This window comes from Aeromonas intestinalis (assembly GCF_054052485.1).
Map to the genome: position 1 here is coordinate 229,555 of NZ_JBSTYK010000001.1, position 114,410 is coordinate 343,964.

Genomic DNA, 114,410 nt, shown 5'->3' on the forward strand with positions numbered 1-114,410 from the left:
CATCGTGACCCGGCAGGGCCAGACCCTGGCCGCCAGCCAGACGGTACCGACCCTGCTCAAGCTCGCCAATCTCGACACCATGACCGTCAAGGCCCAGATCTCCGAGGCCGACGTCACCAAGGTCAGGGCCGGCATGCCGGTCTATTTCACCCTGATAGGCGACCCGGATACCCGCTATCCCGCCACTCTGCGCACTGTCGAGCTGGCCCCCACCAACATCAACGATCAGACCACGACCACCAGCACCACCAGCAATGCCGCCATCTACTACTATGCCCTGTTCGACGTGCCCAACCCCAATCACCAGCTGCGGGTCGCCATGACCACCCAGGTCACCATAGTGCTCGGAGAGCGCAAGCAGGTGCTGGCCATCCCCCAGACCGCCCTTGGCAAGAAACTCGGCGACAACGAATACGAAGTGACCCTGCTCAAAAGCGATGAGCAACGGGAAACCCGCCGCATCAAGACCGGCATGAAGGATGACATCAAGATCGAGGTCATCAGCGGCCTCGATGAGCAGGACAAGGTGACCCTGGAGCAAGGTCAGCCCGTCCAGCACCATGAGCCGGAGGGCATGCTGTGAGCGAGCCGCTGATCCAGCTCAGGGGCATCGAGAAGCGCTACCAGAGCGGGGAGCAGGAGGTGACCGTGCTGCACCCGCTGGATCTCTGCATCCAGGCCGGGGAGATGGTCGCCATCGTCGGCGCCTCCGGCTCCGGCAAGTCCACCCTGATGAACCTGCTGGGTTGCCTCGATCATCCGAGCGGTGGCCAGTATCTGTTTCACGGGCAGGACACGGCCCGCATGGATGCCCTGGCCCTGGCCCGCCTGCGTTGCCACCACTTCGGTTTCATCTTCCAGCGTTATCACCTGCTGCCCCATCTGGATGCGGCCGCCAACGTGGAGATCCCGGCGGTCTACGCCGGCACGCCCCGCCCCGAGCGCCAGGCCCGTGCCCATGCCCTGCTGACGCGCCTAGGCCTCAAGGATCGCAGCCACCACAGGCCGGGGCAGCTCTCCGGCGGCCAGCAGCAGCGGGTCAGTATCGCCCGGGCCCTGGCCAACGGCGGCGAGGTGATCCTGGCCGATGAACCCACCGGTGCCCTCGACAGCCACAGCGGCAAGGAGGTGATGGCCATCCTGAAGGAGCTGCACGCCCAGGGCCACACCATCATACTGGTGACCCACGACATGGCGGTGGCCAACCACGCCGATCGCATCATCACCCTGCGCGATGGCCGGGTGGTGGAAGACAGCGTCAATCAGAGCGACATCGATGGGGCCACCCCTTCTCCTGCGAGCGAGCCCAAGGCACAGCCACCCCAGGCCCCCGCTCATCCTGCCCGCAGCGGCCTGCTCCCCCGGGGCTGGGATCGGTATCGGGAGGCGGGACGCATGGCCCTGCATGCCATGCTGGCCCACCGCATGCGCACCTTCCTCACCATGCTCGGCATCATCATCGGCATCGCCGCCGTGGTCAGCGTGGTCGCCCTCGGCCAGGGGGCCCGCGCCAAGGTGATCAATGACATCAATGCCATGGGCACCAACACCATCGACATCTTCCCCGGCAAGGATTGGGGAGACGAGAAGGCGGCCAGCATCCAGACCCTGAACGAGGGGGATCTCAGGAGCCTGCTCGGCCAGCCCTATCTGGAGGGGGCCAGCCCCCAGATCGCCACCTCGGGTCAGCTCAGGTATCGCAACAAGACCAGCAGCGGCAGCGTGGTGGGGGTCGGCAGCGACTTCTTCCGGGTCAAGGGGATGACCCTGACCCAGGGGCGTCTGCTCAGCGAGCAGGATATCCAGCGCCGGACGGCAGTCGCCGTGGTGGATGGCAAGACCATAGAGAGTCTGCTCGGCAAGGAAGATCCCGTCGGCAAGGTGGTACTGGTCGGCACCCTGCCGGTGCGGATCATCGGCGTGGTGGCGCAGGAGACCGGCTTTGGCCCCAGCAGCCAGTCGGTCAACATCTGGCTACCCTACAGCGCCGTGATGAGCCGCCTCATCTCCCAGAACCACTTCAGCCAGCTCACCATCCGGGTCAAGGACGGGATCCAGCCCGCCCTGGCGGAACAGGCGGCCGTGGCCCTGCTGACCCAGCGCCACGGGGTGAAGGACTTCTTCACCTTCAGCAGCGACAGCATCATCAAGTCAGTGGAGAAGACCACGGCCACCATGACCCTGCTGGTCTCCGCCATCGCGGTGATTTCACTCATCGTCGGTGGCGTCGGAGTCATGAACATCATGCTGGTCTCGGTGGTGGAACGCACCCGGGAGATAGGGATCCGCATCGCGGTGGGAGCCCGTCAGTCCGACATCCTGCAGCAGTTCCTGATTGAAGCCGTGATGGTCAGCCTGCTGGGAGGTCTGCTCGGGATCGGCCTGGCACTGCTCATCGGCTTCCTCTTCTCGCTGCTGGTGGCGAGCTTCCAGATGTCCTTCTCCCTCTTCTCCATCCTGATGGCCTTTGGCTGCTCCTCGCTCATCGGGATCCTGTTTGGTTACCTGCCTGCCCGCAACGCGGCCCGGCTCGATCCGGTCGAGGCACTGGCAAGAGAATGATGATGCACCACTTATCCCGCCTCTTGGCAAAACAGGGCGACAACCGTTTCCCGAGACCCCTGCTCGCACTCGCCGTCACGCTGGCCCTGAGTGCCTGCAGCCAGCAGAGTACCTATCACAGACCGGAATTGGCCGTGGCGCCAAGCTGGCAGCAAACCAACCAGGGGCTCAACCAGCAGCAGGCCGGTCCCTGGTGGCAAGGCTTTGATGATCCCGCCCTCGACCAGCTGGTGGCGGCGGTGCTCGCCGCCAACCCTGACATGCAGGTGGCCGGGCTGCGCCTCAAGAGTGCCCTGCTCAGCGCCGATCTGGCCGATACCAATCTTACCCCTTCGGTCAACGCCAGCATCGGGGCCAACGGCAACAAGAACCTGGGGACGGGCAAGTCCGACGGCAATCTGGGTCCCACCCTCAACCTGAGCTACGAGGTGGATCTCTGGGGCCGGCTCGCCGCGGTACGGGATCAGGCGCAGTGGGAGGCCGAGGCGAGCGAACAGGATCTGGCTGCCACTCGTCTGCTGCTCATCGGCAAGACCCTGGAGCAGTATTGGCAACTGGCCTACCTCGGCTCGGCCATCACGCTGGGGGAGCGCCAGTTGCTCAACGTTGAGCGGGCCGAGCGGCTGACCCGGGCCAAGTATGAGGCGGGGGCCATTACCCGTCTCGACATGGTACAGGCCAGCCAGCAAAAGGCGGGCAAGCAGGCCGAGCTCGCGGCCCTCGTCCAGCAGCGGGAGCAGGCCGGCAACGCCCTGCGTCTGCTGCTCGGACGCAGTTATGGCCCGCTGGAGTTTGCCCCCGGCGAGCTTGCCGTGCATCCCATCCCGACCCTGGCGGTCGGGATCCCGGCGGATGTGCTGGCCAGGCGCCCCGATGTGCGGGCCGCCGAGCTCAGGCTGCGCAAAACCCTGGCCAAGGGGGATGAGATCCGCACCGGCTTCTATCCCACCCTGAGCCTCACCGGCGGAGCCAGCAGCACCTCGGACACCCTGACCCAGGTGCTGAGCAACCCGGTCGGCTCCCTGGGGGCGACCCTGGCCCTGCCCTTCCTCGAATACAACAAGACCCGGCTCAGCATTGCGAGCTCCGACATCGATTACCAGATAGCCGAGACCGAGTTTCGCAAGCAGCTCTACACCGCCCTGCTGGAGGTGGAGGACGGCCTGGCGGCACGCCGCCAGGGGGAGCAACGATTGCGCTATCTGGAGCAACAGCTGGGATATGCGAAAGAGGCCGAGCGACTGGCGCAGGCTCGCTTCCAGGCTGGCGCCACCGGAGTGCAACCCTGGTTGGATGAGCAGAATCGCCTGTGGGATGCGCAACTTAGCCTGCTCGCCCAACAGCAGACCCAGCTCAATACCATGGCCGGGATCTACCGCGCCCTGGGGGGGAGTGACCGGGGATAACGCGCTCATTGCATCTCATGACAACCACGAAGAGAGGGGGATCCATGTCCCCTTTTTCTCGCCTCTCTCTTGCTCATAAAGCAATTGATAATAGTTTTCATTTGCCTGAGAATGGGCGCCATTGCCTGTCAGGAGTACTCATATGTCACAGCCCGCCCCGGTCAATCGCCCCCGCCTGCTCACCGTAAAACATGTCCAAGATGTGGGGGCGAACCTGCGCCGACTCTGCCTGACCAGCCCGGATCTGGCAGATTATCCCTTCACCTGTGGTGGCGCCCACATCAAGATCATGCTGCCCCAGGCCAACCAGCAACATATTGTGCTGCCCACTCCAACGCCCAAGGGGCCGCGCTGGGAAGACCCCAGCCAGAAACCCATCATCCGCACCTTCACCATACGGGCGTTTCGCCGCGAGGCACTGGAGCTGGATATCGACTTCGCCCTGCACGGGGATCTCGGCCCTGCCAGCCGTTTTGCCCTGCAGGCCAAGCCTGGCGATCAATTGGCCGTCTCCGGCCCTGGCGGCCCGGACCCCATGCTGCAAGCGGCGCAGCACTACTACATGGTGGGGGATCTGAGCTCCCTCCCCGCCATCAGTGCCATGGCCGAGGCGATGCCCGCCGATGCCTGCGGCCACATCGCCCTGCTGGTGCCTCAGCAGGAAGATGTGCAGGATCTGTCGCTGCCAAGCGGCGTCAGCCAGCGCTGGTTTGTCGGTTCTCCCGAGCAAACCGAACCCCTGGTGAGCTATTTCACTGCCCTGCCCATGATATCGGCGCAGAGCTACTTCTGGTTTGGTGGTGAGGAGGGGCTGGTCGTCCCCCTGCGTCGTCACGTCAGACGCACCCTGGATGTGGACCGCCAGCGGGTCTACGCCGTGCCCTACTGGCGCAGCGGCAAGGATGAAGACGCCTATCATCAGGACAGACATGCCGTGATGGATAGCTGATAATCAAAATTCCCTATATAAATCAGGCCTATCTCTGCACGAGACAGGTCTGAACTTCGAGTCGATTGCCACTCTTTTTTCCCCTATCCCCCCATCTTGGTGATCCCCTCACCAGAGCTTGCATTCGACAGAGACAGCAAGATAATGATAATCACTCTCAACAAAGTGATCTGTCATTGTCTCACTCTCTGACCCGGAGCCGATGAGTCCAGGCAGGCCACCCACCCCAGGTACAGCAAGGTAATCCAGATGGCAGTTTTGAATTCGGTAATGCGCGCCTTTGCGGTTGAAGCCCTCCCCACCCCTGCCGAGCTGTTGGCACAACACCCCTGCCCCAGCGACATGGCGCAGCAGATTGACCACCACCGGCACCAGGTGCGCCAGATCCTGAACGGCGACGACGACCGTCTGCTGGTCGTGATAGGACCCTGCTCCATCCACGATCCCCTCGCCGCCCTCGATTACGCCCGGCGCCTGGCAGGACTCGCCACCCAGTATCAGGACAGCTTGCTCATCATCATGCGCACCTACTTCGAAAAACCCCGCACCACGGTCGGCTGGAAGGGATTGGTGTTCGACCCTCACCTGGATGGCAGCAATGACATCAGGCACGGGCTTCACCTGGCTCGCCAGTTGTTGCTGGACATCAATCAGCTCGGACTTGCCACCGCCACCGAGTTCCTCGACACCACCAGCTTCCTCTATCTGGCCGATCTCATCAGCTGGGGAGCCATAGGGGCACGTACCACAGAATCCCAGGTGCATAGGCAGCTCGCCTCGGCTTTGCCCTGCCCCGTCGGCTTCAAGAACGGGACGGATGGCAACATACGGGTGGCCATCGATGCCATTCAGGCCAGCACGGCTTCCCACCTCTTTACCGCGCCGGGCAGCCAGGGGGGCATCGTCGTCATCAAGAGCGAGGGCAACCCGGATGGTCACATCATCTTGCGAGGAGGCACCCTCCCCAACTACCACCAGAGCGATGTGGAGGACGCCGCCGAGCGACTGGCGCGTCAGGGGCTCAGTCATCGGCTGATGGTGGATTGCAGCCACGGCAATAGCCAGAAGCAGCATCAGAACCAGGTCCGGGTGGCGGGGGAGCTGTGCCGTCAGTTGAGTGAAGGGAGTGAGGCCGTGGCCGCCGTCATGGTGGAGAGCTTCCTGCAGGGGGGAAGCCAGAAACCGGCGCCTCTGGATGAACTGCAGTACGGTCAGTCGATCACCGATGCCTGCCTCTGCTGGGAAGAGAGCCAGACCCTGCTGGCCATGCTGGCCGATGGGGTCAAGGCGCGCAGGCACGCGGTGCAATCCTCCATAGCCACACCGCATCCCGAACATATCCAGCCCATCCGCCAGGCCGTGGTATAAATAACGGAAACGGGGCTGATCTTGGCCCCGTCTTTATCCCTGAGGTTTCATCTCGTCAATTTCGTTAATATCCGTCAAACAAGGGTTTCAAATAGACCATTCACAGTCTCTGAAATAACAAAAGCGAGAGAGTGTTGATTTAATCGGGGCGAAATATGCGTACTACCTCTGCCACTCAGCCTGACAGTGATTGAAGCATGAAGTGATACAGTACCGGTCAACATGGTAGGGTTAACAGACGGGCTGTATGAGTCCTGAATAAGCGTGTAACGAAAAATCGATGATGCATGTTTCCATGCCACCTGTCTGAAGCCTTTTGCTATTGCAAGGCCCGAAAACATGTGAGTCGAGATCCGGCAGCACAAATAGTAGGCTGAACGCCACATTCATGGACCGATATGACCCTACAAATAATAATGCCGCCCATTGGGCGGCATTATTGATGAACTGATAAAGGCTATCAGATCAGGAAATCGTTCAGGTCCTTGCCCAGCGCAACTTGCTCGGCAATGGCCTTGGGCATGCGGCCCTGACCGGTCCAGGTCTTCTCCTGGCCATCTTCCTGATACTTGTACTTGGGCGGACGCGGGGCGCGCTTGCTCTTGGTGGAGCCAGTGGCAGCAGGCGCCGCGGCAGTACCGATCAGTTCGCGGGGATCGATGCCAGCCTGTTGCAGCATCTCGGTAAATTCGCTCAGCTTGCGCTGACGCTCTTCTTGCTCGGCACGCTCTTGTTCAACAGATTCAGCGCGCTCGTTATATACCAGATCAAACTTCTCTTTCGCTTCTTGCAGCTGTTCAAAGGGCAGTTCACGAATGGCAGCACGCAGGCTGCGAATGTTCAGCAGAACCTTCAGAAACTCGTTCATTACTTCCTCACAGAATTATTTTTGTTCGTCACAGGGATAGCACAATTTGAGAATAACATGCCAATTCGACAACAACATAATGATTTTATCGCTACTCGACGAGACTTGACAAGTCATCGCCATTATTCAGCCATGTTTATTCGTCCCTATCATTTATAGCCAGATATCGTTAAGCGGCATTATTTCTCTCGCCCCTCATAACAGAGTTGTCGTTCTCCCATTACAGGCCACCAGAAAAATGAAAACGCTGTCAGCCCTGCATGGATACTGAGCATTCACGTCGGGACGCTAGGCAAAATCCAAAAAGGGAGCTTCTCTGCCGGCTGAACCTTATACCCTGAGGAAGGTTTTGCTATTTTCCCAATTTAACGCCATGGAATATGTGTCATATCAGGCAGAGCTGAAACTCGGGGCCGCAGCGGGATGGGTCCATTCTCGCTGGGACCGGCACCGATCTGAATCCTGTCGCTTCCCCATATCATTCACCCGTCCCCACTTTGCCCATCCGGCAATGACATTATCGACCGAGGCCTATACAGCGGCATTCCAGCACCATTCATCATCAGCGCCCCCCTACCTTCCCCTGGTCGAATAGCACACCTGTCCGGACACAAGCAGATCCCATAGTGTCTTTCACTGCCCGATGCCGTTCTCATCAGACTTTTCTCTTCAAATAACAGCAAGATGACACGGATTATGGCGTCACCATCACGGTGGCCAAATCATCCGTTTGATGTTAATCCCCCCAAGTTGGTTATTTTGTGATACGATAGTGGCCGTTTTTTGATAATTGCGCGTCGTTATCACCCAGATCCGGCAGGATCAGGGGCAAAAACACTGCCGATGACGAGTCGATATGCGATGCAAAAAGTGACCTGGATGAGCCTGTCTGGCGGGATTGATCCGCTGTACGGCTATCACCAAGCGCACCTTAGATAAGGAGATCGGACGATGAAACAATATCAAAGCTGGCTGGGACAATATCTGATGAGCCGCCGCGATGGCGATCACGCCATGGCATCCGAGCTCGCCAGCTCCATCTGCGAATTCTGGCAGTCTCAAGGAGATGAGGCTGAACTCAGCAAGTGGCAGCAGATCTACCAGCAACACGTCGACAAGACCACCTGACGGCTGAGGTGGCGTCCCGTCACCCATAAAAAACCGGCGCTCATGGCGCCGGTTTTTGCTTTTCAGAACCTGGACATTACATCTGGTCGATCATGTCCTGGGCGAACTGGGAGCAGGAGCGCAGGGTGGCACCTTCCATCAGACGCTCGAAGTCATAGGTCACGGTCTTGTTGCGGATCGCCGCTTCCATCCCCTTGATGATGAGATCGGCCGCCTCGGTCCAGCCCAGGTGGCGCAGCATCATCTCGGCGGAGAGGATCAGCGAACCGGGATTAACCTTGTCCTGACCGGCATACTTCGGCGCAGTGCCGTGAGTCGCTTCGAACAGGGCCACACCGTCACCGATGTTGGCGCCCGGGGCAATGCCGATGCCGCCTACCTGAGCGGCCAGGGCGTCGGAGATGTAGTCACCGTTCAAGTTCATGCAGGCGATGACGTCATACTCGGCCGGACGCAGCAGGATCTGTTGCAGGAAGGCGTCGGCGATGACGTCTTTCACGACAATGGTCTTGCCGGTTTTCGGATTCTTGAAGGAGCACCAGGGGCCGCCGTCGATGAGCTGGGCATCGTACTCTTTCTGGGCCAGGGCATAGCCCCAGTCCTTGAAGGCACCCTCGGTGAACTTCATGATGTTGCCCTTGTGCACCAGGGTCACGGAGTCACGGTCGTTGTCGATGGCGTACTCGATGGCGGCACGGACCAGACGCTCGGTACCGGCCTTGGACATGGGCTTGATGCCGATGCCGCAGGACTCGGGGAAGCGGATCTTCTTCACGCCCATCTCGTTTTGCAGGAAGGCGATCACCTTCTTGGCTTCATCGCTGTCGGCCTTCCACTCGATACCGGCGTAGATGTCTTCGGCGTTTTCGCGGAAGATCACCATGTCGGTCAAATCAGGACGCTTGACCGGGCTCGGGGTCCCTTCGTAGTAACGGACCGGACGCAGGCAGACGTAGAGGTCCAGCTCCTGACGCAGGGCCACGTTCAGGGAGCGAATACCGCCACCGACCGGGGTAGTCAGCGGGCCCTTGATGGCGACGCAGTATTCACGAATGAAGTCCAGGGTTTCGGCTGGCAGCCAGGCACCTTCGCCATAGACATGGGTAGACTTCTCGCCGGTATAAATTTCCATCCAGGCGATGTTGCGCTCGCCTTTGTAGGCTTTCTCGACCGCGGCATTCACCACATTCAGCATGGCAGGGGTCACATCCACACCGATGCCATCCCCTTCGATGAACGGAATGATCGGGTTGTGGGGGACATTCAGCTTGCCGTTGGCATCGACTGTGATTTTCTGGCCCTGGGTCGGGATAACTACTTTGCTTTCCATCGGCATCTCCTAACTTCCGTTTGTTATCAATCTGATCGTTGCGCGCGGCCATCTTAGCCCATCCATTTGCATAATCAAATGGCGAGCGTGCATGTCCGACCATAGTCGGGCACTGGATCACAATGCGCCCCATCCACTCACACCGGGCTTGTCGCCATACCAGCCGGCACATGACTTCCAAAGACACGGCTCTCGCTGTGCCTCATCCTGCCAGCCCCTCCTCCTGCCCCTGTGGCTGACTCAGGGAGCGGTACTGGGAGGGGGTCAACCCCGTCTTTAACTTGAACACCCGGCAGAAATAATTTACATCGCCGTAACCGCAGCGGGTCGCCACCTCTTCGAGCCGGAATCGATATTTCTTGAGCATGAATTTGGCCCGATCGATCCGTACCCAGCTGATGTAATCGGCAAGGCGCATATGGCCCTGCTCGCGAAACAGATGGGAGAGATGGCTGGCCGAGACGTTGAAGCGATGGGCGATGGAGTCCCGGCTGATGGGGCGGTGAAAATTCTCCTGGATATAGATGCAGATCCCGTGAAACAGATCCGCCCCCCGTGGCCGCTCGGCGGCGGATCCCGCCAGCAGTTGACGGGCGCTGGTGAGCAGCGCCTGCAACAGGTGGTTGTCGGTGGGGGAGCGACCGGGATCCTCGGCCAACGCATTGAGCGCCGCCAGTATGTGTTCGAGCACGTGGCCGGCTCTGGCCATGATGCTGTGCTTCTGCACGTCGAAGAAATCAGGCTCGTCCTGGCGCTTGCTCACCAGGCTGAACCCCAGCTGGCGCTTGCCAAACAGCAGGCTCAGCACCGAGCAATCCGTGGTCCATTCAGGCTTGTTCCAGGCGTTTGGCGGTATGTAAAGCGCCTGCCCCGGCAGTACGCTGACCTCCATGCACCCCTGATCCCTGTCCCAGATCTGGTTGCGATACTCGCCGCTGAAGACCAGCTCCAGACGGGGGAAGTTGACCTGATAGCTGAACCCCGGCGGCACCCCCTGATCCTGGGCAAACCAGATCTGTTCGAAGGGAGCTTGCTCCTGAAGGGCGCCGTCCAGCAGCTGGTTGAAGATGAGTGACATGTTGATCCCAGTCAAGAGAGAGGCAAGCGATTGCGGCGGGTACGGCCGCCCATGTTATAGTCCGCCCCTGATGGTCAATGCCACCTTTTTCTTTATCCCGGTTTTCTCAACATCCAACGAGGCGTCCCATATGAGCTGTCGCGATCTGCCCTCCTTTCTGCTGATGCACAACCCCGTTCAGGGTTACGAGTGGGGCAGCCATGACGCCCTGACCCGCCTGTTTGACATCCCGAATCCGGATGGCAAGCCCCAGGCCGAGCTCTGGATGGGCGCCCATCCCAACGGCTGCTCCGAGGTGACCCTGGGTTGCGACGTGCAAAAACTCTCCACCCTGATCGACAGCGCTCCCGCCGCCATGCTGGGGGAGGCCACCGTCGCCCGCTTCGCCAGCCTCCCCTTCCTGTTCAAGGTGCTGTGCGCCGAGAAGGCCCTCTCCATCCAGGTGCATCCGAGCAAGGCCCAGGCCGAAGCGGGCTTCGCCAGGGAAGAGGCCGCGGGCATCCCCCTCAAGGCGGGCAATCGCAACTACAAGGATCCGAACCACAAACCGGAGCTGGTGTTTGCCCTCACCCCCTATCAGGCGATGAACGGTTTTCGCGCCATTCCCACCATCCTGGCGCTGTTCGAACGGGTCAGTCTCCCCGCCCTCGGCGATCTGGTCGCAGGCCTTGGTGCCAGCCAAAACGAAACCGGCCTGCAGCACTTCTTCCATCAGCTGCTGATCCTGGAAGGAACCCGCAAGGAGGAAGCCCTGGCAGGCCTGCTGGCCTATGCCGCCGCCCATCAGGATGAGGAAACCTTTGCCCTCGTCACCGCCCTCGCCGCCCAGTACCCCGGCGATGTGGGACTCTTCTCGCCGCTGCTGCTCAACGTGGTGACCCTGCAACCCGGTCAGGCCATGTTCCTGGATGCCTGTACCCCTCACGCCTATGTGCGCGGCACCGGCCTTGAGATCATGGCGAACTCCGACAACGTGCTGCGCGCCGGGCTCACCCCCAAATACATCGACGTGGCGGAGCTGCTGGACTGTACCCGCTGCTTGCCCAAGCCGGATGACCAGATCCTGCTCAGTCCCCGTCTTGACGGCGCGGTGCAGTACTTCGACGTACCGGTGCCGGACTTCACCTTCAGCGTCTATCCGGCGGGGGAACACGCGCTCACCACCGCCAGCGCCGAGATCCTGTTTGCCATCGACGGCGACGTCCTGCTCAAGCGGGGCGACGAAACTCTGCAGATCAGCAAGGGCCAGTCCGCCTTCGTGCCCGCCACCACCGGCCACTATCAGTTGCTTGCAAGCGGCCGGGTCGCCCGTGCCGGCAACCGCAGCTGATCGCGCACGGAGCCTCTCATGATGATGGATGGCCACTGGCTGACCCCGCTCTGGACCCTGTTCGAGCAACAACCCCTGGCGCAAGGCATCGGCCTCGCCGCCATGCTGGTCGGGATCAGCGCCTTCCGGCAGCGGGACGACGCACGTTTTCGGCTGAGGCTCTGCCTCTATCAGGGGACTATCGTCCTCCACTTCCTGCTGATGGGGGCAAACACCGCGGCCCTTAGCGCCGGGCTCAGTTGTGCGCGCACCCTGGTCTCCGGACGCACTCGCAGCGTCTGGGTCATGGTGTTCTTCCTGGTGCTGGTGTGGGCTCTCGGCATTCCGGGGATACACAGCCCGGTGCAGTGGCTGCCCATCATAGGCACCACCATCGGCACCTGGGGGCTGTTCCGGGCGAAGGGCATAGGGCTGCGGCTCTCCATGCTGGCAGGCGGCCTGTGCTGGACCAGCCACAACATACTGATAGGCTCCATCGGCGGCAGCCTGATCGAGCTGAGCTTCCTGTTCGTCAACTGCCACACCATGTACCGCATGTGGCGCCAGCCGGTACCAAGCGCCGGCTGATCCCGACTCATGGCGCCCGGGTAAGGCCCGAGACGCACGCAGCATAGGCCCCATAGAAAACCCCCACCGTCCTCGCGGGCGGTGGGGGTTTGATTATCAGCCTGATGGGTGACCCCTACGGGCCATCACCGGACTAGTGTTCTGCCGTCTCCGGCTGGGACGCTTCGGCGCGCTCCCGCTGCAGCTCATCGACCCTGGCCTGCCACTTGTCATTGGCCTGCTTGCGCTCCTGTTGCTTGAACTCTTCGCGCATGATGTCGACTTCTTGGTCAAGTTTTTCCATCAGGATGTCTCCTTACATCTCGGGTTACACACTGGCTGACGGCACTGTTTGGCCAACCTGCTCCCTCGTTTCGACTCTGTCGTCGCTCCAAAGGTTCAAGGAAATTACCGATTGATAGTGGATAATTCAATCTAAAAATTGGTTATAAATGCATTTTCCTGCCAACATGAGCCACACGGAACCTCCTCACGGAAAGCCCCTTCGTTTTGAAAGCCAGCTCACATTTCTCCCCATCGGTGAGCCGCACAAATCTCCAGACTTCGCCGTCGTCACCCCTCCATCTACGCCGTAAGCGCCTTCCCTATCGTTTCGAAAAATACAAATAACTCATTGTTTTTAAACTGCATTTACACTCCACAATCGCCATTTCGATAAACGCTCAAAATGCGACCCTGGTCACAGCCGGCAGGGGATGACACAAAACTCCAGTAAACGGCACATTTATCCGATTCCCGCCACAGGGCAATGGCGAAACAATAGCCAGGTCAAACACTTGCCCTCAAGACGGCCTCATGACGAAGCCAGGAGACTCTTATGCTCACCACCTTGATAGATGAAGGACTGATCTGCCTAGACCTTGCCGCCACCGACAAGCAGGGACTGTTCAGCGAACTGGCGGCACAGCTGAAAAAAGCCGGAAAAATCAGTGATCAGGAGAATTTCGTGCGCGATCTCTGGGCACGGGAGAATCTCGGCAACACCGGCTTCGAACAAGGTGTCGCCCTGCCCCACGCCAAGAGCGAGGCGGTGCTGCAACCGGCCATCGTCGTCGGCATCAGCCGCCAGGGGATCGATTTTGGCGCCGAGGACGGGCTGCCCTCCCGCCTGTTCTTCATGATTGCCTCCCCCACCGGCGCCGCCAACCACCATATCGAGGTGTTGGCCGAGCTCTCCACCAGGCTGCTCGAACCCGGCTTCATCCCGCATATGCAGGGAGCCACCTGCAAGGCTGAGGTGTTGGCCCTGCTCGCGGCCAAGACCCCCGCCGCCCGGCCCGCTCAAACCCAGGCTAGCCCCAAGCAGGCCCCGCACACCCCGGAGCCGGCCGATCGCAACATCAAGGCCCAGCTCAATACCTTGAAGCAACACCTGCTGTTTGGTACCTCCCACATGATCCCCTTCATCGTCGCAGGGGGCGTGCTGCTGTCGCTCTCGGTCATGATGAGTGGCAAAGGGGCCGTGCCCGAGGCTGGGGTGCTCAAGGACATGGCCGACATGGGGATAGCGGGGCTCACCCTGTTCACCGCCGTGCTCGGCGGCTACATCGCCTACTCCATGGCGGACAAGCCGGGTCTGGCCCCCGGCATGATCGGCTCCTGGATTGCGGTACAGCAGTTCCACACCGGTTTTCTCGGCGCCATCCTGGTGGGCTTCATCGCCGGGCTCATCGTCAATCAGCTCAAGCGCATCAAATTGCCGGACTCCATGAGTTCGCTCGGCTCCATCTTCATCTATCCGCTCATCGGCACCTTCCTGGTGTGCGGCATCGTCATGTGGGTCATCGGTGCGCCGATCGCCGCCATGATGGAGGGGATGAACCACTGGCTCTCCAGCATGGCGGGCTCCGGCAAGGTGATGCTCGGCGCCATCCTGGGCGGCATGACCGCCTTTGACATGGGCGGCCCGGTCAACAAGGTCGCCACCCTGTTTGCCCAGACCCAGGTCAACACCCAGCCCTGGCTGATGGGGGGGGTCGGCATCGCCATCTGCGTGCCGCCGCTCGGCATGGCCCTGGCCACCCTGCTCTCCCCCAAACGCTACAAGAAGGAGGAGCGTGAAGCAGGCAAGGCGGCCGCTATCATGGGCATGATCGGCATCAGCGAAGGGGCCATCCCGTTCGCCGCCGCCGATCCGGTGCGGGTCATCCCAGCCATCGTCGCGGGCGGCATCGTCGGCAACATCACGGGGTTCATGATGCACAGCATCAACCACGCCCCCTGGGGCGGCTGGATAGTGCTGCCGGTAGTGGAAGGCAAGATGGGCTATATCCTGGGTACCCTGCTCGGCGCCCTCACCACCGCCCTTGTCGTCAACCTGCTGAAAAAACCGGTGACCGAAGAAGATGACGTGACCGTGGCCGACACCGACTACCAGGCCATAGAAGCGGAAGGGGAAGCCGAGGTGCTCGCCATCACGGCCTGCCCCTCCGGCGTGGCCCACACCTTCCTCGCCGCCAAGAGCCTGCAAAAGGCGGCGGCCAAGGCGGGGATCAAGCTCAAAGTGGAGACCCAGGGCGCCAACGGCATCATCAACCGCATCACGGCAAAGGACGTGGCCAACGCCCGCTGCGTCATCCTGGCCCACGACGTGGCCATCAAGAACAAGGAGCGCTTCACTAATATCGAGATAATCGATGTCAAGACCAAGGATGCTATCCATAATCCAGATGGATTGCTGGCCCAGACTCTGGCTGGCAGCAGCAAGGTGGCCTGATAAACCCCGGGTGATAGTGATAACCCGTTGAGACTAAAAGGGGCCCCTAAGCCCCTTTTTAGTCGATGTCTCGCTGCATTCCCCATCGATAGCCCAACCCTCGGAGACCGTCAGGATACGGCGCCCCTTGCCCCGTTTTCCCTTGCCGTTCGGGTGGCGCTACAAGCGTACCCAAGGCAATGGGCTTGACCCAAGTGGGGATGGCCGCCCATGGTGCCGGCTCGTTAAGATAGGCCCACTGATACCACGCCTTTCCCACTTCGGAGTCATCGATGGATCTCATGCTGTTGCTGGGCCTGCTCGCCATGGGTGGCACCCTCTATGCCGTGCATTTTTGGAACGCGCGCCACGTCCAGCCCGACTGGCCAGATCCTCGCTATCGTCACACCAGCCTTTCCTGTGGCAAGGTACTGTTTCGCACCGAAGAGCCCAGGTGAATGGCTTTAAACATCCCTAAATCAAAGCAATATCACTGATATGTGGTGCTTGAACCCACGAAAACTCGGACTAATAGAGATGGAAAGCAATGGCGCAAGATTTAACAGCCCTGAAGCGAAAATGGCTTAAAAAGCATCTGCAAGAGTTACGGGCAGCCAAAAATGAGGATGAGGAAAAAGGAGGAATGCTGAGTTTTGTCGGCATCCTGTGCGCACTCATCCCCCTGTTGACAGCGGCTGTGTACTTTGTGGGGATGCGTTACTACCACGGCTATCTGAGCCAGTTCGGACTCGAACATACCGAATTCTCTCAACCAGCGGATGTGACTCTCTTTTACGGATTTTACCTGCTGCTCAAACTGTTCTTACCTTATGTACTTCCTCTGGTGATGACAGTTGGAGGGCTATTCGCCGTACTCACATTTTTCTTTTTCAAAGTAAAGTGGCGACTGGCACTCTCTTGGTTGGTTATTCGCTTTTTTGTTCTGCTCCCCATAGTGCTGAAGGGAGGAAAAATCGCTCACAACTATCCGGCCCCCTTTACCTTTAATTGCTTGATTTGGCTAAAAAACACTTACTTAAAATTTGCACTTTTTATTCTTCCTCCCCTGCTGGTTGTTTGGGCATCCGAATACACCAAACCCATGGGAGAAGAGCTGGCCCGCAACCAGATCACTAACCTAACGCAAGGCAAGTGGCCAGAGAACGAGGCCCATAGCCAGTCGCCACTGCTGGGAGATGAGCCCCATATCCGCATCGCCTGCAACGGCTCTCACTGCGCCTATCGCCTCAAGGGAGGTGATACCCTGCTCCTGCGCTTCGATCAGATAGAGCAGACCCGTTACCGCTCGAAGCCATCAACCCCAAACGAAACGGGCCACCCTTAGGTGGCCCGTTTCGTTACTCACGCCATCCCTCTCATGACAACTCGGTGAGAGCGCCGATCAGGGCGTCCAGCCCCTTGTCGAGCTTCTTGCGCGAGCAGCCGACGTTGAGGCGGATAAAACCGCGCCCCTCGGGGCCATAGGTGTCGCCGCGCATGATGGCGACCCGGTACTTTTCCACCAGCAGGCTCTGCAGCAGATCCATCTGCTCTGCCGAGTCGATGCCAAGGCCGCTCAGGTCAATCCAGGCGAGGTAGGTCCCCTCGGGCACCTTGTAGTCGATGGCGGGGAAGGCGGCGTTGAGCCGCGTGGCCACCCGACTCAAGTTGCCATGCAGGTGGATTTTCAGGGCTTCGAGCCACTCATCGCCGTCTCGATAGGCGCTGATATGGGCCAGCACCCCGAGAATCGGGGGGGATGAGAGACCGTGGGCGGCCTTGAGGCGGCGCAAGTAATAATCCCGCACCTCTCGATTGGGTACAAACGCATAGGCGCCGCCAAGGGCCGGGATATTGAAGGATTTGGAGCCCGAACTCACCAGGGCCCAATCATCCCCCTGGGCCACCTCGCTCCAGGGCACATAGGGGACGAAGCTCATGTCCATGTGGATATCATCCGAGATGACCCGCACCCCGTGGCGCTGGCAGACTGTCGCCATCCGCCCCAGCTCTTCCCGCGTCCAGACCCGGCCCGTGGGGTTGTGAGGATTGCACAGCAGCAGGATGCGGCAATCCGGGCGGGCCGCCAGGCGCTCGAAGCATGCCCAGTCGATCTCATGGTTTCCCTCCCGCTGTTGCAACGGGCACGGGAGCAGCACCCGATCGTTGGCGCCGAGCATATTGCCGAAGGCGTCGTAGGCCGGGGTGTGTACCAGCACGCCATCCCCCGGCCTGGACCAGAGGAGGATCAGCTGGGCGATGATATAGATGACGGAGGGTCCGTAGACCAGGGTGTCGGCGTTCAGTTCGGCGCCGTGGCGGCGAGCGAACCAGTCGCAGACCGCGCCCTTGAAGTCGTCGTGGTTCCAGCGGCTGTAGCCAAAGACCCCGTGTTCCAGCCGGTTGGCCAACGTGGTGCGAATGCAGGGGGCCGTCTCCAGATCCATGTCGGAGATGGTAAAGGGGAGCAGATCGGCATGACCGAATCGGTCTGCTACATAGTCCCACTGGGTACAGTAGGTGCCGTGGCGGTCGACCTCCCGCTCGAAGTCATAAATCTGGTGCATGGATTTTCATTCTCCATCGATGGGACGAATAATCAGGCGTCATGGACAAGGGGGCCTCGGCCCCCGATGTCATGGATGATGACGATGGCTCAGGTCTCCATCAGGCTCTGCAGCTGGTTTTTCACCAGGTGAACCTGAGGGCCGATGACCACCTGCAGGTTGTGCTCGTCGAGCTTGATCACCCCGATGGCGCCGTTGGCTTTGAGCAGCTTGTCGTCGACGCGGCTCATGTCCTGCACCGACATCCGCAGCCGGGTGATGCAGTTGTCCAGCGCGAGTATGTTGTCCGCGCCCCCCAGGGCATTGAGGATGACCTCCCCGTTGTAGCCGCTGCTGCCTGCCTTCTTGCCGGCCGGTTGCGGCGCGTCGTTGCTCTCGATCTCGCGGCCCGGGGTTTTCAGGTTGAAGCGCACGATGGCGAAACGGAATACCCCGTAGTAGACCGCGAACCAGATGGCCGCCACCACGGGCACCAGATACCACTTGGTGGCGGTGCCCTGCAGCACGCCGAACACCAGGAAGTCGATGAGGTTGCCGTCGGTGTTGCCGATGGTGACGCCGAGCAGCCCCATGGTCATGAAGCCCAGACCCGTCAGGATGGCGTGCACGACGTAGAGCACGGGAGCGACGAACAGGAACAGGAACTCGAGCGGCTCGGTGATCCCGCCGATGACGCAGGCCACCACGCCGGAGACCAGCAGCGCCTTGATCTTGCCGCGATTCTCCGGACGGGCGCAGTGATACATGGCGAGCGCCGCCCCCGGCAGGCCGCCGAGGAAGGCCGGCATCTTGCCCTGGGAGAGGAAGGAGGTGGCCGACACCGAGAACTGGGTGGTATCGGCGCAGGAGAGCTCGGAGTAGAAGATGTTGAGCGCCCCGCTCACCTCGTGGCCGCACACCAACTGGGTACCACCGGCCTCGGTGAAGCGAATGAGCGCCACCAGGATGTGGTGCAGGCCAAGGGGCAGCAGCAGTCGTTCACCGGTACCGAACAGGAAGGGACCGAAGGGACCTGCGTGGGAAATGACGGCGCCGATGCCGTTGATCCCGGCCGCAAACCAGGGCCAGACCAGGGGCACTACCAGACCCACCACCCCCAGCACGATGGCGGTGGTGATGGGCACGAAGCGGGCGCCGCCGAAGAAGGCCAGGGCATCGGGCATCTTGTAGGTGTAGAAGCGGGCGTGGAGCTTGGCGACGATGATCCCGACGATGATGGCCCCGAGGATCCCGGTGTCGATGGAGCTGATGCCGAGGATGGATTTCACCCCGTAGGCCTTCTCCGCCGCCCCGTCGCCGATGACGTTCGCCACCGTCAGGTAGAAGTTGATGGAGAGGTTCAGGGCCGCATAGCCGACGAAACCGGCGAAGGCCGCCACCCCCTTCTCTTCACGGGCCAGCCCCAGCGGGATCGCGACCGCGAACATCACCGGCAGGTAGATGAAGGCCACCAGCCCCACCTTGGTCATCCAGAGGAACAGCAGCTGCAGCACCATATTGTCGAGGAAGGGCATGCTCTGCTTCACCGCATCGCTGGTGAGCGAGCTGCCGACACCGAGCAGAATACCGGAGAAGGCGAGCAGGGCGACCGGCAGCATAAAGGTCTTGCCGAGGCTCTGCAGGAACTCCCAGATTGTGGATTTGGCGGGGGACTTGGCCATCTGTCTAATCCTTGTGAAGTGAAGGTCAGATCCTGTGTCTATCCTCTGCCGCGTCATCGGGGTGCCAGCAGCTGGAATAGCATCAGGTTTTGTGAATGATAAAACGTTTTATCAACTCAAAATCCCCCGCAAGATCACAAAACAACCGCTCAATAATGCGGCGGATGCCAAATCTGTGAGGCAGATCCCTCCCTGCATGCTGTAACGTTTTACTCCCTCCCGGCAGGGGGTATGCTGTGCCTCTCGGCTCTCTTTTTTCTCCACACAAGCGCCTATGCCGCCCACATCACAACCTTCCAAGCATGCCAAGATCACCGATGTGGCCCAGTTGGCGGGGGTCTCGGTCACCACCGTCTCCTTGGTGCTGCGGGGCAAGGGGCGCATCTCTCCCGCCACCGCAGAGCGGGTGCAGCAGGCCATCGACACCCTCGCCTACGTGCCCAACAGCGCCGCCGCCAACCTGCGCAGCCAGCACTCCAATCTGGTGGGCCTGATCCTGCGGGACATCACGGATCCCTTCTATACCGAGGTGACCGCCGGGGTGAGCGAGGTGCTGGAGCAGCAGGGCTATCTGCTGTTTCTGACCCAGTGCGGCCACAGCCCGGAGCGGTTGCAGCAGAGCATCCAGTCTCTCTCCCGCCAGGGGGTGGCCGGCATCATCTTCAACCCGGTGCGCGGCGCCGCTGCCAAGACGCTGCAGGCACTCATCGATTCCCAGCTGCCCGTGGTGTGCGCCGCTCGTTCCTACTATCGCGACGACGTGGATTTCATCGGCCCGGACAACACCCATGCCGCCCAGCAGGCCGCCACCTACCTCATCGAGCAGGGCCATCGCCATATTGCCTACGTGGGGGGGCGCGCGGACTCCCTGACCCGGGCCGAGCGGATCGGCGGCTACTGCGCCAGCCTGCTGCAATACGGATTGCCGTTCAAACCCGAGTGGGTATTGGAGTGCGATCGCACCCAGCGCAGCGCCGCCGACACCATAGCCCAGCTGCTGCACCAGCATCCCAAGGTGACCGCCATCCTCTGCCACTACCCCGAGGTGGCCCTCGGCGGCATCTACGGGGTGGAGGCGAGCGGGCGCACCGTGGGCAAGGACAATTACATCGGCCAGCAGGTGGCTCTGCTCGGTTTTGACGACATTGCCGAGGCCGAGCTCAGCTCCCCCGCCCTCACCTTCGTCGACTCCCCGGCCCGGGAGATTGGCCGTCAGGCCGCCCGCCGCCTGCTGGCCCGCATGCAGCAACCCGAGCTCGTCCCCAATCGCCATATCATCACCCCCAGCCTGCAGAAGCGGGAGTCGGCCTGAGCTTGAACGGCTGAGGCCATCATCGGCACGTCCATCCCCCTTTCCCAGTCCTTTGAGCACCGATAGCGGATATTGCCAAACAAGGCCACCATGGGAAAGTCAGCATCAGGAAGGGCTATCGGAGACGGGGCGGCTGACCCTGGCCAAGACGGTGCCACTGATATGTCTGCTCGCCATCCGACCCACCGACGCCAGTCCCTTGTCACAGCAAAGAACAGCGGCATTGGGCGGATTCATTGATCTTGAGCAGGGTGCAGCGCCGGGTTTTGGGAAATCATGCCATTGATTGGCATGTTTTGTTCGCTCACCTGCGGGACAAGGATATTGCCTCAGACACCCTCGGCATCCCACTGAGGTCCAGTCAGAGCCTGATATGAAGGGCGCGGCGCATTGACGTTGCATCACCGGAGGAAGGAATGTACGGATTGGCACTGTTGTTACATATACTCGCGGCCACGGTCTGGACTGGCGGCCATATAGTGCTGTCGGTGGTCGTACTGCCAAGGGTATTGAGGGAGCGCTCGCCCGCCAGACTATTGGAGTTCGAATCCGTTTACGAAAAAATCGGCATGCCGGCCCTGATCATCCAGGTGATAACGGGTCTGTTTCTGGCCCATAGAATGCTGCCGGATGTCAGCCAGTGGCTGGATTTTTCCAATCCCGTCGCCCACCCGATCCTGTTGAAACTGTCGCTGCTCGCCTTGACGCTCTGCTTTGCACTGAGTGCGAGGTTTCGCGTCATTCCAAACCTGTCCGAAAAAAACCTCACCACCATGGCCTGGCATATCATCCCGGTGACCATTATCTCCATCCTCTTTGTCATCACTGGCGTGTCGTTCAGGACCGGTTGGTTCTATTGATGAGGGCATCAAATCGGTGACGGCGACCTCGATGGGATAGCCAGGAGGAGAGGCCTGATGGGCCGCTATCTTGCCACGAGCTGGCCCCCTGTTTGGGGCCTTGAGCGTCCACGGGTGAAGGCTATGATGGGCGCGCCATTCACAGCAGAGTCATCATCATGACAGCAGAGTGCGCCACCCACACTCACCCCGAACCCCAGAGCGAGATCCACCGCTGTGACCAGTGCGGCGAACGAACCCGCCATATCGTGGTGTTGGTCCCCCGTGACCACAGCCAGGACATCATGCCCAAGGATCCGCGCAAGGCCTTCTGGCAAGCCTTTACCTCCAGCAGCATCACTAACGAGGTATTCGGCGACAAGCTCGCCTATCTGGATCCCAATGTGCGGCACCTGATCTGCGAGCGCTGCGGCGAGACGTTTCTCGAGCGCTGAATCACGTGGCCACCCCCATGGTGTAGGTGGTGAGAAGGGCCAGGAAACCGATGATACGCCAAAGAACCATATCGGTCTGCCCCATGTAGGCAACAATCTGTCAGCAACAAGGTGAGGTGAAAATAAATTGTCTCGAGGTCGATATCAACGAATTACTCATGGCACTGCTGCTAGTAGCGGATCCGGCAAAACCGTGCATTGATGCCGTCCTGAAGGATCATTTCCTTAATCCACAACGAAGCCCCTGATGGAACTGGGCATTCAATTCCGAGGCTTTCGCTGACGCTGGAACCCTCAAGCTGACCCCTAGCGGCCAGTAATCTTCTTGTCTAGTTAACAAACTTCACTTGGCAACCTATCGCTTATCGGGGTTATCTACATGCTGAAACGTCGCTCCCTATACACAGGTAAATAGTGAACATTGACTGCTGTCATTCAGCAGTGAGCAAGTGACTTCAGTGATAATGGCAATGCACACGCAATCCCCTTCATTGATGTTTACTCGGCGCGACAAGAGAATGATTGATCACGAAAGATTCAGAACCTTAATACAACAGCTCTATTCGACGGTGACAGAACTGGAATCCATGTTTCCAGGGCGACACTTTACTCCTGATGGACATATGGTTGGCAGCATTGGTGAATGCTTGGTAGCTGATGCTTACGGGCTGAACTTGATGAAATCCTCAAACAAGGGATATGACGCCCACTCTTCATCCGGGTTACAAGTTGAAATCAAAGCAACGCAGTCAACATCAGCAGCGTTTCGCTGCCAGCCTGAACATACGATCGTTATCAAAATACTTCCCGATGGTACTTTCGAAGAGATTTTTAATGGTCCAGGCAATCTGGTGTGGAAGCAGTTTAATGGGAAGCCTTTGCCTACAAACGGCCAATATCAAATATCCCTTGGCAGGCTCAAAGAATTACAAAAAGCTGTCGACGATTCACTACGTATTCCAAGAGTCAGTTAATTAACCTACGTTGCAAAGATAGTCCCACTCGCGAGGCGGCCCCCTCCCGCCTCTCAGTCGAACTTCCCTGACAAGACAGGTATTCAAGCCAAGGAATGCGCAGATGAGACAGGCAAGAAGGGCCAGCCCAGATGAACTGGATACCATCTACTGGATGGGGTTTGATGCCTGGGGTGGTGAGCTTGCACCCACTGAATATCTCGCCAGCTGCCAACGCAGTAAAAAATACCAGTCCGGTGTTTGGTATCTGCTGGTTGCCGATCATCAGCCGGTCTCGTCCCTTATCGTTTATCGCGACCAATTTGGCCTCGGCCAGGGCTGTGTTGGTATCGGCTCCCTGGCGACGGATCCGGCGATGAGGGGAAAGGGGTTTGGCTCTCATCTGCTGCGTGGTGTGACAGACATGCTCCTGAGTGATCCCGATACAGCCGCGACTTTTCTGCATGCGGATATCGACCATGGATTCTACGAAAGGCTGGGGTATCGACGCCTTTCGGGTAGTGATTGCATGTATTTCTCCCTTGCACAGCCACGCTATATCGGTAAACCGCCGACCTACTTTTAGTCCACCTCCAGCCACCATCCATACGGCGGCCACTCGATGGCTCACGACATTTATCCACCTTGCCCTCTCCTCTTCCCCCCCTGACCACCACCATTTATGTGCACTGGCTCACATCTCAAAGCCTGTTTGCGCCTCATTAATTTGCAGAAAAGTGCACTACCACTGTTGAGTGAAATCGCTATACCAGTTCACGCTCCGCCTCAGAATCAATAATAACAAATTGATTTAAAATAACTTAACTATGTAAATCGATGCCGTAAACACCCACCGGGCCGCTCAAGCCGCTTTGAGAGCTCGCTCACACTCAACGCCATATCGCACAAAAATCCAGTATTTCGCAGCCTTGTCCCATAGGGAGAAGGTCACGCCCCCACCATAATAGGAGGGTCAAATTTGTCTGCATGTCCCGGGGTAGCACCTGTCGTGGTCACCCGGGAAACGATGCCAACAGGCTCCAGCGAGGAGCGGGGAGAACACCATGATCACCACCCTTATCAACGAGCAGCTGATCGCGCTCGATTTAAAGGCCAGCCGCAAGGAGGAGGTCTTCAGCGAGATGGCCCATCTGCTGGCGGCGCAAGGCAATGTCAGCGACGAGCAGCAGTTCATCAAGGACTTGTGGGCCCGGGAAGCGCTGGACAACACCGGCTTCGAGGAAGGAGTCGCCCTGCCCCACGCGAAGAGCGCGGCGGTGAGCACCCCGGCGGTGGCGATCGGCATCAGCCGTGCCGGCATCGACTACGGCGCCGAGGATGGCAAGCCGTCCCGCCTGTTCTTCATGATTGCCTCCCCGGCGGGCGGCGCCAATCACCATATCGAGGTGTTGGCCGAGCTCTCCGCCAAGCTGATTGAAGAGGGCTTTATCGACGCCCTGCTGGCCGCCAAGACCCCGACCGAGGCGCTGGCGCTCTTGCTCGAGAAGAAAGAAGAGACGGTGGCCGCTCCGGCTGCCGACAAGGGCCTCATCATCGGGGTCACCGGCTGCCCGGCCGGTATCGCCCACACCTATCTGGCTGCCGAATCCCTGGAGCGCGCCGCCAAGGAGCTGGGCTTTGAGGTGAAGGTGGAGACCAACGGCTCCATCGGCGTCAAGAACAGCCCGACTGCGGCCGACATCGCCCGCGCCAGCGCCATCGTGGTGGCCTGCGACAAACAGGTGGACATGGCCCGCTTCAACGGAAAACCGCTCATCAAGACCGGGGTCAAGGCCCCCATCAAGGATGGTAAGGGGCTGATCGAGCAGGCCCTCAAGGCCCCCGCCTACGTGGCGGACAAGGATGAGCGCAAGAGTGAGGAGAAGAGCGCCGGCGGCACCTCGGATCTTTACCGCTATCTGATGAACGGCGTCTCCCACATGATCCCCTTCGTGGTGACCGGGGGCTTGCTGATCGCCCTGGCGCTCGCCATCGGCGGCGATCCGACCCCGAGTGGCATGCAGATCCCGGCAGGCAGCATGTGGAACCAGATCCTCAACGTAGGCGTCGCCGCCTTCACCCTGATGATCCCCATCCTCGCCGGTTACATCGCCTACGCCATCGGTGACAGGCCAGCCCTGGCCCCCGGCTTTATCGGCGGCTGGATCGCCAATAACGGCAGCTTCTACGGCGCCGACGCCGGGACCGGCTTTATCGGTGCCATCATCGCAGGCCTGCTGGTCGGTTATCTGGTGCGCTGGATCGCGACCCGCCAGTACCACAAGATGGTGCAGCCGCTGGTGCCGATCCTCATCGCCCCCATCGTCGGGTCGCTCTTTATCGCCGCCGTTTTCATCTTCATCATCGGTGCCCCCATCGCCGACATGATGACAGGCCTGAACGCCATGCTGCTCTCCATGAGCGGCGGCAGCCTGGTGTTGCTCGGTATCGTGCTGGGGGGCATGGCGGGCTTTGACATGGGTGGCCCGGTCAACAAGGTGGCCTTCCTGTTCTCCGTGGGCATGATTGCCTCCGGCCAGACCCAGTTCATGGGCGCCATGGCCTGCGCCATCCCGGCCGCGCCCCTTGGCATGTCGCTGGCCACCGTACTCGGTCGCAAGCTCGGCATCTTCGATGAAACCGAGATTGAGGCAGGCAAGGCCGCCGGTGCCATGGGCCTGGTGGGGATCTCCGAGGGGGCCATTCCGTTCGCCGCCCGTGACCCGCTCGCCGTCATTCCGGCCAACATGCTGGGCAGCATGACCGCCGCCGTCATGGCCTTCCTGTTTGGCATCACCAACAGCGTGGCCCACGGTGGCCCCATCGTGGCCTTGCTCGGTGCGGTCAACAAGCCCCTGCTGGCCCTGCTCTGCATGATCTGCGGCGCCATCGTTACCGGTGTGGTGGCGGTTGCCCTGAAAAAGCTGCGGATGAAGAAGACGGACGAGCGCGCGCTGGCCAAGGCCGCCTGATCCCCTCCTGGCTGCAAGAAAGCACTGCAAGACGCAAAGAGGCCACCCCAAGGTGGCCTCTTCTTGTTTCTGGTCACAGCGCCTGCCCACTTACGGCTTGGCCAAGCAAGCCTTCCGTCATCACATTGACCATCCCGCCTCCCTGCCACCGCGTTCCCTGTCGCCCACTCTTGCCGTGATCCCCTTCACAGTTCGGGGGCGAACACCGCCAAACTAGGAAATTTTCTTAAGTCCACTAGGGATGGCTCTCACGCCACAGGCAGCCCTCCTCATTACAGTCAGGCCTACCTGATGCAGTGATCCCCCCGCCAAACGGCGGCCGGACACAGGTTCCACAGGCAGGAGAGCGAGACAAGAGTCCACCCTGCCGCCTTTTCGTGGCGTGACCTCCCATAACAGGCCGACTCATCGGCCGCCATAACCCAGGGGCGCGGCGAAAATTCCGTCTATTCGCAGAGGAAGAACGAAGATGTTGAAACTGCTCGAACAGATCAGGGTCCCCACCCTGGATCTGCCGCTCGAAGCCCGGCGCAAGCTCTGGTTCAAGCCCTTTATGCAATCCTATCTGGTGGTCTTCATCGGCTACCTGACCATGTATCTGATCCGCAAGAACTTCAACATTGCACAGAACGACATGATCCAGGAGTACGGCCTCTCCATGACCGAGCTCGGCATGATAGGTCTTGGCTTCTCCATCACCTACGGGGTGGGCAAGACCATCGTCTCCTACTACGCCGACGGCAAGAACACCAAGCAGTTCCTGCCGCTGATGCTGATCCTCTCCGCCCTGTGCATGCTGGGCTTCAGCGCCAGCATGGGGGGCACGGGTTTCAGCCTCTACCTGATGATCTTCTTCTATGCCCTGAGCGGCTTCTTCCAGAGCTGTGGCGGCTCCTGCAGCTACTCCACCATCACCAAGTGGACCCCTCGCAACAAGCGCGGCACTTATCTGGGCATGTGGAACCTCTCCCACAACGTGGGCGGGGCCGGTGCGGCCGGGGTGGCACTGTTCGGTGCCAACTACCTGTTCGATGGCAACGTGCTCGGCATGTTTATCTTCCCCTCCATCATCGCCCTCATCGTCGGCTTCGTGGGCCTGCGTTTTGGCAGCGATTCACCGGAATCCTATGGCCTTGGCAAGGTGGAAGAGCTGTTTGACGAAGTGGCGAGCGAAGAGGACGTCGCCACCGAGGAGCAGAAGCTCACCAAGTGGCAGATCTTCGTGAAATACGTGCTGATGAACAAGGTAATCTGGCTGCTCTGCTTCGCCAACATCTTCCTCTACGTGGTGCGCATCGGTATCGACCAGTGGTCTACCGTCTATGCTCACCAGGAGCTCGGCTTCTCCAAGGACGTAGCCATTCAGGGCTTCACCTTCTTCGAAGTGGGCGCCCTGGTCGGCACCCTGATGTGGGGTTACCTCTCGGATCTGGCGAACGGTCGTCGCGGCCTGGTGGCCTGCGTGGCGCTGGCGCTCATCATCGCCACCCTGGGACTCTATCAGCACGCCACCACCCAGTTCATGTTCCTGGGATCCCTCTTCCTGCTGGGCTTCCTGGTGTTCGGTCCGCAGTTGCTGATCGGCGTCGCCGCCGTGGGCTTTGTGCCTAAACAGGGCATCAGCGTGGCCGACGGGGTCAAGGGCACCTTCGCCTACCTCATCGGTGACAGCTTCGCCAAGCTGGGCCTTGGCATGATTGCCGACGGCACCCCCATCTTCGGCCTGACCGGCTGGGACGGCACCTTCGCGGCGCTGGACATGGCCGCCGCCGCCTGCCTGGTGTTGATGGCCTGCGTGGCCGTGGCCGAGGAGCGCAAGATCCGCCGCATCAAGCGGGAGATGAAGGCCGCCACCCTGGCGACCCAATCCGCCTGATAACCCAGGTTTCACTCCGTTGTGTGCATTCGGCTCGTCTCTGGCGGGCCGTTTTTTATACCGCCGTCAAATGGCCCCATGCCTTGCACAAAGGGGCACCAGAGCACCGCCAAGATCCCACTTTTGCGGCTCCCCTTTGGCAAAAACGGCCCTGCGGCGCTATTGTGTTGCCCCACCCGAATTTGCCGTGAGAGTCCATGAAGATCCTCGCCGTCACCGCCTGCCCCACCGGCATCGCCCACACCTACATGGCCGCCGAGGCGCTGCAAAAAGCCGCCGACAAGCTGGGGCTCAAGATCAAGGTCGAGACCCAGGGCGCCATGGGGCTGGAGAACGTGCTGACCGCCCGGGACATCGCCGGGGCGGATCTGGTGCTCATCGCCTCCGACATCGACATAGAACAGAAAGAACGCTTCGCCGGCTGCACGCTGCGCCAGGTATCGCTGGAATCCGTGCTGCTGGATGCCGCCGCCGTGCTCAAAACCGCCACCGCCACCCGCTGATGCTCAGCCGCGAGATCACCTTCTTCTGCCGCGCCGGGCTCACCATCACCCAGGCCAAGCAGCTTTGCCGGCTGGCGGGGCTGTTCAAATCCCATGTCCAGTTCGCCAATCTAACCCGCCGCCAGAGCGTGGGGGCGGCCAACCAGCTCGCTCTGCTCACCCTGGCGACCCAGCCGGGGGATCTCTGCCAGTTGCAGATAGAGGGGCTGGACGCCGAACTCGCCCACATGGCCTTCACCTGCTGGTGCGGGGAGCTGGGCCAGCCGCTGGGGCGCCCAGGCCAGGCCGCCCAGGCCGAGCAACGCCTGTGCCAGACCCTGCCCGATTATTGCTTCACCCAATCCCAGCTCGGTCACGCCAGCGCCCCCATCGACAAGGCGCTGGCGCTGACGGTGCTGCTGGACTTGCTGCCCGCCGAGCTGGTGCGCGATAGGGGCGCGCTGGAGCACGCCATCGACGAGCGGGAGCGACTCGCCCCCACCATCATCCGGCCGGGGCTCGCCATGCCCCACGTGATCTGCCCGGCCATCCGCCAGCCCTCCCTCTCGCTACTCAGCAGCGCCGCCCCCATCGACTGGGGCTCTTCTCTGGGGCAGGTGGAGACCATCATCCTGCTGGCGATCCCCGCCGGGCTTCCCCCCGAGCAGTTGCGCCCCCTCACCCGCTTGGCCCGGGCCCTGATGGACGACGTGGTGAGCACGGGCCTGCTCAAGGCCGGCACGGCCTCCGCCCGTCAGGCCATGGTCATCGACGCCCTGCTCAGCTGAGCGCCCCCGTTCATCCCTGCGCCCGTCCCCTGTGTTACAATCCCCCATCCCCTGTTTTTGGTATGCCCGCGATGAAACCAAGCCGCCCCCGCCTCTCCCCCCGGCCTGCTGCCGAGCGCACGCCCACCGTGGGCCAGCGCCGACGTGAACCCGGGAGCGAGGCCCCTCGCAAGCCCGAGGTGGCGCCCGAGGATCGCAAGCTGCTGCTGCTGAACAAGCCCTACATGGTGCTCTGCCAGTTCACCGACGAAGCCGGGCGCGAGACCCTCAAGGATTACATCTCCGAGCCCGGCATCTATGCCGCAGGGCGGCTCGACCGCGACAGCGAGGGGCTCTTGCTGCTCACCAACGACGGCAAGCTGCAGGCGCACCTCACCCAGCCGGGGGAGAAGACCCCCAAGACTTATTGGGTGCAAGTGGAAGGAATTCCAAGCGAGGCGGCGCTGGCGAGCCTGCGGGCCGGGGTGGCGCTGAACGACGGCATGACCCTGCCCGCCGGGGCGCGGATCATGGCGGAGCCCGCCCTGTGGCCACGTAACCCGCCGATCCGTGAGCGCAAGGCGATCCCCACCTGCTGGCTCGAGATCACCATAGTGGAGGGGCGCAACCGTCAGGTGCGACGCATGACGGCCCACATCGGCCACCCCACCCTGCGCCTCATCCGCTACGCCATCGGAGAGTGGAACCTGGGTAACTGGCAAGAAGAGGGGCTGGCCCCCGGCCAGAGTCGGGCCCTGCCCATCCCCGCGCTGGCGGCGCCCTCTCGCGCTCCTGCCTCCCGCCGGGACGACCATGGCCACCCGAAACAGGCAGTCAAAAACACTGCCAACGGCGTTTCTGGCGATCGGTCACCCAACAAAAACAGGTCAAAAATAGTACAAGACACTGCCGATCGCGCCGCCCCCCAGCGCTCTCGCACCGGTGGCCCCCGTGCCGACCAGCCCATCCCTGGCAAGCCTCGCAGCCCGGGACGTGGTACGGCCCGCCGCCCCGCTCGCGGCGGCAATGGCCAATCCTGAATCCCATCACGCGACAAGGAGTCCCCATGCTTGAACACCCGCCGACAGAGGAGAGAATGCAGAGCCGCCTGACGGTCGCCGCCCTGGTGCACTGGCAGGGCCGCTTCCTGCTGGTGGAAGAGGAGATAGCGGGCCAGCGCCGCTTCAACCAGCCCGCCGGCCATGTGGAGCCTGGTGAGACGCTGATCGAGGCCGCCTGCCGCGAGCTGAAAGAGGAGACGGGCCTTGACGCCGCCCCCACCGCCTGGCTCGGGGTCTATCTGTTCAAACCGGCAGACAGCGAGGCCACCTTCATGCGCACCGCCGTCATCTTCGACCTTGAAAAGGCGCCGGGTCAGCACCATCCAGAGGATCCCGACGGGGACGTGCTGGCCTGCCACTGGCTCACCCTGGAGGAGATCGCCGAGTGCAAGCCGGCCCTGCGCAGTCCCCTGGTGTGGCAATGCATCCAGGATTATCTGGCCGGTACCCGCTTGCCCCTGTCGGCGATCCAGGCCTTTATCTGAGGCCAGGTGACGCCACTTTTCCAATGAGGGGGGGATGGCGAGAAAAACGATTTCCCCTTGCCGGGACTCCCACGGGATCCCGCGCAGGGAGATGTGACCGGGGGCGCAAAACTCTGGTAGAATACGCCCCGTTTAAACGAACTGGTAACTTCGACTAATGACAGACAACAGCCAAATCAAGGTGATCGTCGGCATGTCCGGCGGTGTGGATTCTTCCGTCTCGGCCTACCTGCTCCAGCAGCAGGGCTATCAGGTCGAAGGCTTGTTCATGAAGAACTGGGAAGAAGACGACACGGACGAGTATTGCTCTGCCTCCCAGGATTTGGCTGACGCTCAGGCCGTCTGCGACAAGCTGGGCATGAAGCTGCATACCATCAACTTCGCTGCCGAGTACTGGGACAACGTGTTCGAGCACTTCCTCGAAGAGTACAAGGCGGGCCGCACGCCGAACCCGGATATCCTGTGCAACAAGGAGATCAAGTTCAAGGCGTTCCTGGAGTTTGCCGCCGAAGAGCTGGGGGCCACCTACATCGCCACCGGCCACTATGTGCGCCGTGACGACAGCACCGGCCGCCCGCGCCTCTTGCGCGGCCTCGATGGCAACAAGGATCAGAGCTACTTCCTCTACACCTTGAGCGAAGCCCAGGTGGGTCAGAGCCTGTTCCCGGTCGGGGATCTGGAGAAGCCCGAGGTGCGCCGCATCGCCGAGCAGCTCGATCTCATCACCGCCAAGAAGAAGGACTCCACCGGGATCTGCTTCATCGGTGAGCGCAAGTTCAAGGACTTCCTCGCGAAATTCCTGCCCGCCCAGCCCGGCCCCATCGAAACCGTGGATGGCAAGGTGATAGGCGAGCACCAGGGGCTGATGTACCACACCCTGGGTCAGCGCAAGGGCCTTGGCATCGGCGGTCGCAAGGACGCCACCGAGGAGGCCTGGTACGTGGTGGACAAAGAGGTGGAGCGCAACACCCTGATCGTGGCGCAAGGGGAACATCCCCGTCTCTACTCCGACGGCCTCATCGCGAGTCAGCTGCACTGGGTGGATCGCACCCCCATCCGCGCGCCGCGCCGCTGCACCGTCAAGACCCGCTACCGCCAGGAAGACATTCCCTGCCTCATCCAGCCCATCGACGATGAGACCATCCGGGTCATCTTCGACGAGAAACAGGCTGCGGTGACCCCGGGCCAGTCCGCCGTCTTCTACGACGGGGAAGAGTGCCTGGGCGGTGGCATCATAGAGCAGCGCTTCAGCCACCCGGTCTAAGGGCCGCCGTGGCGCCTTCCTCCGATGAGCGAAGGCACGGGAGAGGGACAAGCCCCTCTCCCTCAACGAACAGAGAAAAAGATCATGGCTTGCTACGGCATCAGCCAATGAGTGAACAAGACAGGGCCGTGAAACGATGAGCGATAAATTCCAAGACAGAACCATGGCCTTTGCCGGCATCTGCCAGGCGGCCTACCTGGTGCAGAAGGTGGCCCGTGACGGCACCTGTGACGAGTCCTCCCTGCGCGAGAGCCTGCAAAGCGTGCTGGTGACCGATCCCAAGCAACCCCTGGAAGTGTTCGGCAGCCACCTCGCCATTCGCGACGGCTACCGCGCCCTAGTGGAGCAACTCGGTGCCGACGGCAGCCAGAAGAACGCCGAACTGACCCGTTACGTGGTGAGCCTGATTGCACTCGAGCGCAAGCTCGCCAAGCGCAAGGACATCCTCAACATGCTGGGGGAGCGGATCAGCCAGATCGGTCGCCAGCAACAGCATTTCGATCTGCTCGACGAGCAGATCCTGGCCAACATGGCGAGCATCTACAGCGATCTCATCAGCCCCATAGGCCCCCGGATCCAGGTGGCGGGCACCCCGCTGTTCCTGCAGCAGCCGCTGGTGCAGCACAAGGTGCGTGCCCTGCTGCTGGCGGGGATCCGCGCCGTGGTACTGTGGCGCCAGCTTGGCGGCAGCCGCACCCAGATCATCTTCGCCCGCAAGAAGATGGTGGAACTGGCCAAACGTTTTTAAGTTTCTCACCCCCACACATCAGGAGTTCACCCCATGGAGCTGTCCGCGCTGACTGCTGTTTCCCCGATTGACGGTCGTTATGGCGACAAGGCCGAAGCCCTGCGTCCTATCTTCTCCGAATTCGGCCTGCTGCGTTTTCGCGTCGAAGTCGAGGTGCGCTGGTTGCAAAAACTGGCAAGCCACGCCGGGATCCCGGAAGTCCCAGCCCTGAGCGCAGCCGCGAGCGCCCTGCTCGACGGCATCGTCAGCAACTTCAACGAGAGCGACGCCGCCCGTATCAAACAGATCGAGCGCACCACCAACCATGATGTGAAAGCGGTGGAGTACTTCCTCAAAGAGAAGGTGGAAGTGAACCCGGAGCTCGCCGCCATCAGCGAGTTCATCCACTTCGCCTGCACCTCGGAAGACATCAACAACAACTCCCACGGCCTGATGCTGAAAACCGCTCGTGAAGAGGTGATCAAGCCTTATTGCGAGAAGCTGATTTCCGAGCTCAAGCGTCTGGCCCATGAGTACCGCGACATGCCACTGCTCTCCCGTACCCACGGCCAGCCGGCGACCCCGAGCACCATGGGCAAGGAGATGGCCAACGTCGCCTACCGTCTGGAGCGCCAGTACAAGCAGATCATGGCCGTCGAGATCCTCGGCAAGATCAACGGTGCGGTCGGCAACTACAACGCCCACCTGAGCGCCTACCCGCAGGTGGACTGGCACCAGTTCGCCGAGGAGTTCGTCACTTCCCTCGGCCTTTCCTGGAACCCCTACACCACCCAGATCGAGCCCCACGACTACATCGCCGAGCTGTTCGACGCCCTGGCCCGCTTCAACACCATCCTCATCGACTTCGACCGGGACGTGTGGGGCTACATTTCGCTCGGCCACTTCAAGCAGCGCACCATCGCCGGCGAGATTGGCTCCTCCACCATGCCCCACAAGGTCAACCCCATCGACTTCGAGAACTCCGAAGGCAATCTGGGTCTGGCCAACGCCGTGTTCCAGCACCTGGCGAGCAAGCTGCCCATCTCCCGCTGGCAGCGTGATCTCACCGACTCCACCGTGCTGCGCAACCTGGGTGTGGCGGTCGGTTACTCCCTGATTGCCTATCAGGCGACCCTGAAGGGGATCTCCAAGCTCGAAGCGAACAGCGATGCCATGGCCGCCGATCTGGACGCGAACTGGGAAGTGCTGGCCGAGCCCATCCAGACCGTGATGCGCCGCTACGGCATCGAGAAGCCCTACGAGAAGCTCAAAGAGCTGACCCGTGGCCGCCGTGTCGACGCCGAAGGCATGCGTACCTTTATCGACACCCTCGAATTGCCTGAGGACGTGAAGATAGAGCTCAAGAAGCTGACGCCGGCCAACTACATCGGTGATGCCCAGCGTCTGGTCGATCTGCTGAAGTAAGCGGTCAACCCAACCTGACAGAGGCCCTGCCATGGCTGCAGGGCCTCTGTTGATCTTGGCCCGCGCCATCACGTCATCCGTGATCGGGCCATATCAGAGCACTTGCCCAAGCCCGGTTTGGGCAAGATCTCTCACAAGATACGAGAAGCACCATGTACGAACTCAATCTGGATATCGCTCACTTCCTCGAGCATCACTGGCAGAAGCGCCCCCTGCTCATCAAGGGCGGCTTCAAGGACTTCCAGGATCCCATCAGCCCGGACGAGCTGGCGGGCCTGGCCATGGAAGAGGTGGTGGAATCGCGCCTCGTCACCCGCTTCAACAACAAGTGGGAGGCGGCCCACGGTCCCTTCGAAGCCTACGATCACCTGGGGGAAGAGAACTGGACCGTGCTGGTGCAGGCGTGCAACCACTGGGCCCCGGAGGTGCACGAGCTGGCGCTGCCGTTCCAGTTCATCCCGGGCTGGCGCTTTGACGATGTGATGGTGAGCTTCTCCACTCCTCACGGCGGCGTCGGCCCCCACATCGACAACTACGACGTCTTCATCACCCAGGGTCAGGGCAAGCGCCACTGGCGGGTCGGCGATGCCGAGCCCTTGAACGAGTTCGCCGCCCACGCGGCCCTGCTGCACTGCGAGCCGTTCGAGGCGATCATCGACGTCATCATGGAGCCGGGCGACATCCTCTACATCCCGCCCGGATTCCCCCACGAGGGCTATGCCATCGAGCCCTCCCTGAACTTCTCCGTGGGCTTCCGCGCCCCGGACGCCAAGGCGCTCATCTCCTCCTTTGCCGATCACCTGATCGACAACGAGGTGCGCACCGAGCGTTATGGCGATGCCGATCTCAAGCCCCGCACCCACCACGGCGAGATCCAGCCCCATGAGCTGCACCGCCTGCGGGAACTGATGCAGCAAGCCCTGGACGACGAAACCCTGTTCAAGGAGTGGTTCGGCGCCATGATCTCCGAAGCCAAGCACGATCTGGACGTCAATCCGGTGGAGCCGGACTACAGCGCCGAGGAGATTGCCGACCTGCTGACCCAGGGCGAGCCCGCCATCAAGGTGCCGGGCCTGCGCACCGTCTGGTTCAGCGGCGAAGCCCACGCCTGCTACATCGACGGCGAAGCCTGGACCCTGCAAAGCGAGGACGCCGCCGCCATTTCACTCTTGTGTGACAAGGACATGGTCACCCAGGCCGACATGGTGGAGCTCGCCGATCAGGCCGGCTTCCTGCAACTGCTGACCCGGCTGGTCAACCGCGGCTACTGGTTCTTCGCCTAAGCCCTGCCGGCCCGGACGAGCGCCGGGCTCCCTATAAAGAGAAGCGCCGCGGACATCAGCGGCGCTTTTTTATGGATGAGTTTATGGATGAAAGGCATGGGGAGCTCTGTCATCACCATGCTGCCCTGGCGAGCCCCCCGCTTGTCGCTACACTTGAAGGCGCTCCGGCTGACCCAACCCCTTCGAACAGCGGCGCCGATTTCTTGCGCAGCTTTTGTTATTTAACTACATAAGATCGGTTTGCCCCTGAGGCTGATGATGGGTACCAAATGGGCAGCGATGAGCGAAACCAATTATTTTAGCCCCTAAAATCAACAGTGAGCGAAAACGTTATCTTGTGAAATGAGGCTGTTTTAGCTCAAAACGTTGTTTCTGGATCATAAAAAGTATCCAAAAACTGGTGTATATTGCACGGCGGAAACTCCTTAACCATGAAGACTGACATGAAAAAGACCAAAATCGTCTGCACCATCGGTCCCAAGACCGAATCCAAAGCAATGCTCGGCAAGATGCTCGACGCCGGCATGAACGTCATGCGCCTGAACTTCTCTCACGGTGATTACGAAGAGCACGGCACCCGTATCAGCAACCTGCGTGAAGTGATGGCCGAGACCGGCAAGCACGCAGCCATCCTGCTCGATACCAAGGGTCCGGAAATCCGTACCATGAAACTGGAAGGTGGCAACGATGTGTCTCTGGTCGCTGGCCAGACCTTCACCTTCACTACCGACCAGACCGTAGTGGGCAACAAGGACAAGGTCGCCGTGACCTACGCCGGCTTCGCCAACGACCTGCGCGTCGGCAACCGCATCCTGGTTGACGATGGCCTGATCGGTCTGGACGTCATCGAGATCACCGAACGCGAAGTCATCTGCAAGGTGCTGAACAATGGTGACCTGGGTGAGAACAAGGGTGTCAACCTGCCGGGCGTCTCCATCAAGCTGCCGGCCCTGGCCGAGAAAGACAAGCGTGACCTCGTCTTCGGTTGCGAGCAAGGTGTTGATTTCGTTGCTGCCTCCTTCATTCGCAAGAAAGAAGACGTGCTGGAGATCCGTGAGCACCTGAAGGCCCACGGTGGCGAGAACATCCAGATCATCTCCAAGATCGAAAACCAGGAAGGCCTGGACAACTTCGACGACATCCTGGCTGTCTCCGACGGCATCATGGTCGCCCGCGGCGACATGGGTGTGGAAATCCCGGTAGAAGAGGTGATCTTCGCCCAGAAGATGATCATCACCAAGTGCAACAAGGCGCGCAAAGTGGTCATCACCGCGACCCAGATGCTGGATTCCATGATCAAGAACCCGCGTCCGACCCGCGCCGAAGCTGGCGACGTAGCCAACGCCATCCTGGATGGTACCGATGCGGTCATGCTGTCCGGCGAGTCTGCCAAGGGCAAGTACCCGCTGGAAGCCGTGACCATCATGGCCACCATCTGCGAGCGCACCGACGCCGTGATGCCGTCCAACCTGTCTGCTGCCAATGACAGCAACAAGCTGCGCATCACCGAAGCCGTCTGCAAGGGCGCCGTCGAGACCTCCGAGAAGCTGGATGCCCCGCTGATCGTGGTTGCCACCGAAGGCGGCAAGTCTGCCAAGGCCATTCGCAAGTACTTCCCGAAAGCCTGGATCCTGGCCGTCACCACCAACAAGAAGACCGCCGCCCAACTGGTCCTGACCAAGGGCGTGGTGGCTCACGTGGTTGACAGCATCGCCTCCACCGACGATTTCTATCGCATCGGCAAGGAAGCGGCACTGGCCAGCGGCATGGGCCTAAAGGGCGACGTCGTCGTCATGGTCTCCGGTGCCCTGGTACCGAGCGGTACGACCAACACCGCCTCCGTTCACGTGCTGTAATCAGCCCTGAACCGATGAAAACGGCGCCTCCGGGCGCCGTTTTTTTTATCTCTCCCCCCTGCTGCCCCTTTCAGCCCGGTGTTAGAATCCACGCGGATTTCCCCCACGTGGGATATCTCCCAAATATCGCGTAATAACCCGGAAGTTTTATGCCCTCAACACAGTTCAGACGAGTATCGGCCGCCTTGTTGCCGCTGCTCTGGTTATTCATCAGCCTCTGCGCCCCGCAAGCCCTGGCGCAGGACGTGCCGCAACGGGCCACGGTCCAGCGTTCCCTCGACGCCCTCGGCAAGTCGGAGGCCCTTACCGTCAGCCAGCAGGCGGATCAGAAATTCCTGACCGATACCCTGAGCCTGCTTGACAGCATCGACAAGGAGCAGGCCAAAGCCAAGGCCCAGACCCTGCGTGTGCGCTCGCTCCCCGCCGATTTGAAAGAGATCAGTGCCAAGCTCGATACCCTCGGCCAGAGCAAGAGCCCTGAGCAGCTCAAGAGCGAATATGCCGCCATGAGCGTGATGGAGCTGGAGAATCGCCAGGCCGAGATCATGGTCAATCTGCAGGAGGCCCAGGAGGCGCTCGGCACCATCGGCAGCCAGATCACCAGCTTGCAGACCCTGCCGGAACGCGCCCAGGCCAACATGAGCCGGGCCTATCAACGCAGCCAGGAGATCCGCAGCCGACTGAACTCGGGCGACAACATCAGCAGCGCCGAGAAGATGAAACTCAACACCGAGTCGGCCCTGCTGGACCTGCAACTGGCCAACCTGCAAAAGGAGCTGGATAACCGCACCAGCATGCAGGATCTGGTGGTCAAGCAGCGAGACTATCAAAGCGCCCGCCTCGCCTACGAGGAGCAGCGACTGCAGGCCCTGCAGGAGCAGATCAGCGCCAAGCGTCTCGGCGACACCGAGAAGACCGCCGAGCAGACCGGTGAGCTGGTGACCACGGCTGACAATCCCCTGGTGCAGAAAGAGCAGGAGATCAACCAGCAGCTGAGCCAACAGCTCGTGAGCGCCACCGCCAACCTCAACACCCTGGTGCAGAAGAACCTGCAGGCCAAGAGCTGGCTGGAACGCGGCACCCAGACCGAGCGCAACCTGAACGAACAGGTGCAGATGCTCAAGGGCAACCTGCTGCTGTCACGCATTCTCTACCAGCTCTATCAGCAGCTGGAGGCGGCCCCCTCCTCCCTGGTGAAGAACCTGGAGGAGCAGATCGCCGACTTGCATCTGGCCCAGTTCGAATTGAGCCAGCAGCGTGATCAGCTGTTCCAGAAAAACCTGTACCTGGACAACCTCATCGCCGGCAGCAGCGAGCCGGTCAGTGAAGAAGACAAGGCGACCCTTGCCAAGCTCATCGATACCCGCGTCAGCCTGCTCGATCAGCTGAACCGCCAGCTCGACAGCCAGCTGACCAACGCCATCAGCCTGCAGCTGACCCAGCAGCAGCTGACCCGGGTCTATGCCTCGGTCGAATTCACCCTGCAACAACACATCTTCTGGGTCAGCAGCAACAAACCCGTCGATGGCAAGTGGCTGCTCAGCTGGCCTGCCCAGGCCTTCAAGCAGGCGTCCGACTGGGTGATCAAGCCGGAGGTGAACAAGTGGGGCGAGATGCTGCTGCCCCTCTCCCTGCTCGCCCTGCCGCTGTTGCTGATCGGGGGGTTGCTGCTGTGGAAACGGCCAGCCATCGTCGAGCGCCAGCAGAGAATTGCCAAGGATCTCGGCCGCTTCCGTCAGGACAGCCAGTGGCATACTCCGCGTGCCCTGCTCTACACCGTGTTGCAGCGCCTGCCCGGCACCCTGTTTATCCTGGCCGCCGGTCTGATGCTCACCTATTGCGGTCTCCTGAGCCCCAAACTCATCTTCCAGATCACCCTGAACCTGGCGCTCGGCTACCTGGTCTTCAGCGTCTATCTGTCGGTGATGCGGCCGGGGGGCATCGGTGAATCCCACTTCCGCATGCCACGGGCCGAGTTGCAGGCCAAGCGCAACAGCATGCGCTACCTGTGGATCCCCCTGTTACCGCTGATCATGCTGTCAACCAAGGCTGTGGTAGAACCTTCCTCTCTTGGCAATGACGTCATCGGTCAGGCCCTGACCCTGGTCCTGCTCGGTCTCACCGCCTATCTGGTGCTGCCCATCTCCCGCGCCAGCATCAAGGGCGAGGCCAGCATGGCGCAGATCATGAAGGCGATCGCCCTGGCACTGGCACCGGTGGCGCTCATCGTGCTCGTCGTCCTTGGCTACTACTACACGGCCCTGAAGCTCACCGGCCGATTGATCGAGTCCTTCTACCTCATCATCATCTGGGGCCTGCTCTATCGCACCGCCCTGCGGGGCCTGGAGCTGGCGGCCCGCCGTCTGGCCTATCGCCGCGCCGTTGCCAAGCGTGAGCACAAATCCTCCGAAGATGCGGAAGGGGGGGAAGCCATCGAAGAGCAGCCGATGGATCTGGAGGATGTCAGCCAGCAGTCCCTGCGCCTGACCCGGATCATGCTGCTGCTGGTGTTCGGCGTCGCCTTCTACTGGCTCTGGTCCGATCTGGTGGCGGTCTTCACCTATCTGGACAGCGTGGTGCTCTGGCACAAGAGTGAGGGCACCGGCGCCAATGCCGTGCTCTTCCCCATCAGCCTGAGTGACGTGCTGACCGGCCTGTTCCTGTTCGGGGCCGCCTTGTCCCTGGCGCGCAACCTGCCCGGCCTGCTGGAGGTGCTGGTCCTCTCCAAGCTGCGCCTGGCCCAGGGCTCGGCCTACGCCATCACCACCATGCTCAACTATGTGCTGATCGGGGTGGGCTCCCTCACCGCCCTGGCCATGCTGGGCGTACAGTGGGAGAAACTGCAATGGCTGGCTGCCGGCCTCTCGGTGGGTATCGGCTTCGGCATGCAGCAGATCGTCTCCAACTTCATCTCGGGGATCATCATACTGTTCGAGCGTCCGGTGCGGATCGGCGACACCGTCACCATCGGCACCATCTCGGGCACGGTCAACAAGATCCGCATCCGCTCCACCACCCTCACCGACTTCGATCGCAAAGAGGTGATCATCCCCAACCAGCAACTGATGATAGAGCGACTGGTCAACTGGTCCCTGTCGGATACCGTCACCCGGGTGATCGCCCGGGTCGGGGTGGCCTATGGTTCGGATCTGGAGCTGACCCGCAAGCTGCTGATGCAGGCGGCCATGGAGAACAGCCGGGTGTTGAAGGATCCGGCTCCCATCGTCTACTTCCTCACCTTCGGCGCCAGCACCCTGGATCACGAGCTGCGCTTCTTCGTGAGCGAACTCGGGGATCGCAACCCGGCCATCGATGAGCTGAACCGCCGCATCGACGTGCTGTTCCGCGAACACGGCATCGACATCGCATTCAACCAGATGGATGTGCATATCAAGAACGAGCAAGGGGAAGAGCAGAAGGTAGAGTCCCGCAAGAGCCTGCCGCCCGCCCCAAACCGGAGCAGCGATCCCAGCTGATCCGGCGCCACGCCGATACCAACGGGCCCCATCGCGGGGCCCGTTTCTTTTTGGCCCCTTGAAAGGGAGGCCGGCTCCCCAATATAGAGGGGACAATGGAATGTCATAGCGCGAGGATTGAATGGATTATCTCTATGCCGTGTTGCTGTTCGCCGTCTCCTCCTCGGTCACTCCGGGGCCGAACAACCTGATGGTGATGAGTTCGGGACTCAATTTCGGGGTGAAGCGGAGCCTGCCGCTTCTGGCCGGCATCTGCGTCGGCTTTACCCTGATGCTGCTGTTGGTGGGGCTGGGATTCGGTCAGCTGTTCACCCTCTTCCCCCCTCTGCACCTCATCATCAAGTGCGTGGGCACCCTCTACCTGCTCTATCTGGCCTGGCTCATCGCCTGCTCGGCAGGCGAGCTGGCGGGCAAGGGGCAGGCCCGACCCCTCGGTTTTCTCAAGGGAGCCCTGTTCCAGTGGGTCAACGCCAAAGCCTGGGTGGTGGCCACCGGCGCCATCGCCGCCTTCACCAGCGCCGGAGCCGGTTTCTATCAGCAGAACCTCACCCTGGCGCTGACCTTCTTCATCATCTCCTTCCCGAGCGTCGGCATCTGGCTGCTGTTCGGCTCAGTGCTCAAACGCTGGCTCGCCGGCGAGCGGGCCCGTCGCCGTTTCAACCAGGCCATGGGGGCCCTGCTAGCCCTCTCCGTCGCCCCCGTGGTGTGGGAGATCTGGCAACAACTGGCCTGACGGGAGTGAGTGAACGGCGCGCTGGGCTCAGGCCCCCATCTGTGCCACCATCCCCGGGCCATCCCGCCCGTTGTTTGCGGGACATATCGCCATCAGGAGGCGTCATGCAGCAAGTGGTTTATATCGCCAACCCGGTGAGCGGGTTGATCCATGTCTTCGAACTGACCGCCTCCGGGCTCAGCCCCCTGCAACAGGTGCAGACCGGTGGCGAGGTGCAGCCCCTGGTCATCAGCCCGGACCGACGCTGGCTCTATGCCGGGGTGCGCCCCGACTTCAAGGTGCTGAGCTACCCCATCGCCTTGGATGGTCGGCTCGGCGAGCCCGCGTCGGCGCCGCTCGCAGGCAGCGCCTCCCACACCTGTACCGATGCCACAGGCCGGCTCTTCTTCGCCGCCTCCTACGCCTTCAACCACGTCAGCGTCTCCCCCATGGATGAGACCGGCCGGGTGCGGGAGATGCAACAGCGCATCGACAATCTGATGGCCGCCCATTCGGTCACCCTGCTGGTGGATGAGCGGGACAGGCAGGAGCTGCTGGTGGCCTGCCTGAAAGAGGATGCCATCCGCCGTTTTGCGCTCGATGATGAAGGCAGGCTGACGCCCCATCCGCTCGGGGATCTCCACACCGCTCCCGGCGCCGGGCCACGGCATCTGGCACTGCACCCGACCCATGGCAGTCTCTATTGCCTCAACGAGCTCGATGGCACCCTCAATCACTACCAGCGGGAGCAGGATGGCCGGATCCTGCTGCGCGAGTCTCTGGACATGCTGCCGCCTGGCTACGAGGGGGAGCGCTGGGGGGCGGATCTGCACCTCACTCCGGACGGGCGCTTCCTCTATACCAGCGAGCGTGCCAGCAGCCTGCTGACCCTGTTCGGGGTGAGCGAACACGATGGCAGCCTCAGCGTGCTCGCCCACTTCCCCACCGCGTCCTGCCCCCGCGGTTTTGCCATCGACCACAGCGGTCAGTGGCTCATCGCCACCGGACAGACCAGCGAGACGCTGATCCTGCACCGCATCGATGAGCAAACGGGCCAGCTGACGCAAACGGCTCGCCACGAGGTCGGCCAGGGGGCCATGTGGGTGAGGGTATTGACCCTGGATGGGCGCACGGCCTGAGAAGCCGGGCCCTGACGGATCATAAGAAAACAGGCGGCGCTTATGAAGCGCCGCCTGCATTCAAGGGGAGACCCACCACTATCTGCCGTTGAGATCTTCATCCGGCCAATATTTGTACCCCTGCATGGTGGCCTGTACCGCCAGCCCCTGTTCGGTGAGCTGATACATCTTCACCTTCTGGAAATCCGCATTGGCCGCCTCGCTCACCACCACCTTGCCATCATCCGCCGCCTTCGCGGCCACATCGGCCTGGGCGCTGGCATCGAAGCCGGTGGTAATGAATCTGTCCAGAGCGGTGACATCATTGAAGATGATCAGGGCCTGGAACTTCTTGACCCCCAACCCCACGCCGAAACCGGCGGTCGCCATCTTCATGTAGGTGTCGCGGCCGTTGCGGTTGTCCCGGAGCACCCCGTAGCCGGTCCCCGCACTGAGCAGCAACAGGTTGTTGTTCACGTTGCTGAACACCGCATACCCCTTGGATCTGGCCACTTCCTGTCTGATCTTGCCATCCTTGGCATACAGGGTGGAGAGCGCCTGCTCGCGCATCTGCACTATGCTGCTGCGCTGCTCGGCCGGGGTATCCCCCTTGGCGCCGCAGCCTGCCAGCAGCAACAGGATCAGGATCTGGCTCCATCGCCGTAAGTGACGCATGTCATGACTCCTTTTCTGTATATCCCGCAGGGGCCAGGCCCCTTTGTCCGTTCGAAACGGAATCCGCAGCCTGTCGCCGATCCCGCCTCATCGTCCCTTGCGGCCATCTCGCCGGTACCGCAAGGGCCTGATGCAGAGAGTATAGGGCCACCTATCCCTTGGTGACTTCCCCCAGAAACTCGGTGAAACGCAGCCAGGACTTGGCATCGGCGTCGGCTCTATAGTTCTCGGAGCCAAACACGCTGAATGCATGGGGAGCACCGCTGTAAGTGGTCGCCTCATGCCTGATGCCGGTGCTTTCGAGTTCGGAGACCAACCCGGCAAACTGACCGAGGGAGACCGCCTGATCCGCACTGCCATGCTGAATGAGCAGTTGGGCCTTGGTCTGCTTGTAGTCCTGGCCGGGGGGCGTCTCCAGGCCGCCGTGCACGCTTACCACCCCCTTGAGATCCGCGCCGCTGCGAGCCAGCTCCAGCACGGCGGCACCGCCGAAGCAGTAACCGAGCGCCACGGCGTTGTCGAGCCGCCCCCCGAGCTTGCCCGCCTCGGCCAGGGCTCCGGCCAGCAGCTTGCGCATCCGGGGCCTGTCCTGATAGAGGGCGCCGGTGAGCTTTTTCTTCTCCTCCACCGCGGTGGGACGAACGCCCGCGCCGAACAGATCTGCCGCAAATACGCTGTAGCCCAGGGCCACCAGCATCTGGGCCCGCTTGACCTCGTATTCGGTCAGCCCGTCCCAGTCATGTACCAGCAGCACCAGAGGCGCCCCCTTGTCCGCCGCCAGGTAATAACCCTCGAACGACTGGCCATCGACCTCGTAGCGCACCGCTTCCGCCTGGGCCAGAGCGCCCCACATCAACCCCATCAGGGCCAGGATCCATCGCTTCATCATCTTTCTCTCCCTGGATTGTGAATAACGCCCCTGATTGTAGTCGCCGGTGTCGGCAAGGCGGGGGAACCTGCAGACTCCCCCTGCTGAGGCGCCAGGCAGCGCGACCCGCGGACCATCAAATGGGCAACAGACCGAGGCCATCTCGCCCTTCCCTGCGCCGACTCGTGCACCTGGGCGGCAAAAAGCAGAAGGCCACCCGCAGGTGGCCTTCTGGCGTCATGACCGAACTAATTTGGCGTTCAGTCCTTGGCGCTCTCCATGGCACCCGTTTCGGAATGCTGGGGCAGGATGAGGTTGAGCAGGATGGCGGCCACCGAGGCCAGGCCCACGCCGGCCAGGGCGAAGTCACCGATCTTCATCTCGAGGGCACCCACGCCGACGGTCAGGGTCACGGCCACGATGGCGATGTTGCGGGCCAGGCCGAGATCCACCTTGGACTCCACCAGGGTCTTGAGACCGATGGCGGCGATGGATCCGAACAGCAGCAGCATGATGCCGCCCATCACCGGCATGGGGATGGAGGTGAGCAGGGCGTTGAACTTGCCGAAGAAGGCCAGAATGATGGCGAATACCGCGGCCCAGGTCATGGTGACCGGGTTGAAGTTGCGGGTGATCATCACGGCGCCGGTCACTTCGGCGTAAGTGGTGACGGGAGGGCCACCGATGAAGCCGGCGAAGCAGACGCCGATGCCGTCACCGGCCAGGGTGCGGTGCAGGCCCGGATCCTTGGTGTAATCCTTGTCGGTCACGCCACCGATGGCGAGCACGCCGCCGATGTGTTCAATACAGGGGGCGATGGCCACCGGCAGCATGAACAGGGCGGCGGCCCAGTTGATCTCCGGGGTCACGAAGTGGGGCATCGCCAGCCAGGGGGCGCTGACCATGCCATCGAAGCTCACCTGACCCATCATGATCGCGGCCACATAACCGACGATGACGCCGGAGAGGATGGGGATGAGCTTGATCCAGCCCTTGCAGAACACGGCGGCGATCAGGGTCACCGCCAAGGAGATGCCTGCCAGGGTCAGGGCAGTCGCCGGCGGCACCACCTGTTCACCACCGGCGCGGCCCATCGCCATGTTGCAGGCGACCTGGGCAACCGACAGACCGATCACCATGATCACCGGGCCAATCACCACCGGTGGCAGCAGCTTGTGCACGAACCCCATGCCACGGGCGCGGATGATGGCGGCCAGGATGAAGTACATGAAACCGGCGGCAAACAGACCAAACATGGTGGAGGGCAGGCCCCAGGTCTGGGTGGCGTAGATGATGGGGGCGATGAAGGCGAAGCTGGAGCCGAGGAAGATCGGGACCTGGCGACGGGTGCAGAGCTGGAACAGCAGGGTGCCTACACCGGCGCCAAGCAGGGCCATGGAGGGGTTCAGTCCGGTGAGCAGGGGCACCAGAACCATGGCACCGAAGGCGACAAACAGAATTTGCAGCCCGGCGACACTTTGCTTGACCAAGGAAAACATGGGTGTCCTTAATTTTTTGATAACTGGCAGGGATAATTGACACTTTTCAGTCATCACATCAGGTCTTCAAGGCAACAAGCGCACATCGTGGCGCCATTTGTTACCTTTCACTGCTTGGGGAGGGCATGAAACTGGCTTTTTAGGCGGGATTCGTTGCTACAAGCATCGAGGATGCGATTTTACGCACTTTTCATGGTGAAGCAAAACGTTTTTCAGCTGAACTGAGTGAATGTGAAAGGGAGTGCGTTGACATTGTGAGCACCAACCCGCTGATCCGGGGGTCGCCCTCGCCATGCGCGGGCAATCCGGGCCTGGGCCAATCAACCCGCCATAAAAGAGGGGATGGCATGGCCATCCCCTCTTGCAAATCAGTCCGGCGCCGGGCCGGACGGCAGTGATATCCGCTGCCTTTATACCCTTCTATATGGCAGGTATACCGGCTCCCACATGTGACTCAGAATATGCTGCTGCAGATCCTGCCCGATGAGGGGATGGGAGGGATCCCGGCGCACTATGTCCTTGAGCACCGCAGTCGCCACGTGCACCGAGATGCTGCGCAGATCGCTGATGCGCGGGTAGACGGCGCCACGGGCCAGATCCGCCTCGTTCACGCACTCCGCCAGGGCAAAGGCCGCCGTGGTGAAGATATCCGGGCTGATTTCGTGGATCTGGCTGACGATGGCCGCGAGCCCCACCCCCGGGAAGATGAAGACGTTGTTGCCCTGACCGATGCGGTAATCCTGCCCCTCGAAGTGCACGTCCTTGAACGGACTGCCGGTGGCGACGATGGCGCGGCCCTGGCTCCAGCGGTAGATATCCTCCGGCAACGCCTCGCAGTTGGCGGTGGGGTTGGAGAGGGGGAATACCATGGGGTGCTCGCAGTGCTCCAGCATCAGCTGGATATGCTGCTCCTGGAAGGCACCGCCGGCGCCACTGGTGCCAAGCAGCACGGTGATGGGGACGTGGCGCAGTACCTCGGTGAGCCCCGCCTTGCCCTGCAGATCCCACTGGGCCAGCAATAGGCCCGGCTTGGCATAGCGGCGCTTGTACTCGTCGAGCCCTTCCCGGTTGTCACACACCAGCCCCTGGGTATCCAGGATGTAGATGCGATCCCGCGCAGCCTGGGGATCCAGCCCCTCGCGGATCATGCCGGCGCAGATCTGATCCGCCACCCCGACCCCGCCGGCTCCGGCCCCATAGACCAGGTAGTTCTGCTGGCCCAGGGTCTCGTTCTTGGACTTGACCGCCCCGATGATCCCCGCCAGCACCACGGCCCCCGTGCCCTGGATATCGTCATTGAAGGAGGGCAGCGCCTGCTGGTAACGGGAGAGATTGTTGAAGGCGTTGGATTTGCTGAAATCTTCCCACTGCAGCACGGCGTTCGGGAAGTGGCGCTTGACCCCGGCCACGAACTTGTCGATGAAATCGTCATACTCCTTGCCGCGGATCCGCTTGTGAGGCTGCCCCAGGTACATGGGGTCATCCAGCAGGGCCTGGTTGTCGGTCCCCACATCCAGGGCGATGGGCAGGCAGCAGGCAGGGTGGATGCCGGCGGCCAGGGTGTAGAGAGAGAGCTTGCCGATGGGGATCCCCATGCCGCCCACCCCCTGATCGCCGATGCCGAGGATGCCCTGGCTGTCGGTGACGACGATGATGCGCACCGACTTGGCATCCATGTGCCGCGCCAGGGATCCCATGTCATCCACGTTGTGCTGGGTGATGTAGAGGCCGCGCGCCTTCTGGTAGCGGTGGCTGAACTCCTGGCACGCCTTGCCCACGGTCGGGGTATAGATGATGGGGGTCATCTCCTCCACGTGGCGCGACAGCAGGGCGTAGAACAGGGTCTCGTTGCGATCCTGCAAGGCCCGCAGATTCTGGTACTTCTCCATGTCGCTGCAGGCGCTCAGGAAGGCCTCATAAACCCGCTCCAGCTGGGCCTCGAAGGTCTGGACCTGGGGAGGCAGCAGGCCGTCGAGCTCAAAGTCGGCCCGCTCCTGTTCGGTGAAGGCGGTGCCCTTGTTGAGGTTGCGATCGTTGAGCAGGTTGGTGCCTGTCAGTGAGACGGGGCGAAAATCCTCTCCCTGTGCGTCTTTCCACAGCAGATATTGTCCGGTAGCCATAGTCATTCTCTTTGATTTACATGAAGTTGCCATTGGGCAGGAGAGCAAGACTCATAACCGCGCATCATAAGCGCTTTGGCCTTTCGGTTTTGTGAGCTCAGCCATACCCTGCGGCCAAAACGCAGGATTATCGGCCCCATCCCCCGGATTGGGTTGCAGGTCAGGCGGCCCTGGCGCAAGATCGGCAACCGACGGACGCGGTGCTAACCCCCACAGGGCACACCGCCGCCCAGGCCCTTGACTCGACCATCCGGAGCACCATGACCATTCCCGCCCCCCACGCCTTTCCCGTCAGCGCCGTGATCCTGGCCGGTGGTCGCGCCACCCGCATGGGAGGGGACGACAAGGGCTGGGTGCCCCTGGCAGGCCAGCCCCTCATCTTGCATGTGCTGGCGCGGCTGCAACCCCAGGTGGACGAGGTGCTGATCAATGCCAATCGCAGCGAGGCGCGCTACCGCACCCTGGCCCCCGTCATCGCGGACGAGCTCGCCGATTTTCAGGGCCCCCTCGCCGGCATGCTGGCGGGCCTTCAGGCCGCCCGCCACGACTGGGTATTGTTCGTGCCCTGTGATGGCCCCGCCCTGCCTCTGGATCTGATGGTGCGCTTTCGCGCGGCGCTGAGCGCACAGCCAGATGCCGAAGGGGTGGTGGCCCACGACGGCAGCCATTTGCAACCCGTGGTCGCCCTGCTGCACCGCTCCTTGCAAGGATCGCTGCGCGAGGCCCTGGCGCAGGGCGAGCGCAAGATTGCCAGCTGGTTCGGCCGCCACCAGATGGCGGTGGTGCGCATCGATGAGCCAGACGCCTTTCTCAACCTCAACAGCCCGAGGGAGCTGGCCGAGTATGAGGCGCGGCTGTCGGCCGACGCCGCCAAGGGCGGTGGGGAGTCTGCATGATGCACGGCAATCGCCCCCTGCTCGGCTTTGTCGCCTGGAGCGGCACCGGCAAGACCACCCTGCTGGAGCGGATCATCCCAGAGCTTCGTGAGCGCGGCCTGCGCCTCGGGGTGCTCAAGCACACCCATCACCAGTTCGACATGGACAAGCCCGGCAAGGACAGTTATCGCCTGCGCCAGGCGGGCGCCGCCCAGGTGATGGCCGCCTCCAGCCTGCGCCACGCCCTCATCCGCGAGACCCCCGAGGGGGAGCCCCCCTTTGCCCAACTGCTGGCCAGCTTCGACTGGTCGCAGCTCGACCTGCTGCTCATCGAGGGCTTCAAGCACGAGCACTTCCCCAAGATAGAGCTGCACCGCGCCGCCATCGGCCGTCCCCTGATGTTTCCCACCGATCCCGATGTGATGGCCCTAGTGAGCGATGACCCCCTCACCACCACGCTGCCCAGGTTCGGATTTGCCACGCTTGCCCCCCTCTGCGACTTTATCTGCGCCCGCGTTGCCACTAAGGTTGGGGCGGTGGAACCGTCCACTGCCCCAGCGGCCACCACCGCCCCCCTGCGCCTGCTCGCCCAGCTGTGCGCCCCCATCCCCGCCGGGGAAACCGGGCCCCTGCCCGGCCATCTCGAACAGGATGCCGATGGCCGCTTGCAGGTGCGCCCGGCAAATGGTTTGATGTCTGCGGCCATGCCGGGCCCCAACTGCCTCATCGAGTGCCCCTCCCCGCCCCGGTGCATCGCGCAGGGAGAGCAAGTCTGGATCCAGCTGCTACCTCAGCAGCTGCGCTGATTGGGACGCCCGGCTTTTCGTTCAACCCGAGATGAGACGACGCACTTGCGCCTGAACGCCCCCCTCTCCCGCTTCGATCTGCTGGTGTATGGAAACTACCGACTGGTGCACGGACTGCGCATCGCCCTGGCCTTCACCATCACCTTCATGCTGACCCGTCACTTTCACGTGCCGGAGAGCACCTGGCCCCTCATCACCCTGGTGGTGGTGATGGGTCCCATCTCGTTCTGGGGCAATGTGTTTCCCCGCGCCCTGCAGCGGGTGGTGGGCACCATCTTCGGTGCTGCCTGTGGCGTGGTGGCCCTCTATCTGGAGCTCTACTCGATCCCCCTGATGCTGATCTGGAGCTTCGCCATCATGTTCCTGTGCGGCTATCTGGCCCTCGGCAAGCGCCCCTATGCCGGTTTGCTCATCGGCATCACGCTGGCGGTCATCATGGGGGGCAAGCCGGGGGACATAGAGACGGCCCTGTGGCGCAGCGGCGACGTCATCCTGGGCTCTTTGCTGGCACTGCTGTTTTGCAGCATCTATCCCCAGCGAGCCTATATCCACTGGCGGCTGCAGATGCACGACACCCTGATGATGGCCCAGCGCCTCTATCACACCCATCTCTCCCCCAACATGCTGGAGCGGCCCAAGTTGACCCGCAACCATGCACGCGTGCTTGCCAAGATGGTCAGTCTGCGCCCCCTGCTGACCCCGGCCGTCAAGGAGACCCGCCTCAACGCCCCCCATTTCGAGGCCATCCAGGCGACCTTGCGCAACACCCTCTGCACCCTGGAGATGCTGGCCAACACCTACTGGAACGATCGCCACAGCCACTTCCTGATGCAGAGCACCCCTGAACTGCGGGCCTGCCAGCAGGCGACCGAGACGGTGATCACCCAGCTCGCCCTCATGCTCAAGAGCGGCGAACAACGGGAGCTGGATGTCGCCATCGCCTGCCTGGACGAGGCCACCACCCGGGTGCGGCTCTGCGCCGAGGGGGAAGCCAGCATCAGCGGCTACCTCTGGCTCAACGTGCAGCTCACCGAGCAGCTCAAGCAGCTGAGCCGTTTGCTGGGGCTGGTATTGCAGCCCTATGGCAAACCGACCGCACGCTGATGCCGTCCCGTCGCCCATGAAAAAGCCCCGCATCTGCGGGGCTTTTTGCCGACATCCGGTATCAGCGGGCTGCGCCAGCCATCAGGCCAGGGTGCGCTTGCCCTCGCTTATCTCGGCCAGCTGCTGCTCGCTCAGGGTCGACACCAGCTTGCCGTCGAGATAGAGATCCACCTGATTGCCCCGCTTTTCACCGCGCATCATGCTGCTGCGGCCATCCAGGTAGTGAATTTCCATCTGGGCGCTGCGATCGTCAGGATAAGTGACTTCCACTTCCCGCACGCCCTGGGGCAGCATGGCGAGCGGCACCTTGTTGAGGGAAGGGTCCAGATGCTGGTTGACCTTGATCACCGCATCGGCCTTCTGATCCACCAGGGCCGGCGACTTGCCGGTGATGGGATTCTTGCCGGACCAGAATTCGATGGTGTTGAACACGAACAGATCCGCAGTCGCCGCCAGACCATAGACGGGGGAGAGCAGCACGAAGACCCCGGCGCGGCCATAACGGTTATCCACCACGCTCAGGTTGCCCTTGGTCACCATGGCGGAGAGCCCCATGGACCCCATGCAGCCACTCAACCCCAGACTCGCCACCAACCCCAGCAACAGGGCAGTCGCCCTGCTTTTCTGTCCCACAGCCATCACATCACTCCAGCTCAATGAAAAATGAGCCGGCAGACTAATCAAGGGGAGAAGCCGGAACAATCGACAAGGGGGGCACGGTACAGGCCGGATTCAGTTTGCCTGACTGACCGCTCACACTTTTGGCGATCTCGTCAGATACCGCCGCAGGGGGCGGTATCTGACGCGTCGTCATCACTCAGATGGAGAGGTTGGAGACGGTTTCCGACACCCGGTTCGCCTCCTGGCGGATCTCCACCATGACGGCATCGACCCGGGCTATCTGCTCCTTGCCCAGCTCGGCGCTGCCCGCCACCCCGGCCATGTCACCGGTCACCCTGGCCGTCAACTCGCGGTTCTTTTGCACTACCTTGGCAATCTCGCCGGTCGACAGCGAGGTGCGGGCCGCCAGCTGGCGCACCTCGTCCGCCACCACGGCAAAGCCGCGGCCCTGATCCCCCGCCCGCGCCGCCTCGATAGCCGCATTGAGGGCCAGCAGATTGGTTTGATCGGCGATGGCGCTGATGGTGGAGACGATGGCCTCGATATGCCTCGACTGCTCATTGAGCTGACCGATGAGGTCGATGGCCTGCTCCACCTGGGTCGCGATGAGGGAGGAGGTCTCCACCGCGGCGCGCAATAGCCCCGCCCCCTGCTCGGCGCTGCTGAGGGTCTCCTGGGCCGTGTGATGGGCAAGCCGGGCCGCATCCCGGGTGGCATTGTTCTGATGAATGCGCGCCGTGATGTCGCTGGCGAACTTGACCACCCTCACCACCTTGCCGCTCCCATCCCGGATCGGGTTGTAGGTCGCCTCCAGCCAGATGGCCTCCCCCCGGCTGTTGTAGCGCATGAAGAGACCAGACTTGAACTGGCCCCGTGCCAGTTCATCCCAGAAATGGGGCTGCTCGCGCAAGAAATCCTCGTCGCAGAAGATCTTGTGATGCTTGCCCTGCAACTGGCTCGCGCTGTAGCCCATGCAGGCGAGGAAGTTCTCATTGGCGCTCAGGATGTCGCCACTCGGGGTGAACTCTATCATCGCCTGGGACTTGTCCAGCGCCAGGGCCAGCGCCTCCTGACGTTGCAGCTGCTGCTGGCGGGCCGTGGTATCGCTGGCAATTAGCACCACCCGCACCACCCTGCCCTGCTGCTTCACCGGGCAATAGCTCGCCTCCAGCCAGAGCGACTCTCCGCGCTGGTTGATGTGCTCGAACACCCCGGCTCCCTGCTGACCCTGACGCAGCCCCGCCCAGAACTGCTGATGCTCGGCGGACTGGCCCCAGCCTTGGGGACACAGCTGCGCATGGTGTTTCCCCACCAGCTCATCGGCGCGGTAACCCATCAGCCTCGCAAAGGCTTCATTAACGTCGATGATCTCCCCCTGTGGGGTGAAGATCGCGCTGGCAACCCCCTGCCGGATGGCATTCACCACCCCTTGCTGCTCATCGAGTCGCGCCTGGCAAGCCTGCAACTGCGCCTTCAGTTTGTTATTGAACATGGATGACCTACCTCTGAACCCTATAGATGGAGGCCATTTCGCCCCCTGTTCCGATCACGCCTGCACAGCCACTCACCTCCCTCGGGATACCCTGTTATCGGCAGAGCCGGACCCGAAGAGAGTGCGCCTGTTGAGGTCCGATGAGCAGACACCAACTTGCCCCGGCAGCGGTTCGTTGTCGGGGGCGCGCAGTGTAGAGAAAAGCAGCAGATGTGCCAAGGGCAGAGAGTACGTTTAACACTCGTTTTAGGATCATCAATAGCAGGCCTCCATTCATGAAACCCATTCCAGATAGGCTGCCTTATCCGCAGATCTCATGCGTTCCATGCCAGCCCCATCAATCGATGGGGTGCCATTCCAGGCAGGCCGGGTTGCCTGCAAAGCCCATGCGCTCATAGAGGGGGCGCCCCTCCTCGCTGGCATGAAGCCACAGCTTGCCCAGTTTCAACGCTCTGGCACAGCGGGTCATGGCCTCGAGCAGGGCTCTCGCCATGCCCTGCTTGCGCCAGTCTGGCCGGGTATACATGTTGAGCAGATAGGCCTCTCGCCCGCTCAGGTTGCCGGGATAGGGGGGACGCACGAACAAGGCCAGGGTCCCGCAGGCCACGGCCTCTCCGTCCACCTCCACCAGCCAGGAGCGGCCGTTGCCCTCCTGCATCGCGGCCGTGAAATAATCCCGGGTCGCCCGCGCCAGGGCAGGATCGGCCTCGGGGCTGGCCAGCTCCCCCAGTTCACAGAACAGCTGCAAGCGCAGCGCTACCAGGGCAGGGATATCCGCCAGTCCGGCCTCGCGAACTCTCATCTCGCACACCTCGCACACATCATGACTCTCCTCTTTGCGCCACCCTGGACGGGGCGATAAAAAAGGGGCCAAAGGCCCCCTCACATGGCTTGCAGGCTAACCCTGCAGCCGATCTCTTTCAAGGCGCCAGAAGTCCAGCGACAGGGGGCCGCCCCCCCAGACCACCAGGGTCAGCAGCATCCAGCCCCACAACTGGTGATCGTAGAAGCCCCCCGCCCAGAGGGTGGGGTAGGAGACGACCGCCATGATGTTGAAGCCAAACAGCAAGAAGGCGACCGGGCGGGTGAAGAGCCCCCCCACCAGCAGCAGTGGCAGCAACAGCTCGGTGGCCGTTCCCACATAGGCTGCCCACTGCCAGGGCAGCAGCGGAACCTGATATTCGAACTCGAACAGATAGAGGGTGGAGTCCCAGGCGCTCAGCTTGAGCCAGCCGGAGCGCAGGAAAATCAGCGCTACCCAGAGCCGTGCCAGCAGCAGCACGGCGCCGACGAGGGCGGGTTGAATACGCGACGCCCAGAGGCTGTCGGCCGGAATGATAGTGTGTTCAGTCATGGACAAGCTCCAGATCGACCAGCAGATCGAGGGTAACGAGGGTGGGCAGCTGTTCCGCCAGGGCGGGATCCTGCCCAAGCAGGGCGGCCAGCGGCTGACCCTGACGACAGCCTTGCAGCAGCTGCCAGGCAGGCATGTTGAGAGAGAGAGGATCGATCCGGTGATCCGGCCGCTTCTTGAGCACCAGCCAGCAGGGGGAGTCCAGCTTCTCGACCGCAGCCCCGCCGTGCAGGGCCATCTGCCAGATGGCGAGCACCGGATAGCGGCTCTCAAACCCCAGCACATCCCCGGCGCAACTCAGCACCAGCCGATCCCAGAGAGCGGGAGGAATGGCGGCCAGGCGCTGCGCCGGCCAGCGGCGGGGATCCGGTGGCAGCAGGGCGGTGCGATCCAGCGCCCATTCGAAGCGGGCGAGATCCTCAAGCCAGGGGAGCGCGGCCGTGGTGGGCAGGCCCGCAAGCCAGTCACCGAATCCTTCGCCGTAATGCATGACAGAGCCCTCTTCCAGTGGCTCGGCCAACACGAAGCCACGGGCGGCGGCGGCAAAGAACGCCTCCCCTACCATGGCCTTGACGGCGGGATAGGTGCTGGCCAGCACCTCGCTCAGACTCAGCACGAAGTTGTTGCGATAGACCTGCAGGAGGGCGGCGGCTGGCAGGCTCGCCGGGGCGATGAGCCCCAGGGCCGCCTCCTCGTCACCGAGCAGCCCGGCGGCAAATCCCTGCTGCACCCGCTGCAACGGCGCCAGCGGATCAGAGTCCAAAGGCGCGGACATGGCAGTCAGCTCAGGCATGGGACGCCTCCCCGGCCAATGTGGCCATGGATGGGGCTGCGCTGATGATCTCACTCGCCAGCTCAGCCTCCCCCAGCAGCACCGGCAACGGCGGTATCTCCAGATCCCACTCGATCAGGGTGGGGATGGCCCGCCGGGCGCAGATCTGGCGATACAGTTCCCACACGGGGGGCGCCACCGGGGCACTGTGGGTGTCGATGTAGAGGTGCCCCTCTGGCAGGGATTTGTCGGTGTAACCGGCGAGGTGGATCTCCCCCACCGCATCCAGATCGATGGCCGCGAAGTAGTCGGCGCAGTCAAAACCGTGGTTGAAGGCACTGACATGAAGATTGTTGAGATCGAGCAATATGCCGCAGCCGCTTCGCCGGGCCAGCTCGGCCAGAAACTCCCACTCGCTCATCTCCCCCGGCAGTTGCAGATAGGATGAGGGATTCTCGATGAGCAGCTGGCGACCCAGGGTCTGCTGTACCGTCTCTATCTTGTCGCTCATCCGGGTCAGCGCCGCCCGGGTGTAGGGCACCGGCAGCAGATCGTTGAAATAGCGCCCGCCGATGCTGCCCCAACTCAGGTGTTCGGAGACCCGCACCGGCCCGATGTCCCGCACCAGGGCCGCCAGCTGGCGCAGATGCTGCTGATCCAGAGGATCGGCGGAGCCCAGCGACATGCCCACCCCGTGCAGGCTGACGGGATAATGGCTGGCCAGCTCGGCCAGTACCTCGAATCCCTGGCTGTGGCGCTCGAAGTAGTTCTCGCTGTGCACCTCCAGCCAACCCACTGCGGGGCGGGTCTGACGAAGGTCATCATAGTGAGGCGGACGTAATCCGATACCGATCAAGGGGTTCATGGCGGGATCTCTTGGCAGGAAATGGCCAGGGAACGGCGGGTCCGCCCCCTGGCACAGGGCTTACTTCGGCTGCAGGGAGCCGCCAGCCAGCTTCTCGCACAGGCCCTTGGGCATCACCACGAAGGCATCACCCTGGGCGTCCATCTTGGCGGTGCCGGCGCAGGAGGCCGTCTTGGTGGCGCAGTCGTTCTTGCCCGCTTTCACCACGCCGTAGCACTTCTCTTTCTCCTCGGCAGCCATGGCCGGGGCAGCGACCATCTGGGCTCCCAGTGCCAACAGACCGGTCATGGCGCAGGTGATGGCGGTGCTTTTTTTCACGTTCATAGGGACATTCCTTATTGTTGAGCCTGACGGCTGATCTCTGCGGTGTGAAAGTGTTGCCGGGCTTGCGCGCCGGCTACCCCCTATAAAACCGGCACCGGGGGGAAAAGATTTCATCAAAAGCGTGAATTGGCGAAAATAAATGATGGGTGCAAATCTAACGCATTGTTTTTATTGAAAATAACATCATTAAAACAACACGAGGAAATCCTGACGCGCGGCTCGCCGGGCGGCGACCACCGCAGGGAAATGCATTGAGGGGATGAGTAACAGCATCAAACACTGCATTGCCATAAAAAACCGACCACTTTCGCTACCAGTACCATTCAGGCAGCAAGAGTCACTGCCCCACTCCCGTTGAATAGAGAAAGGGACCAGGGGCCCCTTTCATCAGCGCATAGGCGCTCAGGCCGTCTTGACGCATTTCTGGATGAAGCTGTTCTTGGCTGCCCCCGCCAGCTTCTTGTCAGCCGCCGCCTTCTCGCACTGGCTCGCCTTGTCCGCCGCCCCGTCCGTCTTCACGCACTTCTGGATAAAGCTGTTCTTGGCCGCCCCTGCCAGCTTCTTGTCGGCCGCCGCCTTCTCGCACTGGCTCGCCTTGGCGCTGCTGGCGCCAGCCGCGGCATCCTTGACGCACTTGCCCACAAAGCTGGTCTTGGCAGCGCCAGCCAACTTCTTCGCCGCGGCCTGCGCCTCGCACGCCTGCTCGGCCGCCGTGGCTGCCGCCGCGCTCTGGACGGCCCCCATGCCCATCAAAAACACCGTCATCAGGATGGCAATACCTTTCATATGACAAGCCCTCGTTATTGATTTGATTGTGGTTCTGGCAACGAGAGAACGAGCCTCACCCGCCTCCCTCTTCCGGTTGCACTATAGTCCTCCCACCGGCTGACCACCAGAACGCTGTCATTTGGATACTCCCCGGCACTTGTCAGAAAGCGGCCCATCGAGCGCGGAAGGGTCCGTCAGAGCTCGGGGAAGTGTGGATGGGGATCTTCACAAGATGTGCGCCTCACCTGTCCTTTCTGTTGCCAACCCACTTATAGTGTCTTGAGTCCCTCCAGCCAAAGGTGTCCCATGAACGCGTCACGCCCCCCCCGCAGCACCCTTTCATTGCCCATTTTTATCCCCGGCTTGCTCTTTATCCTGGCATTGCTGGCCATCTGCTCCCTGGCACCCGAGGCCGCCGCCCGCTTCTTCGGCGCAGGCCAGAGCTGGATCACCGCGCACTTCAGCTGGTTCTACGTGCTGGTGGTCGGCATGTTCCTGATCCTGCTGCTGGTGATCGCATTCAGCCACTACGGCAACATTCGCCTGGGACCGGATGACGCCCGCCCCGAGTTCAGCTTCACCTCCTGGCTTGCCATGCTGTTCGCCGCTGGCATGGGCATAGGGCTCATGTATTTCGGGGTGGGCGAACCCATGAGCCACTTCGTCTCTCCGCCCCAGGCCGCCCCCCTGACGCAGGCAGCCGCCCGGGAGGCCATGGTCACCACCTTCTTCCACTGGGGCTTCCACGCCTGGGCCATCTACGCCATCGTCGGTCTGGTGCTGGCCTACTTCGGCTTTCGCTACAACCTGCCGCTCACCATCCGCTCCGGTCTCTACCCCATCTTCAAGGAGAAGATCCATGGCCCCCTCGGCCACGCCGTGGACATCTTCGCCCTGGTGGGCACCATCTTCGGCATCGCCACCACGCTGGGCTACGGGGTGATGCAGCTGTCGGCGGGGATCACCCGGCTCACCGGGATGGACACCACGGGAGAGTTGTTCCGCTTCGGCCTCATCGGGGTCGTCATCGCCCTCGCCGGCCTCTCGGCGGTCACCGGCCTCGACAAGGGGGTAAAGCGCCTCTCCGAGCTGAACCTCTTCCTCGCCATCGTGCTCCTGCTGTTCGTGCTCATCGCCGGCCCCACCCAATACCTGCTGGGGGCCCTCTCCGAGAACATCGGCAACTATGTCTCCGCCCTGACCCAGCTCACCTTCCGCACCTTCACCTATAGCGAGACGCGCCAGGCGGGCTGGTTTGGCAACTGGACCCTGCTCTACTGGGCCTGGTGGATCTCCTGGTCCCCCTTCGTCGGCCTCTTCATCGCCCGCATCTCCCGCGGACGCACCCTGCGCGAGTTCATTCTGGGCGTCCTGTTCGTCCCCACCGCCTTCAACCTCATCTGGATGACGGTGTTCGGCAACGCCGCCATCTGGGCCAGCCAGCACGCCGGCGGCCAGAGCCTCATCGACTCGGTGGGCAACATCGACACCCTGCTGTTCAACTTCTTCGATCTGCTGCCGGGGGCCGACATCACCTCGGCGCTGGCGGTGATCCTCATCAGCGTCTTCTTCGTCACCTCCGCCGACTCCGGCGCCTTCGTCATCGACAACATCGCCACCCAGGGCAAGGAGGGCTCCCCCGTCTGGCAGCGCCTGTTCTGGGCCGTTCTGCTCGGGATCACTGCGGGCACCCTGATGAGCACGGGGGGACTCGCGGCCCTGCAATCCATGACCCTGATCGCCGCCCTGCCCTTTGCCTTTATCATGGTGCTGCTCTGTCTCGGTCTCTGCCGCGGCCTGGTGGCGGACAGGGAGCACTCGGCCAGGCGCCTCTCCCCCGCCACCGACTTCTGGAACGGCAAGCAGTGGCGCACCCGCATGGATCACCTGCTGCGCCCCTCCACCGAGCAGGGAGCCCGCCGCTTCCTCAATGACATCGCCCTGCCCGCGCTGACCGCCCTGCGCCAGGAGTTCGAGGCCCGCGGGCTCACCTGCCGGGTCGAGCAGAGCGACCCGGATCAGTGCCTGCTGCTGGTGCCTCAGGAGGGTCGGCGCGACTTCGGCTACGGGATACGCATCGAATCCAGGCCCGCCCCCGCCTTCAACCCCCTGGAGGCCGCTCACAATCACGATCCGGAGGCCTGCATCTTCGAACCCATGACCTTCTTCGCCGATGGCCGCGCCGGTTATGACATCCAGTACCTGACCCGGGACGAGCTGAGTGCAGACGTCCTGCGCCAGTACGAGCGCTATCTGGTGCTGAGCCAGGACGAGGGGCTGGACTTGTTGAGCGCGGCGCCCGAACACACCCAGCCGGAGTCCGGGAGCTGATACGCTGCTGACCGCCATCAAGCGGGTCATGTCTCCGGCACGGCCCTGCTGCTGCGCTGGTGCCAGAGAGAAATAAAAAATCCCCCATCACGGGGGATTTTTATTGTCACGCCGCCTCGTTGACTATCCCGCCATGGGTTGCCATGAGGTCGTGGTCGCGCCCTCTTTTGAGCAAACTGCCGCGTATCACGTCGCGTGACAGGGCCCAAGAAAATCCCGGCGGCATAAAAACACCGGCCGAGGCCGGTGCTTGCTCACTCTAGAACGCCTGTCCGTCGCTACCCGATACGATCGCGTAAAAATGAGAACACCTTTGCATCGGACTCGGCACTGTCAGGGTCGACGAAGTAGGCGACATCGATCCTCGGGGAGCGCCGCGTCTCATCCCCGGACCACTCCAGCACGCCCCACTTCAAGGTCGCGGAAAAAATCTGGTGATCCCACTGATAGGCATAGTGCCTCAGGGGAGCGCGGCGCTCCTCGATCGCCAGCAATATGTCATCCGCGACCAGCGCCCTGTTCTTGTACTCGGCAAACAGTGTCGCATCCCGGCTCGCCGTGACGGGATCCAGGAAGTACGCCACATCATGGCGAGGTGACAAGGCGATGGGGCCACCGCATTTCTCACCGACTCCCGCACATTTCACCACAATCCACTGGATCGCCGGCTGTGCGATCCGGTGATCGAACTCCAGTGCAACATAAGGCATAACATTGTCTCCCTTGGAAAATGAACATTTGACTAGGAGTCATTCAACTCCACACCTAGCGTAGATGACTTTTTCCTGGTGCCATCATCGTCCACGTTTCTCATGCCAATGGCCTATTTCCTTCTCACTCTTTGGGACAAGAGCCCTCGACGCCTCGCGGGTTAATGGGGGAATGGTGACAGTACCCGGGGGGAGTCAATGCTGGGAGCATCCCTCCATAAGGCCTGGATGGTGGACTGAGCGGGGGGGCGGGCGGCCAGAGCGCCACGCTGGTCTGGGGTTGCTGCAAGGCGTGCCGATGCGGGGCCCCCTCCCTGTTACACCGGTTACAGCATCCGGGATGATGGGAGAGGCGACGGGCCACAGCGGGCCCGGAGAGGTTACTCCGGGAAAGGCTCCTCCGGCAGCGGCGCCTCGGACTCCCCTTGAGTGCAATCGATGATGGAGCGCTTGGGGTTGTTGGGATCGCGCAGCAGCAGGGGAGCTTCCCCCTTGTTGTGCTTCTCCTCGTTGGCAAATTCGCTGCCATAGGCGTTGTGGGTCAGCCGCCTGGCGTTGGCGATGGGGGTATCGACGAAGAGCGCATGCACCTCGAAGGTGGAGGTGGGAATGAGGAAGCCCGTGATGGGCAAGCCGTGCAACTCCTGATGGGTCTTGTACCAGGCAAAGCCGTCGCTGTTCTTGTAGGGGGTGAAGGTCTTGAGCAGGGGATGGGAGGGTTCCCCCGTCTCGCTGTCGAGATAGAGACCATCCAGTTCGCAGGTCGCCAGCCCTTGCCACATGGATTCGAACGGCGTGGCGCACGCCGTCAGTTGTAGGCACACCAGCGCGGCCAGCGTCTCTCTTCCCATTCCCCTTCCCCTTCCCTTCTCTGATTGCATCATTGCCCGCTGAATACCTGCAGGCGCTCCACCAGCAGATCGATGAAACCGTGCCTGTCCAGTCCCAGCAGGACCCGGGCATTGGCGGGCTTGCCGGTCAGGCCGTAGCGATCCACCACCGTCATCCCCACAGTATGGGTGCCCCGGGTTTCGATGCCGACCCAGCAGTCTATCCCGTGGAACAGCGTTGGCGCCAGCAACCAGGCGATGGTGCAGGGATCATGCAGGGGGGCGCCGGTGAATCCCCACTTGGGATCCCTGTGATAGATCATGAAGAAATCGAGCAGCCCGGCCACGCACTGGGCCACCGGGTTGGCGATGGCCCGCACCCGCTCGATGTCTTCGTCCATCACCTGGGCCTCGTGGGTCACATCCAGCCCGCACATGGTGATGGGAATACCGGACCTGAACACCATATCGGCCGCTTCCGGATCCACGAAAATGTTGAACTCCGCCGCCGGCGTCCAGTTGCCCGGCCCGGCCGCGCCCCCCATCAGCACGATGCGGGCAATCCTCGGCTTGAGTTCAGGGTGGGCGGCCAGCAGCAGGGCGATGTTGGTGAGCGGGCCGGTCGGCACCAGGGTGACCGGTTCCGGGCTCTCGCGCAACGTCTTGGCCATCAGCTCCAGCGCCGTCATGGCCTGGGGAGCGAAACCGGGATCCGGCAGCCTGGGACCATCGAGACCAGTCTCCCCGTGCACGTTGTCGGCGATAATGAGTTCGCGGGCCAGGGGCTTGGGTGCCCCCACCGCCACCGGAATGTCGTGGCGCCCGAGCAGGGTGAGGATGCGCAGGGCGTTGTTGAGGGTCTTGTCCGGGGTCTGGTTGCCCGCGCTGGTGGTCACCGCCAGCACATTCAACTCCGGACTCGCCAGCGCCAGAATGAGGGCAATGGCATCATCGTGGCCGGGATCGCAATCGAGAATGACGGGCAAAGACATGGCAGACTCCTGACAAGGTGACAAAGCGCATACCTTAGCAAGGGAGCTGAGAATTAACTCAGGGGGCAGTCACAAAATGGCTCCGCCTGAATAATCAGTGGCTTGCCAGCGACGCCCGCCGGCAGGGGCCGGTGGATTCGCCGAACGGGGCGGCTTCTTGTATGATCCCCTCCCGCTCCTCAACCCCAACGCCCTATGTCCGTCATCGTCGATACCTTCATCGCCCCCCCCTGCGCCGCCGCCATCGAGATCCTGTTCGAGGACGAATACCTGCTGCTCATCAACAAGCCGAGCGGACTGCTGAGCCTCTCCGGCAAGAACCCGCAGAACCTCGACTCCGTGCACCACCGACTGGTACAGGACTACCCCGGCTGCACCCTGATCCATCGCCTCGACTTTGGCACCTCGGGGATCATGGTGCTGGCCAGAAACAAGGCCATCAACGCCCTCTTGTGCCAGCAGTTCAGCCAGCGCGCCGTGACCAAGACGTACGAGGCGCTGCTCTGCGGCCACCTGGCCGAGGACGAGGGGTTGATTGAGGCACCCATCGCCAAGGATCCGGCCCTCTTTCCCCTGATGACGATCTGCGCCGAGCGCGGCAAACCCGCCCGCTCCCGCTATCGGGTGCTGGTGCGGACCGAGCGCCTGAACGAGACAGGTGAACTCCTGCCCGTGACCCGGGTAGCGCTCAGTCCCGAGACGGGTCGCACTCATCAGTTGCGCATTCATTGCCAGTGGCTGGGCCACCCCATCCTGGGATGCGACCTTTACGGCGGCCTGGTGCAACCGGGCACGGAGCGGACTCCCCGACTGATGCTGCACGCAAATGCGCTGAGGTTCCGACATCCGGTGAGTGGTGAGCAGATGGCAGTGACTTGTGCCACGCCGTTTTAATCTGGCAGAGGAAATGAATCGTAAAACGGGATAGAGCCAGCAGACTGGATCAGGGAATGGCTGAACGGCAGATAAAGATAGGGGCCGTGCTTTCGCAGCGGCCCCCACCCCCACTCGGTACTCTCTGTTTAAGAGAGCGTCAGATCAGCTTGCGGGCGGCGCCCAGCACGATCTTGATAGCGTCAGATTCGGTTTTGGCCATGGTGGCGGCACTCGGGATCTCTTGCTGGGTACGGTTGACGATGATGCCCGCCACCATACCGGCACGCAGACCCTGGCTGGCACACATGGTCAACAGGGTGGCAGACTCCATCTCGAAGTTCAGCACGCCCATGGATTGCCACTCTTTCATGGAGCCCTGGAAGCGGCTCACCACGCGGCCGGAGTAGGTGTCGTAACGCTCCTGACCCGGGTAGAAGGTGTCGGAGGAGGCAGTCACGCCCACGTGCAGCTTGGAGCCCAGCTCCTTGGCGGTCTCGACCAGTGCGGTGGTGCACTCGAAGTCGGCGACGGCCGGGAATTCCATGGGCGCGAAGTGCAGGCTGGCACCGTCGAGGCGCACGGAGCCGGTGGTGACGATGACGTCGCCCACATTCAGGTGCGGCTGGATGGCGCCGGTGGTGCCGATGCGCAGGAAGGTGCGGATGCCCAGCTGGGCCAGCTCTTCCACCGCGATGGAGGTAGACGGGCCGCCGATGCCGGTGGAGCAGACGATGACGGCGGTACCGCCCATCTCGCCGCGCCAGGTAGTGAATTCACGATGACTGGCCAGGTGTACCGGGTTGTCCAACAGTTCTGCGATACGCTTCACACGCTCGGGGTCACCGGGAACGATCGCCAGGGTGGCGCCTTGCAGATCAGCTTTCTTCAAACCCAAGTGAAAAACATCAGACATAGTGGACTCCTGGTTGCGCTCCGCCACGGATGGCAGCGTGCAGTTAAGATGGTTCTTTATGTAATTTTCAAGCCAGTTTTCCCCTCGTTCGGGAAGGCGCAACTATGGGCGAAAGCGCTTTCCAAATCCTTGAGGCAACTCACAGTTTCACGCATTGACAGCAGCCATTTTCATGCAAAACGTTTGCTAACGTGATGAATTAATTGAAAAACGTTTTTCTTTTGTCAACCCCTTCCCGCCCCTTGTCAAGCCCTCTCTGGGGGTGAATCCACAGAGCGCGATCGAGTCCACAAAGTTGTACATCAGATACCATTGAAGCCTGCCAATCCCGATTGACGCTGCTATTTTGACGCCACACTACTACTTAATGGCTAATCTACGGAGTTCACCATGGCTACATTCAAGTTCTATATTCCGGCGGTCAACCTGATGGGTGCGGGTTGCCTGCAGGAGGCTGCCGCCGACATCAAGGGCTATGGCTATCGCAAGGCACTGATCGTCACCGATCGCATCCTCAACCAGCTGGGCGTGGTGGCCAAGGTAGCCAAACTGCTGGCGGAGCAGGGCATCGAGAGCCAGGTGTTCGACGACACCAAACCCAACCCCACCATGACCAACGTCGAGCAGGGGCTGGCCATGCTCAGGGCCAACCAGTGCGACTGCGTCATCTCCCTCGGGGGCGGCTCCCCCCACGACTGCGCCAAGGGGATCGCCCTGGTGGCGGCCAACGGCGGCAGCATTCAGGACTACGAAGGGGTGGATCGCTCCGCCAAGCCCCAGCTGCCGCTCATCGCCATCAACACCACGGCCGGCACCGCCTCCGAGATGACCCGGTTTTGCATCATCACCGACGAGGCCCGTCAGGTGAAGATGGCCATCGTCGACAAGCACGTCACCCCGCTGATGTCGGTCAATGACCCCGAGCTGATGCTGGCCAAGCCCGCCGGGCTCACCGCCGCCACCGGCATGGACGCCCTGACCCACGCCATCGAAGCCTATGTCTCCATCGCCGCCACCCCGGTGACCGATGCCAGCGCCATCATGGCCATCCAGCTCGTCGCCAGGCACCTGCGCACCGCGGTCCATCAGGGGGATGATCTGCACGCCCGCGAGCAGATGGCCTATGCCCAGTTCCTGGCCGGCATGGCGTTCAACAATGCGAGCCTCGGCTATGTGCACGCCATGGCCCACCAGCTCGGCGGCTTCTATGACCTGCCCCACGGGGTATGCAACGCGGTGCTCCTGCCCCACGTGCAGGCCTACAACGCCCAGGTGAGCGCCGCCCGCCTCAAGGACGTGGCCCGCCACATGGGAGTGGACGTGAGCGCCATGAACGACGAGCAGGGGGCTGCCGCCGCCATTGCCGCCATCAAGACGCTGGCCCGGGACGTGAACATCCCCGCCGGTCTCGAGCAGCTCGGGGTCAAGGCCGATGACTTCGACGTGCTGGCCACCAATGCCCTCAAGGATGCCTGCGGCTTCACCAACCCCAAGCAGGCCACCCACGCCGAGATTGTCGAGATCTTCCGCACCGCCATGTAAGCCGTGCGCCAGCTTGCCAAGGGCCGCCTCGCGGCCCTTTTTACTGCCAGTCAGATCAATGGCTTTTTACTTCCGCGCAGGGAGTGGGTATGATTTGCCGAGCTAAAAAAGACTGTATGGATGATCTGAACCCGATATGCGGATGAAACACCTGATTGCCGCGGCCTTGACCGCCCTCACCCTGTCCGGTTGCAGCCTGGTCTATCGCATCGATATTCCCCAGGGCAACTACGTAGAACAAAAGCAGGTCGACAAACTGCGCCAGGGCATGACGCGCGAGCAGGTCGTGTACGTGCTGGGTTCCCCCATGCTGCGCGACGGTTTCGACCCCAATACCTGGTATTACCTCTACGAGTTCACGCCCGGTCGTGGCGACAAGGAGCGCAAGGAGCTGACCCTGAACTTCGTCGGCGACCGGCTCTCCACCGCCACCGGCGACTTCCCGCTCCCGGCAGCCTTCACGACCCCGCTCTGATTGCACACAAAACCGGCCTTGGCCGGTTTTGTCTTTCTGGGGCCGGGAGCCCAGGTTGAAGCATGCGGCGGCTTGGCCCAAGGTTGAAGGGCCTCCATCCACACAGGGCCTCAGTGCCACACCGGGAGATCCCATGAGCCAGATCCTCATCGCCGGGGCCACCGGCCTCATCGGCCGCGCGCTCGTTCGCCAGCTTGGCGCCGACCACGCACTGACCCTGCTCTGTCGCACGCCAGGGGAGCCTGCCCCGAACCGCCACTGGCTGCCGGTGGATTTTGAGCGACTGGCAGAGGTGGCACTCCCCGCCCCGGTCGATCTCGCCTTCTGCTGTCTCGGCACGACCCGCAAGGACGCCGGCTCGGATGCCGCCTTTTGCCGGGTCGATCACGACTATGTGCTGGCCTTCGCCGCCCTCGCCCGCCGTCACGGTTGCCGCCGCCTGCTGATCGTCTCAAGCCTCGGCGCCAATCCCCACTCCCCTGCCCTCTATCCCCGCACCAAGGGGGAGATGGAGCAGGCGCTGCTGGCCCAGCAATGGCAGCGGCTCGCCATCGTTCGTCCCGCCATGCTGCTCGGGGATCGCCAGCCGCCGCGCACCTCGGAGCGACTCATCCAGGCGCTCTATCCCCTGGTGAAACCCCTGCTGCGCGGGCGCTTCACCCGCTGGCGCGCCATCGAGGCGAGTCAGGTGGCCCATGCCATGACGGTGCTCGCAAGCCAGGATGACGGCGTGGAGATCGTTGAAAACGAGCGACTGCTGGTGCTGTGACGGCCCCGTTTGGCAGTGCATATCGCTGCCGTATTACATAAAAGCAGTTAGAAACGACAAGAGGCGCCATGGCGCCTCTTGTTTATGCTGTAAAAACAGGGAGTATCAGGCCGGGTCGCCCTCGTCCCGCTTGCGGTGCACGTCCGGCCGCCCGCCGGTGACCACGTCGGCCCGTCCCTCTTCCTTGGCTTTCTCGGCCCGCTTCTTGCGCATCTCCTTGGGGTCGGCGATGAGGGGGCGATAGATCTCGATGCGATCCCCGTCCTGCACCGCCTCCCCCCCCTTGACCGGACGGCTGTAGATGCCGAATTTGTTGACCGCGAGATCGATCTCCGGATGTTTGCCGAGGATGCCGGACTGCTCGATGGCGGCCAGCACGCTGGTGCCGGGGGCGACCCGGATACGCAATACTGTCTGACGTTCGGGCAGGGCGTAGGCGACTTCTATATTGAGCAGATCAGACACCGTAGACCACCTTGGCACGATTGGAGAAGGCCAGCACCATGGAGCTCACCAGCTCGCGGAAGATCTGGCCAAACGCCAGTTCGATGAGTTTGGAGGTGAATTCGAAGTCGAGATCGAACTCCACCTTGCAGGCATCCACATCAAGCGGGGTGAAGGTCCACCAGCCCGCCAGCGTCTTGAAGGGCCCCTCCACCAGCTCCATCTTGATGCGGCGGTTGGCATCGAGCTGGTTGCGGGTGGTGAAGGTCTTGGCGATGCCCGCCTTGGCCACATCCACCGAGGCGGTCATGTAGTCCTCCCCCGTCTCGTGAACGCGGCTGCCGACACAGCCGGGCAGGAATTCGGGGTAGGCGTGAACGTCGTTGACCAGCCGGAACATCTGTTCGGCGCTGAACATCACCAGGGCACTGCGAGTAATACGGGGCATGGGGTTTCCTCATCCAATCAGGGCGATTTTATCACCTTGGCGGCCAAAATCCTCCCCCACAACCGTGCACCACCCCGCCATCGCCCGCCATCCTGGCTCGTTTACCCCGCCAACCCGGGGCTGAACGCCCCCAACCGGCCTGAATTGCTCAGAAAGCAGACACTCGAGCGGCTGCGCGTTTTACAGCCGCCGCCGCCCACGTATAATGCGCCTTCATCAACATCGCCTAAGGCCCCCGTCATGAGCAAAAAGAACAGTAAAAACAAAGCCGGGTCCAGCACCATTGCACTCAACAGAACCGCCCGTCACGAGTACTTCATCGAAGAGCGCGTGGAAGCCGGCCTGTCCCTGCAAGGGTGGGAAGTCAAATCCCTGCGGGCGGGCAAGGCCAACATCAGCGAAGCCTACGTCATCTTCCTGCAGGGAGAAGCCTTCCTGTTCGGCTCCAGCTTCCTGCCCCTCAATGCCGCCTCCAGCCACGTGGTGTGTGACCCGACCCGCACCCGCAAACTGCTGCTGAGCCGCCGTGAACTCGACAAGCTCGAGAGCCTGACCGCCCGTCAGGGCTACACCATAGTGCCGCTGGCCCTCTACTGGAAAGAGTGCTGGGTCAAGGTCGAGATCGGTCTGGTGAAGGGCAAGAAAGAGCACGACAAGCGCGAAGACACCAAGGCCCGCGAATGGGATCGGGAAAAGGCGCGCATCATGAAAAACAAGAACCGTGGCTGAACCCTGCGGGGTCGCCCAATAAACCAGCAATCGACCGGCCCAGGCCGGTCGATTGCCATCAACGCCTTGCCATGACAGGTTTTTTGCGTACAATCGCTTTTGACAACTTGGGGCTGATTCTGGATTCGACAAGATTCACGAAACCCAAGGTGCATGCCGAGGTGCGGTAGGCCTCGTTAATAAACCGCAAAAAAATAGTCGCAAACGACGAAAACTACGCACTCGCAGCTTAATAACCTGCGCTGAGCCCTTCTCCCCTAGCTTGCCTGTGTCCTAGGGAAATGGAAGGTCATCCTTCACAGGATCGTGTGGAAGTCCTGCTCGGGGCGGAAGCATTAAAACCAATCGAGCTAGTCAATGCGTGGCGTGTCTCTCCGCAGCGTGTTGGCGAATGTAAAGAGTGACTAAGCATGTAGTACCGAGGATGTAGTAATTTTGGACGGGGGTTCAAATCCCCCCAGCTCCACCAATTTAACTAGGACACCGACAGGACAACACGAGTTAAAACAGCAACTTAGCGAAATCATCGCGACAGAGGCTGGCCTGAAACAGGAACCAAAATGATCCACCGGTGATCCAAGATGTAGAAAGCCTGCAGAAATGCAGGCTTTTTTCTTTTCTCCCCTCCAAGACATAGAAAAGCCCGCTCAGTAGCGGGCCAATCCGAATCCTTCCACATCTTTACGACGCAGCAGCTTCATCGCGTAGTTTTTGTAGAATGCGCGCGATTCTATCTTCCTCCTGGGGCGTCAGATCCAATGTCTCGATTAGCTCTTCTAGTTCGGTCAGTGATGATTCCATCCAATGTCTCCCGTTCTCTCTCAGCCTCTCGGCTGTGAAATACTGTATGGGCATACAGTGATTGGGCGAATTTATCATTTTTGGACCGATTTGGGTATTAAAAAAGAGGCCTAAGCCTCTCCATGAACGATGTCTACTTCAAAACTGTGAGCCAAATTTCACTAGATACTAATGAGAACATTCACAGCAAAACCAATCAGCACAAGGATGAAAGCGAAGGCCATGAAAGTCTCCAGGCTCTCCCGGTTAGACTTACTGAAACACCAGATCCCTATCGCGAACGGTATGAGTGCCAACGTGAAACTGACACTGGACGCTTTCAACGCCAGCACCATGCTTCCGATCGCAAGCAGCAGCCACATGGTTGAGTCCCCACAGGTAAAGGCCTCAGTCTACTCCCATCAATATGGCCATGGCAGGGCCGCTATTCCCAGTTTCGCCGGTTGGTATTGACGGCCTGGTACACAAGGTCATTTCGACGGGTCAGCAACTCATCAATGCGCTGGCGCTTTTCCTCAGCCCCCATGGTCTTATCACGCTGGAGCAGCTCTATCCTGTTGCGCACCACCCTAATCTGCTGCTGGGTACGACTCAGGTTGCGACGCGACTTGAGGATCCCGCCCTGCTCTTCCAGCAACTCGCTGGCTTTATCTGTCAGCCCCTCGCTACGATACTGGTCCACTGTACGCTTGAGCTGATTCACTTCGCTCAGCATCCGGTAAAACTCTTCCATGTGCTGAGTGGACTTGGCCGGTCCGGTGCCGCGGTATACTGCCTTCACCAGTGGGATTTCGTCAGCACGCCAGGCCGCTGACTCTCCTGGCCTGGCGGCTCGGATCAGGCCGTCAGCTGCAGCCATCACATAGCTTCCCATAGTGCCGGTATATCCGATCAGCAGGTGTTCCAATTGCTTGGGTGACAACCCTGAAAGCTCTCCCAGCTCGCGCATCAGCAGGCTAGTCTGCTCGTTGTAGCGAGCCTCGGCACGCACGGCCAAATCCTGCGGGCTGTCGATGGGGCCACCACGGAAGCTGTCGTAGTTAAAAACAGCCTCCACCACAGGCTTGACGATCTGTGGAGTCGGGTTGAGAGCGAAGGTATCCCCGATCGCCCTGGCTACTGCCTTGCCAAACTGGGCGCCGGTATCCTTGTCGCCTAAAGCACGTACCATACGCTCAGGGATGGTGCCGAACATCACCCCGATCTCGAACGGCTTGGGGATACGCCAATGCTGATCACCAACGAAGAAATGCCAGTTGCTGTCCTTATCCCAATCCGGCAGTTCCTCATAGCGTTCATCGTCCCAGTTGATCGCCAACAGCCCGAGTGACATGGCGGTGATCATCCCGGCCCGCTTGGCAATTTCGCGCGGATTCTCGCGCAACTCGCGGGTCAGCTTACCAAGCCCCTGGATCCTGGCATTGAAGAATGGCAGCACCATGGCAGCCCCTTGGATAGCACTGGCGGCACCCAGCATGGAGAAGTCCATCAAGTCCTTCGACTCAAAAGCAGCCTGAGCATGGCTCTTACCCGACTTGATGGCGGCCTCATAGACCGCCTCACGGTTACCATTCTCAAATGCTTCGCCAAAGCGGCTGTATTTCTCCCACAAGTCAGCCACGACGCCTTTGGCGTGTGCCGCATTGCGGATGATGGATTTCTCATATTTCGCGATTTGTTCCGGCGTCATTCCCTTGCGGCGCAGTGACTTGCGCACAGTGTCGGCCATGGCTGTCGGGTCGTTGCCGTTGACATACCCACCCAGGAAGCTGGCACCACTGAACATCACGTCGATGGTACTGCCTTCCATTGCCAGGGTCTTCTTCACCCCTTTGATTGAGCCGATTACCGGCTTGAAGCCGTCCTTGCTTATCGCCCAGCTGGAGAGGGAGTCGCGTAAGAAATTGCGAAGCATAAACTCAGGTGAAGCAGTGACCCCGGCAGTCAGTAAACGCTTTGTCTTGGCGGCCACAGTGACCATGGCGCCGAAAGGCTTGCGATCGAAGAAGGTCATAGCGCGATAGAGGTCGGGATCCTCAATCCGGATCATGTAGTCCTCTCCTTCCAGCTTGAGCATTATCCGGTCTTTGCCATTGGCAAGCGCCTGATAGTCCATCTTGTTCGGCTTGGGAATGACCTCGATGATGCCAGTGTCGGCGAGGTTCCAGACGGTCTTTTGTGCCGCCATGTTCTTCATGGAGGCATCAATCAGCTTGGAAGTTGAGGTGAAGATATTCTCGAGCAGGTCGTTGGTATTGGCCTCCCCGCCCTTGAGCTTCTTGATCCCGGCGTTCTGGTTGGCGATGCCCTTTGGCTTGAAAGGTGCAATCACGTCGCCATCATCTGACTCACGGAAGAACGGAATGTACCATTCGCTTTCGAACTCGGCCCGCGCCTCGGCAGTGAACAAGCCGGCCTCCTGCGCCAGATCCAGGGTGGCAGTGTTGAGCCTGTTCCAGCGCTCTTTTGCCTCCATGAACTTGGCCTCTTTCCCGTTGCCAAGCTCCTTAAGTGCAGCAATATCCTGCTCACTCAGCAGATTCTCGCGTCCCTGCCCCATCAGGATTTCAGCCCGGTGCCCGGCCATCCAACCCAGCCAGTTATGCAGGTCTTTTCCGAGGTCAGAAAAAATGCCCAACAGGGCATCTTTTTCACCAGTACCAGCCTTTCGCTGGATCACACCGTCCTTCCACTCTGGCAGGCCGTAGAGCATCGTCGCTTGCATGGTGGAGGCTGCGCCAGTGGCCATACGCGCGCCCACATATCCGGAGTCGGCCGCCTCGGTAATGCCAGCGGCTTCTTCCGCATATTTGATGGGGGCCAGGGCGTCTAGCACCTCAGTGTTGGCCTTCTTGATGACGCGATCAATCCATGAACTGACCACGCCGCGGTCTACCTGGCGTAGCTTGTTCAGGTTGGTTTTGGTCTTGTCGATGATGTCGGGCTTAGGGCCCAGATTGAGCTTTTGCAGCGCCTCATCGGTAGCTGCATTCGTCTTACTGAATTTCAGACCATCAGGCGGGAGAGATCCATCGTCTCGAGTGCTTTCATGTTCGCTTCGTGCCGGCGATGGTTGTCCTGCCGCAGCGACTCGATCTCGGACTTTGTCAGCATCCTTGGCACGAAGGAGGTATCGGCCTTCAGACTCTGTGAGGGAGTCGAAGCTATAGCCGAATCGGTTTTGCCACCACGCTTCAAGGCCTGTGCCGTCATACTGATCCCGTAGTTGCTCAAGGGTTGAGCTATCGATAGCAATTTTGGCGGAATACTGCTTTCCGGTCAATGCGGTGGCGGCCAACACCTCTCCGCCACGGTTCTCGATGTAGCCCTTGAGATTCGCAAGGGTGCCCCCCTGGGTCAGAGTGTCATCCATGATGAGGTAGGGCTTATCGATGCGAACATGGCCATCAAAACTCGGCTGATTTGCTAACCGACCAAAACCATCCTGGGAGGTTCGTCCTACCTTAGCGGCTTGCACGATGTCTAAGTCAACATCAAGGCCGAGCACTTTAGCCAGCACGTCCGCCATTGCCCGAGGAATCGCATTGCGGCTCACAGCTTCCTCGGCATGCACTCCGAGGGCAATGGACGAACGATCGCCGATCAGTCCTTTGAGTTGCTTGATAGCATCAAGAGAAAGCACATCATGGACCAACCGCCGAGCGGCGGCATCATCACCCCCCTTGGCAGCATCGTAATCAGGGTGGCTGGTCGCGTCCGCGAGGCGGCCATGCAAGATCACCTCTGGGAACCCCTTACGCCAGGGAGAGCGCTCGGCACTGAACCACAAGCGCTCCCCTTCTGCGACTCCAACCTCTATATCTGTTTTCTGCAGCTTCTTAGCCAGCCCCTCAATTAGGGAGCGAGTCTCAGCCGCAGTGATACCATCCGGCACAAAGCCAACGGCGCGCAGCGCCCGGGTAACCCACGCCACCACACGATCCCAACCGCGACCCCAAGCGCCCTGCTCCAGCTCGGCCAGATGGGCCACCACCTCCTCTGCTTGGGTACCAACATCCTCATCGGCGTAATGGGTGTTCACCCAGTCCCACACCGCCTTCATGCTGGAGTCTTTCTGGGACTGGATGAGGCGGCTCATGAGCTTGGTGTATTCCCCATCGCCCAGCACGTTGGCCAGGCCATAGTGGGCCAGCACCTCATGACGCAGTATCTCGCGCATCCGCTTGGGGTTGGCGATGGTATCGGCGGCCACATGCAGGGTACCCGCATCGTCGTCAAACGCGGCGCGCCGTATCAACCCATCTTTGGCATTTATTCCCAACGCTTGTTCCAATTCAGCTTGGGTGGCGTGGATCTGCACATTGATACCGCTCGCCCCCCGGTACTGCTTGAACCACATTTTGGTGACCAGCTCGGCTTCTTTGCGGGTCAGGTGCTTGGCTGGCTTGTCACCCTGGGCCATAGCCTGCTTCGAGAAGAGGATGACGCGATCACCCTCCTGCTTCGTCTCGAGGGTGTTGAAGAGGTGGTCGAAACCGGCTCGAATACCCGGCACCTCACCGGCGGTCGGATAGGGATAGCTGTTATCCAGCTCCCAACCCAACTGGGCGGATACCTCCCAGGTCGCCTCATCGACGATATTGGCCAGATAGTCGTTACTGACGCCTTGGTCCTGCAGCTTGCTGATGAGATAGCTCTCGAACGCCCGCGCACTCATCTCGGTATTGGTGGTCCAGTATTGCTTGGTTCGCTTGCTATCGAGCTTGCTGGATCGCGCCCTGAGTGCGGTCTGCTTGATGGCACGCATCACCGCACCAAACGCCACAACCATTTCCTTGCGCACCTCGCCTTTGTGGACGAAGTTGCTGCCACGGGCCGCCAGATCCACATCCAGCGCCTCAGTCATGTTGTCGCCAGCTTTTCCACGCAGTCGGGAAAAGTAGTTGTCCAGCGCATGCCACCACTCGTGGCCAAGCGAGCCGGCACCGTTCATCTTGGTGAGGTTGATCACCATCTTTCCCGGTTCGTAGTGGGCGGCAGCGGGAGATACCCCGCCACTACCACGCGCCCCAAAGGCTAGCCCCAGCTCTCCGTTGAGAGAGATCGCCTTGGGCGGGATCCCCAAAATGGCAGCCATGTCCATAAGTGCGTCGAAGGCATCATTGAGGTTGCGCTGGCGGCGTTCCTGCTCCACCCAGTTGCCGAATTCAACCCCACGGAAGCCGAAGCTGCTGGCAAATTGCTCCGGGGTAACATCCTGCCCGGCGCGCATGTCCTCGCCCACTCGGGGCTGGTTCAGGTCGCGGCGCTCGCGGGGGATGGCTTTGTGCTTCTCCAACTTGGCGATCAGCTCGTCCTGATGCTCGGCCCGGTAGGCACGGGCCTCTTTCACATCTTTGAATGCTGGCGTGAGATCGAAGTAGTTACGCCCCAACTTCTTGCCAACAAACCAACCCTTGCCATCTTCCCGACTGAAGATGTCAAACGTCACAGCCTTGGGCTTACTGGCCTCGGCCGTCAACTCCTCATAGCGAGCCTTGAAGGCGGCAATGGCCTCCTGCTTGGTATCTCCGGTGGCGATGATACGTGGCCAGTTGCCTAGGGCACTGGACTTGGTCCCGCGCTCGAGTGTCCACATCTGCTTGGGCGGATCGTACTTCACCCCGTTATACAGGCTGTACTCGCCACCACGCAGCTTGAGGTCGGCCAGGCTGCGTTGATGGCCCACTGCCTCGTACAGGGCGGCGCGGTTGCTGATGTCTTCCGCCAGATGCAGGCCCGACTTGGCGATCTGCTGGCGCAGCTGCTCGCTGGCGCTGCCGCCTTCCAGTAACCCTAGCGCGGTGTCGCGCATCGCCTTGACGGCTTCGGCCCAACGATTCTGCTTCCAACCGGTCTGCGGTTTGGTCGGGATGCTGTCACGGGCCGCGCGGGCGTAGGCCACGAACCACGGCTGGATGCCGCTGTCGAGCAGCTTCTGGTAATCTGGCGTCGGCCAGGCCTTGGAAAGCGGCAGCTCCTTTATCTCATCGACCGTATTGCCCTGGATGCTGTCCCGGTAACTGGCCCAGACATCCTTGCGAGCCCCGCCAATCTTCTCTCCGAAGTCAGTAATCGGTTCTTGTGCGACGTGCTTTGCACGGCTGATCGACTGGGTGGTATCCCCTTCTTTCAACCAGCGCTTGAACGCCTTCACTGGCATAGCCTTGATGGCCCCCAGTCCCTTCCACCCCGGCTCGTAATTGGCCAGATAGCCTGCCCGAGCTGCGGCCTCGTCAGCAAACCCCAGCATAACCTTGTGCTCGTCAAACTTGCCCGTCTTGGGGTCTACCTGGTCCACCACATAGACCTGCTCACTCTCCGGCTGGTCCCCGATAAAGACGTCGACGTGATCACCATCAGCCCCTTCGGTACGTTTGATGTAACCGTAGTCATGGGCCATGGTCGATTGCCAAGCTTTGCCATCAGGCGCAGTACCGGAGCGAGTGGATCCTTTGGGGTTTTCCAGGGCAATGTCGAAGCCGTGTAACTTGAGGTGCCCCTTCTTGTAGTTGCCTGCCTCCTTCTGGGCCTGGGTTGGCTCAGTGTTTACCTCTGCCCTGGCGGCCTCCACCTGCGCGACCGGCTCAGAAACAACAACCCCGGCAGGAGCCGGGGTTGTCAGTGTCTTGTCATCTTGTTGCTGTCCAGTTGATGCAGGTACAGGAGAAGCGAGACCTCCCCGATCTCTTGCTCCAGTTCGGCTTGCAAGCTCGGTAGTGGTTGGCTCAGCACCTGCTGCAGCTTGACTGCCTGTGCCGGGCTGATCACCTTGTCCTTCACTGCTGCTTGCAGGTATCTGGGCAGGCTGGTCATAAGTCACCTCGGGTTGTTCATTGGAAGAAATGGCATCGCGGTAGCCAGTATCTACAGCGGCCACAAGTGGCTGCTGGCTGGCATCTCCCTTAACCCGTGCCGTATCAGCATCACCGCCGAGACCCTGAACTGTAAGATCTGACAGTTGACCCAACTCAGCTGCATTGCTCTCGTCGAGCTGCAATTCAGCGCCACTCTGATGGGCTGGGGCATCTATAGGAATGGGGAGCATGGCTCGTACCTGTTCAACCTCGGCAACTGCGGCAACTCCAAACCCGCCACCATTGAGCGGGACCGGAGTCTCAATCCCCTTGCGACTAGCTAGCCGGGCTTCCTTTTCGCTGGCGAAGGGCTTGCCCTTCCGGGTAACACGCAGGCTCTTGAGCGGACCGATGGTGGGGTCAACCTCCACACCAACCGACGCACTTCCCTTCATAGGCGCAGCATTCGGCTGACGCTGATCGCCACCGTAGATCACATCTCGGTGCGGGAGCTCGGTGCCAATTTCGCGCCCCTCTCCTTCGATGGTAGCGCCGGGCAGCGCATCAGCGTTTTGCATCTGACCGCGATCTACAGGCAATAAGTCCCCCTCCTGCCCGCTTTGCCAGCGGGTACGCTCACTGCCACGAAACTGAGGGCCGGGGCCAGCCTGGTGGTCATCGTGATCCCCCGGTGCGGCCACTTCCTTCCCTTTGGGCTTGGCATTCGCGTCACCAGCAAAAATCACATCCTTGAGCGGCAGGGCCGGGCGCTGGCCCTCCATTGCCACCTGTAGGACACTCTTGCCACCGGCAAAGGGATCCTCTCCCAGTTCCCCAGCTTGAACTCGTTCATAGAGGCTTTTGCCCAGGTTGCCCCCCTGCATTTGAGCTGACACCAGCTCCTGCACCGATGAGCCAAACTCGCCAGCCAGAGCGCGCTGTACCTCGCTATCCTGGGCCAGCCCCTTGAAGCGATCGGCCGTATCGTCCTGGCGCAGATAAGCTGGCACGTCGCGCAGCTCGTCATACTGGCTCGCGCTTGGGCCAAGCGGGGATTGGTCTGTTGCTGTAGGTACTTCGGGCTCGGGAGTAACCTGCGGCTCAACTTGCTCATCAGGCGCAGACTCCGGTGCGGTAGGTTCAGCATCTCGAGCCGGGTGATCCTCGGTCTCCACTTCGCCACGCTCACCGCGCAGGCCACCGACACCACCCGTGGCACCGCCGACCCCCATGCCGATAAGGCTGCCCTCAATGGCAGAGGAAACAACCCCTTTCATGGGGTCGATATTGGCTCCTGCGACCTCATTTAGTGCTTCGTTCACGCTGTACTGTTGGGTCCCCTCTTCGAGCGCTTCACTGATACCCTCGCCAGCTGCCCCTTTCCCCATCCCCTTGAGCACGCCACCACCGGCGCCTTTACCGGCCAGCATCTTGAACAGCATGGTGTCGCCCATCAGGGTGCCCACGGCAGCCGCTCCCCAAGTCTTGGCATCCCCCATGGTGGCCTGGCTCGCAACATTCGCGGTTTCTTCGCGTGCCAGCTGCAGCTTCTCGCTATCAGAGAGATGTGCGGTCTGCTGATCGGCATCGATGCGTAAGAAGGTATCTCGGAAAGTCGTGCTGTTTCGCAACTCATCAAAGCTCATACCCAGCACAGTATCCCTGGCATTCACGCCCGCGGCGCCAACCGAACCAGCGACCCCCGTGGTCGTCGCTGCGCCAGTGGCCAACCGAGATACCGTCTTGGCCGCAACAGCTTCCGCCACCTCTTGCGCGGCCCCCCGCTTGATCATGGTGGTGGTCACCATCCGACCGATCGTCGCCTTGGCTGCCAGCCCGGTGATTCCGCCACTTGCCAGCGTAGGGAGAAGCGACCCCACCCCTTGCGCCATTTTCATCGCCCAGACATCAATATCCCCAGCACCATCCCCCAGGGTGATAGCGCCCGCGGGTGTCTCGCTGACAAGGCTACGAGTCAGCGCCTCCCGCGCATCGACACTCATCCCCTCTTTGAGGCTGTCCGCTCCAGATTGAGCCAGCTCCCCAGCACCGGCCACCACATCCAGCACCGGCGCCAGCTTCTTGGCCAAGTTTGCGCGGGCATTCACCAGGTAGTCCCCCTGGTCCTTGCCGCCGTTCTGTCGGCCATAGTTGCCAGCCTGGCGCGCCAGCTCACCGATACCGCCCACGAGCTCGAGTCCGCCAGCACCAACAGCACGCGCAACGTCACTGAGGCCTACATCCAGATTTCGCGGCGCCGGCGCGGGGGTAGCCAAACCGGCATCCAGACTGTTCCAGAACTCATCCATGCGGGTATCACTTTGCTGCGCCGTTGGCAGCGTGGTTGCGGTCTTATCCATGGCGTCCTCGATAATGGAAAAAGAAAAGCCCCGACCGGCGAACCAGTCAGGGCTTGGAGATGGCGGTCAGGGCAATAGGCACACTGATCGATGATGGGGAGATGCTAACGCTGGGTACTGGAAGATTCAACCGCTACGGATTACCGATTCCGAGCTTAAAGAGCATCACTCACATAGAACCGATCCAATTCTCCATCCTTAAGCATTGCTTTTGCTTTGATAGTGATGATTTGGTTGTGAGCATAGCTAGCCAAATACTTGTTATCTGGCATCAAAAATGCTGGGTCACTGACCTCTGCTTTAATTCGTGCGTTGCTATCATCACCCACCAAACGAACCTTGCCAGTTTTAGATTCTTTATCTAGTTCGGTAAACACAACCTCCCAATCACGGAGGTCTGTTAGTGAGACATCACCTTCGGACCAAATTGCATCCCTAGTAGCTTTGTCTATAACCGTCTTGCCTGGGTCTGACTTCCTACCAATGGTTAACGTGTCACACTCTTGCCCTATTGGCTCAACGGCAGAACGAACAGATGGGCGCAGCGCATCCGCCATCTTCTCAATGGTGGACATCATGCGATCGATTACTTGTTGATCACGGTTACCAAGCTCTCGGATCGCCTGTTCAAGACGCTCGCTAAGTAGTTTCATTTCTTCCCGATTGCCGCTCGCTCTCGCCACTACATAAGCAACAATACCACCGAATAAAGCCCCACCAAAACCGCTAAAGAGCTGCTGTTGTTGAGCAAACTCAATGATAGCTGAAAGCTCAAAACACTTTGCTCTCGGCTCTGAGGCATATACCTTGACTCCTTGAGAACCAAATTGCTTCGTATATTCACGAGTTACAACAAAGTGAGATGATACTGCTAGCATTCTAGCGATGCCTTGTAATGACCCTCCCAGGGCGTACAAATCCATCTTATGCTGATCAGCCATTTTCCCATCATAGGTTACCGGGACTTCCATCAATTCGATTGCCACACCACTCTCCTTGAAATAAACCGAGGAATTTTACGGTGTCGAGCGACAACCACCAAGTGACCTTGTTTACAGTTCAAAAAAAAGAATCCTAAAGCTGTCAAATTCTATGGCATCGCTTACCGAGGATGCTGTCGGCTCATCGCCTGATAAGCAGCCAGGCCATCGGGGGCCTTGTTGAGGTGTGGGGTCGTTTTGAAGGGATCCGCGAGCGCGTTGAGTGCTGCCTTCTCGGCAGCCCTGGGATCCTGCTTGGCAACCGCCGCTGGGGTGGGTTCCCCTCGCATGGCATTGGCCGTCTGCCCATCCCGCCGCAGCTGAACCCAGCGACTGTAAATCTGGTCTAGCATGGCCGGATCTGCATGCTCAGATAGGGATTGCCCATTCGCTCCCGCCTCCTGCACAAACTCGCGGCGGAGGGCATCCTTGCCTACCCATTGCGTCAGCCCTGAGGGGGCAGGTTCAGACCCAGCACCGGCCGCTGGGGCCGGAGCCTGGGTTTCCAGACCGAACACATCACGCAGCCCCTGTGCCTGCTGCTGGGCTGCCTCTCGCTCTGCTGCGATAGCGGTCTCTCTCTCTTCCTGGCTCATCATGGTGTCACGGCGGATCTGACCGATCGCCTTATCGGTGTCTGCCTGCAGCTTCACGATGGCCTGGCGGTAGCCCTTCACATCGGCCCCGGGCGTTAATCCCAGGCTGGTCCGGATATTATTGGCCTTGGCCACCAAGTCATGGGAGAGCGCCGCACGCTTGTAACCAGTACCGACGAAATCAGAAATGGGGATCACCTTGGGTTTATCATCGCCCCTGGCTGTGCGGTTATCCGTCACCGGGCGATTGGCGGTAGAGCCGTCGTCATAGGTGACCTTTAACCCCAGCACCACGCCAGCACCATCCGGTGTCACCATGATGCGGCCCAGCTCCTTGTTCTCGATGGTCTTGCCGGTGGCGGGATCCACATCACCGATACCTGTCTTGATCTCCTCCTGGTAGAGGGTACCGGCAGCCTTGAGAAACTCGGAATTATTGATGCGGTTTACGCCTTCCTCACTGTTCCAGTCCAGCTTGCCACTTTCGGCATCACTCATCAGGCCCCTCGTGTAATTCACAAAGGTCTTACCGGCGCCTGTAAACTCGCTCTCCATATAACGAGCCGGGTTGTACTGCGCAGCCTTCGGGTCGCTCACCACCTTCCGAAAGACTTCCCCCGGGTCCTTGCCAGCCTCAATATCCGACCACCCCTGCTGGATAACCGGCAGGTTCTCCTGCTGATAGGCCTCTTTCTCCCGTCGCTCTCTGAGCCACTGGTATTCGGCCTCTGCCCGAGAATCGGCGCGCTCCGCCCGAGTGTTTGCCGCTTTGGTGCTGGCAATGGATGAGCGCACCTGTTCCTCATAGAGACCATCACGCCGAGCCTCGCGCTCGTCTTGCTTGCTGTCTCGCTGCCGGGCATAGGTCGTCTCATCGGCATACCGTTCATCAGACTGCCGTTGACGGTCCAGATTGTTCTGCCACATCGCATCACGCAGCCCCTGCTCTTTCTCCGCACGCTCGTCGGCCTTCTGGCCGCGCTGATAGTGGTTCATGGTGCCAAACCCGGCGAGGAACCCTTCGGCCAATCCTGAAACTCCCATCACTCCTCCTTAGAATAAGCTGGCCAAGAGGCCGACACCGGCCCCGATCACGGCGCCCCACGGTCCACCGACAGAGGCGCCAACGGCCGCACCGGTCCCCACGTTGGTCATGCCCTGCTGTTTTTGCTGCGCCTTGAGATTCTCATTGGCAGTCTCACGCGCCTCGTCCAACTTTGCCGACTCGTTCATCCCCTGCATGGCCTGGCGCCGCGTCTGGGCGCCAATATCAATCAGTCCATATCCCATCACATTCCCCCGCCTGCTTTAATCGCCTCTCGCAAGCCAGCATCGGCCCCGGTGAGGATCCCCATCTGACGTTCTTTCTCCTGCTCGCGCAGGCCATTCTCGGTACCGGCTGTCATCAACGCCATGCGCAGCCCCTGGCTGTTGTCTTGTGGGTTAGCCGGTGCTGCGACCCCCATACGGCCATTGCGATTGGCTGTGGCCTGCTGTGCGGATACCAGCGCATTGGTGTTGTTCTGCTCAACGCGGCCGAGCTGGTCACGCAGCAACTGGCCACTCGTGGCCTGCTCCATCAGCTCTTTCTGCTTCGGGTAGAAGCGCGTCAGCCAATCGTCATATTGCTGCCGGGTGATACTGGCATATTGGTCCGAAGCCCATCCCATCGGTTACCCCCTTAGTAGCCCTTGTTTTGCAGGACGCTGGCAGTCGGGCTGATCTTCTTGCCCGCCGCGGTCCCCCCAGCGGCGCTATTCATGCCATAGGCCGTGGCAGCACCACCAACGGTACCGACCAACCCCAGCACAGCCTGCTTGTTGTTGAACTTCGTTTGGGCATCGCTCGCAGCCTTGTTGAGGCTGGAGCTGGCCAGGTTGCTATATCCCTCGAGGGCCTCAGCTTTCTGACCCTGCCCCATCGAGACCACATCTTTGAGCCCGGCCACATACTTGTCCTGCTGGCTGGATTGCGTGCGGTTGGTGGTATCGGTCTGGCTCAGCGCCTGGTCCGTTTCCAGCTCGTGCATGGTGTTTTGATATTTGCCGCTGGTCGGGTCTACTCCAGACGCAGCCATGGCATCAGATAGCCCCTCCCGCGCTTCACCGAAGCTGTGGGCCGTGCCCAGGGCAGCGGTACCAGCAGCATCGTCAAAGGCCTCCTCTCCGTTCAGCTCGTCCACCTTGTCCATGAAAATGTCTTCGTACTGCTTGAGATCCGACTGGTAGATCCCCCATTGCTTCATCGCAATGTCCGCCATGGCCTTCTGCGCTGAGGTCTCTTTGATCTCGTTAGAACCGCCCTTCCCCATCACTCCACCTCACAGGTTGATCTGAAACACCAGCATGCCGTCGTCGTCATCGGGTTGGCGTACCCATCCCATCTTCGGCGCCACCTTGAGCCAACCGCGCCTGGTCGAGTGGAACCGCAGCCAGCGCGCGCTAATCATCCTGGCCAGGCGTTTTACCTCTGGCAGGTGCCTGACCGGAGCTCCCAGCTCTCCCCAACCGACCCACACCAGCACACCGCAGGCTCCCGCCTCCATCACCGGTTTCAGGACAAATCCATCCGCCCCGCGCACAAACAAAAACGCCTGCTTGTTGCGGCAGGCGTCATTCAAGGTGTGGTGCAGTTGTGGGTCCCGGGTGTCCCTTGCGATGCGATCAATCAGAACCTCATTCATACAAGCCCCATCAGCCATATGCTGTTCCCCTCGATGATCCGATCGGAGATGCTGCTCACGCCACCGAATGGCGCCACCTCGAAGGTGATGCTGGCATTGGTATTGGCGGGGATAACAAACGCATCCTGCATACTTGCTCGCATCCGGATCTGGTTTATCCCCACGGCGTATTCGGCCTGAGTGGTTGCGCGTGAGATCTCCACGCCATTCATCTTGCAAATCAGGGTCACCCCCATCACTCCCACCCCAGACACAACAGCACTTCCCGCAATCGCTCGGATGCAAACCAGATTCCTTGCCCGCTTGTAGGCCGCAATATTGAAGTTGCCAGAGGGCTTAATCAGCGTGGTCACATCACCGACAATACGGTCTGCGTAGATGGTTCCTTTCACCACGCAATCCTCTTCAATCGTGCAGTTACGCATCGTCATATTGTCGATGCGCCCGCCCTGGGCAGTCAGCCGGTTGGTGTAGAGGTTGCCGTCGCTGTAGATGATGGTGAACCAGCCCTTCCCCCACCCGGCATAAGGCCCGCCCTGGCCAAAGCCGGCGGATCCCCCCGACATGAAGGCGTTGCCCATATCGAAGGAACCGCCCGAGATAGAGGGCGCCGAGATGCTGACCCCGGCCTTGATATAGTCCGCCGTGATCTTCTCGGAGTTCAGGATCTGGATGGTGGCCTTGCGGATAATGGCCTCCGCCATCACGACCTGGCCATTGTCGATGGCAAAAAGCGGCGCCATCGGCTTGCTGCTGTTCGGGTCAAACACAAAGACTTGGGACGCGGAGATGGCCACCTGGCTGGTGCCATCCGACTTGGCGATGAGACCAATCCCTGCCGTAATCTCGCCGGCGCTCGCCTTGGCGCTCCACATGGCTTGAGCCCCACCTTCGAGATCCGCGATGGCCTGGCTTTGCTGCTGAACTGCCGCCCCTAACTCACCGGCCTTGGCGCTCACAGTGTCGATCCGCTTCCCCAGCGCACCATCAGCCGAAGCCCTGGCCTCCGTCTCGGTGGTGATCTGGCCAGCCAGCTGGGTATCCCCTTCTTTGTAACCAGCGGTGACTTGCGTGATCTTCTGGGCCAGCGCCTCCTGGGCATTGGTGCGCGCCTGCACTTCCTCATCTAGGCTGGCACCAAGCTGGTTGAGGTTGTTGGAAAGCTGCGGCACCTGCTGTATGGGCTCCAGCAGTGACTGGACCAGGTGACTCGCCTCAATCTTCCCCTGCAGCTCATCCAGAATGTCCTGCACATCCTTGCTGGTTGCAGCATGCAGCCCCTCGGTGCCTTGATAGGGACCTTCCATGGCATTCTTGTTGACGAACCGCACCCAGTAGAAGGCGGAAAACTCCTTGCCCACTGCATCGGCATAGACGTTGGCCAGTGTCGTCCCGACCCTGACCGCATGACTCAGGTTGTCGTCCCCAGAGCGCCACACCTCGGCAAAGGCATGCCCCCAGTATGTCGGGGCGTCCCAGGTCAGCACGATGGTATGAAATGCCCCACTAACCGAGACGTTGACCGGGGCATGGGGCGGCTGAACGCCACTCCACTCCGGATCGATGTTGTTGGCCGGGGGGAGCTCCGGTACCACGGCGCCGCCAGCAGTACGTCGCAGATTCAGCATCCCCAGGCCGGCGGCCTCGCGCAGGGTCAGCGCCTTATCCAGCCGATCCCCTTTCTGGCCGGTCAGGATCTGCATGTTCTCGGTCAGCCCCTGCTGGGTGCTGCTGGCTCGGAAGGTGTTCTTGCTCATTGCAGACAGACCTCCGCCATACTGCCGCCCAGGGTAATCCGCTCAACCTCGGCGGCTCCTCTCACCTCGACTTGCCAGCGCCGGCCCCGCAGTGGCGGCAACCGGAATCCGGACGGCGGGACCTGACCCGCCATCAGCTCGAACACCCTGACCCCATCGACAATCAGCGCGAAGCCAACTTGTTCGACGGCCTCACTCATCACCCGCGCACAACTGAGGCGCACGCCAGGAGGCAGCACAAACTCCTTGGACCGCCAGCACATTGGCAGGGCAGCAGTACCGCCACGCCATTGGTGCAGTTGGGTACCTTTGGCGATCATCAGGGCATCGAGTTGCATGTCTGCGACCGCCGCATCCCAGCGCCCGGATATCCAACGCAAGTCACCGGACCTTGGGTCAAATACAAAGCCATGGCTATCGGTCTGGGCCACATAACGCCCCTCGCTGTACCAGGCTCGCAGCGTGTCGGGTTTCAGAGCCTGCCACTGCTCCCGGGTGATGATCCCCTCGGTCACCAACGCACCACCGTCGGCCCCGACACCGACCAGCCCATCCGGCGCGGCGTACAAGACCATCCCATCCAGCGCCACCATTGAGCGGGGGCTGACACAGGCCTGTGGGGTAGGCGTGAGCTTCTGACCCGTAATGGAGGACGGGGACGCCCCTTGGAAGAGATAGGGATAGCCCTTGGTGCCCACAACCAGCGCCGTGTCGATGGCAGCGATCGCCACAATGTCGTGCTCAGTAGTCAGCTTGTATTGATCCGGCCAGGCATAAGGCAGGAAGGGCTCGGAAAACAGGACCGCATTGCCGACAAACCCGGCACAGATGCCATTGGCCATCTGGCAGATCCCGCGCATCTTGTCGGGAGGCATGCTGTAGCCGTAGGTCTCCAGTACCGGCCCCAGCTCTCCATCTTTCTTGGCATCGCTGTAGCTGGCCGTCGCAATGGGCAGATCGGCAACCAGCAGATAGTCAGCTAGGCCACCACCCGACACCGAGCGGTAGAGACGCCGCCGGGTGATATTGCTGTTGTTGGTCGGGACCGCAGACAGGCCCACAACCACCGTCGAGCCCGGGATCGTGATCGTCGTCTTGCCGCTGGCCGGTCCCGGAGCCCCCTCCTCCCCCAGCCCGGTCACGTAGGTCTCCACGTAGAAGCGGGTCTCGTCATCCGTCGGGTCATCATCCTTGCTGCCAGAGGGTGGCGTGACGGATTGCACGTTCGGCGGCGTGGCCGGCACCGGCACCCCCAGCCGATACCAGGCCGTAGGCTTGTTGTCGCCCCCAGTGGCGATCGCGTCGTAGGTTAGCTTGGGAAACTCGCCATCGGTGAAGTAGACGCGGTTGTACTGATCCTGGGCGATGGGCGATCGCATGACCTCCACCTGCTTGTTCCAGGCAAACCAGTGCGCACCGTAGTAGTGGAACAGCGTCTTGGGGGTGGTCGGCAGGGAGACGCCAACCGCCTTGTCTGTCATCAGTGGTGCCACCACCCCGCGGTCAAAATGACAATCTTGGGCCAGGGTGGCCGCCTCGTCCGGCAATAGGTGGTCTGCCACGCGCGGCACCATGCCTCGCATAGTCACGATGTCGATCAATGGCATGGGGTTTCTCGAAGGCTGGAAACGAAAAAGCCCCACTCGTTAGAGCAGGGCCATGATGGGGCTATGCTAACGCTGCACCGAGCGATGAGCAAGCTCACCAAGCATTGCGAAGCGGGATCTTGCGCTCGTCATACTCGATGCTATCCCGGCAGTGCGTCGGGCTGCGCATGATGAAGTTGATGGCTTTCTCTGCCCTCAATGCCCAAGGCTTTCCCTGCTTGGCGTTGTAGCCCACGTTGCCAGAGATGGTTTCATCAGGCCGGCCGCCCAGGAGGGTGTTGCCAAGCTGGTCAATGGAGACCAGCACGCGAAAGAGGTACCGGGTAACTCGATTGCTCATGTCATGTCCTTGTTGGTTGATGGAGCCTGTGGAGGCGGCATTACGCGACACGCCGTACTTTCAGAATGGTTTTCCAATTACCACTCCCGCCATAAACCAGGATGTTGGTTGAGGGGCTATACCCAAACCAGGTGGGATTGTTTCCTGAGGTAACCGCACTGTAGTAAACGCTACTCTTCGAGTACGTCCGCCCAAGCGTCCGATCCACTTCCAGCATGACCGTGGCGGTGAAGTTACCGCCATCCCCAACATGGAAGGTGATGGCGTACAGGCCATCAGGCAGGTTAATGGAAAGAGAGTCTGTGCCGGTGTTGCTTTTGTAGAGAATGTTCGCGCTATTTTCCCCTACGTCAGCGGCAGAGGGCTTGTTCACGGTGTCGTAATCCCTTGCCCAAACAGTCCAGGCACCGGTGCTGTATTGCGCTCGAGTCCACACCCGGCTGGAGTTGTAGACGTGGTAACGCTGCTGGGGACCTGCACCAGAGGTCACAATCAGGCTGCCGGCAGAGTTCTCAGGATAATGCTGAGCTGCAGAGGTATTAGCGTTCGCGTGCTGGGCGTAGTGTCCCGGCGTCTTGATGGTATCCAGGTCCTCCTTCGCCAAGCTGATCGGATTGAGCAAACTGCCAGGGTGTGAGTGGTCCGCTGTCGCCAGATCAGGTTTGTCGGTCACCTCACTCCATGCAGGCCAGCGAGTCGCTTGCGTTGGGACATCTGTCAACTCGGACCATGGGTGGTTATGCGCTGATGGCGGCATCGAGGACGGCTTACCCGTTACTTCCCCCCAAGTTGGCCACCGTGTGGCCTGAGTTGGCACTCCCGTCAGATCCGCCCAAGGATGAGTGTGTGCGGATGGCGGCATTGTGCCTGGTTTTCCCGTCACTTCACCCCACGCTGGCCAGCGAGTCGCCTGAACAGGAACCTGATCGAGTTGGCTCCACGGATGCCGATGAGCTGCCGCAGCAAAATCGGGCTTGTCGGTCACCTCGTCGTAGCTCGGCCAGCGGCTGGCGGTGGCAGGCACTTCATCCAGCTCACTCCAAGGGTGGCGGTGAACCGCGGCGGCGATACTGGGTTTGCCGGTGACCTCACTCCAAGTTGGCCACCGTGAGGCTGTGACCGGGATCTGATCAATCTGGTTCCAGGGGTGCCGGTGGGATGCTGCGGCCAGGTCAGGCTTGTCAGTCACTTCTCCCCAAGCGGGCCAGCGGGTCGCATAGGTGGGGATCCCCGTCAGCTGCGACCAAGGATGAGTGTGGCTCGCAGCGGCGGCCCCCACCTCAGCAAGGGTGGGCCAGCGCGAAGCGTATACCGGGACGTTGGAGAGCTGTGACCACGGGTGGGTGTGCTCAGAGGGCGGCATGGTCACCGGTTTGTTGGTGATGTCAGCCCATCCCGGTACCCAACTGGCTGGCCTGGCCCCCACATCGGCCGCACTCAGCACCACGGCCCCGGTCATGCCATTGACCGAGATCACCGCGTCCGAGCCATCGATCTTGAACCAGGTACGGGTAGCCGGATCCCAGTGCAGGTAATCACCCGCCACATAGGAAACGCTGGCGATCACCCCAGGGTGAGAGATCCGATAAAACGGAACACCTTGGCTCACTGCTGGTGTGACTGGCACCCCTGCGGCGGCATTCCAGGGACCAGCCCAAACCAGCTGAGTGGTGATGGCCTGCGCCCACTTTTGGGCCTGCAGCGCCCAATGCAAAGCCGAGAACTCCCCGGGGCGCCCGTTGATGTCGCTCCCTTCCGGATTCTGAGCCCAGGCCTCCGCCATGCCCTCTGACACACCGGCGCGCTGGGAGCTGGCATTGGCTGAGGCCTGATCTTGCGCCGCCTGGCTCGCCTTAGTGCTCGCCGTGTCTGCCGCAGCCTGTGCCTGGGTCGTCTTCGCCACCACCACATCCCGCATGCCCTGAATAGCAGTTTTGGCCTGTGAGACGGTGTCGGTGTTGGTGCTGACTTCCTTGGTCTGCCCGGCAACTGTCGCCGCATTTGCCGCAACCTGGGTGGCTTTCTCCTGTACTTGGGTCCGGTCAGCCGTGACTTGCTCCGCCAGCGTGCCAACTTTGGCCGCGTTATCCAGCGTCACCACCTTCGCCCCCTCTGCCGCCTGGGCCGCCTTCTCGGCATTACTGGCGTGGGTACCGGCATTGGTGGCAGAGGTAGCCGCCGCGACTTTGGAGCTGTTCGCGGCGCTCGCATGGGTGGCAGCCATGCTTGCACTGGTGGCAGCCTCACCGGCCTTGGTCGTCGCCGTGGTGGCACTGGTGCTCGCACTGGTGGCCTTGGACGATGCGGTACTGGCGCTGGCTGCGGCAGCCGTTGCACTTGCTGCAGATTCCGATGCCGAGGCATTCGCCTTGGCCGCGTGGTGCAAAGCGGAATGCTTGCCAGGGACCACCGCTACATCCACCGGATTCTCCGCCCACTTCTGGGCACTGCTCGCAGACCCTGCCGCGGCACCCGCGCTGGTTGTCGCGTCGCCCGCATTGATGCCTGCTGTCGTGGCCGATGCGGATGCCGCTGCAGCCTGTTCAGCCGCAACCTGTTTTGCCTGCTCCGCAGTCACCACATCATTGCCAGTCTGCAGCCGATCTTCGGCAGTGGCTTCTGCTGCAACTTCTGACCGCTGCATGGCCTCCACTGCCCGATCAAGTAGAGGGGGCGTCAGGTTGATACCGCTATCGACCAGGATGCTGTTCAGGGGGCCATCGGTACTTTGAGCTGACACCACCCCGGTCCCCATGTAATCCATGTCCCCACACAGGTCGTTCTGGGCATAGACATCGTAGGTGCCGGCCGCCAGCTGGAATCGGTATCCCCCATCCTGCTCACATTTGAAGGTCATTGCCGACCCCATCAACACCTCACTGGTGGAACTGAGGGCCCGCAGCTCAATGAGTGCCCTCGGTACCGGCTTGCCAGCAGGGTCAGTGATCACACCATGGATCTGGATCATTGACGTCCCCCTTTGGTGCTGGCCTGACTGTCACGCATCGCCAGCATGGTGGCATCAGTTTCGGTGCTGATTGCCAGCGCATTCGTGAAGGATTGAAGGTGGATCTGCCCTCTTGATGCATTGGCCGTTACCTCCGAATCACGCATAAACGCCCGATACATTATCCAGTCCAGACAGGGAGTGATGTATCGGTCATCGACTTGGACATCGGCACCCGATCCGACCTCACTTTTCGTAACCGGGATCGGGAGAATACTGAGTACCAGATCGACACTCGCTCCCGCCTTCACGCCGGGGTACAGCCAGAAGGCGGTGATATTGGTTGGCTCGTGGATGTAAAGCTCCGCCTCTACTCCACCGGTACTACTAGCCCAGCTCGGGATAAGGCTCTCCAGATCGGCGCGAGACACATAACGGATCGTTTTGCCGGTCAGCGAGTTGCGCTCCACGTCGATTAGTTTGATGGTCCCTGTGGGGGCTGTCTGCCGAGTACCGGCGGCGCACGCAAAGGACTGCGTCTTAATGAAGATGTCCGGCCTGGCGCTGGCGATCGCGGATATGGCGCTGTTGTAGTAGGAGAGCAAATCATCCAGCCCCCAGTAGATCCGCTGCGTATCCGTCAACTCAATCGATGCTCTATTCAATAATTCACTGACCAGCATGACTCACCTCAGATCAGAAGAAATTCCGTTTTCGGACTGGGTTATGAACCCTTGCACTCTCGGTTTGCTCTATGCGAAATCGGTAGGCCGCGCGGATCCCGCCATAGAATGTGCCGCGGTTAATTTGAGCCAGCTCATGGTTTGTCCACGGCTTGGCCGGAAGCTGCTGCAGGAGATAGGCCGCCCCACACGCCAGCTCATGCGCGTAGTCCTCAACCAGTGCGGAAGGAATGAGTGTTGCAGTCGGTAAAGGCTCAATAGCCCCCACAATGCAAACGTTGCTCAGCGACTCAAGGAAGCGGATAGACTCAGCAGACTGAGCGTGATAGTGCCTGCCAGGCGTCAGAATGATGCCGTCTGCAGTGATGCGATGAAGCACCGACCCGGTCACCTGTGGCTCTCTCACATACTGCCTAGCACCTCGATTGATACTGCTGGCCATCGCAAAGCTGACAGTTTGCCCCTCAAGGACGCTGTCAAATTGGCGTTCCAGATGTATCAACGCGCTTTCTTTACAGAACACGATGGCCGCCTCGACGAGGTAGCTGCGTATGAGCGCGTCAGCACCTTCCGTGTGCGGTAGGTGGAGAACCCGCTGGCGAACCAGCGGGATCAGGGAGTCAGGACTGACCAAACGGCTGTCCAACACCGGCACCATTACGCGGACTCCTTCTGAGCACGCAGGGCATCGCGAACACGGGTGCGGAAGTCATCGACCCGCTCACCAGTTTCCTGCTTGATGTGAAGCTCGTACTTCTCGGCCACGGTAGCGAGCTGCGCGGAGGTCATCTTGGCCAAGTCCAGGCCGAGGTGCTCGACCACCATGCTCTGCTCAGCAGCAAGGCGGGCGGCTTCTTCCTCTGCACGGCGGGCAGCGTCGGCTGCTGCGGCCTCGAGCTCAGATTGATGGGCCAGCACACCTTCCAGCTCGTCGGCCTTACGCCAGACGGTCGGGAACTCCAGCAGTTGCATGGCGATGTGACTCTCCACATCCACCGAGGTGTGGCGCGGGAACACCATACGGGAACCGGTCACGGTGTCTTTCTTCATCGGTTTGTCGCCGATATAGGCGATTGCGATCTTGTCGCTCACGGTCATTTCTCCAGTCAGGGAAAAGAAAAGCCCGGCACAGGGCCGGGCTCACAGGGGTGGAAACCTTAGAGGTTGCCCACCATCTCGTAGTGCAGTTTGACCTTGACGGTACCGGTGGCAGCGCCGCCGCCCACCGTCAGGCTGATCTCCTGCCCCTCCTGGGTCATCAGGTCATCCACCGGGATGTAGCTGTTCACTGCCGCCGCGGTATTTTGGGCATTGATGATGGCGGTCTCCCCCACCTTCACCGTGAGGGTGGTACTGGCGCCGAGCGCCGCGGAGGTGAGCGAAATCCCCACCACCTTGATGTTCGGCTCCACCGGGTCGCCGAACACCACCACATCGCCGGCCGGCACGGCGGCCAGTTTTGCCACCAGGGTCGGAGAGATGGAGAGATTGCCGAAAGCGCCGTTGAACCAGCGGCGCAGGGTTTTAACCAGGGTCAGTTTGGCCATGGAATGGTCCTCTTGTCAGTCTGAGTAAAGGCGCCCCAGAACGGGGCGGCCCAGGATTAGCGAGCGATCGGGCTCACAGCGGTGTCCAGCACCATGCAACCGTGGTCCTGCACGTTGCCGTTCTTCTGCTTGAAGCGGATCTTCTGCAGACCGGAGATCCAGCTGATGGAGAGCTCGGTACCGTTGTCGTGGTCCGCCTTCTCCTCGTGCATGTTGAAGGAGCCACCTTCCACGCCGGAGCCAAAGGCATTGGCCAGTGCTTGACCGCCCAGCAGGATGGCGCGGTCAATGGTGGTGCCTGCGGTCTTCTCCACCTCCACACCGGTTGCGGAGTTGGCCGCACACACCTTGACGGTGCTGCCCTGGTTGAAGCGGATCGGCATCCCGGGGTACTGCTTGACCAGGATGTTGCGCCACATGGCGCTGTCACCCTGGAACAGTGGGTGACTCCAGCCCTTGCTGCGAGTGATCGCCCCCTGCAGCATCGCCTGCCAGTCCTTGCCGGAGCTCGAGGTGTAGAAGTCATGCCACTGGCGCGGGGTGACGTAAAGCAGGTACAGGGGGTCACCGGTGTTCGGGTCGGAGCCGAAGCGGATGGGCTGGATCGGGTTGGCCATTTCGGCCAGGAACAGCGCCATGTTGTCCACGCAGCCCAGGTTGAAGCGATCAGCCGCGTCGATCGCCTCGAAGGAGGTTGCATCCCCGCCGAAGAAGTGGCGCTCGTAAGTCGGCGCCGTCACCTTGTTGACCATGATCTCGCCGAACTCGGGATCTTCCCCCAGCGGTACAATGATGTCGGTGGCCATGTAGTCGCCACGGGCACCGGCCAGCTGGATCATGCCACGTTGGTCGGTCAGGCGACCGTAGTAGCCATCAGCCAGCATGGTGCGGGCGATCTGGCGCAGGTCGTGCTTGGTGCGCTTCTGGCTCATCTTGCCGCCGGCATCCACACCGTGACGGGTCTGGTTGATGGTCAGACCGAAGTCCGCCTGAGAGAGGTTCTCCAGGCGGCCGGCGATCTTCTTGTCACCCATGGTCGGGCGGCCAGACAGTTGATGGAAGATCTGCATGTCCACTTCGGTACCGGCCTGCTTGCTCAGGTCGGTGATGCGGACAACGGGGGCACCATGGCTGGTCTGCTTGCCGCCGTTGATTTTGACGCCCTTGGGCGCCTCCTCGGTCAGCATGTTGACCAGGGAGTGGGTGCGGTTGGCCTCGGTAAAGAGGGCCACCTGCAGGATTTTGTTGGCTTGCGCCTGGGTGACTTGGGTCATGATCCTCTCCTACAAAACAAAACCCCGGCACTGGGCCGGGGTCGGAATGGGTTTGGCTGATTTACAGGTCGTGCTCTGCAAGCAGGGCTTCGATCTGGGCAGCGGACATGTTGGACATCGCAGCCATCAGCTGCTCTTGGCTCATGCCGCCGTACTTCTCGAGTTTGCTCTCGTGCTGTACGGACTGGCCGAGGTCTGACGGGCTTTGTGGAATATGGTCGCGCTCCTCGACCTTCTTCTGGGGAGCCGGCTTCTCGGCAGGCGGTGCCTGCTGCTCTACCGGGTCACCAAAGGCGGCCTTGGTGCGCTTAGCCACTTCCGCAAAGCGCTCCGTCAGGGGTTTATCCTTCCACGCGGGATCTTCCTTGAGGCGCTCATCGACACTGACGGCAAAGGTGGCACGGTCCTGGTCCTTCTCCATCCAGGTTGCGAGCTCAGGTACCGCCTGCAGCGCAGTCTGAACATCGTTCGGGACAGAGGGAGCCTGCGACTGAGTGGGCTGCTGGGGTGCCGGCTGCGCGAGCTTGTTCAGGCGGCTGGCAATACCGGTCAGCACCTTCCCAATCTCGGGGTAGTCCTGGGCCAGTTGCTCAATCTCCTCAACGTCGAGCGCATCTGGATCGGCATCGGGCTTGATCCCGTGCTTATCCAGCAGAGCCTGCAGTCGCTCCCGTTCGCCGGCTTCGGCTTTGAGCTGCGCATTCTCGGCAGCGAGTGCCTGCCGCTGCGCCCGCTCAGACTCCAGCACGTCGTAGGGGATCTGGTGTTTGCCATCTTTGGACAGGATGACTTTGACGCCCTCCTGCCCTTCTTCCTGGTTGTCATCCTGGGTAATCTTGCCCTGCACCTCGGCCGCCGGCGGCGCGGTCTGTTCGCCCTTTTCGTCGGTGTGGGTGGCCTGCTCGTCCTGCTTCTGCTTCTCGGTGTCACCACCGTCCTCCAGCGCATTCAGCGCGGCCTCAAGCTCCTCCAGTGATTCGGTACCAGTCAGGTTGTTAAAGTCGATGGGGTCCATAGTTGTCCTCGTGGTGTTTGCGGGTGGTATCGCTGCCCAAGCGGGGCAAGGCTCTCGGGGAAAGCCCTCTCCGACTGGGGCAGAAATGACAAAGCCCGCACAGAGCGGGCTCAATCATCATTGGAACTAAACACAAAACCCGGCACGGTGGCCGGGTCTGGAAACGAAAAAGCCCAATCTCGAGAGACTGGGCCATGTTGGGGAAATCCTAACGCTGGCAGGTGGTGAATGCAACAGCCTTAGAGCTCAATCGCATCGATCTGTGCCTGGATCGTCTCAGCAAGCTGGGCCTGCAATGCCGCACGTTCGGTGGAGATCTGCTCCCCCTCTTGTTGCAAGAGCTCCATCTCCTGCAGCACCTTGCCCGTATTGGCCTGCTTGAGGGCGTCATCGAAGCGCATGGAGTCTATTTGCCTCTGCAGACGCTGGGCCTCTGTCTGCCATTTGGCTGCCCTCGCCTCAATCTCAGCCACCTTGGCCTCCGCCTCCCGCATTGCCAGTTCCTGCTGAGCTTGCTGCATCTGCGCCTGTTGCTGGGCTGCCTGCTGCTCCTCCGGCGTCATCTGGTCGGCCGGTTTGGCGATCCCCAGGGCATTGCGCACCCGCTCGGCAAACTCGTGCTTGTTGGGCACATCCATGAGCTCGACCAGCATATCAAAGCAGGCTGCTTGAGCCTGGGGCGGCAAGCGGGTCATGGCCTCCATCATCCGCTCGGCCAACTGCTGCTTGTAGGCTGGAGTCTGCTGAATGGGTGCCAGGGCGATATGGGCGCGCAACCGGGTCACATCGTTGGTCAGCATCTCCCCTTCCGGCACATTGAGCATGACAGCCTTGCGGCGCCCCTTGTCCTCCCGGTTGATGGTCACCTTCACATTTCGACGCTGTGAGAGCTCCTCGAGGAGGTACCCCAGTGCAAGCTGCCCGACCAGCTGCCGGCCAAACCGGTAGTTGTCGTTGATCTCGGAGAGGGTGGTGGCTCCCTGTTCCACCAAGTTGGCGATGGCCACGCCAGACTGCCCTGTTTCCCCCTGCCCCAGATAGGCGGCATAGACCCCCATGGTGTCCTGGATCAGCTTCACGCTGTCCTGCATCACCTGGAACTGCTGCGCCGCCACCTGGAAGTCCTGCTCCACCTTGAACACGTCCGCGATGGTCTGCTTGTTCTTTCGGTCCGGGTTCAGCTCGATCAGGCCGTCGGCGCGCTCCACCTCTTCCATCACCTGGTCGCGGCTCATGTTGGTGGCGTCCTTGTCCATGATCACCCGCTTGGCCTGCAGCAGCCAGGTGAGCTTGATACGGCGCAGGTTCACCTCGTCTTGGGCTGGGATGGCCCGGGCAATCAGGCCATAGGGTTCACGACTGCGGTCCTTGCGGTACCCCCAGAACGGTACCAAAGGATACATGTTGTGCGGGGCGCTACAGGGGCGATCGACCAAGGCATGTGGACCGGCAAACCAAGCCTCACGGATAGTTGCCACCGGCTGACGCTCCACGACCCCGCGGCCCAACGAAACGGCAGCGAGGTGAAGCTCGTTGCGCTCATCGAACTCGATGGCTCGCCCAGACTCGAGCAGCAGCACGCGACGCATGGTGTAGGTGCGGTAGTAGACCACCTGCAACAACAGGCGCTTCCGGTCGGTACTGCACCACTCCACCTGACGGGCATCGAACTGCTGCCACTCGTCAAAAGCATTCTGGGTGCTGGCGTCCATCCCCTCAATGGCGGTGACACTCACTACCCCATTCCAAGTCTCGCCGACACTACAGCGCAGCACCTCGGCCTTGCTGGGGAACATGGTGCAAGCCTCATCGAGGTCGAGCCAGCGGCGGCGCATCAGCCAGCGGCTGTCGGAAAGATCCAGTTCCCGGTGGTGCCAGTCCCAGAACACCTCATCCCGGTGAACGAAACTAAACCGGAAGCGCGGGCCGAACGGGTCAGGATTGCGGCGCACCTCCACCCAACCGATGCCCGTCTTGATCTGGCTGGCATAAGCCTCGCCACAAGCACGGTCACAACCGCCGAGCCGGGCCATATCGGCAAACTCCGAGTTCACCGCCTCGGCCAGCAGTTCGTATTCCTCCTCGATGTCATCGGCGACGACCATCAAGTCGGTGCGGGTCTTGGCCTCCATCCCCAGCACGCCGTCAATGGTTGGGGCGATCAGGTTGTGGATTGTGGTCGGCTGGCCGCGGTCCTTGAGCACCTTGACTACGTTCGGCGGTAGCTGGTCGCCGTCGTAATAGGCACAGCAGAGATTGGCGAAGGTGCGCCAGTCTGGCTGCCCCTGGATGTCGCTCATCAGGGCGAGCAGGCGTGTGGTATCGAGACGCCCCTTTGCGGGCGCCTTGGTCGGGGTGTCGTTCATCAGTGGGCCATCCAGTGCTTTTGTTGGCGGGGTGTGTTGTCTCGGACGATGCGCGCCGGCATGCGAGCCCGCATCTCTTGGGAAATCATGTAGCTCATCAGCTGGTCATCGAAGCAGCCATCCTGGGCGTTCATCCGCCCCTTCTTGTCATAGACATAGCTGGACGCCTCGTGAACAGTGCCTATCCAACGGATCCCCGACTGCCCGGCACGCAGCAGGGTCTTGAGCCCATCAACGACAATGGGCTTGCTCTGGGCCGTGGTCAGCCAGCCCAGGCGGTCTGTCTCGTCGTCGCTCTCCCGGTCGATGTACTCCTGGGAGTAGATACGTCGGGTGGGGTAGATGTCGCGCAGGCGCAGCAAGAAGGCGTGGCCGTGGTTGTTGCGCTCTGGGCCGACAAAGGCCGGGCCATACTCCTCGGATCCATACCAGCGCCCCACATGAGCAACCAGATGTGCCAGCAGGCCCGGGTCCAGATGCCCGAACCAGTGCGCCACCTGCTCGCCGTTGCTGCGCTTCACCACGTCCACGCTGGAGCGGTCGCCGTGCTCCAGCCCCTCGGAGATATCCACGCCGATCGCATAGTCCTCGTCGGGATCGGGGAGCTCCCACACCATCAGCAGGTTGGTCAGGCTCCTCTGCCCTCGCTCATCCAGCGTCTCGGGACCATTCACTCGCTCACGCTTACCGGTGACGGGGTCCATGTCATAGACCAGCTCAGGGGGCCGGCAGTCGCCTTCGGCGCGCATGGTCATGGTTGGGGCGAACACTCGGCGGCCGGAGGTGAGGAAAGCTTCCAGCGGTGTGCTGGGGAACTCCTGCTTCATCTCATCGCCCTGAGTGAACTCCTTGAGCACATACCACTGGCGCTGCTCGTCGGTGATGGTGCAATCCATGGCCAGCTCCACCGCGTCGAAGTATTCGGCCTGTTCCTTACTCATGGTCACGCCACTGGCAGGAACATCTGCGCGGTACTTGGGATCCTGCCACCAGGCGAAGAAGTGGAATTTCCAGTCTTGCTGAGTCAGCTCGCTACACGCCCGAGCGAGCTCCAGTGACTTCATGCTCATGGCGTGAAAGTCGCCGCCCACCCCTTCCGCAGTGCTCTCGATAAAGGCGATAGCGCCAGGGTGAATGGCGTTGAGGGTACCGGTGCGCACCTCCTTGGCCTTCTCGGGGTACTTGGCGCAGATCTTCCCGTGTTCGGAGACATGCAGGCGCTGGACGGTACCGGAGCGAAAGGATGTAGCCACCTGGATGCTGGAGCCATGGCGGAACAGGATGTAACCGCCATTAGCACCGCCGCGGCGAGAGGCTATCGGGAAGCAGGCCTTGAGCCACTTAGGTAAGTTATCGAACGGCACTTCAATCTTGGTGCGGTAAATCTCGCCGGCGGCCGTCAGGTCCTGGGCGATGATCCCGCACTTCAGGTTCTTGTTGAACAGCGCCTCATCGAGCAGGTAGATGTCTATGGCAGTAGAGAACCCCAGCTGGCGCGCCTTGAGAACGATGTTCAGGTACCACATGGTCCTGAACAGCAGCTCCTGTGCCGGTCGCAGCTTGAATTGCACCAGCTCACCTTGCTCGCTCTCCACCTTGTAGAGGTTGTTCATTCGCCACCACTTATCGCTGAGCTTTGAGCGGATGTAGGCAAGCTGCTCCTGTTCACTCATGGCAGAGATGTCTGGCTCAGTCATGACATCAACCCTCTAGTCCCCATCCCCTGAAGTTCGGCCGTCATTTCCGCTACCGGTGTCATATCAGCACCACCATCCTTCTCGAGGAGGTCAGCCTCAGCCGTCAGCTTGCGGGTCGCCGCCTCAATCCGCCGGGTGTCAGCCTCAATCTTCGGAGCGTTCACCTCGTCGATGCGTAGAGCGCTCAGGGTTCGCTCGATGGACTCAATCCGCTGGATATTACGGTCGAGGGCCTGCTCAGCTTTCAGGATCTTGTCGTAGAGCGCAATTCGGTCGGTCATCTCGCTGGCCGTGACCAGGTCCTGCTGCAGACCCTTGAGCAGTTGGGTGACGGAGATGACGCGAGCCCGGGTGAACTCCAGCTCATCACGCAGTTGCAGCTCACGGGCTTGGTCGAACAGCTCCTCTGCACCGAGGAACTTGGCATATCCGCCGTGGGTCAGAGCCGGCCGATCGCCGGGCTTCCACTGATTGGGCGGGTTGGGGTTGCCAGAGTTCCCATCGACAAAGCGACCGCCGCTGTCACGACCGTTGGTTTTCGCGTCCGGGGTTGATTCACCATTCGAGTGTGGGGATGCCGAAGCCCTCCCCCCTGTTCCCTTCCCTCCTTTGGCCTTGGCCTCATTCCCTTTGGCTTGCGCACTTTGCGCAGATTGCGCAGTTTTGCGCACTTCGGAATGCGCAGTTTGCGCAGCTATGCGAGATTCACCAGGTTGCGCAGGGGGTTGCCCCCGAGATTTCAAATAGCGACGCGCCGAGTTGTAGTTCAGGCCACGGCTGTCACACCAGTCTTTCGCACTGATGCCGGTCGCTTCATGCTCCTGCAGGTACTCTGCATTGAGCTGTGCCCAGTCGGTCTTTGCCATTTAGAGAGATAGCTCGCCTTCAACGATGGAATCTCCAGGTGCTGGCTTGTGAGCCGCCGGCACCACGACGGAGATACCGGAGGAAAGAACAACCAGAGCCTCGCTCCCGTCGTAGTGCTCCACGCGGATGATGACCCCTGTCACATCGATACCGTTCACCACATCACCGCTCCAGTTCATCTGTCTCACCTCCTTCCCCCAGAAAGACAAACCCCGCCGTTATGGGCGGGGCTTCATGGTCGCGGTGCGCAGGGAGTCATAGGCCCGTTCGCAGGCTAGTCCTGACGCTCGAGCTCGGTCATACGCTGCTGCCAGCTCACCCGCTCTTTCGTCAGCCCGGCTGAGCAGGTCGGCGAGCACCATGGCAGGTTGTCCGGCTGCCTGGCCTCCTTGGGCAGCACCGGGATTGCTGGCGCACTGACTTGCTCGGGCTGCCAGGCGGCGGGCTTGCTCGCGCAGCCGGCCAGACTCAAGGCCAGCAGCAGCGGCATCAGCTTGTGCTTGGGCAATTTGTTCTTGTGCATGGTCTCTCACCTCATCGATTTCTGCCTGGCGGCGCTGTTCTTCATCCCGGGCCTTCAGCTCTGCCTTGGCCCTGGCTGTGGCCAGACGAGCAGCCTCTTCATCCCACTTCGCCTGCCAGGTCTTGCGCTCCCCTTCCTTCCCATCGGCTTGACCGGACCAGTAGAGCACCACCCCGCCGCCAGCCAAGGCGGCTATCACCAGGGCGCCGGCGAGGAACGGCAGCATCCTGCTTTGTGGAGTCGTTACCATCACTCCCCCTTGCACTTCGCATTGAGGCGCAGCCGGTCTTTCCAGAGCCCGGGGCATACCCGGTTCCCCGGTGCCGAGCAGTCTTGATTGCCGGCACGCTTGAACAGCAGGATCGCCTCACAGGCCCCAGGGTAGTCGCCCACGTTAAGGCGCTTCACGATGGTTGAGCGGCAGAAGGCCCCAGGGCCGATATTGTGGGAGAGCTCGACATAGGCGTCGAACTCATATTGGTGGAGTGGGACCTTGATACAGGCCTTGAGGGAGTCCTCGAACACCCGCACCTCCCGAAGGCTCCTGTTCACCGCGGCGACGGGCGTGATGGTGTCACCCATCTTGACCCCTTCGGTGCTCCCAAATCCGATAGTGGGGAGCTTGGTACCGTGTACCGGGTCGGGGTAAGCCACCGGCTCATACCCCTCCCGATTCAAGATCCCCACAAAGCCGGCAGCACTCAGCGTGAGCGCTGCGATTGCAATGCGGACCTTACTCACTCTGCACCTCCCTGCTGGCGGCGCGGCTTGATGATATTCGACCAGATGAACCACCCCATCTGAACCGCTATCCACATCAACGTGGCGGCCAGCACCCAGTCGTTGAGCGAGTACCCGGCCAGCGTCATGCCCGACACCACGACCGGTGGCGCGCTCTTTGCCACTCCAGCGGCAGCGGCGGCCGTCGCAAACCCTTCTTCTTTCCCCATATATCGCCCCTCCAGAAACGACAAAGCCCGCACGAGGCGGGCCAGAAACGAAAAAGGCCAGGGTCGGTGAGACTCTGGCCATGATGGGGCAATACTAACGCTGGGGCGGCAGCGATTCAACCTGCAGATACATGAGTATCATGGGGTTGATGCATTTCAATGAACTCACGCCATTCTGGCTCAAGTTCCAGAGCAGACTGTTTCTCTTGGCTTAATGACAGCCAGAAAGGTAACCAAAAATACGTCCACCAGTATTCCATGTCTCCCTGTAGAGAACCCAAGCTTTCGGGATCAATCCATGGGAATGAATCTGCCGGAAGAGGTGGCTCTAACCTTGTCTGCTGGATAGCTTCAAGCACATCAAGGTCATCACTGGCAAATGAGACTATCGTTCCAGCAAAAGAAGGATGTTGAAAAAGCATCACTTTCTTACTTGCTGGATCCCTTGAGCGATTTAGAACCTGCGTATTCAGCTCAGGGCTCACCTCATATCCAACTTGGGCCATGACTTGGAATAGCATTGTCAGGCTATCGTCCGCGACGAGGAAACGAACGAGATAAGCTTCGATTGATGGCTCTGGTGGTAGTGGCGTAGGGTACCCGCTGTACGCTTTCTCTGGCGCATTGAGGAACCCCGAACCCTTGAAAACATCCTTTATATCAGGAGGGGTTTTCTCCTGTTTTCTTCCGAGTAAGTGACCCAGAACGCTCAGGATCTTAGTTTTCATAGATGTGATCTGCTATCCAGTCGGCACCATAGTATCCAGCAGCACCAGCAACAATACCACCAACCAAGCCCGTGATTATTGCCCCGGGGCCAGTCTCGATACCCAGAGCTGCGCCAGCTACAACCCCAACTTTGGCTCCAGCAAGAGCACTTCCCCAGCCTCCGGCTTGTCGAACAACCTCAGCAGAGATCGGCTTCACACTTCCTAGCTCAACTGAAGTTTTTGATGCTTTCCCCAAGTCATATGCGGTAAACGCAATCCCAAAAACTTTAACAACTCGACCAGCCTGTACCATCTTCTGTGTAACCGCGAGCGACTTCTCGTTGAAAATCGCTTTCGCTGGTACTTTCCCTACGAGTAAAGCTTCTTTATCGATATCCTTAACATAGCCAGCAATTTTATCTACTCGCTTAGTCAACTTTGGATATTGTGATTTATATTTCTCAAGCTCTTTTATTATGTCACTGGTTTCAACGATTGTAGTGCCGGATTGTAGTGCTTTATGTATGTCGATGTAGATGGCTTTACCTTGAAACCTGGGGGAACCACCGGGGAAGAGAACACTGGTTGAACTAAACTTTGATATGTTGTTCCCCATAACATGCTCGGCAATCGTGGTGTTTGCACCGAGTCCTTTAGGCACCAATCCATATCGCTCAGGAAAGACTTCCATCAATGCTTGGTATTTTGGGAGATTTTTCTGTTGTAGGAACGGATCATCAATCGATGAGTAGATTTTACGAACTAAGAAGCCATCTTTACCTACTGATTCAACGACAGAAAAGAAAAATGCTCTAGCTGGCATCCAAGTGGACGTTACTTCATGAACTGAGCCACCTTTTTCATTCGTTTGTACCGGCTTCTTATAAACATAATTCGTCATATCACTCATTGTTTCCACCTTTCAAGTGCAACAACACCAAAGTAAGCTTGCAGCAAATCTGCTTTCTCTGTCTTTATCCGGGGGATGCAACCATTGAGATCAGTGAACCCCTGCATTGTTTCCCCATTTGGCAATTCAACAAAGTACGGTGTTTTTGACAGTGGCTTCCCGTCATCTGATACGAGTTTGATCATTTCATCAAACGTTGGAACAAGTGGGATGATAGGAATGAAGGTTGAAGGTGGAGGGGGTAAATCACCGACAATCACAGTACCCGAACCAATGATCACCCCACCACAGTCAACAGAGCCACCAGTGATGGCCAGGGGCTTGCCATTAACGAGCACAGTTGATGAACCTGACGCTATCTTGCGAGGGTGTGGCGGGTGGTTCGGTTTGTCATGTGGTGCTAAGGGATCCCCTACCCTAGCGGCAGGGATCCCATCGATAAAGACATCTGGCGAGCCAGCGGTGATAGGCGTTGGATGAAAGCCTTCATGGTCGGTTCCTATATTGCCGACCTTGGCTGCATTCTTGGACATGATATGGCTCAACTGATGCTACTACGTGGTGGCATGCTGAGCTATTCAAAGCACACCAGGTTACCCAGAAACAAAAAAGGCCAAGATCATCTTGACCAATGGCCATTCTGAGCAGAAGTAGCGAGGATTCAACCGTCAATTTCTCCAGTTGTTTTTTGATAACAATTGTGCAAGCAGATCAATTCCTTCCCATCCCTGAATTAGATCATCGCATACGTAAAAATACTCTTCATGGAAAAAACCTGATGCAACAATATCCTTGCCATGCTTGGTAATGAAATCAATCATTAACATATCGTCGAAATCAGGGGTAACCCTGATGTAGTGGACCGTATGCTCTTGCTCGCTCGTAGGAGGTGTAATCATCACCCCACCTCGGCTCGGTTTGGGCTCGACTTGAAACACCCGTCGAAGAATCGCCACTTGCTCAATGTCCAAACTCATCCCTTAGTTCCTTACCTCAATAGGGAGATCGTTCCACCACACATCAAAACTAGGGACTTGAGCCTTGAATGGAGAGTCTTGCTCAGTGAGCGCTTGGTACAATTTTCGAAATGTATGTTTGTCAGTTTGGATCTTTGCACCTGGTGCATACCCATAAAAATCAGGGTCAGCCGCATCTCTCACAATCTGCTTTTCCGTGAACAGTTTGCTGCAATATTTGATGTTTTGATTGGGGACAAATCCTTGCTCTGCACTGGTCACGCAGAGAATTGTGTTATCGGTTTTCCATAAGAAATCCAAGGGCGGGTACACTAAGGCTATACGAACACAGATCCCCACCAAGCCTAGGATCCCGGCGGCAATGAGCCCCTTTTTTCCCCAAGCTTCCCAAGCCTGAACCATAAACATACAACTCCCACCATTTTGCTGAATCTGATAGCCATTCTGCCAACGCCAAGGCCTAACTTCAAATGAGTACGAATGATTCAGAGCAATAAATAGAGCATGAAGCAAGAACAGCCCAGTCCCTTCTATACAACTACGCTCGGCGAGCCTCCCATAGTGAAGGTGTAGAGACGGGCTAAGCCTTTAGCCCATCTAGCTCGGCCGCCTGTTGATCAGTTACTAAAATGAGCTACAGTCCACGATTTGAAAAATACTGGACACCATGGAAAAACATGACGAATCCAAACACAGTTGAGCTGATTTTTTGCAGAGAACCGTCGCCCTACTTGGTACGACTAGAACTGTTGTTTCAGTCTGAGTGGCCTGACTTCCAGCTTTGTGATGCTTACACAGAAAACGCGAGCTTACCGCCAGTTGTTGTTGCAGTAGCGAATGATATGGTGATTGGCGGCCTGGCTTACTCTCGGTTCAAGGAGCCTCATCGCGACTGTGAAGTCATATGGATCAATGCCGTTTTTGTCAGTGCAGACCATCGGGGTAAAGGCATTGCCAGCCAACTCATCAACGCCGGAGTGTCACAGATAACGTCATCGTCACAAGGTTATCTTTACGCATACACGAATGTCCCGGCACTTTATCAGTCTCTGGGGTGGTCCGAAGTTGATATTGAAAGTGAGCCAGACCATAAGGTCATGCAAATTTCGCTCAAACCTCGGTTGCCTGAATAACAACTCGCCAGAAGAACAGCCCAGTCCCCGCTACACCACCTGTATCAGCGAGCTCCCCGCGGTGAAGGCATGAGCCTGACTAATCGGGTCAGCTGTTCTTGAACAGGTTCAGATTTTAGCGGAGGGGGAAGCCTTACCTGCCTGGGGGGCAACTCAGGGTGAATGCACAACACCTTGATGAAAATTCTGCTAGCACCATGTTTTCCAGGTACACGCTTGCAATTTCTTGTCTCTGATAGAGTCTCTACATAGCTACATCTGCGAAGGTAAAGCACCAAGTCTCCCGCTGCTCTAGCCGGGATCTGTAAGTACTCAGCCACATCGTAGAGATCGAAGAAGTCCCCATGGAGCAGCCCCCATCCGGCGATGTGTAAAGCCATTGGTTTCAGACTGCTTTCCATTCTCCCCCACCGCTCTCCTGGTTAGCGCTGTCACAATAGATAGCATCACTAAAGCCACTTACTCAAGCGGCACTCATCTCCCTCACCTGCCGATCCATGGCCCTGGCCAGATCTGATGCCTGATGGATCACCTCATCAACGGCACGCTCTAACGCCTGCTTCATCTGTACACCGAACCGTCGAGAGACCAACTCAGCATCCGGTACCACCCGCCCGGTACCGTGGCACTTCGGACACTCATCACCAAGCCGGGGGCGTTTACCGGTTCCTTGGCAATGGGGGCAGCGACCAGTCTGCAGCAGCTCATCCACACAACGGTTATGTGCAGCAGTCAGGATCCCATTTCGCTCAGCCAGCAGGCGCTGGTACTCGTGGTTATTGCCAGCTCGGTGAGCCCGTTTGGCCTTCTCCATCACCACAGCAGCCCGGCGGCGCTCCTTGTCATAGTGAGGGTGGGAAGGCACCAGCCGCTCAAGCTGTTCGGGTAGAGGGCGGCGCAGCAGAATGGCCAGCGCCATACTGCCGGCCTCGTCATCACCCAGAGTTTTACAGAAGTGGGTCAGCAGCCCCTGGATGGCTTGCTCATCCATTAGGTGATCAGCCATCAGATACTGGTACCCCTGGGGGTTATCCTTGGCAGCCATCTGCAGGGCACCCAAGATGTCTTCGCGATTCAGTGGGCCGGCAGTCCCCCGGGCGACCTCGGTCAGAGCGCCACGGGGAGAGAACAGGCGCAGGGCCATTTCAACGGATCGGTTCATGAGTAGGTTCTCCTGTGGTGCTCTGAAATGCTCGATGAAGCCAGGTGCGCAGCTGGCTGGTCTTGAGGTGTTCGGGGGTGACCTCCAGCACGGTCCATCCGAGCAGGGCAGCCTCGTTCATCTTGGCGCGGTCTTCTACAAACCCCCTCCCCCGGGTATGCCGGCCCCCGGAGTGGATCCCGCCATGGACTTCGAGCGCAATCATGTGGGTAGGCCAGGCGAAGTCGAGACGCCATTTGCGCTTTGGGTGGAACAGCAGCTCAGTGACAGGGTCAGGGAAGCCGACAAGCTGGGCCAGCACCTTGTCGTGCAGAGTGGAGACTTGCTGGGCTTTGCGCACCTGGTTGGCTGCGCTTTTGGCCTTAGGGCTGTTACCCAGCAGCCGGACCGCATCAAGGGCGGTAAGGTGGATCATGCCGCCCTCCCGATGGTGTTCTTGCGCAGTGCGGCAACCTCCCTGGCTACCTGGGCGAGCAACGTGTCCTCACAGCCGTGCTCGGCCTGCCAGCTCTTGGGGGCTGCGTGGAAGCCAGTGGGGTAGCAGGCACGATGATGACGAGGACACAGGGGTAGCACCTGGGTGTGGGCGGCACGCTGCGCCATCCCGGCGCCAGAGCGCACATGGTGAATTTCGGCGAGGCTCGGCCCCAGGCCTGCATTCCGGCAGACAATGCAGCACAGAGAGCTCACATCGTCCAACCACTGCTTATCTGCCTTGGTCTTGCTCATGCCGCGGCAACCTCCCCACCCTGTGCATCAAGCAGATCGCTCATGCCCTTCACCTTCCAGCGCAGGGCTTGCATTTCACGCTCCTGCCGATGGAAATCATCGTGATAGCGCGCCAGTCTCTGCGCTTTATGTTCTGCGTCACGTAACCGTCGATTCATCACTTCTGGATCGCCGATCCGGCTCAACACGAGGGCCATCATCTCCAGCTCAAGCTGGTCATTTTTCTGGTGAGCCCAGACTTTTTCAGCCCCGCGGCCATTGTGGCCGAGCAGCACGCAGACATGACCGGCAAGCAACTTTACATGGCCGCGGTTGTTTACCCAGAGCAGCCCCCAACCATGGGGAAGGTCGCCCAGCGTGATAATGCCTTCTGGGCACATGTAGTACCGATAAGTACCCATCCCTGGCACTTCACCGTTGCGGTGCGGCTTCTTGGCATCGGCGAGGAAGTCAGATCGAGATACCTTCACCTCAACGAGAACCGACCCTCCGTTGCAACCCCAGCGGTAACCCCAAGCATCGGCGCGCTCACCGCCATAGAGCCCGCCCACCTCTATCATGGCGATCTGGCACGCAGCGCCTTTGTTACTCATGGGGCGCTTGAGCCATGAACAGGCAATCTCTGACAGGCGAGAGTGAGTGAGTTGCTCGTTCATGCTGCGGCCCTCCCGTATGCGGCCACCCAGTCGAAGCCGCGGCGGGATTCATCCCCGAACTGCACGCCCTGCTCAGCGCCGAAGGCCTGTGCCAGCTCGATGAGGTCGCGCATCTCACGCACGCTCATCTTGGAGGTGGACTTGCCCAGCACCACGAAGCCGGTACCGTCGATGTTCGGCACCACGTCCTGCTGATACAGGGCGGCGCTAAGAACGTGCTTCCAGTCCTCCTTGGCAAGCTTGCGCCCGTGCCAGTTCACCTGCTCGGAGATGTCAGTCATTACCGCCCAAAACAGGGCATTCTGGGCCAGTGAGCGGGTCATCTCCTTGATTTCGATGACCAGCGGCTTGTCTTGGTCAACCGGCAGGCCAGCTACCAACTGGCAAGCACGGGACCGGATTTCAGGACTGCGTAGGAAATACTTGGGATAGGTGCTCATGCAGCATCCTCCCCTGTCAGTTCAAGGGAGAGCTGAGATCTGGCTTCGAGCTGGGCTTGTTCTAGGCACAGCGTCCGCTTCTCGATGCGTCGCCGGGCCAGACCTTGCCCATGGAAGGTGCCATTGGAAACGGAGATTGCTTCACGTCTGGTGAAGTCGTGCAGGAGCTGCTGCAGTTCCTGCTTCTCGTAAAGCTGCTCTATAGCCCAGTTGAAGGCCAGGATGTAGAGCTCTTTGAGTTGGGATGCTTTTTTGCCGGTGAAGCCCATCACAAGGAAGACCATTCCATCTTTGGTGATGTTGTAATACTTCAGCGGCTTACCGTTCTGTAACTCACTGTTTTCAAAGCAAACCTCAAAATTGAGTTTTGCAAATTCCTTACTGCACTCTAGCTTTTCAATCGCAACCAGCACGTTGTCATGGCGCTTCCCAAACAACTTGGCCACTTTACGGGAGGTAGTAAACACCTCCCCTTCCTGGGCACTCACCAGTTTCTTGAACAGCTCGATCTGCCCGGGGCTGAACTGAGGGGGGATAGGCTTGATGCTGTGGATGCTGGCACAGCCGCGTGGGCGTGCTGCAGATAGATCTCGGGTATGTGGTTTGGTCATGGTCTGGGTCCTTTTGGTCATACACAGCCGGGTGGTCTAGGTCCGGCACTGACTATGGTACCCACTACCGATAATTTCTGTCACGCTCCAGAAGCTGTTAATGACTGCACCGTTCACAATAGTGAATTAATAATCATTATTAGTTCTCGCGAAAATTGATTGTAAAGTCGAAATACCCAAACAAAACCGTGATGAAGATCAAGTTCTCCATACCAATTGCATTTAATATCACCACAAATGAAATGTCGGTTTACAAAAACAAACGGCATGAAATCAACATTAATTCAAACAAACGAGTAGGGATATTTGTTACATGGCTGTCACGTTGAACGAAAAACCAGTGCGCTTACTTATGCACGATATGATCGCTTCCATGGGTCTGAAACCCGGGGTCCCTTTCCTCCGGGAGCAAGCAATCCAATGGTTCAAGGAGCACTACCCAAACGTAAAGCAAGGCACTGTAGCAGCCCATCTAATCAGGCAATCCATAAACGTCCCCACTCGTTTGCAGTACAGCCCGAGAACTGATGGTACAGACGATCTATTTTTCAAAATCGATACGTCCCATTATCGCCTGTACGAACCAGGCAGAGACCCAACGCCAATCACCGTTCTCACTCCGGTTGTCGATGAATCCCCAGTGGATACCCCGCTCGAGGGCTCCAGCGAGTTTGCCTACGAACATGATCTGAGAGATTACTTGGCCAAGAATCTGCACATCATTGAACCCTCACTAAAGCTCTATATGGACGAAGGGATCACCGGCGTGGAGTTCCCTGTGGGCGGTCGTTTCATCGACTTACTGGCTGTTGATGGGGATGGCAACTATGTAGTGATAGAGCTCAAGGTCTCGAAGGGTTATGACCGTGTAGTTGGCCAGCTCTTACGCTACGTCAGCTGGATCAAGCAGAACCATGCTGAGCCAGGGCAGACTGTACGTGGGATCATCATTGCCAAGCAGATAAGTGAAGATCTCAAACTTGCCTGTTCAGAAGTTCCATCTGTTTCACTTTATGAGTATGCATTATCGGTTGAAGTTAAAAAAATCTCGTAATTAGCATTTAATTAAATGCCTACGGAGAAAAGATGAACCATTTTGTAAAAATGTCTTTTGGGTTATAAAAATATGTTTGAGGGGTTTTTGGTATTTATGGAAAGTATAACAATAGCAACATTGACTCAATTTTTAGTTGTCATAGGTGCGCTAGTGATTATGTGGTATGGCCTGCATATCATTTACAATCGCATCAAAGATAAAGAGCAAGGTTTTGGCCCATCCACATTAAAAGCAATTGGCGTCGTCTTATTTATACCAACAATTTTGATCCTTTCAGTTACCACAAAGTTTCAATTGGAAACCCTTGCTGCCTTGCTTGGTACCGTTGCTGGATATGTATTATCCAATGGGAAATCTGAACCGTAAAAATTGAAATAAAAATGGAGGGTTGCATGGGTGTTATTGATGTTTCAACTTACAGAGTAAAATGCCCTGGGTGTGAGATAGTAGAAATACAAAAAGTTCTAGACAAAGGCTCTATGTATGGGGGCTCACACTGGGGGACGGGATGTAAATTTGATAATTTTACAGCGACTTGGGATGGTGAAGGTGGAAAGATAGAGCCCAGAATGACTGAGGCTATATGCAAGCACTGTGGAAACAAGGCAAGTTACACGTGCTCATAAATTGTACGAACCATAAAACGAACTAACCCGAATTTTGTATGAATAAAGCTTACGCCGGCCTCTGGCCGGTATATAGCGCAATCACCCCTCCCAGTAAATTATCTCCAAACAATACCAGATCAATCGTACTCAGACACAACTCACTCACTCTCAACAAACGGAACCATTCGAGTTACCATAAGACCCTCTATCCATGGTCAGCAGTCTCTAGGGGATATCAGTGGCATTCTGGTGGGTAAACCATAAGCAAACGTACGGTGCTGAAGTTGGGGGCGGCTACATCTGGTCGCCCATGACCAATCGCAACGGCTCGAAGAATCAGACCTACATCAATCTCACGCTGACCCGGCCGGGAGACGTTGTTATCTCCTACGCTGGCGGGCTTATCAAGGCTATTGGCCTTGTTGCAGCACCTTGCAGCGAGAAGTCCAAGCCCTCTGAGTTCGGTAGCGCCGGCGATTCCTGGTCCGATACTGGCTGGGAAGTTCTCATCGACTGGGAGCTGCTGGAGAAGCCAATCCGCCCGAAGGACCACCTGGCGTTGATAGCTCCCCTGCTCCCCTCGAAGAACTCACCATTGCAGCCCAACGGTAACGGGAACCAGAGCTGCTACCTAGCCGGCATCGGCAACGAACTCGGCAGTCTGCTGCTCTCACTGGCCAACCACGTGAACCCGTCCTTTACAGACGCTGTAGAGCAGCACCAGGCCGAACTCGAAGGTGACGCCATCGAGGCGGCCATCAAGGCCTCCACCCTGGAAGTCACAGAGAAGCTGCAGCTCTCCAAAGCTCGCATCGGCCAGGGCCTCTTCCGTACTCGGCTCGAACAGATCGAGCCTGCCTGCCGGGTCACTGGCGTTACCAACAAGGCCCTGCTCATAGCCAGCCACATCAAGCCCTGGGCACAGTGCAAGGAGAACGCCGATCGCCTGAATGGAAATAACGGCCTTCTGCTCTCCCCTCACATCGACAAACTGTTCGACCGTGGCTGGATAACCTTCACTGACTCCGGCGACCTGTTGTGTGCCGAGCCCTGCATCGAGCAGGCCCTGCTACAGTGGGGCGTTGAGCTGCCTCTGAACGTCGGCCCTTTCAGCCCCAAGCAAGCAGCATTCCTCAAGTACCACCGTGACGAGATTTTCAGGTCCTCTACCGTTACATCAGCCTGACGCATCCTATCCTGAGCGGGTCTTCTCTCCCGCTCAACCATCTCTGGCTTCTCTGGCCTCTCCTAGTTCAGCATAAGGGCGTGTTGCAGAATGATTTCCAGGTGTACTTTGACATATAGTTGGCCCTTGCTTCTGGTTTGGTGACCCTGATATTTCGGGGTGGTGAGTCCCGAAGTCTGCATTGGATTGGCTAGTGATAATTAGCCTCCAAGATCTTTAGAATACCAACTGCATAAAAAAGATTCATATGATAACATATGAGAATTTAAACTAATCTAAGCATTAGAAATGGAAACAGATAAGAAACTACGTGATGAACTCGATGAGGATGAAAATTACAACCGGGTAAGAAATAAGCTGATGATAATATCATGCGTCTTTCTTACCATAAATATAGCAGGTATAAAGATTGAGGAAATAAATACCTTCATTTTTAAATTAAGTATCAGCAACATAAGTAGCTTCAGCATGCTGATGGCTCTAGCTGTTATCTTTCTATGTGCAAGATACTATGCATATTCAGAGGTCTATCGAAAGAAAATCAGCGATATATGGATTGATAGGCTATTGAATGATCGACGAGTATTTATATATTATCGAGCTGACTCTCAAAGTGATGAATATAATTCAGGTTTGCTATCATATGCTATAAGAGATTGGCCAGGTGATGAACCAGGAGCAGCTTTCCCCAGATATAAAATAGGGTGGGGATATAAGCGGTATATATCATACGATCTAAATCAAATTGACGAGTATCACAATTCAACAGAAATTCCTTTATATGAATTCACCACCGAATGGACATGGAAAAAATTATCAGTTCTTTTGTGGTACGAAGCAAAATATCAAATGGCGTGTGTTATTGGCACCCGAGAATTTTTAGATATCTACTCTCCATATCTTGTCGCCAGTAGTGCCATAATCTCTTATGCTTATGTCAGTGTTCATTAAATAAAAAGGCCCCTTGCAGGGGCCATTTTTTATACATTAACTTGCGGTTGAATAGCGATTCGTGGTTGTATCTCTGTCAGTACTTCAGAGTACGCCTGTAAGATATCACTGAATATTTCTTTATGCTTAGGGGCTTCAAGCGTCACTACAAATGCATACTTGATCGATGGTGCTTTATGCCCTGGAATTTGATCACCACCATCTCTAGCCATGTAGTGGAGTTCAAAGCATGGCTTATCCATTTTGTTCCCGATCTTGGACTTCTCTGCATGCAAGACTGTTTCCCATTTGGCTGCATCTCTTCTCAGTTCAGCCTCTGAGGCAGTTTTTACTTGTTGGAAGAACCCCTCACTTTTTTCACCGTCTTTAGGCTTCCAACTAATTTCTACACCAGCCTTTGTATACATTGAGGTATCTTGCGGGTCTACAGAGGTAGAGAAGCAGCATGTTGCTTTTATTTTCACTTTTCCTATTACCCCGTCCGTCGGTAGTGGTAATAGTACCTTCAGATACTTACCCGGTTGTAATTCGCCTTGATATAAGATCCGAGCAACACCATCAGGTGACTCAATAATACTCTCAATATCTTCTGGAATTTTCCCCCAGCCGATATCTGACTTATCATGGTCAGAAGTCACTGCCGAGTTAACCAGTAAGGCTTTGATAGCTATTGGTGATATATCATGTCCCATTATGGCCCGCACACCAACAGCTTGCCTGAGAGCATATGGTGCAGCAAAACTAGTTCCTTGTTGAGGTAGAACCGCTGGTGATGTATTCGAGGAACCTACAACATGGAAATACTCATCAGGTGACCCCCCAAATGCCAGCAAATCTGGTTTGACCCTTCCCGGTGCCCTCCCAGGCCCAACAGCACTGTAAGCTGCCCTTTCCCAAGAAAGATTTGTTGTATTTGCAGAGCCTACCGCAATGGCATTGACACAGTCTGAAGGAACTTGGATTCTATTGAGCTTCATTGCTGAGTCATTTTCACCATTATTTCCTGCAGCAATGGTAACAAATGTCTGCCCATCAGCTAAATACGAATCGATGAGAGACGTCCAAGGATGTACTTCATCATCATCGATAGGAAGGTTTGGCCCTAGGCTAATATTAATGAATTCATACTGTCTCGACAAAAGAATATCTTCTATATGACCTAGCGTCCTATACAATTCAAATTCATTTTCATTATTTACGTCATCGTCTAGGATTCTGTGATGATCAACCAGAGAAAATGGAACTCGTTGAGCTTTAGATGGATGAAGGGGTCCAAACAAAAAAGCTGATGTCACAGCTAAACCATGCTCTGCTCCACCAGATAACTCTTTTGAGTTAGGGTCTGAAACATGATATCCATTAACTAAAGATGATAATGGATGATTATCTGGTAAGCCTCCATCCAAAATTGCAACTCTAATATCATTGGCTAATGGACGAGACTCTTTCATTACAAAAGGTATATTGGCATGCATAGAACGAACTGTTGGAAGGAATGTTCTAAGCGCAGGCATTGGTCTCACGACTCGGACGAACGAATGTAACGCAAGCTTTTCTATTTGGTCTCGGTTGGCTTTTACTGGAAGGAACCATAAATTCGATACGGTTATGGAGATATCATCATGAACCTCAATACCTATAGACTCAGCATAATTTAAAAACGAGGTTTTGATGAAGTCTGATGTATGATCAGGTAGTAAATGAAGTCCGACTTCGTATTCACCTTTATCATTTAGGTCGCCGGGCATAACCTTGGACTTTCGATTAACAGAGTCTATGCTCCAAACTTTTAGCAGATCGTCAGCACCAGGAGATTTTTCTGTAAAATCGTTTAGCCGCTTACTGAAGTCATTTATTTGTGAGCGGCGCCCAGCTAGAAATATGCTTGTTGTAGGACTATCTTCTGGCTTTCCCTTCCTTGTCCATTTATCTGGCCTTACAGTCGTTGCCCTACTGCCAACAGAATAGACCCCCATCTCTCTAAACAACTTAGATGGGAAATGACCTTTTGCAATAAAGGATGGGTGCAAGGTCAGGCGTGTAACAACATAATCTTTAGGGCAGAGAGCTTGATCCAGTGTGTTCAACTCACTGGTAAGCTTATTTAACTGAGGGGATAGCCTCGCCTTAACCTCAGACAGGGTATACAAACTTGTCGAAGGAGGTTTAATTTTTGGAGGTGCCGTTAACTTTGCTAATAACTCACCATTCCCAATAATGTAGTTCTTTTTTTTCATATATCCCCTCAAAAAATATTAATTTTTTACTAGTTTTTTTCTTATTGTATCTCGACTAACCCCAAATATATTAGATGCCTTTTGCTGAGAAAAACCTGAATCCGTTACCAAACGCACAGCCAGGTCTATTTTCTCAGCTCTAGACATTAACTCCATGTCCGGAATCAGAATTTTAATTAAATTATCATTAAACCCTGCCGGGTCTAACAATTTCATTTTTCTCAATTTTACAACTGTTCTTCTAATATTGCTGTAAGATGAGCCTTGTAAGCTGACCAGTATCAATTCTATAAGAGGCTTAAACTCATCGACATCATTACCTAAAAAGAAAGAAATTGCTTTTCTTGCTTCATCTAAAGATGGATTACTAAATTTAATTTCCAAATCAAAGCGGCGCCATAGCGCAGGATCAACTAAATCTGGATGGTTGGTTGCAGCTATCAGCAAACTTTCAGCAGGCCACAACTCCAACTCTTGAAGCATGATTGTTACCAATCGCTTGAGCTCCCCCACATCAGCCTCATCACTACGCCTCTTGGCAATAGCATCAATTTCATCGAGTAATAACACACATGGGTGAGATTTAGCAAACTCAATAACGGCGCGAAGATTAGCCCCAGTTTTCCCTAAATAGCTACTCATCACTGCAGTAAGATCAAGCACGTAAAAAGGTAGCTGGAGCTGGTTTGCCAACCATCTTGCTGTCATTGTTTTACCCACACCAGGTGGCCCTTGGAAGATCAAGGAGCTTGCAGGCAATAATCCGAATTTTCTGAGTTTCTCAGCCGACTTCTTCTCTTGGATTACCTGAAGCAACGCCTGTTTCAGACCATCCTCCAACATTGGCTCTTCCACATAGCCATCAATTGGAAAGGTTTTTAACAAAGGAAGGTCATTTTCACCTGATGTTGTCGGCATACCACCACCTGCATAGGAAGCGGTATCAGCTCTTCGCATCACGGATGCAGAACGAGCTGGGCTGGTTTTCAGTAACTCTTCGAGTTGACCACCTAGCTCAGGAGATGACTTTTTGAATTTTCTGACCATTTTGCCAAGATACAGGCGCACATCAGAGTCCCGGCCAGACAGGGCTAACTTAGACAACGAAACTAGTTCATCAGGCTTGATCATAGGGCTCCACTCGCTTCCACGCCATTGCAACGCTGCGGCATGACTAAATCTAAATTAAGGATGGCATTCTAGCCATCAAGTAGCCCCTTTACCATACCCAATGGGGATCATGACATGACTAGTTATAGAGAAAACAGCTCCATGTAGCCATACCATGCACGCGAAGCATGACTTCCATTCGGGCTGTTTTTGATGAAGCCACTCGGCAGCGGCAGTGAAACGCTCAAGTGATGTAAGCGGTTGAGCACGTAAACCCCAGAGTACCTGTAACTGCCCGTGGATAGTTTCTACAGTGCCACCCAGAGCTATAGTGCCTTCGACCAATACTGCTCTACGGCCCCTTACTAC

Annotated in this window: 106 protein-coding genes, 1 other RNA gene and 1 pseudogene (1 of these 108 running past the window's edge); 46 read left to right on the forward strand and 62 right to left on the reverse strand. The window is 59.6% G+C overall.

Annotation, left to right across the window (positions count from 1 at the left end; translation table 11 throughout):
• The 5 genes from ACW5W7_RS00980 to ACW5W7_RS01000 all read left to right on the forward strand — a co-directional run.
• Nucleotides 1-583 carry the 3' portion of an efflux RND transporter periplasmic adaptor subunit gene (locus ACW5W7_RS00980; protein WP_456500470.1) on the forward strand. It extends 581 nt beyond the left edge of the window, so 583 of the gene's 1,164 nt are visible here — the last part of the coding sequence; its start codon lies beyond the left edge, outside the window; it ends in the stop codon at nt 581-583.
• Entirely contained in the window at nt 580-2,562 is a 1,983-nt protein-coding gene (locus tag ACW5W7_RS00985) for a MacB family efflux pump subunit (RefSeq protein ID WP_456500471.1), read from the forward strand. The genes ACW5W7_RS00980 and ACW5W7_RS00985 overlap by 4 nt, the downstream gene beginning before the upstream one ends.
• Complete coding sequence (locus tag ACW5W7_RS00990; protein WP_456500472.1) at nt 2,559-3,968, forward strand: efflux transporter outer membrane subunit; 1,410 nt, start codon at nt 2,559-2,561, stop codon at nt 3,966-3,968. The genes ACW5W7_RS00985 and ACW5W7_RS00990 overlap by 4 nt, the downstream gene beginning before the upstream one ends.
• 142 nt (nt 3,969-4,110) lie before the next feature.
• Complete coding sequence (locus tag ACW5W7_RS00995; RefSeq protein ID WP_456500473.1) at nt 4,111-4,917, forward strand: siderophore-interacting protein; 807 nt, start codon at nt 4,111-4,113, stop codon at nt 4,915-4,917.
• Between the two features lie 249 nt (nt 4,918-5,166).
• Nucleotides 5,167-6,285: a 3-deoxy-7-phosphoheptulonate synthase gene (locus ACW5W7_RS01000; RefSeq protein ID WP_456500474.1), complete on the forward strand. Its 1,119-nt coding sequence runs from the start codon at nt 5,167-5,169 to the stop codon at nt 6,283-6,285.
• 460 nt (nt 6,286-6,745) lie between these two features.
• Here ACW5W7_RS01000 and ACW5W7_RS01005 read toward each other — a convergent pair whose 3' ends face one another.
• Nucleotides 6,746-7,153 (reverse strand): H-NS family histone-like protein, encoded by a 408-nt coding sequence (locus tag ACW5W7_RS01005; protein ID WP_438548768.1) that lies wholly within the window; start codon nt 7,151-7,153, stop codon nt 6,746-6,748.
• 951 nt (nt 7,154-8,104) lie between these two features.
• Between ACW5W7_RS01005 and ACW5W7_RS01010 the strand changes: the two genes are divergently transcribed.
• Nucleotides 8,105-8,281, forward strand: a complete 177-nt coding sequence (locus ACW5W7_RS01010; RefSeq protein WP_349918723.1) for a hypothetical protein — start codon at nt 8,105-8,107, stop codon at nt 8,279-8,281.
• Between the two features lie 76 nt (nt 8,282-8,357).
• Here the strand turns inward: ACW5W7_RS01010 and icd are convergent, their stop codons facing one another.
• Together icd and ACW5W7_RS01020 are read right to left on the reverse strand one after the other, a co-directional pair.
• Nucleotides 8,358-9,611 (reverse strand): NADP-dependent isocitrate dehydrogenase, encoded by a 1,254-nt coding sequence (gene icd / locus ACW5W7_RS01015; protein ID WP_456500475.1) that lies wholly within the window; start codon nt 9,609-9,611, stop codon nt 8,358-8,360.
• A 202-nt stretch (nt 9,612-9,813) separates the two neighbouring features.
• Nucleotides 9,814-10,689, reverse strand: a complete 876-nt coding sequence (locus tag ACW5W7_RS01020; RefSeq protein WP_456500476.1) for a helix-turn-helix transcriptional regulator — start codon at nt 10,687-10,689, stop codon at nt 9,814-9,816.
• A 130-nt stretch (nt 10,690-10,819) separates the two neighbouring features.
• Between ACW5W7_RS01020 and manA the strand changes: the two genes are divergently transcribed.
• Nucleotides 10,820-12,019, forward strand: a complete 1,200-nt coding sequence (manA, locus tag ACW5W7_RS01025; RefSeq protein WP_456500477.1) for a mannose-6-phosphate isomerase, class I — start codon at nt 10,820-10,822, stop codon at nt 12,017-12,019.
• Nucleotides 12,020-12,037: 18 nt separating this feature from the next.
• The gene (locus tag ACW5W7_RS01030; RefSeq protein ID WP_456500478.1) at nt 12,038-12,586 is read left to right on the forward strand and encodes a YgjV family protein; all 549 of its coding nucleotides are present in this window, start codon (nt 12,038-12,040) and stop codon (nt 12,584-12,586) included.
• Nucleotides 12,587-12,719: 133 nt separating this feature from the next.
• On the opposite strand, the gene ACW5W7_RS01035 is transcribed toward ACW5W7_RS01030, so the two are convergent.
• Nucleotides 12,720-12,869, reverse strand: coding sequence for a hypothetical protein (locus tag ACW5W7_RS01035; RefSeq protein WP_349918730.1), 150 nt, complete (start codon nt 12,867-12,869; stop codon nt 12,720-12,722).
• A 534-nt stretch (nt 12,870-13,403) separates the two neighbouring features.
• On the opposite strand from ACW5W7_RS01035, the gene ACW5W7_RS01040 reads away from it, so the two are divergent.
• The 3 genes from ACW5W7_RS01040 to ACW5W7_RS01050 all read left to right on the forward strand — a co-directional run bounded on the left by ACW5W7_RS01040 (nt 13,404) and on the right by ACW5W7_RS01050 (nt 16,626).
• The gene (locus ACW5W7_RS01040; RefSeq protein ID WP_456500479.1) at nt 13,404-15,302 is read left to right on the forward strand and encodes a PTS fructose transporter subunit EIIC; all 1,899 of its coding nucleotides are present in this window, start codon (nt 13,404-13,406) and stop codon (nt 15,300-15,302) included.
• 272 nt (nt 15,303-15,574) lie between these two features.
• Entirely contained in the window at nt 15,575-15,739 is a 165-nt protein-coding gene (locus ACW5W7_RS01045) for a hypothetical protein (protein WP_456500480.1), read from the forward strand.
• Between the two features lie 89 nt (nt 15,740-15,828).
• Nucleotides 15,829-16,626 (forward strand): hypothetical protein, encoded by a 798-nt coding sequence (locus ACW5W7_RS01050; protein ID WP_456500481.1) that lies wholly within the window; start codon nt 15,829-15,831, stop codon nt 16,624-16,626.
• A 31-nt stretch (nt 16,627-16,657) separates the two neighbouring features.
• On the opposite strand, the gene ACW5W7_RS01055 is transcribed toward ACW5W7_RS01050, so the two are convergent.
• Together ACW5W7_RS01055 and malX are read right to left on the reverse strand one after the other, a co-directional pair.
• Nucleotides 16,658-17,848 (reverse strand): MalY/PatB family protein, encoded by a 1,191-nt coding sequence (locus tag ACW5W7_RS01055; protein WP_456500482.1) that lies wholly within the window; start codon nt 17,846-17,848, stop codon nt 16,658-16,660.
• 89 nt (nt 17,849-17,937) lie between these two features.
• Nucleotides 17,938-19,509, reverse strand: a complete 1,572-nt coding sequence (gene malX, locus ACW5W7_RS01060) for a maltose/glucose-specific PTS transporter subunit IIBC (protein ID WP_456500483.1) — start codon at nt 19,507-19,509, stop codon at nt 17,938-17,940.
• A gap of 274 nt (nt 19,510-19,783) precedes the next feature.
• On the opposite strand from malX, the gene malI reads away from it, so the two are divergent.
• The 19 genes from malI to pgl all read left to right on the forward strand — a co-directional run bounded on the left by malI (nt 19,784) and on the right by pgl (nt 42,593).
• A complete protein-coding gene (malI, locus tag ACW5W7_RS01065) occupies nt 19,784-20,821 on the forward strand; it encodes a Mal regulon transcriptional regulator MalI (RefSeq protein WP_434663311.1) in 1,038 nt (345 codons plus the stop codon).
• Nucleotides 20,822-21,237: 416 nt separating this feature from the next.
• Nucleotides 21,238-21,681 (forward strand): CopD family protein, encoded by a 444-nt coding sequence (locus tag ACW5W7_RS01070; protein WP_456500484.1) that lies wholly within the window; start codon nt 21,238-21,240, stop codon nt 21,679-21,681.
• Nucleotides 21,682-21,839: 158 nt separating this feature from the next.
• Nucleotides 21,840-22,115: a hypothetical protein gene (locus ACW5W7_RS01075; protein WP_456500485.1), complete on the forward strand. Its 276-nt coding sequence runs from the start codon at nt 21,840-21,842 to the stop codon at nt 22,113-22,115.
• Between the two features lie 518 nt (nt 22,116-22,633).
• Complete coding sequence (locus ACW5W7_RS01080; protein ID WP_456500486.1) at nt 22,634-23,089, forward strand: DUF6998 domain-containing protein; 456 nt, start codon at nt 22,634-22,636, stop codon at nt 23,087-23,089.
• 103 nt (nt 23,090-23,192) lie between these two features.
• Nucleotides 23,193-23,654 carry a GNAT family N-acetyltransferase gene (locus ACW5W7_RS01085; protein ID WP_456500487.1) on the forward strand — a complete coding sequence of 154 codons (462 nt, stop codon included), beginning with the start codon at nt 23,193-23,195 and terminating at the stop codon, nt 23,652-23,654.
• Between the two features lie 478 nt (nt 23,655-24,132).
• The gene (locus ACW5W7_RS01090; RefSeq protein ID WP_456500488.1) at nt 24,133-26,040 is read left to right on the forward strand and encodes a PTS fructose transporter subunit IIABC; all 1,908 of its coding nucleotides are present in this window, start codon (nt 24,133-24,135) and stop codon (nt 26,038-26,040) included.
• A 469-nt stretch (nt 26,041-26,509) separates the two neighbouring features.
• Entirely contained in the window at nt 26,510-27,916 is a 1,407-nt protein-coding gene (gene uhpT / locus ACW5W7_RS01095; protein ID WP_456500489.1) for a hexose-6-phosphate:phosphate antiporter, read from the forward strand.
• A gap of 197 nt (nt 27,917-28,113) precedes the next feature.
• Nucleotides 28,114-28,419 carry a PTS fructose transporter subunit IIB gene (locus tag ACW5W7_RS01100; RefSeq protein ID WP_349918746.1) on the forward strand — a complete coding sequence of 102 codons (306 nt, stop codon included), beginning with the start codon at nt 28,114-28,116 and terminating at the stop codon, nt 28,417-28,419.
• The gene (locus tag ACW5W7_RS01105; protein ID WP_349918747.1) at nt 28,419-29,186 is read left to right on the forward strand and encodes a PTS sugar transporter subunit IIA; all 768 of its coding nucleotides are present in this window, start codon (nt 28,419-28,421) and stop codon (nt 29,184-29,186) included. Before ACW5W7_RS01100 ends, ACW5W7_RS01105 begins: the two co-directional genes overlap by 1 nt.
• A 62-nt stretch (nt 29,187-29,248) precedes the next feature.
• A complete protein-coding gene (locus tag ACW5W7_RS01110; protein WP_349918749.1) occupies nt 29,249-30,205 on the forward strand; it encodes a pseudouridine synthase in 957 nt (318 codons plus the stop codon).
• A 26-nt stretch (nt 30,206-30,231) separates the two neighbouring features.
• The gene (locus tag ACW5W7_RS01115; protein WP_349918750.1) at nt 30,232-30,711 is read left to right on the forward strand and encodes an NUDIX hydrolase; all 480 of its coding nucleotides are present in this window, start codon (nt 30,232-30,234) and stop codon (nt 30,709-30,711) included.
• A 157-nt stretch (nt 30,712-30,868) separates the two neighbouring features.
• Nucleotides 30,869-31,975 carry a tRNA 2-thiouridine(34) synthase MnmA gene (gene mnmA, locus ACW5W7_RS01120; RefSeq protein WP_100860296.1) on the forward strand — a complete coding sequence of 369 codons (1,107 nt, stop codon included), beginning with the start codon at nt 30,869-30,871 and terminating at the stop codon, nt 31,973-31,975.
• A gap of 136 nt (nt 31,976-32,111) precedes the next feature.
• Entirely contained in the window at nt 32,112-32,723 is a 612-nt protein-coding gene (gene hflD / locus ACW5W7_RS01125; RefSeq protein ID WP_349918752.1) for a high frequency lysogenization protein HflD, read from the forward strand.
• A gap of 33 nt (nt 32,724-32,756) precedes the next feature.
• Nucleotides 32,757-34,127, forward strand: a complete 1,371-nt coding sequence (purB, locus tag ACW5W7_RS01130; protein ID WP_456500490.1) for an adenylosuccinate lyase — start codon at nt 32,757-32,759, stop codon at nt 34,125-34,127.
• 152 nt (nt 34,128-34,279) lie between these two features.
• Complete coding sequence (locus tag ACW5W7_RS01135) at nt 34,280-35,410, forward strand: ribosomal protein uL16 3-hydroxylase (protein WP_456500491.1); 1,131 nt, start codon at nt 34,280-34,282, stop codon at nt 35,408-35,410.
• 443 nt (nt 35,411-35,853) lie between these two features.
• A complete protein-coding gene (gene pykF / locus ACW5W7_RS01140) occupies nt 35,854-37,266 on the forward strand; it encodes a pyruvate kinase PykF (protein WP_434663331.1) in 1,413 nt (470 codons plus the stop codon).
• A 149-nt stretch (nt 37,267-37,415) separates the two neighbouring features.
• Entirely contained in the window at nt 37,416-40,742 is a 3,327-nt protein-coding gene (mscK, locus tag ACW5W7_RS01145) for a mechanosensitive channel MscK (protein ID WP_456500492.1), read from the forward strand.
• A gap of 121 nt (nt 40,743-40,863) precedes the next feature.
• Nucleotides 40,864-41,475, forward strand: coding sequence for a LysE family translocator (locus ACW5W7_RS01150; RefSeq protein ID WP_456500493.1), 612 nt, complete (start codon nt 40,864-40,866; stop codon nt 41,473-41,475).
• 104 nt (nt 41,476-41,579) lie between these two features.
• Complete coding sequence (gene pgl, locus ACW5W7_RS01155; RefSeq protein WP_456500494.1) at nt 41,580-42,593, forward strand: 6-phosphogluconolactonase; 1,014 nt, start codon at nt 41,580-41,582, stop codon at nt 42,591-42,593.
• A gap of 78 nt (nt 42,594-42,671) precedes the next feature.
• Here the strand turns inward: pgl and ACW5W7_RS01160 are convergent, their stop codons facing one another.
• The 4 genes from ACW5W7_RS01160 to ACW5W7_RS01175 form a co-directional block, all read right to left on the reverse strand.
• Complete coding sequence (locus ACW5W7_RS01160; RefSeq protein WP_349918761.1) at nt 42,672-43,247, reverse strand: lipid-binding SYLF domain-containing protein; 576 nt, start codon at nt 43,245-43,247, stop codon at nt 42,672-42,674.
• 151 nt (nt 43,248-43,398) lie between these two features.
• On the reverse strand, nt 43,399-44,136 hold the full coding sequence (locus ACW5W7_RS01165) for a dienelactone hydrolase family protein (RefSeq protein ID WP_456500495.1): 738 nt from the start codon (nt 44,134-44,136) through the stop codon (nt 43,399-43,401).
• 239 nt (nt 44,137-44,375) lie between these two features.
• A complete protein-coding gene (locus ACW5W7_RS01170) occupies nt 44,376-45,614 on the reverse strand; it encodes a uracil-xanthine permease family protein (protein WP_456500496.1) in 1,239 nt (412 codons plus the stop codon).
• A 410-nt stretch (nt 45,615-46,024) separates the two neighbouring features.
• Nucleotides 46,025-47,734 carry an oxaloacetate-decarboxylating malate dehydrogenase gene (locus ACW5W7_RS01175; protein WP_434663344.1) on the reverse strand — a complete coding sequence of 570 codons (1,710 nt, stop codon included), beginning with the start codon at nt 47,732-47,734 and terminating at the stop codon, nt 46,025-46,027.
• A 260-nt stretch (nt 47,735-47,994) separates the two neighbouring features.
• Between ACW5W7_RS01175 and mobA the strand changes: the two genes are divergently transcribed.
• From mobA to ACW5W7_RS01190, 3 genes are read left to right on the forward strand one after another with little or no spacing between them, the layout of a single operon-like run.
• Nucleotides 47,995-48,630 carry a molybdenum cofactor guanylyltransferase MobA gene (mobA, locus tag ACW5W7_RS01180; protein WP_456500497.1) on the forward strand — a complete coding sequence of 212 codons (636 nt, stop codon included), beginning with the start codon at nt 47,995-47,997 and terminating at the stop codon, nt 48,628-48,630.
• On the forward strand, nt 48,627-49,415 hold the full coding sequence (gene mobB / locus ACW5W7_RS01185) for a molybdopterin-guanine dinucleotide biosynthesis protein B (RefSeq protein ID WP_456500498.1): 789 nt from the start codon (nt 48,627-48,629) through the stop codon (nt 49,413-49,415). The genes mobA and mobB overlap by 4 nt, the downstream gene beginning before the upstream one ends.
• A 45-nt stretch (nt 49,416-49,460) precedes the next feature.
• Nucleotides 49,461-50,519 (forward strand): FUSC family protein, encoded by a 1,059-nt coding sequence (locus ACW5W7_RS01190; RefSeq protein ID WP_456500499.1) that lies wholly within the window; start codon nt 49,461-49,463, stop codon nt 50,517-50,519.
• An 81-nt stretch (nt 50,520-50,600) separates the two neighbouring features.
• Here ACW5W7_RS01190 and ACW5W7_RS01195 read toward each other — a convergent pair whose 3' ends face one another.
• The 9 genes and pseudogenes from ACW5W7_RS01195 to ACW5W7_RS01235 all read right to left on the reverse strand — a co-directional run bounded on the left by ACW5W7_RS01195 (nt 50,601) and on the right by ACW5W7_RS01235 (nt 56,712).
• Nucleotides 50,601-51,158 (reverse strand): DUF3332 domain-containing protein, encoded by a 558-nt coding sequence (locus ACW5W7_RS01195; protein ID WP_349918770.1) that lies wholly within the window; start codon nt 51,156-51,158, stop codon nt 50,601-50,603.
• A 178-nt stretch (nt 51,159-51,336) separates the two neighbouring features.
• A complete protein-coding gene (locus tag ACW5W7_RS01200) occupies nt 51,337-51,765 on the reverse strand; it encodes a methyl-accepting chemotaxis protein (RefSeq protein WP_456500639.1) in 429 nt (142 codons plus the stop codon).
• A gap of 102 nt (nt 51,766-51,867) precedes the next feature.
• A pseudogene (locus ACW5W7_RS01205) lies at nt 51,868-52,632 on the reverse strand (PAS domain-containing protein); the annotation flags it as partial.
• Between the two features lie 337 nt (nt 52,633-52,969).
• Nucleotides 52,970-53,434 (reverse strand): GNAT family N-acetyltransferase, encoded by a 465-nt coding sequence (locus tag ACW5W7_RS01210; protein ID WP_456500500.1) that lies wholly within the window; start codon nt 53,432-53,434, stop codon nt 52,970-52,972.
• A 96-nt stretch (nt 53,435-53,530) separates the two neighbouring features.
• Nucleotides 53,531-53,986, reverse strand: a complete 456-nt coding sequence (locus ACW5W7_RS01215) for a DoxX family protein (protein ID WP_456500501.1) — start codon at nt 53,984-53,986, stop codon at nt 53,531-53,533.
• Nucleotides 53,979-54,734: an HvfC/BufC family peptide modification chaperone gene (locus ACW5W7_RS01220; RefSeq protein WP_456500640.1), complete on the reverse strand. Its 756-nt coding sequence runs from the start codon at nt 54,732-54,734 to the stop codon at nt 53,979-53,981. Before ACW5W7_RS01220 ends, ACW5W7_RS01215 begins: the two co-directional genes overlap by 8 nt.
• A gap of 37 nt (nt 54,735-54,771) precedes the next feature.
• Complete coding sequence (gene bufB, locus ACW5W7_RS01225) at nt 54,772-55,623, reverse strand: MNIO family bufferin maturase (protein WP_456500502.1); 852 nt, start codon at nt 55,621-55,623, stop codon at nt 54,772-54,774.
• 60 nt (nt 55,624-55,683) lie between these two features.
• Nucleotides 55,684-55,947, reverse strand: a complete 264-nt coding sequence (locus ACW5W7_RS01230) for a BufA1 family periplasmic bufferin-type metallophore (RefSeq protein ID WP_349918777.1) — start codon at nt 55,945-55,947, stop codon at nt 55,684-55,686.
• Nucleotides 55,948-56,349: 402 nt separating this feature from the next.
• Entirely contained in the window at nt 56,350-56,712 is a 363-nt protein-coding gene (locus ACW5W7_RS01235; protein ID WP_434668480.1) for a hypothetical protein, read from the reverse strand.
• Nucleotides 56,713-57,021: 309 nt separating this feature from the next.
• On the opposite strand from ACW5W7_RS01235, the gene ACW5W7_RS01240 reads away from it, so the two are divergent.
• Nucleotides 57,022-59,046: a BCCT family transporter gene (locus tag ACW5W7_RS01240; RefSeq protein ID WP_456500503.1), complete on the forward strand. Its 2,025-nt coding sequence runs from the start codon at nt 57,022-57,024 to the stop codon at nt 59,044-59,046.
• Nucleotides 59,047-59,324: 278 nt separating this feature from the next.
• Here ACW5W7_RS01240 and ACW5W7_RS01245 read toward each other — a convergent pair whose 3' ends face one another.
• From ACW5W7_RS01245 to rihA, 3 genes are all read right to left on the reverse strand, one after another.
• Nucleotides 59,325-59,756, reverse strand: a complete 432-nt coding sequence (locus ACW5W7_RS01245) for a hypothetical protein (protein WP_456500504.1) — start codon at nt 59,754-59,756, stop codon at nt 59,325-59,327.
• 380 nt (nt 59,757-60,136) lie between these two features.
• Entirely contained in the window at nt 60,137-60,607 is a 471-nt protein-coding gene (locus tag ACW5W7_RS01250; protein WP_349918780.1) for a hypothetical protein, read from the reverse strand.
• A gap of 29 nt (nt 60,608-60,636) precedes the next feature.
• Complete coding sequence (rihA, locus tag ACW5W7_RS01255; protein WP_456500505.1) at nt 60,637-61,578, reverse strand: pyrimidine-specific ribonucleoside hydrolase RihA; 942 nt, start codon at nt 61,576-61,578, stop codon at nt 60,637-60,639.
• Nucleotides 61,579-61,773: 195 nt separating this feature from the next.
• On the opposite strand from rihA, the gene ACW5W7_RS01260 reads away from it, so the two are divergent.
• The gene (locus ACW5W7_RS01260) at nt 61,774-62,472 is read left to right on the forward strand and encodes an RluA family pseudouridine synthase (protein WP_456500506.1); all 699 of its coding nucleotides are present in this window, start codon (nt 61,774-61,776) and stop codon (nt 62,470-62,472) included.
• Nucleotides 62,473-62,611: 139 nt separating this feature from the next.
• Here ACW5W7_RS01260 and udp read toward each other — a convergent pair whose 3' ends face one another.
• A complete protein-coding gene (gene udp / locus ACW5W7_RS01265) occupies nt 62,612-63,367 on the reverse strand; it encodes a uridine phosphorylase (protein WP_332500696.1) in 756 nt (251 codons plus the stop codon).
• 390 nt (nt 63,368-63,757) lie between these two features.
• Here udp and yiaY point away from each other — a divergent pair, with 390 nt between their 5' ends.
• The 3 genes from yiaY to ACW5W7_RS01280 all read left to right on the forward strand — a co-directional run bounded on the left by yiaY (nt 63,758) and on the right by ACW5W7_RS01280 (nt 66,153).
• Nucleotides 63,758-64,909: an L-threonine dehydrogenase gene (gene yiaY / locus ACW5W7_RS01270; RefSeq protein WP_456500507.1), complete on the forward strand. Its 1,152-nt coding sequence runs from the start codon at nt 63,758-63,760 to the stop codon at nt 64,907-64,909.
• 136 nt (nt 64,910-65,045) lie between these two features.
• A complete protein-coding gene (locus tag ACW5W7_RS01275) occupies nt 65,046-65,384 on the forward strand; it encodes an outer membrane protein assembly factor BamE (RefSeq protein ID WP_349918784.1) in 339 nt (112 codons plus the stop codon).
• Between the two features lie 133 nt (nt 65,385-65,517).
• A complete protein-coding gene (locus tag ACW5W7_RS01280) occupies nt 65,518-66,153 on the forward strand; it encodes an NAD(P)H-binding protein (RefSeq protein WP_456500508.1) in 636 nt (211 codons plus the stop codon).
• Between the two features lie 105 nt (nt 66,154-66,258).
• Here the strand turns inward: ACW5W7_RS01280 and ACW5W7_RS01285 are convergent, their stop codons facing one another.
• Both ACW5W7_RS01285 and ACW5W7_RS01290 read right to left on the reverse strand, forming a co-directional pair.
• Nucleotides 66,259-66,618 (reverse strand): RnfH family protein, encoded by a 360-nt coding sequence (locus ACW5W7_RS01285; RefSeq protein ID WP_349918786.1) that lies wholly within the window; start codon nt 66,616-66,618, stop codon nt 66,259-66,261.
• Nucleotides 66,611-67,045, reverse strand: a complete 435-nt coding sequence (locus ACW5W7_RS01290) for an SRPBCC family protein (protein WP_349918788.1) — start codon at nt 67,043-67,045, stop codon at nt 66,611-66,613. The genes ACW5W7_RS01285 and ACW5W7_RS01290 overlap by 8 nt, the downstream gene beginning before the upstream one ends.
• 240 nt (nt 67,046-67,285) lie before the next feature.
• Between ACW5W7_RS01290 and smpB the strand changes: the two genes are divergently transcribed.
• The 3 genes from smpB (at nt 67,286) to ACW5W7_RS01305 (ending at nt 68,943) form a co-directional block, all read left to right on the forward strand.
• Complete coding sequence (gene smpB / locus ACW5W7_RS01295; RefSeq protein WP_025326288.1) at nt 67,286-67,774, forward strand: SsrA-binding protein SmpB; 489 nt, start codon at nt 67,286-67,288, stop codon at nt 67,772-67,774.
• Between the two features lie 109 nt (nt 67,775-67,883).
• Nucleotides 67,884-68,243, forward strand: a transfer-messenger RNA (tmRNA) gene (ssrA, locus tag ACW5W7_RS01300).
• A 454-nt stretch (nt 68,244-68,697) separates the two neighbouring features.
• A complete protein-coding gene (locus ACW5W7_RS01305) occupies nt 68,698-68,943 on the forward strand; it encodes a hypothetical protein (RefSeq protein ID WP_456500509.1) in 246 nt (81 codons plus the stop codon).
• A 56-nt stretch (nt 68,944-68,999) separates the two neighbouring features.
• On the opposite strand, the gene ACW5W7_RS01310 is transcribed toward ACW5W7_RS01305, so the two are convergent.
• From ACW5W7_RS01310 to ACW5W7_RS01450, 29 genes are all read right to left on the reverse strand, one after another.
• The gene (locus ACW5W7_RS01310) at nt 69,000-77,732 is read right to left on the reverse strand and encodes an LPD38 domain-containing protein (protein ID WP_456500510.1); all 8,733 of its coding nucleotides are present in this window, start codon (nt 77,730-77,732) and stop codon (nt 69,000-69,002) included.
• 155 nt (nt 77,733-77,887) lie between these two features.
• On the reverse strand, nt 77,888-78,718 hold the full coding sequence (locus ACW5W7_RS01315; protein WP_456500511.1) for a DUF7946 domain-containing protein: 831 nt from the start codon (nt 78,716-78,718) through the stop codon (nt 77,888-77,890).
• A 116-nt stretch (nt 78,719-78,834) separates the two neighbouring features.
• Nucleotides 78,835-80,352 carry a hypothetical protein gene (locus ACW5W7_RS01320; protein WP_456500512.1) on the reverse strand — a complete coding sequence of 506 codons (1,518 nt, stop codon included), beginning with the start codon at nt 80,350-80,352 and terminating at the stop codon, nt 78,835-78,837.
• Between the two features lie 9 nt (nt 80,353-80,361).
• Entirely contained in the window at nt 80,362-80,598 is a 237-nt protein-coding gene (locus ACW5W7_RS01325) for a bacteriocin (RefSeq protein ID WP_456500513.1), read from the reverse strand.
• On the reverse strand, nt 80,598-80,978 hold the full coding sequence (locus ACW5W7_RS01330) for a hypothetical protein (RefSeq protein ID WP_456500514.1): 381 nt from the start codon (nt 80,976-80,978) through the stop codon (nt 80,598-80,600). The genes ACW5W7_RS01325 and ACW5W7_RS01330 overlap by 1 nt, the downstream gene beginning before the upstream one ends.
• 11 nt (nt 80,979-80,989) lie before the next feature.
• Nucleotides 80,990-81,553, reverse strand: a complete 564-nt coding sequence (locus ACW5W7_RS01335) for a hypothetical protein (protein ID WP_456500515.1) — start codon at nt 81,551-81,553, stop codon at nt 80,990-80,992.
• Between the two features lie 75 nt (nt 81,554-81,628).
• Entirely contained in the window at nt 81,629-81,991 is a 363-nt protein-coding gene (locus tag ACW5W7_RS01340) for a hypothetical protein (RefSeq protein ID WP_456500516.1), read from the reverse strand.
• Complete coding sequence (locus tag ACW5W7_RS01345; protein ID WP_456500517.1) at nt 81,988-83,748, reverse strand: phage tail tip fiber protein; 1,761 nt, start codon at nt 83,746-83,748, stop codon at nt 81,988-81,990. The genes ACW5W7_RS01340 and ACW5W7_RS01345 overlap by 4 nt, the downstream gene beginning before the upstream one ends.
• The gene (locus ACW5W7_RS01350; RefSeq protein WP_456500518.1) at nt 83,745-85,310 is read right to left on the reverse strand and encodes a hypothetical protein; all 1,566 of its coding nucleotides are present in this window, start codon (nt 85,308-85,310) and stop codon (nt 83,745-83,747) included. Before ACW5W7_RS01350 ends, ACW5W7_RS01345 begins: the two co-directional genes overlap by 4 nt.
• Nucleotides 85,311-85,449: 139 nt before the next feature.
• Nucleotides 85,450-85,695, reverse strand: a complete 246-nt coding sequence (locus ACW5W7_RS01355) for a hypothetical protein (RefSeq protein ID WP_050720183.1) — start codon at nt 85,693-85,695, stop codon at nt 85,450-85,452.
• 40 nt (nt 85,696-85,735) lie between these two features.
• The gene (locus ACW5W7_RS01360; protein WP_456500519.1) at nt 85,736-88,663 is read right to left on the reverse strand and encodes a prophage tail fiber N-terminal domain-containing protein; all 2,928 of its coding nucleotides are present in this window, start codon (nt 88,661-88,663) and stop codon (nt 85,736-85,738) included.
• Entirely contained in the window at nt 88,660-89,325 is a 666-nt protein-coding gene (locus ACW5W7_RS01365; protein ID WP_050720181.1) for a phage adaptor protein, read from the reverse strand. Before ACW5W7_RS01365 ends, ACW5W7_RS01360 begins: the two co-directional genes overlap by 4 nt.
• 13 nt (nt 89,326-89,338) lie before the next feature.
• Nucleotides 89,339-89,983: a hypothetical protein gene (locus ACW5W7_RS01370; RefSeq protein WP_456500520.1), complete on the reverse strand. Its 645-nt coding sequence runs from the start codon at nt 89,981-89,983 to the stop codon at nt 89,339-89,341.
• Nucleotides 89,983-90,417 carry a hypothetical protein gene (locus tag ACW5W7_RS01375; RefSeq protein WP_456500521.1) on the reverse strand — a complete coding sequence of 145 codons (435 nt, stop codon included), beginning with the start codon at nt 90,415-90,417 and terminating at the stop codon, nt 89,983-89,985. Before ACW5W7_RS01375 ends, ACW5W7_RS01370 begins: the two co-directional genes overlap by 1 nt.
• A 65-nt stretch (nt 90,418-90,482) precedes the next feature.
• On the reverse strand, nt 90,483-90,872 hold the full coding sequence (locus ACW5W7_RS01380) for a hypothetical protein (protein ID WP_456500522.1): 390 nt from the start codon (nt 90,870-90,872) through the stop codon (nt 90,483-90,485).
• Between the two features lie 56 nt (nt 90,873-90,928).
• Nucleotides 90,929-92,146: a phage capsid family protein gene (locus ACW5W7_RS01385; protein WP_456500523.1), complete on the reverse strand. Its 1,218-nt coding sequence runs from the start codon at nt 92,144-92,146 to the stop codon at nt 90,929-90,931.
• A 61-nt stretch (nt 92,147-92,207) separates the two neighbouring features.
• On the reverse strand, nt 92,208-93,161 hold the full coding sequence (locus tag ACW5W7_RS01390) for a hypothetical protein (protein WP_456500524.1): 954 nt from the start codon (nt 93,159-93,161) through the stop codon (nt 92,208-92,210).
• Between the two features lie 239 nt (nt 93,162-93,400).
• Nucleotides 93,401-95,527 (reverse strand): portal protein, encoded by a 2,127-nt coding sequence (locus ACW5W7_RS01395; protein ID WP_456500525.1) that lies wholly within the window; start codon nt 95,525-95,527, stop codon nt 93,401-93,403.
• A complete protein-coding gene (locus tag ACW5W7_RS01400) occupies nt 95,527-97,224 on the reverse strand; it encodes a terminase (RefSeq protein WP_456500526.1) in 1,698 nt (565 codons plus the stop codon). Before ACW5W7_RS01400 ends, ACW5W7_RS01395 begins: the two co-directional genes overlap by 1 nt.
• Nucleotides 97,221-98,090, reverse strand: coding sequence for a terminase (locus ACW5W7_RS01405; RefSeq protein WP_456500527.1), 870 nt, complete (start codon nt 98,088-98,090; stop codon nt 97,221-97,223). Before ACW5W7_RS01405 ends, ACW5W7_RS01400 begins: the two co-directional genes overlap by 4 nt.
• Complete coding sequence (locus ACW5W7_RS01410) at nt 98,091-98,270, reverse strand: hypothetical protein (RefSeq protein ID WP_456500528.1); 180 nt, start codon at nt 98,268-98,270, stop codon at nt 98,091-98,093. It lies immediately after the preceding gene.
• Between the two features lie 39 nt (nt 98,271-98,309).
• The gene (locus ACW5W7_RS01415) at nt 98,310-98,921 is read right to left on the reverse strand and encodes a DUF2514 family protein (RefSeq protein WP_456500529.1); all 612 of its coding nucleotides are present in this window, start codon (nt 98,919-98,921) and stop codon (nt 98,310-98,312) included.
• Nucleotides 98,864-99,355 (reverse strand): lysozyme, encoded by a 492-nt coding sequence (locus ACW5W7_RS01420; protein ID WP_456500530.1) that lies wholly within the window; start codon nt 99,353-99,355, stop codon nt 98,864-98,866. The genes ACW5W7_RS01415 and ACW5W7_RS01420 overlap by 58 nt, the downstream gene beginning before the upstream one ends.
• A complete protein-coding gene (locus tag ACW5W7_RS01425; RefSeq protein ID WP_456500531.1) occupies nt 99,352-99,564 on the reverse strand; it encodes a hypothetical protein in 213 nt (70 codons plus the stop codon). Before ACW5W7_RS01425 ends, ACW5W7_RS01420 begins: the two co-directional genes overlap by 4 nt.
• 116 nt (nt 99,565-99,680) lie before the next feature.
• Nucleotides 99,681-100,292, reverse strand: a complete 612-nt coding sequence (locus ACW5W7_RS01430; RefSeq protein WP_456500532.1) for a hypothetical protein — start codon at nt 100,290-100,292, stop codon at nt 99,681-99,683.
• A complete protein-coding gene (locus ACW5W7_RS01435) occupies nt 100,282-101,184 on the reverse strand; it encodes a glycine zipper family protein (protein ID WP_456500533.1) in 903 nt (300 codons plus the stop codon). The genes ACW5W7_RS01430 and ACW5W7_RS01435 overlap by 11 nt, the downstream gene beginning before the upstream one ends.
• Entirely contained in the window at nt 101,181-101,717 is a 537-nt protein-coding gene (locus ACW5W7_RS01440) for a type VI secretion system PAAR protein (RefSeq protein ID WP_456500534.1), read from the reverse strand. The genes ACW5W7_RS01435 and ACW5W7_RS01440 overlap by 4 nt, the downstream gene beginning before the upstream one ends.
• A gap of 135 nt (nt 101,718-101,852) precedes the next feature.
• Nucleotides 101,853-102,161, reverse strand: a complete 309-nt coding sequence (locus tag ACW5W7_RS01445) for a hypothetical protein (RefSeq protein ID WP_456500535.1) — start codon at nt 102,159-102,161, stop codon at nt 101,853-101,855.
• 3 nt (nt 102,162-102,164) lie between these two features.
• Nucleotides 102,165-102,569 carry a hypothetical protein gene (locus ACW5W7_RS01450; protein WP_456500536.1) on the reverse strand — a complete coding sequence of 135 codons (405 nt, stop codon included), beginning with the start codon at nt 102,567-102,569 and terminating at the stop codon, nt 102,165-102,167.
• Nucleotides 102,570-102,838: 269 nt separating this feature from the next.
• Here ACW5W7_RS01450 and ACW5W7_RS01455 point away from each other — a divergent pair, with 269 nt between their 5' ends.
• Entirely contained in the window at nt 102,839-103,294 is a 456-nt protein-coding gene (locus tag ACW5W7_RS01455) for a GNAT family N-acetyltransferase (RefSeq protein ID WP_456500537.1), read from the forward strand.
• Nucleotides 103,295-103,757: 463 nt separating this feature from the next.
• On the opposite strand, the gene ACW5W7_RS01460 is transcribed toward ACW5W7_RS01455, so the two are convergent.
• From ACW5W7_RS01460 to ACW5W7_RS01485, 6 genes are read right to left on the reverse strand one after another with little or no spacing between them, the layout of a single operon-like run.
• Nucleotides 103,758-104,456 (reverse strand): TIGR02642 family protein, encoded by a 699-nt coding sequence (locus ACW5W7_RS01460; RefSeq protein WP_456500538.1) that lies wholly within the window; start codon nt 104,454-104,456, stop codon nt 103,758-103,760.
• On the reverse strand, nt 104,440-104,871 hold the full coding sequence (locus tag ACW5W7_RS01465) for a hypothetical protein (RefSeq protein ID WP_456500539.1): 432 nt from the start codon (nt 104,869-104,871) through the stop codon (nt 104,440-104,442). The genes ACW5W7_RS01460 and ACW5W7_RS01465 overlap by 17 nt, the downstream gene beginning before the upstream one ends.
• Nucleotides 104,868-105,185 (reverse strand): Ref family recombination enhancement nuclease, encoded by a 318-nt coding sequence (locus ACW5W7_RS01470; protein WP_456500540.1) that lies wholly within the window; start codon nt 105,183-105,185, stop codon nt 104,868-104,870. Before ACW5W7_RS01470 ends, ACW5W7_RS01465 begins: the two co-directional genes overlap by 4 nt.
• On the reverse strand, nt 105,182-105,841 hold the full coding sequence (locus ACW5W7_RS01475; RefSeq protein WP_456500541.1) for a hypothetical protein: 660 nt from the start codon (nt 105,839-105,841) through the stop codon (nt 105,182-105,184). Before ACW5W7_RS01475 ends, ACW5W7_RS01470 begins: the two co-directional genes overlap by 4 nt.
• Nucleotides 105,838-106,281 carry a recombination protein NinB gene (locus ACW5W7_RS01480; RefSeq protein WP_456500542.1) on the reverse strand — a complete coding sequence of 148 codons (444 nt, stop codon included), beginning with the start codon at nt 106,279-106,281 and terminating at the stop codon, nt 105,838-105,840. The genes ACW5W7_RS01475 and ACW5W7_RS01480 overlap by 4 nt, the downstream gene beginning before the upstream one ends.
• Nucleotides 106,278-106,892 carry a Rha family transcriptional regulator gene (locus tag ACW5W7_RS01485; RefSeq protein WP_456500543.1) on the reverse strand — a complete coding sequence of 205 codons (615 nt, stop codon included), beginning with the start codon at nt 106,890-106,892 and terminating at the stop codon, nt 106,278-106,280. Before ACW5W7_RS01485 ends, ACW5W7_RS01480 begins: the two co-directional genes overlap by 4 nt.
• Nucleotides 106,893-107,205: 313 nt before the next feature.
• Between ACW5W7_RS01485 and ACW5W7_RS01490 the strand changes: the two genes are divergently transcribed.
• The 4 genes from ACW5W7_RS01490 to ACW5W7_RS01505 all read left to right on the forward strand — a co-directional run bounded on the left by ACW5W7_RS01490 (nt 107,206) and on the right by ACW5W7_RS01505 (nt 110,694).
• The gene (locus ACW5W7_RS01490; RefSeq protein ID WP_456500544.1) at nt 107,206-107,946 is read left to right on the forward strand and encodes an endonuclease NucS domain-containing protein; all 741 of its coding nucleotides are present in this window, start codon (nt 107,206-107,208) and stop codon (nt 107,944-107,946) included.
• Between the two features lie 72 nt (nt 107,947-108,018).
• On the forward strand, nt 108,019-108,315 hold the full coding sequence (locus ACW5W7_RS01495) for a hypothetical protein (protein WP_456500545.1): 297 nt from the start codon (nt 108,019-108,021) through the stop codon (nt 108,313-108,315).
• A gap of 552 nt (nt 108,316-108,867) precedes the next feature.
• A complete protein-coding gene (locus tag ACW5W7_RS01500; RefSeq protein WP_456500546.1) occupies nt 108,868-109,743 on the forward strand; it encodes an HNH endonuclease in 876 nt (291 codons plus the stop codon).
• A gap of 288 nt (nt 109,744-110,031) precedes the next feature.
• Nucleotides 110,032-110,694: a hypothetical protein gene (locus ACW5W7_RS01505; protein WP_456500547.1), complete on the forward strand. Its 663-nt coding sequence runs from the start codon at nt 110,032-110,034 to the stop codon at nt 110,692-110,694.
• Nucleotides 110,695-110,723: 29 nt separating this feature from the next.
• On the opposite strand, the gene ACW5W7_RS01510 is transcribed toward ACW5W7_RS01505, so the two are convergent.
• Together ACW5W7_RS01510 and ACW5W7_RS01515 are read right to left on the reverse strand one after the other, a co-directional pair.
• Nucleotides 110,724-112,931, reverse strand: coding sequence for a S8 family peptidase (locus ACW5W7_RS01510; RefSeq protein ID WP_456500548.1), 2,208 nt, complete (start codon nt 112,929-112,931; stop codon nt 110,724-110,726).
• 18 nt (nt 112,932-112,949) lie between these two features.
• A complete protein-coding gene (locus ACW5W7_RS01515; protein ID WP_456500549.1) occupies nt 112,950-114,062 on the reverse strand; it encodes an AAA family ATPase in 1,113 nt (370 codons plus the stop codon).
• Nucleotides 114,063-114,410: the final 348 nt, after the last annotated feature.

Bases quoted from the DNA above. Each gene is read 5' to 3' on its own strand.
- ACW5W7_RS00990 (WP_456500472.1), top strand. From the start codon at position 2,559: ATGATGATGCACCACTTATCCCGCCTCTTGGCAAAACAGGGCGACAAC.
- ACW5W7_RS00995 (WP_456500473.1), top strand. From the start codon at position 4,111: ATGTCACAGCCCGCCCCGGTCAATCGCCCCCGCCTGCTCACCGTAAAA.
- ACW5W7_RS01000 (WP_456500474.1), top strand. From the start codon at position 5,167: ATGGCAGTTTTGAATTCGGTAATGCGCGCCTTTGCGGTTGAAGCCCTC.
- ACW5W7_RS01005 (WP_438548768.1), bottom strand. From the start codon at position 7,153: ATGAACGAGTTTCTGAAGGTTCTGCTGAACATTCGCAGCCTGCGTGCT.
- ACW5W7_RS01010 (WP_349918723.1), top strand. From the start codon at position 8,105: ATGAAACAATATCAAAGCTGGCTGGGACAATATCTGATGAGCCGCCGC.
- icd (WP_456500475.1), bottom strand. From the start codon at position 9,611: ATGGAAAGCAAAGTAGTTATCCCGACCCAGGGCCAGAAAATCACAGTC.
- ACW5W7_RS01020 (WP_456500476.1), bottom strand. From the start codon at position 10,689: ATGTCACTCATCTTCAACCAGCTGCTGGACGGCGCCCTTCAGGAGCAA.
- manA (WP_456500477.1), top strand. From the start codon at position 10,820: ATGAGCTGTCGCGATCTGCCCTCCTTTCTGCTGATGCACAACCCCGTT.
- ACW5W7_RS01030 (WP_456500478.1), top strand. From the start codon at position 12,038: ATGATGATGGATGGCCACTGGCTGACCCCGCTCTGGACCCTGTTCGAG.
- ACW5W7_RS01035 (WP_349918730.1), bottom strand. From the start codon at position 12,869: ATGGAAAAACTTGACCAAGAAGTCGACATCATGCGCGAAGAGTTCAAG.
- ACW5W7_RS01040 (WP_456500479.1), top strand. From the start codon at position 13,404: ATGCTCACCACCTTGATAGATGAAGGACTGATCTGCCTAGACCTTGCC.
- ACW5W7_RS01045 (WP_456500480.1), top strand. From the start codon at position 15,575: ATGGATCTCATGCTGTTGCTGGGCCTGCTCGCCATGGGTGGCACCCTC.
- ACW5W7_RS01050 (WP_456500481.1), top strand. From the start codon at position 15,829: ATGGCGCAAGATTTAACAGCCCTGAAGCGAAAATGGCTTAAAAAGCAT.
- ACW5W7_RS01055 (WP_456500482.1), bottom strand. From the start codon at position 17,848: ATGCACCAGATTTATGACTTCGAGCGGGAGGTCGACCGCCACGGCACC.
- malX (WP_456500483.1), bottom strand. From the start codon at position 19,509: ATGGCCAAGTCCCCCGCCAAATCCACAATCTGGGAGTTCCTGCAGAGC.
- malI (WP_434663311.1), top strand. From the start codon at position 19,784: ATGCCGCCCACATCACAACCTTCCAAGCATGCCAAGATCACCGATGTG.
- ACW5W7_RS01070 (WP_456500484.1), top strand. From the start codon at position 21,238: ATGTACGGATTGGCACTGTTGTTACATATACTCGCGGCCACGGTCTGG.
- ACW5W7_RS01075 (WP_456500485.1), top strand. From the start codon at position 21,840: ATGACAGCAGAGTGCGCCACCCACACTCACCCCGAACCCCAGAGCGAG.
- ACW5W7_RS01080 (WP_456500486.1), top strand. From the start codon at position 22,634: ATGATTGATCACGAAAGATTCAGAACCTTAATACAACAGCTCTATTCG.
- ACW5W7_RS01085 (WP_456500487.1), top strand. From the start codon at position 23,193: ATGAGACAGGCAAGAAGGGCCAGCCCAGATGAACTGGATACCATCTAC.
- ACW5W7_RS01090 (WP_456500488.1), top strand. From the start codon at position 24,133: ATGATCACCACCCTTATCAACGAGCAGCTGATCGCGCTCGATTTAAAG.
- uhpT (WP_456500489.1), top strand. From the start codon at position 26,510: ATGTTGAAACTGCTCGAACAGATCAGGGTCCCCACCCTGGATCTGCCG.
- ACW5W7_RS01100 (WP_349918746.1), top strand. From the start codon at position 28,114: ATGAAGATCCTCGCCGTCACCGCCTGCCCCACCGGCATCGCCCACACC.
- ACW5W7_RS01105 (WP_349918747.1), top strand. From the start codon at position 28,419: ATGCTCAGCCGCGAGATCACCTTCTTCTGCCGCGCCGGGCTCACCATC.
- ACW5W7_RS01110 (WP_349918749.1), top strand. From the start codon at position 29,249: ATGCCCGCGATGAAACCAAGCCGCCCCCGCCTCTCCCCCCGGCCTGCT.
- ACW5W7_RS01115 (WP_349918750.1), top strand. From the start codon at position 30,232: ATGCTTGAACACCCGCCGACAGAGGAGAGAATGCAGAGCCGCCTGACG.
- mnmA (WP_100860296.1), top strand. From the start codon at position 30,869: ATGACAGACAACAGCCAAATCAAGGTGATCGTCGGCATGTCCGGCGGT.
- hflD (WP_349918752.1), top strand. From the start codon at position 32,112: ATGAGCGATAAATTCCAAGACAGAACCATGGCCTTTGCCGGCATCTGC.
- purB (WP_456500490.1), top strand. From the start codon at position 32,757: ATGGAGCTGTCCGCGCTGACTGCTGTTTCCCCGATTGACGGTCGTTAT.
- ACW5W7_RS01135 (WP_456500491.1), top strand. From the start codon at position 34,280: ATGTACGAACTCAATCTGGATATCGCTCACTTCCTCGAGCATCACTGG.
- pykF (WP_434663331.1), top strand. From the start codon at position 35,854: ATGAAAAAGACCAAAATCGTCTGCACCATCGGTCCCAAGACCGAATCC.
- mscK (WP_456500492.1), top strand. From the start codon at position 37,416: ATGCCCTCAACACAGTTCAGACGAGTATCGGCCGCCTTGTTGCCGCTG.
- ACW5W7_RS01150 (WP_456500493.1), top strand. From the start codon at position 40,864: ATGGATTATCTCTATGCCGTGTTGCTGTTCGCCGTCTCCTCCTCGGTC.
- pgl (WP_456500494.1), top strand. From the start codon at position 41,580: ATGCAGCAAGTGGTTTATATCGCCAACCCGGTGAGCGGGTTGATCCAT.
- ACW5W7_RS01160 (WP_349918761.1), bottom strand. From the start codon at position 43,247: ATGCGTCACTTACGGCGATGGAGCCAGATCCTGATCCTGTTGCTGCTG.
- ACW5W7_RS01165 (WP_456500495.1), bottom strand. From the start codon at position 44,136: ATGATGAAGCGATGGATCCTGGCCCTGATGGGGTTGATGTGGGGCGCT.
- ACW5W7_RS01170 (WP_456500496.1), bottom strand. From the start codon at position 45,614: ATGTTTTCCTTGGTCAAGCAAAGTGTCGCCGGGCTGCAAATTCTGTTT.
- ACW5W7_RS01175 (WP_434663344.1), bottom strand. From the start codon at position 47,734: ATGGCTACCGGACAATATCTGCTGTGGAAAGACGCACAGGGAGAGGAT.
- mobA (WP_456500497.1), top strand. From the start codon at position 47,995: ATGACCATTCCCGCCCCCCACGCCTTTCCCGTCAGCGCCGTGATCCTG.
- mobB (WP_456500498.1), top strand. From the start codon at position 48,627: ATGATGCACGGCAATCGCCCCCTGCTCGGCTTTGTCGCCTGGAGCGGC.
- ACW5W7_RS01195 (WP_349918770.1), bottom strand. From the start codon at position 51,158: ATGGCTGTGGGACAGAAAAGCAGGGCGACTGCCCTGTTGCTGGGGTTG.
- ACW5W7_RS01210 (WP_456500500.1), bottom strand. From the start codon at position 53,434: ATGAGAGTTCGCGAGGCCGGACTGGCGGATATCCCTGCCCTGGTAGCG.
- ACW5W7_RS01215 (WP_456500501.1), bottom strand. From the start codon at position 53,986: ATGACTGAACACACTATCATTCCGGCCGACAGCCTCTGGGCGTCGCGT.
- bufB (WP_456500502.1), bottom strand. From the start codon at position 55,623: ATGAACCCCTTGATCGGTATCGGATTACGTCCGCCTCACTATGATGAC.
- ACW5W7_RS01230 (WP_349918777.1), bottom strand. From the start codon at position 55,947: ATGAACGTGAAAAAAAGCACCGCCATCACCTGCGCCATGACCGGTCTG.
- ACW5W7_RS01235 (WP_434668480.1), bottom strand. From the start codon at position 56,712: ATGACGGTGTTTTTGATGGGCATGGGGGCCGTCCAGAGCGCGGCGGCA.
- ACW5W7_RS01240 (WP_456500503.1), top strand. From the start codon at position 57,022: ATGAACGCGTCACGCCCCCCCCGCAGCACCCTTTCATTGCCCATTTTT.
- ACW5W7_RS01245 (WP_456500504.1), bottom strand. From the start codon at position 59,756: ATGCCTTATGTTGCACTGGAGTTCGATCACCGGATCGCACAGCCGGCG.
- ACW5W7_RS01250 (WP_349918780.1), bottom strand. From the start codon at position 60,607: ATGGGAAGAGAGACGCTGGCCGCGCTGGTGTGCCTACAACTGACGGCG.
- rihA (WP_456500505.1), bottom strand. From the start codon at position 61,578: ATGTCTTTGCCCGTCATTCTCGATTGCGATCCCGGCCACGATGATGCC.
- ACW5W7_RS01260 (WP_456500506.1), top strand. From the start codon at position 61,774: ATGTCCGTCATCGTCGATACCTTCATCGCCCCCCCCTGCGCCGCCGCC.
- udp (WP_332500696.1), bottom strand. From the start codon at position 63,367: ATGTCTGATGTTTTTCACTTGGGTTTGAAGAAAGCTGATCTGCAAGGC.
- yiaY (WP_456500507.1), top strand. From the start codon at position 63,758: ATGGCTACATTCAAGTTCTATATTCCGGCGGTCAACCTGATGGGTGCG.
- ACW5W7_RS01275 (WP_349918784.1), top strand. From the start codon at position 65,046: ATGCGGATGAAACACCTGATTGCCGCGGCCTTGACCGCCCTCACCCTG.
- ACW5W7_RS01280 (WP_456500508.1), top strand. From the start codon at position 65,518: ATGAGCCAGATCCTCATCGCCGGGGCCACCGGCCTCATCGGCCGCGCG.
- ACW5W7_RS01290 (WP_349918788.1), bottom strand. From the start codon at position 67,045: ATGCCCCGTATTACTCGCAGTGCCCTGGTGATGTTCAGCGCCGAACAG.
- smpB (WP_025326288.1), top strand. From the start codon at position 67,286: ATGAGCAAAAAGAACAGTAAAAACAAAGCCGGGTCCAGCACCATTGCA.
- ACW5W7_RS01305 (WP_456500509.1), top strand. From the start codon at position 68,698: ATGAACGATGTCTACTTCAAAACTGTGAGCCAAATTTCACTAGATACT.
- ACW5W7_RS01310 (WP_456500510.1), bottom strand. From the start codon at position 77,732: ATGGATAAGACCGCAACCACGCTGCCAACGGCGCAGCAAAGTGATACC.
- ACW5W7_RS01320 (WP_456500512.1), bottom strand. From the start codon at position 80,352: ATGGGAGTTTCAGGATTGGCCGAAGGGTTCCTCGCCGGGTTTGGCACC.
- ACW5W7_RS01325 (WP_456500513.1), bottom strand. From the start codon at position 80,598: ATGGGATATGGACTGATTGATATTGGCGCCCAGACGCGGCGCCAGGCC.
- ACW5W7_RS01330 (WP_456500514.1), bottom strand. From the start codon at position 80,978: ATGGGATGGGCTTCGGACCAATATGCCAGTATCACCCGGCAGCAATAT.
- ACW5W7_RS01335 (WP_456500515.1), bottom strand. From the start codon at position 81,553: ATGAAGCAATGGGGGATCTACCAGTCGGATCTCAAGCAGTACGAAGAC.
- ACW5W7_RS01340 (WP_456500516.1), bottom strand. From the start codon at position 81,991: ATGAATGAGGTTCTGATTGATCGCATCGCAAGGGACACCCGGGACCCA.
- ACW5W7_RS01345 (WP_456500517.1), bottom strand. From the start codon at position 83,748: ATGAGCAAGAACACCTTCCGAGCCAGCAGCACCCAGCAGGGGCTGACC.
- ACW5W7_RS01355 (WP_050720183.1), bottom strand. From the start codon at position 85,695: ATGAGCAATCGAGTTACCCGGTACCTCTTTCGCGTGCTGGTCTCCATT.
- ACW5W7_RS01360 (WP_456500519.1), bottom strand. From the start codon at position 88,663: ATGATCCAGATCCATGGTGTGATCACTGACCCTGCTGGCAAGCCGGTA.
- ACW5W7_RS01365 (WP_050720181.1), bottom strand. From the start codon at position 89,325: ATGCTGGTCAGTGAATTATTGAATAGAGCATCGATTGAGTTGACGGAT.
- ACW5W7_RS01370 (WP_456500520.1), bottom strand. From the start codon at position 89,983: ATGGTGCCGGTGTTGGACAGCCGTTTGGTCAGTCCTGACTCCCTGATC.
- ACW5W7_RS01380 (WP_456500522.1), bottom strand. From the start codon at position 90,872: ATGGCCAAACTGACCCTGGTTAAAACCCTGCGCCGCTGGTTCAACGGC.
- ACW5W7_RS01385 (WP_456500523.1), bottom strand. From the start codon at position 92,146: ATGACCCAAGTCACCCAGGCGCAAGCCAACAAAATCCTGCAGGTGGCC.
- ACW5W7_RS01390 (WP_456500524.1), bottom strand. From the start codon at position 93,161: ATGGACCCCATCGACTTTAACAACCTGACTGGTACCGAATCACTGGAG.
- ACW5W7_RS01395 (WP_456500525.1), bottom strand. From the start codon at position 95,527: ATGAACGACACCCCGACCAAGGCGCCCGCAAAGGGGCGTCTCGATACC.
- ACW5W7_RS01400 (WP_456500526.1), bottom strand. From the start codon at position 97,224: ATGACTGAGCCAGACATCTCTGCCATGAGTGAACAGGAGCAGCTTGCC.
- ACW5W7_RS01405 (WP_456500527.1), bottom strand. From the start codon at position 98,090: ATGGCAAAGACCGACTGGGCACAGCTCAATGCAGAGTACCTGCAGGAG.
- ACW5W7_RS01410 (WP_456500528.1), bottom strand. From the start codon at position 98,270: ATGAACTGGAGCGGTGATGTGGTGAACGGTATCGATGTGACAGGGGTC.
- ACW5W7_RS01415 (WP_456500529.1), bottom strand. From the start codon at position 98,921: ATGCCCCGGGCTCTGGAAAGACCGGCTGCGCCTCAATGCGAAGTGCAA.
- ACW5W7_RS01425 (WP_456500531.1), bottom strand. From the start codon at position 99,564: ATGGGGAAAGAAGAAGGGTTTGCGACGGCCGCCGCTGCCGCTGGAGTG.
- ACW5W7_RS01430 (WP_456500532.1), bottom strand. From the start codon at position 100,292: ATGAAAACTAAGATCCTGAGCGTTCTGGGTCACTTACTCGGAAGAAAA.
- ACW5W7_RS01435 (WP_456500533.1), bottom strand. From the start codon at position 101,184: ATGAGTGATATGACGAATTATGTTTATAAGAAGCCGGTACAAACGAAT.
- ACW5W7_RS01440 (WP_456500534.1), bottom strand. From the start codon at position 101,717: ATGTCCAAGAATGCAGCCAAGGTCGGCAATATAGGAACCGACCATGAA.
- ACW5W7_RS01445 (WP_456500535.1), bottom strand. From the start codon at position 102,161: ATGAGTTTGGACATTGAGCAAGTGGCGATTCTTCGACGGGTGTTTCAA.
- ACW5W7_RS01450 (WP_456500536.1), bottom strand. From the start codon at position 102,569: ATGTTTATGGTTCAGGCTTGGGAAGCTTGGGGAAAAAAGGGGCTCATT.
- ACW5W7_RS01455 (WP_456500537.1), top strand. From the start codon at position 102,839: ATGACGAATCCAAACACAGTTGAGCTGATTTTTTGCAGAGAACCGTCG.
- ACW5W7_RS01460 (WP_456500538.1), bottom strand. From the start codon at position 104,456: ATGAACCGATCCGTTGAAATGGCCCTGCGCCTGTTCTCTCCCCGTGGC.
- ACW5W7_RS01465 (WP_456500539.1), bottom strand. From the start codon at position 104,871: ATGATCCACCTTACCGCCCTTGATGCGGTCCGGCTGCTGGGTAACAGC.
- ACW5W7_RS01470 (WP_456500540.1), bottom strand. From the start codon at position 105,185: ATGAGCAAGACCAAGGCAGATAAGCAGTGGTTGGACGATGTGAGCTCT.
- ACW5W7_RS01475 (WP_456500541.1), bottom strand. From the start codon at position 105,841: ATGAACGAGCAACTCACTCACTCTCGCCTGTCAGAGATTGCCTGTTCA.
- ACW5W7_RS01480 (WP_456500542.1), bottom strand. From the start codon at position 106,281: ATGAGCACCTATCCCAAGTATTTCCTACGCAGTCCTGAAATCCGGTCC.
- ACW5W7_RS01485 (WP_456500543.1), bottom strand. From the start codon at position 106,892: ATGACCAAACCACATACCCGAGATCTATCTGCAGCACGCCCACGCGGC.
- ACW5W7_RS01490 (WP_456500544.1), top strand. From the start codon at position 107,206: ATGGCTGTCACGTTGAACGAAAAACCAGTGCGCTTACTTATGCACGAT.
- ACW5W7_RS01495 (WP_456500545.1), top strand. From the start codon at position 108,019: ATGTTTGAGGGGTTTTTGGTATTTATGGAAAGTATAACAATAGCAACA.
- ACW5W7_RS01500 (WP_456500546.1), top strand. From the start codon at position 108,868: ATGACCAATCGCAACGGCTCGAAGAATCAGACCTACATCAATCTCACG.
- ACW5W7_RS01505 (WP_456500547.1), top strand. From the start codon at position 110,032: ATGGAAACAGATAAGAAACTACGTGATGAACTCGATGAGGATGAAAAT.
- ACW5W7_RS01510 (WP_456500548.1), bottom strand. From the start codon at position 112,931: ATGAAAAAAAAGAACTACATTATTGGGAATGGTGAGTTATTAGCAAAG.
- ACW5W7_RS01515 (WP_456500549.1), bottom strand. From the start codon at position 114,062: ATGATCAAGCCTGATGAACTAGTTTCGTTGTCTAAGTTAGCCCTGTCT.